The 96,417-nt window shown below is 68.3% G+C and carries 100 protein-coding genes and 1 tRNA gene (1 of these 101 cut by a window edge); 50 read left to right on the forward strand and 51 right to left on the reverse strand.

What is annotated here, in order from left to right:
- The 3 genes from G9C83_RS07975 to G9C83_RS07985 all read right to left on the reverse strand — a co-directional run.
- Positions 1 to 759, reverse strand: the 5' portion of a protein-coding gene (locus G9C83_RS07975; RefSeq protein WP_167245561.1) for a PLP-dependent cysteine synthase family protein. 243 nt of this gene lie to the left of the window's left edge; only the first 759 of its 1,002 coding nucleotides appear in the window; it begins with the start codon at positions 757 to 759; its stop codon lies beyond the left edge, outside the window.
- 75 nt (positions 760 to 834) lie between these two features.
- Positions 835 to 2,259: a hypothetical protein gene (locus G9C83_RS07980; protein ID WP_208288441.1), complete on the reverse strand. Its 1,425-nt coding sequence runs from the start codon at positions 2,257 to 2,259 to the stop codon at positions 835 to 837.
- Position 2,260: 1 nt separating this feature from the next.
- A complete protein-coding gene (locus G9C83_RS07985; RefSeq protein ID WP_167245562.1) occupies positions 2,261 to 3,004 on the reverse strand; it encodes an ABC transporter ATP-binding protein in 744 nt (247 codons plus the stop codon).
- A gap of 88 nt (positions 3,005 to 3,092) precedes the next feature.
- Between G9C83_RS07985 and G9C83_RS07990 the strand changes: the two genes are divergently transcribed.
- Positions 3,093 to 3,455: a thioredoxin family protein gene (locus G9C83_RS07990; protein ID WP_167245563.1), complete on the forward strand. Its 363-nt coding sequence runs from the start codon at positions 3,093 to 3,095 to the stop codon at positions 3,453 to 3,455.
- A gap of 72 nt (positions 3,456 to 3,527) precedes the next feature.
- Here the strand turns inward: G9C83_RS07990 and G9C83_RS07995 are convergent, their stop codons facing one another.
- Entirely contained in the window at positions 3,528 to 4,376 is an 849-nt protein-coding gene (locus tag G9C83_RS07995; RefSeq protein WP_167245564.1) for a ferritin-like domain-containing protein, read from the reverse strand.
- A gap of 267 nt (positions 4,377 to 4,643) precedes the next feature.
- Between G9C83_RS07995 and G9C83_RS08000 the strand changes: the two genes are divergently transcribed.
- Both G9C83_RS08000 and G9C83_RS08005 read left to right on the forward strand, forming a co-directional pair.
- Positions 4,644 to 4,883, forward strand: a complete 240-nt coding sequence (locus G9C83_RS08000) for a HalOD1 output domain-containing protein (protein ID WP_167245565.1) — start codon at positions 4,644 to 4,646, stop codon at positions 4,881 to 4,883.
- Between the two features lie 265 nt (positions 4,884 to 5,148).
- Positions 5,149 to 5,451, forward strand: a complete 303-nt coding sequence (locus tag G9C83_RS08005; protein WP_167245566.1) for a HalOD1 output domain-containing protein — start codon at positions 5,149 to 5,151, stop codon at positions 5,449 to 5,451.
- An 11-nt stretch (positions 5,452 to 5,462) separates the two neighbouring features.
- On the opposite strand, the gene G9C83_RS08010 is transcribed toward G9C83_RS08005, so the two are convergent.
- Positions 5,463 to 6,266 carry a TrmB family transcriptional regulator gene (locus G9C83_RS08010; RefSeq protein WP_167245567.1) on the reverse strand — a complete coding sequence of 268 codons (804 nt, stop codon included), beginning with the start codon at positions 6,264 to 6,266 and terminating at the stop codon, positions 5,463 to 5,465.
- A 353-nt stretch (positions 6,267 to 6,619) separates the two neighbouring features.
- On the opposite strand from G9C83_RS08010, the gene G9C83_RS08015 reads away from it, so the two are divergent.
- Positions 6,620 to 7,402 (forward strand): helix-turn-helix domain-containing protein, encoded by a 783-nt coding sequence (locus G9C83_RS08015; protein ID WP_167245568.1) that lies wholly within the window; start codon positions 6,620 to 6,622, stop codon positions 7,400 to 7,402.
- Positions 7,403 to 7,434: 32 nt separating this feature from the next.
- Here G9C83_RS08015 and G9C83_RS08020 read toward each other — a convergent pair whose 3' ends face one another.
- A complete protein-coding gene (locus G9C83_RS08020) occupies positions 7,435 to 7,764 on the reverse strand; it encodes an ArsR family transcriptional regulator (RefSeq protein ID WP_167245569.1) in 330 nt (109 codons plus the stop codon).
- A gap of 137 nt (positions 7,765 to 7,901) precedes the next feature.
- Between G9C83_RS08020 and G9C83_RS16270 the strand changes: the two genes are divergently transcribed.
- Complete coding sequence (locus tag G9C83_RS16270) at positions 7,902 to 8,414, forward strand: YegP family protein (RefSeq protein ID WP_167245570.1); 513 nt, start codon at positions 7,902 to 7,904, stop codon at positions 8,412 to 8,414.
- A 149-nt stretch (positions 8,415 to 8,563) separates the two neighbouring features.
- The gene (locus tag G9C83_RS08030) at positions 8,564 to 8,743 is read left to right on the forward strand and encodes a hypothetical protein (RefSeq protein WP_167245571.1); all 180 of its coding nucleotides are present in this window, start codon (positions 8,564 to 8,566) and stop codon (positions 8,741 to 8,743) included.
- 21 nt (positions 8,744 to 8,764) lie between these two features.
- Here the strand turns inward: G9C83_RS08030 and G9C83_RS08035 are convergent, their stop codons facing one another.
- On the reverse strand, positions 8,765 to 10,945 hold the full coding sequence (locus G9C83_RS08035; protein ID WP_167245572.1) for a thioredoxin domain-containing protein: 2,181 nt from the start codon (positions 10,943 to 10,945) through the stop codon (positions 8,765 to 8,767).
- 131 nt (positions 10,946 to 11,076) lie between these two features.
- Here G9C83_RS08035 and purD point away from each other — a divergent pair, with 131 nt between their 5' ends.
- Positions 11,077 to 12,363: a phosphoribosylamine--glycine ligase gene (gene purD / locus G9C83_RS08040; RefSeq protein ID WP_167245573.1), complete on the forward strand. Its 1,287-nt coding sequence runs from the start codon at positions 11,077 to 11,079 to the stop codon at positions 12,361 to 12,363.
- On the opposite strand, the gene G9C83_RS08045 is transcribed toward purD, so the two are convergent.
- From G9C83_RS08045 to G9C83_RS08055, 3 genes are all read right to left on the reverse strand, one after another.
- Positions 12,364 to 12,981, reverse strand: coding sequence for a hypothetical protein (locus tag G9C83_RS08045; RefSeq protein ID WP_347877784.1), 618 nt, complete (start codon positions 12,979 to 12,981; stop codon positions 12,364 to 12,366). It lies immediately after the preceding gene.
- Positions 12,978 to 13,556 carry a hypothetical protein gene (locus G9C83_RS08050; protein ID WP_167245574.1) on the reverse strand — a complete coding sequence of 193 codons (579 nt, stop codon included), beginning with the start codon at positions 13,554 to 13,556 and terminating at the stop codon, positions 12,978 to 12,980. Before G9C83_RS08050 ends, G9C83_RS08045 begins: the two co-directional genes overlap by 4 nt.
- Before the next feature lie 104 nt (positions 13,557 to 13,660).
- The gene (locus G9C83_RS08055) at positions 13,661 to 13,999 is read right to left on the reverse strand and encodes a hypothetical protein (RefSeq protein ID WP_167245575.1); all 339 of its coding nucleotides are present in this window, start codon (positions 13,997 to 13,999) and stop codon (positions 13,661 to 13,663) included.
- Positions 14,000 to 14,154: 155 nt separating this feature from the next.
- Here G9C83_RS08055 and G9C83_RS08060 point away from each other — a divergent pair, with 155 nt between their 5' ends.
- A complete protein-coding gene (locus G9C83_RS08060) occupies positions 14,155 to 14,676 on the forward strand; it encodes a hypothetical protein (RefSeq protein ID WP_243837920.1) in 522 nt (173 codons plus the stop codon).
- Between the two features lies 1 nt (position 14,677).
- Here G9C83_RS08060 and G9C83_RS08065 read toward each other — a convergent pair whose 3' ends face one another.
- From G9C83_RS08065 to G9C83_RS08085, 5 genes are all read right to left on the reverse strand, one after another.
- On the reverse strand, positions 14,678 to 14,944 hold the full coding sequence (locus G9C83_RS08065; RefSeq protein WP_167245576.1) for a hypothetical protein: 267 nt from the start codon (positions 14,942 to 14,944) through the stop codon (positions 14,678 to 14,680).
- A 147-nt stretch (positions 14,945 to 15,091) separates the two neighbouring features.
- A complete protein-coding gene (locus G9C83_RS08070) occupies positions 15,092 to 15,628 on the reverse strand; it encodes a YetF domain-containing protein (protein WP_167245577.1) in 537 nt (178 codons plus the stop codon).
- A complete protein-coding gene (locus tag G9C83_RS08075) occupies positions 15,621 to 16,622 on the reverse strand; it encodes a potassium channel family protein (RefSeq protein ID WP_167245578.1) in 1,002 nt (333 codons plus the stop codon). The genes G9C83_RS08070 and G9C83_RS08075 overlap by 8 nt, the downstream gene beginning before the upstream one ends.
- A 183-nt stretch (positions 16,623 to 16,805) precedes the next feature.
- Positions 16,806 to 17,912 carry a glutamate--cysteine ligase gene (locus G9C83_RS08080; RefSeq protein ID WP_167245579.1) on the reverse strand — a complete coding sequence of 369 codons (1,107 nt, stop codon included), beginning with the start codon at positions 17,910 to 17,912 and terminating at the stop codon, positions 16,806 to 16,808.
- A gap of 198 nt (positions 17,913 to 18,110) precedes the next feature.
- Positions 18,111 to 18,776, reverse strand: a complete 666-nt coding sequence (locus tag G9C83_RS08085; RefSeq protein WP_167245580.1) for a helix-turn-helix domain-containing protein — start codon at positions 18,774 to 18,776, stop codon at positions 18,111 to 18,113.
- 366 nt (positions 18,777 to 19,142) lie between these two features.
- On the opposite strand from G9C83_RS08085, the gene G9C83_RS08090 reads away from it, so the two are divergent.
- The gene (locus tag G9C83_RS08090; RefSeq protein WP_167245581.1) at positions 19,143 to 19,505 is read left to right on the forward strand and encodes a hypothetical protein; all 363 of its coding nucleotides are present in this window, start codon (positions 19,143 to 19,145) and stop codon (positions 19,503 to 19,505) included.
- Between the two features lie 42 nt (positions 19,506 to 19,547).
- Positions 19,548 to 19,901 (forward strand): rubredoxin-like domain-containing protein, encoded by a 354-nt coding sequence (locus G9C83_RS08095; RefSeq protein WP_167245582.1) that lies wholly within the window; start codon positions 19,548 to 19,550, stop codon positions 19,899 to 19,901.
- 24 nt (positions 19,902 to 19,925) lie between these two features.
- Here the strand turns inward: G9C83_RS08095 and G9C83_RS08100 are convergent, their stop codons facing one another.
- Both G9C83_RS08100 and G9C83_RS08105 read right to left on the reverse strand, forming a co-directional pair.
- Positions 19,926 to 20,624 carry a PHP domain-containing protein gene (locus tag G9C83_RS08100; RefSeq protein ID WP_167245583.1) on the reverse strand — a complete coding sequence of 233 codons (699 nt, stop codon included), beginning with the start codon at positions 20,622 to 20,624 and terminating at the stop codon, positions 19,926 to 19,928.
- Entirely contained in the window at positions 20,621 to 21,544 is a 924-nt protein-coding gene (locus G9C83_RS08105) for a YegS/Rv2252/BmrU family lipid kinase (protein ID WP_167245584.1), read from the reverse strand. Before G9C83_RS08105 ends, G9C83_RS08100 begins: the two co-directional genes overlap by 4 nt.
- A gap of 168 nt (positions 21,545 to 21,712) precedes the next feature.
- On the opposite strand from G9C83_RS08105, the gene G9C83_RS08110 reads away from it, so the two are divergent.
- Positions 21,713 to 22,492, forward strand: a complete 780-nt coding sequence (locus G9C83_RS08110) for a formate/nitrite transporter family protein (protein WP_167245585.1) — start codon at positions 21,713 to 21,715, stop codon at positions 22,490 to 22,492.
- A gap of 1 nt (position 22,493) precedes the next feature.
- Here the strand turns inward: G9C83_RS08110 and G9C83_RS08115 are convergent, their stop codons facing one another.
- From G9C83_RS08115 to G9C83_RS08125, 3 genes are all read right to left on the reverse strand, one after another.
- Positions 22,494 to 23,324, reverse strand: coding sequence for a succinylglutamate desuccinylase/aspartoacylase family protein (locus G9C83_RS08115; protein ID WP_167245586.1), 831 nt, complete (start codon positions 23,322 to 23,324; stop codon positions 22,494 to 22,496).
- A 38-nt stretch (positions 23,325 to 23,362) separates the two neighbouring features.
- A complete protein-coding gene (locus tag G9C83_RS08120; RefSeq protein ID WP_243838008.1) occupies positions 23,363 to 23,569 on the reverse strand; it encodes a DUF1328 family protein in 207 nt (68 codons plus the stop codon).
- Between the two features lie 84 nt (positions 23,570 to 23,653).
- Entirely contained in the window at positions 23,654 to 24,544 is an 891-nt protein-coding gene (locus G9C83_RS08125) for a mechanosensitive ion channel domain-containing protein (protein WP_167245588.1), read from the reverse strand.
- A 126-nt stretch (positions 24,545 to 24,670) separates the two neighbouring features.
- Between G9C83_RS08125 and G9C83_RS08130 the strand changes: the two genes are divergently transcribed.
- Both G9C83_RS08130 and G9C83_RS08135 read left to right on the forward strand, forming a co-directional pair.
- Positions 24,671 to 25,126 carry a ferritin-like domain-containing protein gene (locus G9C83_RS08130; protein ID WP_167245589.1) on the forward strand — a complete coding sequence of 152 codons (456 nt, stop codon included), beginning with the start codon at positions 24,671 to 24,673 and terminating at the stop codon, positions 25,124 to 25,126.
- Between the two features lie 45 nt (positions 25,127 to 25,171).
- Complete coding sequence (locus G9C83_RS08135; protein WP_167245590.1) at positions 25,172 to 25,366, forward strand: DUF1427 family protein; 195 nt, start codon at positions 25,172 to 25,174, stop codon at positions 25,364 to 25,366.
- A 133-nt stretch (positions 25,367 to 25,499) separates the two neighbouring features.
- Here G9C83_RS08135 and G9C83_RS08140 read toward each other — a convergent pair whose 3' ends face one another.
- The 5 genes from G9C83_RS08140 to G9C83_RS08160 all read right to left on the reverse strand — a co-directional run bounded on the left by G9C83_RS08140 (position 25,500) and on the right by G9C83_RS08160 (position 30,210).
- Positions 25,500 to 27,332 (reverse strand): FAD-binding protein, encoded by a 1,833-nt coding sequence (locus G9C83_RS08140; RefSeq protein ID WP_167245591.1) that lies wholly within the window; start codon positions 27,330 to 27,332, stop codon positions 25,500 to 25,502.
- A gap of 1 nt (position 27,333) precedes the next feature.
- Complete coding sequence (locus tag G9C83_RS08145; RefSeq protein ID WP_167245592.1) at positions 27,334 to 28,203, reverse strand: succinate dehydrogenase/fumarate reductase iron-sulfur subunit; 870 nt, start codon at positions 28,201 to 28,203, stop codon at positions 27,334 to 27,336.
- 1 nt (position 28,204) lies between these two features.
- A complete protein-coding gene (locus G9C83_RS08150) occupies positions 28,205 to 28,567 on the reverse strand; it encodes a succinate dehydrogenase hydrophobic membrane anchor subunit (RefSeq protein ID WP_167245593.1) in 363 nt (120 codons plus the stop codon).
- A 2-nt stretch (positions 28,568 to 28,569) separates the two neighbouring features.
- A complete protein-coding gene (gene sdhC, locus G9C83_RS08155) occupies positions 28,570 to 28,962 on the reverse strand; it encodes a succinate dehydrogenase, cytochrome b556 subunit (protein ID WP_167245594.1) in 393 nt (130 codons plus the stop codon).
- A 225-nt stretch (positions 28,963 to 29,187) separates the two neighbouring features.
- On the reverse strand, positions 29,188 to 30,210 hold the full coding sequence (locus G9C83_RS08160) for a succinylglutamate desuccinylase/aspartoacylase family protein (RefSeq protein ID WP_167245595.1): 1,023 nt from the start codon (positions 30,208 to 30,210) through the stop codon (positions 29,188 to 29,190).
- 93 nt (positions 30,211 to 30,303) lie between these two features.
- Between G9C83_RS08160 and G9C83_RS08165 the strand changes: the two genes are divergently transcribed.
- Both G9C83_RS08165 and G9C83_RS08170 read left to right on the forward strand, forming a co-directional pair.
- Entirely contained in the window at positions 30,304 to 31,632 is a 1,329-nt protein-coding gene (locus G9C83_RS08165) for a RimK/LysX family protein (RefSeq protein ID WP_167245596.1), read from the forward strand.
- A gap of 103 nt (positions 31,633 to 31,735) precedes the next feature.
- Entirely contained in the window at positions 31,736 to 32,830 is a 1,095-nt protein-coding gene (locus G9C83_RS08170) for a putative sulfate/molybdate transporter (RefSeq protein ID WP_167245597.1), read from the forward strand.
- Here G9C83_RS08170 and G9C83_RS08175 read toward each other — a convergent pair.
- The 3 genes from G9C83_RS08175 to G9C83_RS08185 are packed head-to-tail and all read right to left on the reverse strand — an operon-like array spanning position 32,818 to position 35,001.
- Entirely contained in the window at positions 32,818 to 33,393 is a 576-nt protein-coding gene (locus G9C83_RS08175; protein ID WP_167245598.1) for a DNA-3-methyladenine glycosylase, read from the reverse strand. The genes G9C83_RS08170 and G9C83_RS08175 overlap by 13 nt on opposite strands.
- Before the next feature lie 25 nt (positions 33,394 to 33,418).
- A complete protein-coding gene (locus tag G9C83_RS08180; RefSeq protein WP_167245599.1) occupies positions 33,419 to 33,844 on the reverse strand; it encodes a hypothetical protein in 426 nt (141 codons plus the stop codon).
- Positions 33,845 to 33,894: 50 nt separating this feature from the next.
- Entirely contained in the window at positions 33,895 to 35,001 is a 1,107-nt protein-coding gene (locus tag G9C83_RS08185) for a hypothetical protein (RefSeq protein ID WP_243837921.1), read from the reverse strand.
- Positions 35,002 to 35,247: 246 nt separating this feature from the next.
- Between G9C83_RS08185 and G9C83_RS08190 the strand changes: the two genes are divergently transcribed.
- From G9C83_RS08190 to G9C83_RS08200, 3 genes are all read left to right on the forward strand, one after another.
- The gene (locus G9C83_RS08190; RefSeq protein WP_167245600.1) at positions 35,248 to 37,215 is read left to right on the forward strand and encodes a 3-hydroxyacyl-CoA dehydrogenase/enoyl-CoA hydratase family protein; all 1,968 of its coding nucleotides are present in this window, start codon (positions 35,248 to 35,250) and stop codon (positions 37,213 to 37,215) included.
- Between the two features lie 56 nt (positions 37,216 to 37,271).
- Positions 37,272 to 37,346 (forward strand) — tRNA-Glu (locus G9C83_RS08195).
- A gap of 245 nt (positions 37,347 to 37,591) precedes the next feature.
- On the forward strand, positions 37,592 to 37,909 hold the full coding sequence (locus G9C83_RS08200) for a DNA-directed RNA polymerase subunit M (RefSeq protein ID WP_167245601.1): 318 nt from the start codon (positions 37,592 to 37,594) through the stop codon (positions 37,907 to 37,909).
- A 186-nt stretch (positions 37,910 to 38,095) separates the two neighbouring features.
- Here G9C83_RS08200 and G9C83_RS08205 read toward each other — a convergent pair whose 3' ends face one another.
- Positions 38,096 to 38,659, reverse strand: a complete 564-nt coding sequence (locus G9C83_RS08205; protein WP_167245602.1) for a GNAT family N-acetyltransferase — start codon at positions 38,657 to 38,659, stop codon at positions 38,096 to 38,098.
- Between the two features lie 218 nt (positions 38,660 to 38,877).
- Between G9C83_RS08205 and G9C83_RS08210 the strand changes: the two genes are divergently transcribed.
- The gene (locus G9C83_RS08210; protein WP_167245709.1) at positions 38,878 to 39,576 is read left to right on the forward strand and encodes an HAD family hydrolase; all 699 of its coding nucleotides are present in this window, start codon (positions 38,878 to 38,880) and stop codon (positions 39,574 to 39,576) included.
- Positions 39,576 to 40,202, forward strand: coding sequence for a class II aldolase/adducin family protein (locus G9C83_RS08215; protein WP_167245603.1), 627 nt, complete (start codon positions 39,576 to 39,578; stop codon positions 40,200 to 40,202). The genes G9C83_RS08210 and G9C83_RS08215 overlap by 1 nt, the downstream gene beginning before the upstream one ends.
- A 51-nt stretch (positions 40,203 to 40,253) precedes the next feature.
- Here G9C83_RS08215 and G9C83_RS08220 read toward each other — a convergent pair whose 3' ends face one another.
- Positions 40,254 to 40,454 carry a hypothetical protein gene (locus tag G9C83_RS08220; protein WP_167245604.1) on the reverse strand — a complete coding sequence of 67 codons (201 nt, stop codon included), beginning with the start codon at positions 40,452 to 40,454 and terminating at the stop codon, positions 40,254 to 40,256.
- Positions 40,455 to 40,588: 134 nt separating this feature from the next.
- Here G9C83_RS08220 and G9C83_RS08225 point away from each other — a divergent pair, with 134 nt between their 5' ends.
- The gene (locus tag G9C83_RS08225) at positions 40,589 to 41,413 is read left to right on the forward strand and encodes an RNA ligase family protein (protein WP_167245605.1); all 825 of its coding nucleotides are present in this window, start codon (positions 40,589 to 40,591) and stop codon (positions 41,411 to 41,413) included.
- 52 nt (positions 41,414 to 41,465) lie between these two features.
- A complete protein-coding gene (locus G9C83_RS08230; RefSeq protein WP_167245606.1) occupies positions 41,466 to 43,178 on the forward strand; it encodes a hypothetical protein in 1,713 nt (570 codons plus the stop codon).
- A 3-nt stretch (positions 43,179 to 43,181) separates the two neighbouring features.
- Here the strand turns inward: G9C83_RS08230 and G9C83_RS08235 are convergent, their stop codons facing one another.
- Together G9C83_RS08235 and G9C83_RS16160 are read right to left on the reverse strand one after the other, a co-directional pair.
- Entirely contained in the window at positions 43,182 to 43,523 is a 342-nt protein-coding gene (locus G9C83_RS08235; RefSeq protein ID WP_167245607.1) for a hypothetical protein, read from the reverse strand.
- A 159-nt stretch (positions 43,524 to 43,682) separates the two neighbouring features.
- Positions 43,683 to 43,808, reverse strand: coding sequence for a hypothetical protein (locus G9C83_RS16160; protein WP_279587145.1), 126 nt, complete (start codon positions 43,806 to 43,808; stop codon positions 43,683 to 43,685).
- Positions 43,809 to 43,981: 173 nt separating this feature from the next.
- On the opposite strand from G9C83_RS16160, the gene G9C83_RS08240 reads away from it, so the two are divergent.
- The 8 genes from G9C83_RS08240 (at position 43,982) to G9C83_RS08275 (ending at position 53,544) form a co-directional block, all read left to right on the forward strand.
- Positions 43,982 to 44,404, forward strand: coding sequence for an NUDIX domain-containing protein (locus tag G9C83_RS08240; protein WP_167245608.1), 423 nt, complete (start codon positions 43,982 to 43,984; stop codon positions 44,402 to 44,404).
- A 160-nt stretch (positions 44,405 to 44,564) separates the two neighbouring features.
- Positions 44,565 to 46,517, forward strand: a complete 1,953-nt coding sequence (gene acs, locus G9C83_RS08245; protein ID WP_167245609.1) for an acetate--CoA ligase — start codon at positions 44,565 to 44,567, stop codon at positions 46,515 to 46,517.
- A gap of 127 nt (positions 46,518 to 46,644) precedes the next feature.
- Positions 46,645 to 48,438: a bacterio-opsin activator domain-containing protein gene (locus G9C83_RS08250; protein WP_167245610.1), complete on the forward strand. Its 1,794-nt coding sequence runs from the start codon at positions 46,645 to 46,647 to the stop codon at positions 48,436 to 48,438.
- Positions 48,439 to 48,646: 208 nt separating this feature from the next.
- The gene (acs, locus tag G9C83_RS08255) at positions 48,647 to 50,644 is read left to right on the forward strand and encodes an acetate--CoA ligase (RefSeq protein ID WP_167245611.1); all 1,998 of its coding nucleotides are present in this window, start codon (positions 48,647 to 48,649) and stop codon (positions 50,642 to 50,644) included.
- A 71-nt stretch (positions 50,645 to 50,715) separates the two neighbouring features.
- Positions 50,716 to 51,123, forward strand: a complete 408-nt coding sequence (locus tag G9C83_RS08260) for a DUF4212 domain-containing protein (protein ID WP_167245612.1) — start codon at positions 50,716 to 50,718, stop codon at positions 51,121 to 51,123.
- Entirely contained in the window at positions 51,120 to 52,814 is a 1,695-nt protein-coding gene (locus G9C83_RS08265) for a cation acetate symporter (RefSeq protein ID WP_167245613.1), read from the forward strand. Before G9C83_RS08260 ends, G9C83_RS08265 begins: the two co-directional genes overlap by 4 nt.
- The gene (locus tag G9C83_RS08270; protein WP_167245614.1) at positions 52,814 to 53,281 is read left to right on the forward strand and encodes a universal stress protein; all 468 of its coding nucleotides are present in this window, start codon (positions 52,814 to 52,816) and stop codon (positions 53,279 to 53,281) included. Before G9C83_RS08265 ends, G9C83_RS08270 begins: the two co-directional genes overlap by 1 nt.
- A gap of 50 nt (positions 53,282 to 53,331) precedes the next feature.
- Positions 53,332 to 53,544 carry a hypothetical protein gene (locus G9C83_RS08275; RefSeq protein WP_167245615.1) on the forward strand — a complete coding sequence of 71 codons (213 nt, stop codon included), beginning with the start codon at positions 53,332 to 53,334 and terminating at the stop codon, positions 53,542 to 53,544.
- Between the two features lie 16 nt (positions 53,545 to 53,560).
- Here G9C83_RS08275 and G9C83_RS08280 read toward each other — a convergent pair whose 3' ends face one another.
- The 3 genes from G9C83_RS08280 to G9C83_RS08290 form a co-directional block, all read right to left on the reverse strand.
- The gene (locus tag G9C83_RS08280; protein ID WP_167245616.1) at positions 53,561 to 54,115 is read right to left on the reverse strand and encodes a DoxX family protein; all 555 of its coding nucleotides are present in this window, start codon (positions 54,113 to 54,115) and stop codon (positions 53,561 to 53,563) included.
- Between the two features lie 571 nt (positions 54,116 to 54,686).
- Entirely contained in the window at positions 54,687 to 55,730 is a 1,044-nt protein-coding gene (locus tag G9C83_RS08285) for a mannonate dehydratase (RefSeq protein WP_243837925.1), read from the reverse strand.
- A 275-nt stretch (positions 55,731 to 56,005) separates the two neighbouring features.
- Positions 56,006 to 56,782, reverse strand: a complete 777-nt coding sequence (locus G9C83_RS08290; protein ID WP_167245617.1) for an IclR family transcriptional regulator — start codon at positions 56,780 to 56,782, stop codon at positions 56,006 to 56,008.
- Positions 56,783 to 56,907: 125 nt separating this feature from the next.
- On the opposite strand from G9C83_RS08290, the gene G9C83_RS08295 reads away from it, so the two are divergent.
- Entirely contained in the window at positions 56,908 to 58,158 is a 1,251-nt protein-coding gene (locus tag G9C83_RS08295; RefSeq protein ID WP_167245618.1) for an MFS transporter, read from the forward strand.
- A 45-nt stretch (positions 58,159 to 58,203) separates the two neighbouring features.
- Positions 58,204 to 59,163, forward strand: coding sequence for a D-2-hydroxyacid dehydrogenase (locus G9C83_RS08300; protein ID WP_167245619.1), 960 nt, complete (start codon positions 58,204 to 58,206; stop codon positions 59,161 to 59,163).
- Here the strand turns inward: G9C83_RS08300 and G9C83_RS08305 are convergent, their stop codons facing one another.
- The 3 genes from G9C83_RS08305 to G9C83_RS08315 are packed head-to-tail and all read right to left on the reverse strand — an operon-like array spanning position 59,164 to position 62,698.
- The gene (locus G9C83_RS08305; protein WP_167245620.1) at positions 59,164 to 60,324 is read right to left on the reverse strand and encodes an acyl-CoA dehydrogenase family protein; all 1,161 of its coding nucleotides are present in this window, start codon (positions 60,322 to 60,324) and stop codon (positions 59,164 to 59,166) included.
- Positions 60,325 to 60,374: 50 nt separating this feature from the next.
- Complete coding sequence (locus tag G9C83_RS08310; RefSeq protein WP_167245621.1) at positions 60,375 to 61,592, reverse strand: mandelate racemase/muconate lactonizing enzyme family protein; 1,218 nt, start codon at positions 61,590 to 61,592, stop codon at positions 60,375 to 60,377.
- Positions 61,589 to 62,698: a mandelate racemase/muconate lactonizing enzyme family protein gene (locus G9C83_RS08315; RefSeq protein WP_167245622.1), complete on the reverse strand. Its 1,110-nt coding sequence runs from the start codon at positions 62,696 to 62,698 to the stop codon at positions 61,589 to 61,591. Before G9C83_RS08315 ends, G9C83_RS08310 begins: the two co-directional genes overlap by 4 nt.
- 92 nt (positions 62,699 to 62,790) lie before the next feature.
- On the opposite strand from G9C83_RS08315, the gene G9C83_RS08320 reads away from it, so the two are divergent.
- The 8 genes from G9C83_RS08320 (at position 62,791) to G9C83_RS08355 (ending at position 70,130) form a co-directional block, all read left to right on the forward strand.
- Entirely contained in the window at positions 62,791 to 64,089 is a 1,299-nt protein-coding gene (locus tag G9C83_RS08320; RefSeq protein WP_167245623.1) for a lactate racemase domain-containing protein, read from the forward strand.
- Between the two features lie 53 nt (positions 64,090 to 64,142).
- Positions 64,143 to 64,931, forward strand: coding sequence for an SDR family oxidoreductase (locus G9C83_RS08325; protein ID WP_167245624.1), 789 nt, complete (start codon positions 64,143 to 64,145; stop codon positions 64,929 to 64,931).
- Positions 64,928 to 65,275 (forward strand): cupin domain-containing protein, encoded by a 348-nt coding sequence (locus G9C83_RS08330; protein ID WP_167245625.1) that lies wholly within the window; start codon positions 64,928 to 64,930, stop codon positions 65,273 to 65,275. The genes G9C83_RS08325 and G9C83_RS08330 overlap by 4 nt, the downstream gene beginning before the upstream one ends.
- Entirely contained in the window at positions 65,272 to 66,093 is an 822-nt protein-coding gene (locus tag G9C83_RS08335; RefSeq protein WP_167245626.1) for a fumarylacetoacetate hydrolase family protein, read from the forward strand. The genes G9C83_RS08330 and G9C83_RS08335 overlap by 4 nt, the downstream gene beginning before the upstream one ends.
- 46 nt (positions 66,094 to 66,139) lie before the next feature.
- A complete protein-coding gene (locus G9C83_RS08340) occupies positions 66,140 to 66,568 on the forward strand; it encodes a universal stress protein (protein ID WP_167245627.1) in 429 nt (142 codons plus the stop codon).
- A 122-nt stretch (positions 66,569 to 66,690) separates the two neighbouring features.
- A complete protein-coding gene (locus G9C83_RS08345) occupies positions 66,691 to 67,821 on the forward strand; it encodes a TAXI family TRAP transporter solute-binding subunit (RefSeq protein WP_167245628.1) in 1,131 nt (376 codons plus the stop codon).
- Positions 67,822 to 67,899: 78 nt separating this feature from the next.
- Positions 67,900 to 69,891 (forward strand): TRAP transporter fused permease subunit, encoded by a 1,992-nt coding sequence (locus G9C83_RS08350; protein ID WP_167245629.1) that lies wholly within the window; start codon positions 67,900 to 67,902, stop codon positions 69,889 to 69,891.
- Positions 69,888 to 70,130: a hypothetical protein gene (locus G9C83_RS08355; protein WP_167245630.1), complete on the forward strand. Its 243-nt coding sequence runs from the start codon at positions 69,888 to 69,890 to the stop codon at positions 70,128 to 70,130. The genes G9C83_RS08350 and G9C83_RS08355 overlap by 4 nt, the downstream gene beginning before the upstream one ends.
- A 102-nt stretch (positions 70,131 to 70,232) precedes the next feature.
- On the opposite strand, the gene G9C83_RS08360 is transcribed toward G9C83_RS08355, so the two are convergent.
- From G9C83_RS08360 to G9C83_RS08375, 4 genes are all read right to left on the reverse strand, one after another.
- Entirely contained in the window at positions 70,233 to 71,702 is a 1,470-nt protein-coding gene (locus tag G9C83_RS08360; protein WP_208288447.1) for an acetyl-CoA hydrolase/transferase C-terminal domain-containing protein, read from the reverse strand.
- A 229-nt stretch (positions 71,703 to 71,931) separates the two neighbouring features.
- Positions 71,932 to 72,285, reverse strand: a complete 354-nt coding sequence (locus G9C83_RS08365; protein ID WP_167245631.1) for a cupin domain-containing protein — start codon at positions 72,283 to 72,285, stop codon at positions 71,932 to 71,934.
- Between the two features lie 41 nt (positions 72,286 to 72,326).
- Positions 72,327 to 73,562: an L-2-hydroxyglutarate oxidase gene (gene lhgO / locus G9C83_RS08370; RefSeq protein ID WP_347877790.1), complete on the reverse strand. Its 1,236-nt coding sequence runs from the start codon at positions 73,560 to 73,562 to the stop codon at positions 72,327 to 72,329.
- A 461-nt stretch (positions 73,563 to 74,023) separates the two neighbouring features.
- Positions 74,024 to 75,967 (reverse strand): archaea-specific SMC-related protein, encoded by a 1,944-nt coding sequence (locus G9C83_RS08375; RefSeq protein WP_167245633.1) that lies wholly within the window; start codon positions 75,965 to 75,967, stop codon positions 74,024 to 74,026.
- A 125-nt stretch (positions 75,968 to 76,092) separates the two neighbouring features.
- Here G9C83_RS08375 and rdfA point away from each other — a divergent pair, with 125 nt between their 5' ends.
- The 3 genes from rdfA to G9C83_RS08390 all read left to right on the forward strand — a co-directional run bounded on the left by rdfA (position 76,093) and on the right by G9C83_RS08390 (position 78,627).
- Positions 76,093 to 76,722, forward strand: coding sequence for a rod-determining factor RdfA (rdfA, locus tag G9C83_RS08380; protein ID WP_167245634.1), 630 nt, complete (start codon positions 76,093 to 76,095; stop codon positions 76,720 to 76,722).
- Between the two features lie 138 nt (positions 76,723 to 76,860).
- The gene (locus tag G9C83_RS08385; RefSeq protein WP_167245635.1) at positions 76,861 to 77,646 is read left to right on the forward strand and encodes a fumarylacetoacetate hydrolase family protein; all 786 of its coding nucleotides are present in this window, start codon (positions 76,861 to 76,863) and stop codon (positions 77,644 to 77,646) included.
- 219 nt (positions 77,647 to 77,865) lie between these two features.
- Entirely contained in the window at positions 77,866 to 78,627 is a 762-nt protein-coding gene (locus G9C83_RS08390; protein WP_167245636.1) for an IclR family transcriptional regulator, read from the forward strand.
- A gap of 12 nt (positions 78,628 to 78,639) precedes the next feature.
- Here the strand turns inward: G9C83_RS08390 and G9C83_RS08395 are convergent, their stop codons facing one another.
- On the reverse strand, positions 78,640 to 79,422 hold the full coding sequence (locus G9C83_RS08395; RefSeq protein WP_167245637.1) for a fumarylacetoacetate hydrolase family protein: 783 nt from the start codon (positions 79,420 to 79,422) through the stop codon (positions 78,640 to 78,642).
- A 102-nt stretch (positions 79,423 to 79,524) separates the two neighbouring features.
- On the opposite strand from G9C83_RS08395, the gene G9C83_RS08400 reads away from it, so the two are divergent.
- The 3 genes from G9C83_RS08400 to dmpG all read left to right on the forward strand — a co-directional run bounded on the left by G9C83_RS08400 (position 79,525) and on the right by dmpG (position 83,095).
- Positions 79,525 to 81,018: an aldehyde dehydrogenase family protein gene (locus G9C83_RS08400; RefSeq protein WP_167245638.1), complete on the forward strand. Its 1,494-nt coding sequence runs from the start codon at positions 79,525 to 79,527 to the stop codon at positions 81,016 to 81,018.
- A gap of 117 nt (positions 81,019 to 81,135) precedes the next feature.
- Entirely contained in the window at positions 81,136 to 82,074 is a 939-nt protein-coding gene (locus G9C83_RS08405) for an acetaldehyde dehydrogenase (acetylating) (protein WP_167245639.1), read from the forward strand.
- Positions 82,067 to 83,095 carry a 4-hydroxy-2-oxovalerate aldolase gene (gene dmpG, locus G9C83_RS08410; protein ID WP_167245640.1) on the forward strand — a complete coding sequence of 343 codons (1,029 nt, stop codon included), beginning with the start codon at positions 82,067 to 82,069 and terminating at the stop codon, positions 83,093 to 83,095. Before G9C83_RS08405 ends, dmpG begins: the two co-directional genes overlap by 8 nt.
- Here dmpG and G9C83_RS08415 read toward each other — a convergent pair whose 3' ends face one another.
- From G9C83_RS08415 to G9C83_RS08425, 3 genes are all read right to left on the reverse strand, one after another.
- Positions 83,096 to 83,473, reverse strand: a complete 378-nt coding sequence (locus G9C83_RS08415) for a VOC family protein (protein WP_167245641.1) — start codon at positions 83,471 to 83,473, stop codon at positions 83,096 to 83,098.
- Between the two features lie 89 nt (positions 83,474 to 83,562).
- Positions 83,563 to 84,540 (reverse strand): VOC family protein, encoded by a 978-nt coding sequence (locus G9C83_RS08420; RefSeq protein WP_167245642.1) that lies wholly within the window; start codon positions 84,538 to 84,540, stop codon positions 83,563 to 83,565.
- An 880-nt stretch (positions 84,541 to 85,420) separates the two neighbouring features.
- Positions 85,421 to 86,650, reverse strand: a complete 1,230-nt coding sequence (locus G9C83_RS08425; protein WP_167245643.1) for an FAD-dependent monooxygenase — start codon at positions 86,648 to 86,650, stop codon at positions 85,421 to 85,423.
- A gap of 143 nt (positions 86,651 to 86,793) precedes the next feature.
- On the opposite strand from G9C83_RS08425, the gene G9C83_RS08430 reads away from it, so the two are divergent.
- A complete protein-coding gene (locus tag G9C83_RS08430) occupies positions 86,794 to 87,258 on the forward strand; it encodes a pyridoxamine 5'-phosphate oxidase family protein (RefSeq protein WP_167245644.1) in 465 nt (154 codons plus the stop codon).
- 73 nt (positions 87,259 to 87,331) lie between these two features.
- Positions 87,332 to 87,862: a winged helix-turn-helix domain-containing protein gene (locus tag G9C83_RS08435; protein WP_167245645.1), complete on the forward strand. Its 531-nt coding sequence runs from the start codon at positions 87,332 to 87,334 to the stop codon at positions 87,860 to 87,862.
- Between the two features lie 4 nt (positions 87,863 to 87,866).
- Here the strand turns inward: G9C83_RS08435 and G9C83_RS08440 are convergent, their stop codons facing one another.
- The 4 genes from G9C83_RS08440 to G9C83_RS08455 are packed head-to-tail and all read right to left on the reverse strand — an operon-like array spanning position 87,867 to position 93,134.
- Positions 87,867 to 89,501: a long-chain fatty acid--CoA ligase gene (locus tag G9C83_RS08440; RefSeq protein ID WP_167245712.1), complete on the reverse strand. Its 1,635-nt coding sequence runs from the start codon at positions 89,499 to 89,501 to the stop codon at positions 87,867 to 87,869.
- A gap of 2 nt (positions 89,502 to 89,503) precedes the next feature.
- Entirely contained in the window at positions 89,504 to 90,007 is a 504-nt protein-coding gene (locus G9C83_RS08445; protein WP_167245646.1) for a Zn-ribbon domain-containing OB-fold protein, read from the reverse strand.
- Positions 90,004 to 91,197 carry a beta-ketoacyl synthase N-terminal-like domain-containing protein gene (locus tag G9C83_RS08450; RefSeq protein WP_167245647.1) on the reverse strand — a complete coding sequence of 398 codons (1,194 nt, stop codon included), beginning with the start codon at positions 91,195 to 91,197 and terminating at the stop codon, positions 90,004 to 90,006. Before G9C83_RS08450 ends, G9C83_RS08445 begins: the two co-directional genes overlap by 4 nt.
- A complete protein-coding gene (locus tag G9C83_RS08455) occupies positions 91,197 to 93,134 on the reverse strand; it encodes a 3-hydroxyacyl-CoA dehydrogenase NAD-binding domain-containing protein (protein ID WP_167245648.1) in 1,938 nt (645 codons plus the stop codon). The genes G9C83_RS08450 and G9C83_RS08455 overlap by 1 nt, the downstream gene beginning before the upstream one ends.
- A 220-nt stretch (positions 93,135 to 93,354) precedes the next feature.
- Here G9C83_RS08455 and G9C83_RS08460 point away from each other — a divergent pair, with 220 nt between their 5' ends.
- On the forward strand, positions 93,355 to 94,251 hold the full coding sequence (locus G9C83_RS08460; protein WP_167245649.1) for an SDR family oxidoreductase: 897 nt from the start codon (positions 93,355 to 93,357) through the stop codon (positions 94,249 to 94,251).
- Here G9C83_RS08460 and G9C83_RS08465 read toward each other — a convergent pair.
- Positions 94,248 to 95,606, reverse strand: a complete 1,359-nt coding sequence (locus G9C83_RS08465) for a methyl-accepting chemotaxis protein (RefSeq protein ID WP_167245650.1) — start codon at positions 95,604 to 95,606, stop codon at positions 94,248 to 94,250. The two genes, G9C83_RS08460 and G9C83_RS08465, sit on opposite strands and share 4 nt — an antisense overlap.
- 131 nt (positions 95,607 to 95,737) lie before the next feature.
- Between G9C83_RS08465 and G9C83_RS08470 the strand changes: the two genes are divergently transcribed.
- Positions 95,738 to 96,417: fumarylacetoacetate hydrolase family protein (locus G9C83_RS08470; protein WP_167245651.1), on the forward strand; the 680-nt coding region annotated here is incomplete at its 3' end.

Consider the following 96,417-nt stretch of genomic DNA (forward strand, 5'->3'; position numbering starts at 1 on the left):
GATGCCCTGCTCGCGGGCGAGCTCGCGGACGCGGGCTTCGGCGTCCTCGACAGCTACGGTCTCGACGGTGTCGACGAGGTCGCGGTCGAGGAGGTCGCTGACGAAGCCCGGCCCCATCCCCTGGAAGTCGTCGTCGCCGGATTCGCCGGTGGAGAGCACGGCGTTGCCCTCGGGTTCGATGGCGACGACCTCCATGTCCGGGTACTCCTCCTTGAGTCGCGTGGCGGTGCCCGTGATAGTACCACCAGTACCGACGCCAGCGACGAACGCGTCGATCTCTCGGCCTTCGACCTGTTCGATGATCTCCGGGGCGGTCGTCCGGTAGTGCGCGCGCGGGTTCGCGGGGTTCTCGAACTGGGAGACGCGGAATCCGCCGTCCTCGGCGGCGATGCGGTCGGCGCGCTCGTTGGCGGTCTCCATGCCTCCCTCGACGAGTTCGAGGTCGGCGCCGTACGCGCGCAGGAGACGGCGGCGCTCCTCGGACATCGACGCGGGCATGACGATGGTGAGGTCGTAGCCGCGCGCGGCGGCGACGACGGCGAGGCCGATGCCGGTGTTCCCGCTGGTGGCTTCCACGAGACGGTCGCCGGGCGAGACGTGCCCCTCGCGTTCGGCGGCGAGCACCATCTCGCGGGCCGGCCGGTCTTTCGCGGACCCGCCGGGGTTGAACGCCTCGAGTTTCACCGCGATCGTCGCGCCCTCGGGAGACGGAACGCGGACGAGCGGTGACCCGATGGCCTCGAGGATGCTGTCCTTCATTGCCGTACTGTAGGAGTCCCCGCAGTAAACCAGTAACGGGACGCGACAGACGCTGCCGGGTTCTCCGCGAGGCGGTCAGCCGGCGGCGTAGACGGCCGCCCAGCGCGGTCCGGCGCGTTCGGCGAGCCACGCGCCGACTGCTGCGAGGGCGACGCTCGCAGCGACGAGACTGATGGCGTGAGCGAGCGGGAGCGGGCCCGACGCCGCGGCGAACGAGACCAGCAGGACGGGGACCACGGGGACGGCGACGCCGACGGTGAACAGCGCGAACCGCCCGGCGTCGAAGAGGAACTCGTTCGGGTCGAAGCCCGCGAGCGCGACGGTGAGCCCGAACAGGTACAGCGATAGGCCGGCGAGCAGCGCGAGGCCGGCAACGGCGTCGGCGGCCGACACGTCGTAGACCGCGAGCACGACCGCGTAGGCGGCTACCGCCGTGGGGAGGCCGGTCAGCAGGAACGCGGTGCGTTTCGCGCGGAACACGTCGAGGACAGCCACCGGCAGCAGCAGGTACTCGCCGACGCCGTCGAACTGCGTGAGCCAGTTGTACGTGGTGAACGCGCTGAGCGCGAGTATCGCGCCGAAGAAGATACCGGGACGGGGCGCGACGCCGACGATTCGCGCGGCGACGTCGACGAGGAACGCGGCGAGCGCGAGCAGGACGCCCGCGGAGACGACCGGCTTGAGAACGCCGCCGCTGGAGCGCGCGAGGTCGAGGAGGGTGCGCGCGACGAGACCGTCGTCGTCGCGCACGGCGTCGGCGAGCGGCCCGAACTGGTTCGAGCGGGTCGCGGCGGACTCGCGGTGCGTCGGGTCGTAGGCGGCGAGCGCGGCAGCGCCGACGGTGAGCGCGGCTGCGAGCACGAGGAACGCGTGCGCGGGCTCGGTCGCGACGACCGCGTTCCACGCCGCGGCGGCGTTCCCCGTGGCCCAGAGCGCGCCGAGACTGACGGCGACGGTGAGCGCGAGCGCCCACGCCGGGACGCCACGCGTGCGTGCGGCGATGGCCGCGAACGTGGCGACCATGCCGGCCGCGAACGCGACCAGCAGGGACACCCACAGCGAGAGGAGTGCCGCCGGAGCGAGCGCGCCGGTCGCGACGAGCGGCGCGAAGCCGACGCAGACGGGCAGCAGGAAGAAGCCGGCGTAGAAGCCGGCGTCCTTCACGAGGAACGCGCCGAGGAGCTGGCGCCGGGAGAGCGGGAGGTAGCCCGCCGCCGAGAGCAGGACGTCGACGTCGCCGAGCGCGCGCTCCAGCAGGTCGTCGCCGACGAGGCCCGCGGTCCCCGTGTAGAGCCCGAAGCCCAGCACGAGCACGCGTGCGCCGTCCGCAATCGCCGCGGGAGCCGTGCCGGTGAACCGGAGCGCGGCGACCGTGGCGGCAGTCGCGACGGCGACGAAGACGGGCATCGCGCCGAAGCGCCGGCCGCCGAACAGCGCGGCGTGCAGGCGGTGCTCCTCGCGGCCCATCGCGCGCAACACCAGCCACGTGGTCGACGCCACCTCAGTCACCCCCAGCCGTGGGCGTGTCCCGCGGGTCGGCGCCGTCCACCTCGTCGAGGAACACGTCGAGCAGACCGGGGCCGGTGGTTTCGACGTCGTGTTCTGCGACGATGCGGCCGTTCGCCACGATGCCGACCCGCGAACAGACGTCCTCGGCGACGTCGATGTTGTGCGTCGAGAGGAAGACCGCGTTGCCGTCGCGGGCGTACGACTCGACGTGGCGTTTGACCTGTTCCTGGACGATGGGGTCGAGGTTCGCGAGCGGTTCGTCGATGACGACCACGTCCGGCTCGTGGACGAACACCTGCGTCAGCATCACTTTCTGCTGCTGGCCGCGGGAGAGGTCCGCGCAGAGCGTGTCGAGTTTCGCGGCGAACCCGAGGCGCTGGCTCCACGTCTCGACGCGCTCGGCGAGCGTCTCGTCGTCGATGTCGCGGACACGCCCGACGAACTCGAAGAACTCTCTCGGGGTGAGGAAGCTCGGCGGCGACTGCTGTTCGGGGAGGATTCCGGCCCGACGCCGCGTCTCCACGGGGTCGGTCGTCGGGTCGGTGCCGAGCACGTCGACGCTGCCGGCGTCCGGCCGGAGCTGGCCGGTGAGGATTTCGATGGTCGTGGTCTTCCCGGCGCCGTTCGGCCCGAGGAACCCGTACACCTCGCCGCGATCGACGGTGAGACCCAGCCCGTCGACGGCCTGCACGTCCCCGTAGGCCTTCCGCAGGGAGGCGGCCTCGATGACAGTCATCGTCGGGACTGCGCGGGGCTGCCCAATCAGTCTCCCGGTGAGTCGCCGCGAGCGCGAGCCTTTTGCCCGGGCGCGCCAACAGACGGGTATGAGCCTGAGCACGATGGAGCCGAACCCGGCGTGGGACGCCGAGTCCTACCCGGACGTAGTGGAGACGTTCTCGAACCTCGACGACGACGTTGTCGTCCGCGTCTGGGGCGCGGACTGGTGCGGTGACTGCCGCGGCCAGCTCCCGGACTTCGCGGCGGCGCTGGAGGCAGCGGGCGTCGAGAATGTCGAACAGTATCCCGTCGAACGCGAGGACGGCGAGAAGTACGGCCCGGAGGTCGAGGAGTACGACGTCGAACTCATCCCGACCATCGTCGTCGAGCGCGACGGCGAGGAGCTCGCGCGGTTCGTCGAGGAGGAGGACGTCTCTCCCGCGGTCTACCTCGCCGACCAGCTGGAGTAGCCGCGCTGCTGGTCGCTGTTCTCTCGGACAATCGGACGAGGGGAGGTTGGCTCGACCGCCGAGCGGTCTCCGTTAGGAGCTATTCCCGTCAGTCGCGTTCCCGGCTGTTCCGTTCTCGTCGTCGGGAGCGTTCCCGCCCGTGCCGTTGCCAGCGGTCCCGTTCCCGGCACCGGTGCTCGGTTCGAGGGCTTCGCCGGCGACGTACTCGTTGACCCGGTCGATGACTTCCGCCTCGGCGAGCGCCTCGTCGAAGGCGTTCTCGTAGGGCAGGCTGCCGGCGAGCGGGCGGACGACTGCGGCGTGGCGTCCCTCGACGCTGTGGATGCTGAGCGCCGGCAGGAGCAGCCCCTGGTTCTCGATGAACGGGGCGGCGCCGGCGTACGCGCCGACGCCCGTGTCCTCCAGCTGGGCGGCGGTCTCGACGAACTCGACCGGGTCTTCGACCGCGGTCCCGAAGTCGAATTCGGGTGCCTCGACGGGAGTCCCGCCGATGTCCTCGATGAGCGACGAGAGCGCTTCGACGTGGGTCTCCTCGTGGTCACGGATGACGCCGAGTTGCTCGTAGACCTGCGCCTGGAGCGCGTCCGGCGAATCGGCGAGCAGCGAGAGCACCTGGGAGTCCGCGCCGAACAGGTCGTCCTGACTGATGTTGTCCAGTGCCTCCCGGTAGAAGGCGGCTTCGAGGTGTTCGAGCGTGAGCGCGTAGTTGAGAATCGCGATGTCGCTCTCGAAGTCGGCCTGCGGCGGTTCGCCCTGCGGGCCGCCGTTCCCGCCGTCGCCCTCCTGGGCGAGCACCGACCCGGAGCCGAACGCGCCGCCGAGGCTGAGCGCGCCGAGGACGCCCGCAGAGCCCGCGAGGAACTTTCGGCGGCCGTCGTCTGTCTGGGGGTTCTCCACTGGTTGCTGGTCGTCGTGAACCATACGAGACCGTACTGCCCTGCCGTGGATTGTTATTGGCCGCATCGCGGCTGCGGCCGGTTCGGAAGTACCCGACCTACGACACGTCTCGTGGGTCGTGCTTCTGGTGGTAACGGCGACAGTGCGCTCGCGCTGCGAGAAAGGACGGCGTTACTCGACGTAATGGTGCGTTGTCCGAGAGGTCCGATTGCGGGCGACGATCGTCGAGGCCATCCCCTATCGATCTTCTTGTCCTTTATACGCCTGCACCGCCAACTTCCCCGCGTTCAAATGTGTGCGTCTACGTCGCCCGGCTCGGGCGAGCCTCACGACCTCCTGCTCGACATCATCGACACGCTGGACGCTCGCGGGCTCGACCCCCGCTCGTTCCAGCTGCACGACTTCGTCGACGTCGACGCCCTGGAGCGACTGATCGCGTCTTCCGAGGGCGACGTCGAGGTACGGTTCACCGTCGAGGGGTTCGACCTCGCGGTGACTTCGAACGGCGTCCGCGTGCTCGACGAGGACTGACGGCGGAGCTATCGACGGCCGCTCTTCTCGGATGCTCGGAGTTTGAGGACGACACGCCTGAGCACGGCTATTCCCGACAGTTCGACGAGCGTCTGCGTCGCGCCGACCGCGGGCGCGAGCGCGTACTCCGAGGGTTGCGCGAGCACGGGCGTCAGTAACGGAACGGTCGGCAGACGCGTACGTTTGCATCTCTTCGGTCCGGACTGTTGTGACGAATCGGGTGAAAAACTGGACGGGTTTTCCGCGGGCGGCCCGAACGGGGAGTGTGGAGTACGAGATTAGCGCCGACGAGTCGGTGAGTGTTGCCGTGGTGCGCGCGGTGAGTGCGGTCCGCGGCATGAAGCCGGACACGCTCCCGGCGCTGGGGAACGTGCTCGACACGGACGCCCTGGACGTCATGTTCGGGCCGCAGAACGACGGCACGCCGCGCACTGGCGGCCGCGTGTCGTTCGTCTACGGCGACTGTCGCGTCGCAGTCGAGCACGGCGAGTACCTCTCGCTGGAACCGCTCGACGCCGCGGTCGGCCGCGAGCGAAACCCCGAGCGCTCGGAGGACGGACACACCTGACTCGGAGCGGCCTACCGCCCGGGGTCGTGTTCGAGCAACAGCCCCTGCGCCATGAGCCGCCGCGCGATGACGACGAGGCCGTTGCCGAACCCCTTGCCGAAGATAGCCTGCTCGTCTTTCGACTCGGGCATGATCGAGCTCAACAGAATCGTCGAACGGTCGACGAGCAGGAGGCGGCCGATAGCCGTGTCGCCCTCGGCCGCGTTCTCGCCGTGCAGCCACTCGAGCCCGGAGCGGAACGTCGTGGCGTTCGGGATCTCGTCCCGAATCCGGTCCTCCAGCGGCTCCGTCAGCGCGCCGACGAGCAGTTCGATGCTCGGATCGAGCTCGTTGAGCACGGCGACGAGGTCGTCTGTCAGCAGCTTCTCGTCGCCGAGGACGAGCACTACCTCGTCGGTCGCCTCCGCGATGAGGTCGTTCGAGCGGTTCTCGACGCTGTCTCTGCCGGACAACGCCCACACCTGCTGGCTGGGCTCGCTCTCGTCCTCCTCGACGATGTCCATGGTTTCGAGGGTGTCTTCGAGGCGCTCGACGCGGTCCTCGTACTGGTCGCGCAGCGTCTCCATCGCCTCGGACAGCGGCACCGCGCGGAACCGCTGCGGGCTGGAGTGCTGGACCTCGACCAGCCCCTGTGCTTCCAGCACTCGTATCGCGTCGTAGACCCGCGTCCGTGGGACTTCCGTCGTATCGCTGAGTTTCTTCGCGGTGCCCGTGTTCAGCCGCGTGAGTCCGACGAAGCACCGCGCCTCGTACTCTTTCAGTCCGAGTTGCTGGAGGAGTTCGATCGCCTCCTCCGAGTTTTCTGTTTTGCTCATGTGTCCTGGCCCCCGGCACAACCCGGGTTCTCACTAGTCGTTGAGCCCGGGAACGGATAGGTATTGTCACGGGTACAATCACAGAGGGAGTGGGCGAGATGTAGAATACACCATCTTCGGGAGTCCTGTACGGCGGATTGTTCTCGCCTATATCGTACTGTTGTGATTAGAGTGACTATAGAACGGAGGGGACTCTGGTGCACGCCGGGCCGAGGAACGCCGATTCAGTTTGTTTACCCACTTAATCACAAAAGAGATAATGGTGCGTGGCGGATAGGGGTACCCACTCGTAGGCGGCATCGGGCGGCAACTCGGCCGTAGCGTCCGACCGCACGCCGGCAGCCACACCACAGATGAGCGAGAACACAACCGAGGACCACCGGTCCGTCGCAATCGAGCAGCTAGAACGCTTCGGGCTGAGCACGTACGCCGCGCGCACGTTCGTCGCGCTCTCCAGTCTCGGCACGGGCACCGCGAGAGACGTGAGTCAGGTCGCGGAGGTACCCCGGACCCGAGTGTACGACGCCGTCGAGGAGCTCCACGAGCAGGGACTCGTCGACGTCCAGGAGTCCTCGCCGAAGGAGTTCTGGGCCATCTCCGCGGAGACGACCAGCCGGTCGCTGGAGAACGACTACCGCCACCACGCAGACCAGTTACGGACCGCGCTGTCCGAACTCGAACCCGAACGGCGCCACACCGAACAGCGCGGCGTCTGGACCGTCGACGGCCACTCGTCCGTCTCCGACCGGGTGCTGGAGTTCCTCGCCGACGCCGAGGACGAGATCGTCTACATGACCGTCGAGGAACTCCTCACCGACGACATCGTGGACGCGCTGAGCGACGCCTGCGACCGCGGCGTCGACATCAAGCTCGGGGGCGTCTCCCCCGAGGTACAGGAGCGCATCCAGGAGGACATCCCGAACGCGACGATGTTCGAGTCGCTGTGGGTGTGGTCGGACACGCCGGCCGGCCGGCTCATGCTGGTCGACCGGCAGCAGACGCTCGCGAGCGCGCTCGTGGACGACGAGACCGCCGACCCGCGCTCGGAGACGGCCATCTGGGGCGCGGGCGAGAACAACAGCCTCGTCGCGGTGCTGAACGCGATATTCGCGTGGCGCCTCGACGACCTCGCGTAGCCGACGGCTGCGGGGTGACGGAAGCGGAGCAGTCAGTTGTTCGCGGTCGCGGCTTCCTCGGGCAGCGAGTCGAGGACCGCCTCGACAGTGTCGTCGACGCGATAGCGGACTCGCTGTCGGTCGGGGTCGAAGTCGACGACGCCGTGGTCGTCCAGCTTCGGCAGGCAGTGGTGGTAGAGCTGACGGACGACGTCCTCGCGGCCGGCCCCGCGACGCGTGAACGCTTCCTCGCGACGCAGCCGCTCGACGAGCTCGTCGACGGTCGTCTCGGTGTCTGATTCCCGACGTAGCTCCCGGATGACGCGACGCCGGCGCACGTCGGCGACGAGCTCGAGACACGTGTCTAGGCTGTCGTCAGTCATGGTCAGGTACAGGGCGCTGACACTCATCAAGGGCCGACATTTTCACGACGCCGTTCGTTGTTATTATGTGAGTGAAGCGCCGTGCGCCGCCGCGCTCCGCACCGACGCTTAACACGGTTGCCCACCTACTCCGTCGTGTGCCCCGAGAATACGACTCCGAACGAACGGCGTCCCGCGAGGACGCGGCGGCAGTACTGGACGGCGTAGCTGACGGCCTGCGTGCCGGCTTGATACGGCTCGGCGACGGCGCGGACGCGATCACCGTCGACGCGCCCGAGGAACTGGAACTGGAAGTCGAACTGGAGGAAGAGGACGGCGAACTGGGCCTCGAACTCGAACTGGAGTGGCCCGCGCCGGACGGCGAGGGCGCCCCAATCGAAACGGCCGACGACCTGCCCGAAGACGAACGTGACGGGGAAGTGGAAGAACCCGAACTCCCGGTGTCGGTCGGCGCCGCCGATGGCTCGGGAACGCTCGCGCGCTTCGAGGACGTGGCCGGCGAGTGGCGCTGGCGGCTCCGCCACCGCAACGGCAACGTCATCGCCACCGGCGGCGAGGGGTACACTCGCAAGTACAACGCCAGGAAGGGGCTGCGCAGCGTCGTAGCGAACGCACCCGGCGCGGACGTCGTCGACGAGTCGCTGGACTGACGAGAACCCGCGTTAAGCACCGCCTAGGTAGCGATTTTCGCCGCCTCGACCGCCCGACGACGCCGCACGGCCGAGGCCAGCGGAACGCTCAGTAACGACCGTTACGGAGTATATTACATTGGGGGGCCCGCCGTTTTCTACGCGCATCGATGAGCTCGACTGCCGGACGCAGCCAGGGCGAACCGCCGATTACCGCGACCGTCGTCACCTACGAAGACCAGGAAGACGAGTGCACGCTCCACCCCGCGAACCCCGACGAGCACGAGCGCACGACGGCGTGGATCTCGGCGAAGAGCGACTCGTACGTCCCGCTCTCGTCGTGTCGCTGACGCCGCACACGCCGACCGCAGTTACCGCTTCTCTTCTTCGGCGCCGGTAGCCACGCGGAACTCCGCGAGCCACTCCTCGATGTCGTCGGTCGTCGTTACGGGCGGTGAGCATGCGCGCCGACAGACGTAGGCGGCGGGCCCGTCCTCGGCATCCCGCGCCGCCCAGATCGGCGGCGCGTCCGCAATAGCGAGGTCGGCGAGCCACTCGTCCAACTCGGACTCCGTGCGCGGCCGGACGGACAGCAGGCGATGCGGCAGGTAGGCGCCGCCGACCGTCGCGCGCCACGAGTCCGGGAGCCGCTCCGCGGCGGCCGTGACCTCCAGCAGGCCGTGGACTCGGGTGTCTGCAGCGAGCGCGAGGGTCGCGTGACTCGTCGGCGTGTTCTCGACGCGACCGCCGTACCGGTCGAGCATCGCGGCCGCCGCGTCGCCGTACCCCGCCTCGGGGTCGAAGGCGTCCAGCGCGAGCAGCGTCTCCGCGGCGACGCCGACCGGCGACGGCGTCGGGCCGTCCGCGACGTCCTGCGAGCGCACGTCCACGTCCTCGACGGACTCCGGCGTCTGATAGAGCACGCCGGTCTCGGCGTCGTAGCACTCCGCGAGCAGCGCGTCCGCGAGGTCGAGCGCGAACCCGAGGTGCGCGCGGTCGCCGGTCGCCTCGTAGGTCGCGAGCGCGCCCGCCGCGAGGTACGCGTAGTCCTCGGCGTACCCCACGCCGGCGACGTCTCCCCCGATGACGCGCCGCGAGAGCCGCTCGCCGTCCCACAGCGTCTCCCGGACGTACTCGACGGCGTCGGCAGCGCGCTCGGCGTACTGCTCGCCGAGCGCGAGGCCGGCTTCCGCGTACGCCTCCGCCATCAGGCCGTTCCAGCCCGCGAGCACCTTCTCGTCGCGGGCGGGGCGTGGCCGGTCCTCGCGAGCGACGCGTAGGCGCTGTTCGGCGGCCGCGAGCAGGTCGGCGATCTCGTCCTCGGAGCGGTCGAACTCCCCAGCGAGGTCGCTCGGGGTCGCGGAGACGGTGAGCACGGTCTGTCCGTCCTCGAAATTGCCCGCGGCGTCGACGCCGTAGCGCGCGCAGAAGAGGTCCGCGAGCGCGTCGTCGGGCGCGTCGGCGGGCGCCTCGGTGGCGTACTCGCTCACGGCGTCCGCGACTTCCTCGGGCGTCCAGACGTAGAACGCGCCCTCCTCGTGCTCACCGTCCGGCTCCCCGGGCGACGGGCTGCGCGCGTCCAGCGTCGCGTAGAAGCCGCCCTCGGGGTGGCCGAGTTCGCGGTCGACGAACTCCAGGGTCTCCTCGACCACGTCGGCGTACCGCTGGTCGCCGAACAGGCGGTAGCCGTCGACGTAGAGCGCGGCGAGCGCCGCCTGGTCGTACAGCATCTTCTCGAAGTGCGGCACCGTCCAGTCGGCGTCCGTGCAGTAGCGGTGGAAGCCGCCGCCGAGGTGGTCGAACAGGCCGCCGTCGGCCATCGCGTCGAGCGCGTTGCGGGCCGCGCCGCCGTACCGCGTATCGGCCGCCTCTCTCCGGTGGTGCGCTCGCAGCAGCGCGTTCACGCGGCTCGCTTGCGGGAACTTCGGCGCGCGCCCGAACCCGCCGTGGTCCCGGTCGGCGGCGCGAACGAGCGCGTCCGCGGCGTCCAGCAGCGGGCTGTCGTCGCCGCCCTCGATAGGGTCGGGAACGGACTCCAGTTCGCCCCTGGCGGTGCTCATCCACTGGTCGGCCCGATCTTCGAGCTCCTCGCGGTTCTCCTGCCACTCCTCGGTGACGCGCTTCGTCAGCGGGAGGAACCCGGGCTGGTTGCGCTTGGCGTGCTTCGGGAAGTACGTCCCGACGTAGAACGGCTTTTTCTCGGGCGTGAGGAACGCCGACAGCGGCCAGCCGCCGCCACCGCGGACGGCCTGACAGACGGTCATGTACAGCGAGTCGACGTCCGGGCGCTCCTCGCGGTCGACTTTGATGGGGACGAAGTGCTCGTTCAGGACTTCGGCGACCTCGGGGTCGGAGAAGGACTCCTCCTCCATGACGTGACACCAGTGGCACGCCGAGTAGCCGACGGAGAGGAAGATCGGGACGTCGCGCTCGCGGGCGGCCTCGAACGCCTGTTCGTCCCACGGCTGCCAGTTCACGGGGTTGTCGGCGTGCTGGCGGAGGTACGGGCTCGCCGCCTCGTCGAGGCGGTTGCGGGCGGTGGGGTCGCTCATACCGGACGGTCGGGCCGCCGGCGGGTAAAACCCACTCTCGCGGCGACCGCCCGACAGGGAATACACGAACGCGTACAACACCGCCGCCATAGAGGGGAAGATTTACACTTGTTTGCTCACTCTCTGCGAGTATGACAGAACGAGTCCTGCTGGTCGGCGGCGGCGGTCGCGAGCACGCCATCGCCGACGCGCTGGCCGGCGAGTGCGAACTGTACGCGGCCGCGGGCAACCGCAACCCGGGCGTCGCCGAGCTCGCCGACGAGTTCCGCGAGCTCGACACCGAGTCCCCGCAGGCGGTCGTCGCGTACGCCGAGGACGTGGACGCGACGCTCGCCGTCGTCGGTCCGGAGGGACCGCTCGCCGCCGGCGTCGTGGACGCGCTCGACGACGAGGATGTCTACGCGTTCGGCCCGAAGCAGGCCGACGCCCGCATCGAGACGGACAAGACGTTCCAGCGGGAGTTCATGGCCGACCACGACATCCCGGGGCAGGCCGACTTCGAGACGTTCGACGACCCGGACGCAGCCGCCGACTACGTCGAGAGTGTGGACGGCGACGTCGCGGTCAAGCCCGCCGGACTGACGGGCGGGAAGGGCGTCCGCGTCACCGGCGACCAGGTGTCGAAGGCGGAGGCCGCCGACTACGTCCGGTCCTCGGAGCACGACGAGTGGGTCGTCGAGGAGCGCCTCGTCGGCGAGGAAGTCACGGTGCAGGCGTTCGTCGCGAACGGCGACGTCCGCCCGACGCCGGTCGCCCACGACCACGGCCGCGCGCTCGAAGGCGACGAGGGCGCGAACACGGGCGGGATGGGGAGCTACACGGGCCCGGACTGGACGCTCCCGTTCGTCACCGACGACGACTACGAGGCCTGCGTGGACACCCTCGAAGCGGTCGTGGACGCGCTCCCGTCCTATCGCGGCGTCCTCTACGGCCAGTTCATGCTCACGAGCGACGGCCCGAAGGTCGTGGAGTTCAACGCGCGCTTCGGCGACCCCGAGGCGCTGAACACGCTCCCGACGATGGAGACCCCGCTGCTGGACGTGCTCACGGCCGCCCGCGACGACGACCCGCTCCCGGACCCCGAGTTCGCGGACGTCGCGACCGTCTGCAAGTACGTCGTCCCCGAGGGCTACCCGACGGACCCCGAGGGCGGCACGCGCGTCACTATCGACGCCGCGGACCTCGACGACGCGAAGCTGTTCTACGCGAGCGTCGACGCCCGCGAGGACGGCATCTACACCACGACCTCGCGGTCGTACGCGGTCGTCGGGTTCGGCTCCTCGATTCCCGACGCCGAAGCGGAGGCCACCGAGGCGCTCGGCGACCTCCCCGAGGGCCTGCGCGTGCGCCGCGACATCGGCACGAAGCAGCTCCTGCAGGCGCGCATCGACCACATGAAGCAGGTCCGCGATTCGTAGCTATCGAAATCTGCGCCGCAGGAACGAGACGGCACCGCGCAGGTAGTCCGTTCCGAAGACGGCGAGCAGCAGGCCGCCCACGGTGTTGAACACGAGGTCGGTGACGATGTCGTCGACGCCCCGTACGGCGAGCGGCGCCTCGACGCCGACGGCGCGGGCGAGCTCGCCGGACCCGAACTCCAGGAACTCCCAGAAGACGCCCGCCGCGAGCACGAACACGACGATGAACAGCCCGCGGAACGGCCCGTCGACGTCGATGTCCTCGGAGTGCTCCTCGAACGTCCGCAGGGCGACGTAACCGATGCCCGCGACGACCACCGCCGAGACCGTGTGCGTGACGCTGTCGTACCAGCCGAACCAGTCGTACGGGCCGAGCGACCCGACGGTGTGCAGGAAGATGGACAGCGTGATCCAGAGCGCGAGCGCCGGGTCCATGGAGTAGCCGTACTCGCGGCGCACGGCTGCGGGCAGCAGCGTCACCGCGAGGCCGACCGCGACCCCGAGCGCCAGCCCGAGCTGGAAGACCACGAGCGTGTAGACGAGCAGCGCGACCAGCACCGCCTGCATCGCGCGCACCGCGAGGCGCTTGCGGTTCTCGGGGAGGTCGAGGTCGGTCACGTCTCGTTCACCGTCGGTTCCTCGTGGGTGCCGTCGGCGTCCGCTCGCTTGAAGTACAGTTCGAACGCGCCGCCGACCGCGAACGCGACGAGCGTGACGTAGGCGAAGTCCCACTGGAGGTCCGCCTGACTCACGATGTAGCTCGTGCCGAGCCACTGGTCGGCGTAGTACTGCAGGATGGTCCACAGGCCCTGGAGGGCCATCGTCGTCAGTACGGCGAACGCGATGGAGAACCGTCGGCTCATCTCCACGTCCGTGTACGCGTCCAGTTCCGCGACTGTGACCAGCGCGACGGCGACGACGGCGACGTACGCGGTGAGATCTTGGTGGAGGCCGAGCGCCTGTCCGACTAACGCGGTCGCGCCGACAGCGAGCACCGGCCACGGGACGAGCAGCCGCCAGTCCCGGAGCGCGAGCGCGGGTAGCGCGGCGACGGCGACGAACCCGGCTGCGAGGACGAACCAGACGTAGCGACCGGTGACGAGGCTCCGGACCGCGGTGAGCGCGACTACGCTGAGCAGCACCCACCCCGCGACGGCGTTCGTTCGCTCGCTGGCTTCGCGAAGTACCGACACATCTCCGCTTGGACGCAATCGGGTAAAACTATGGTGTGAGTACCCGGCAGAACAGCCTCCTTACTCGCGGTAAGCCGCGGTTTCAGTCGAGTCGAGCCGGCGAGTCAGTCCTGCCAGCGGCGCGCGAGGTACCCCACGGCCGAGGCCGCGACGGCGGCGGCCGCAAGCCTGACGAAGCGACCGTTCGAGTCGTCGTCGCTCGGCGACTCGGTCCGCGTGCGGCGGCCGGACGTGTCGTCGACTGTCGTCGCGTCACCTCCCCCGGAGCCGGTGCCGTTCGGTCCGAGCCGCCGCACGAGGTACGCGGCACCGAGTAGGACCGCGGCAGCGAGCAGGCGACCCCACGGCCCGCCGCTCGGTCCGCGACCCGGATGAGCGGTCGTGGAGGGGTCGTCCGGCAGCGTTCTCTGCGACGGCCGCGACCCCGTGGGGAGAACGTCCATATCGACGGGAGGACCTCCGCTCGCATTGTTATTGTGTGCGCTTCGCCGGACAAAGTGTACGTTACGGGACGGCTCGAGCGCGGAGCGGAACACCGCTTGGACGGCTTGACTGTGCAGGGTGACCGCGTATTCCGGCCGGCGGTGTAGGTAGCTCAATGGCAGCTCCCGAACTGCGCGCGACGAGCGACGAGCGCGAGGCGAGTACGGGCGTCCGCGACGTCCTGCAGTGGGCGAAGAACGGCGCCGTCGGCGGCGGGATAGCGACGCTCGTGATGTCGGCGTACCGGCTGCCGGTCGCGGACTCGCTGCCGCCGACCGCGGAGTTCTGGGCGGAGTACGTCTCCGGCGGCGAGCCCGATGACCACCCCGTCGCGGCGCTGTTGCTCCACCTCGTCTACGGCGCGGGCGGCGGTGCGGCGTTCGCCGTGCTGTTCGAGCGATTCCGCGACGACGCCGGGTCAGACAGCAAACTGGAAGCGGGCGGCGTCGTTCTCGGGGCGCTGTACGGACTCGTGCTCTCCGCGGTCGGCGAGCGCGTGATGCTCGGGTGGCTGCTCGACACGGACCTCGACGCCACCGAGTCGCTGGTGTTCCACGTCAGCCACCTCGTCTACGGGCTCTCACTGGGGTCGTGGCTGGCCGCCGAGGCGACGCCCGACGGCGCGGGTGGCGACTGAGTCACTCGGCGATCTTCTCGACGATCTCGTCGGCCTGCTCGCGCGCTTTCTCCTCGCCGACGTGCTTGTCGACGAGCACGGACTGGACTTCCCAGTCGCCGTCCTCGCGTTCCCCCATCCGCACCTCGCTGCCCTCGGAGACGGAGTCGGAGACCTCGTCCGCCCAGTCGGGCGTCCGAATCGTCTCGAACTGGTCCGGGTCGCGGTACCGCACGTGGACGTAGTCGTCCTCGGTCTCGACGGACTCGGGTTCCGGAGTGTTCGGCATGTGGTATCGTTCGACGACCGAGCGGAAAAGTCGACGGGCCGCCGGAACCGGCCGCCGCAGGGCAGTCTGCGCCGGGGTCGCCGCGAGTGCGCGGAGGCGTGCCGCGACGTGAGCTAACGGCGCGAGACTCCTCGCGCAGAGCGACCCCTACTGCCGCTCGGGCGGCAGGTCGTCGAATCGCTCGCCGAGCGTCGGCACGCGGTCGGCGGACTCGATGACGGAGAACTCACCGCTGGACTCGAGCACGACAGCGTCGACCTCGCTCGTGTCCGCGAACCCCTTCTTGCGGACGGCCGCGTGGATTTCGGACTTCGTCACGCGCTCGCTGCGGAGCTCGCCTTCGACGAAGTCGTCCTGGAAGTACACCAGTGCCGGGGGGTTAGTTACGCCGCGCTGGACGCCCGGCCACCGAACCTGCACCCACGTGACGATGTACTGGAGGGCGATGAGCAGCGCGAACGCCGCGAGCGCCTCCGCGAGCGCGACCCGTCGCGCCGTGAGCGCGCGGCCGAACACGGAGCCGATAGCGACGGTGACGATGAAGTCGAACGCGTTCATGTCCGAGAGCGTCCGGCTCCCGGACAGACGGAGGAACGTGATGAGCGCGACGTACATCGCGACGCCGACGACGACGATGCGAACGATAGGCGTCGAACCGCCGAAGTAGAAGGTTGGGCTACTCATTGTTGACGGGGGGCCAGTACCAGGCGTCGGCGCGCACGGCGCCGAGGAGCGTCCGGCGGCGCTCGCCGAGGTCGTCGACGGCGGCCGCGAACTCCCCGTCGTCGACCGTGGGAATGCCCGCCCGGCGGAGTCGGTCGAGGTCCGGCGGCTTCGGCGCCTCCTCGGCCGGTTCGATGAACGCGTTGTCCAGCGTCTCGGTGTAGTTCTTCGCGGCGCTGCGGCCGCTCTCCACGAGCGCCTCGTTGAGCCGGTCGTCCTCCGGCACGCCGAATCGCAGCAGCGTCAGCGCCTCGTCGAAGACCGCGACCGCCATCGGCGAGGACTTCGACGCCTCGTCGCTGTGGTAGTAGTGCAGAATCGGGTACGCCTTGTGCTGGGCCGCGAGCGTGTCCAGGTCGGACGCCAGCGAGTTCACCGGGAGTTCGAGCGGGCGGAAGCCGTCGTCTCCCCACCCGGTCTCCACGACGTCCTCGCCGTCCTCCCCGAGTCCCGAGACGCTGCTGGCGAACGAACGCTTCTCGACGACTGCGCTGAGCACGGACAGCACGTACGAGACCGCCATCGTCACCGACAGCATCCCGGTGGCGGTGGTCAGCGACGCGGCGAACTCCCACAGCGCGGTCGACGGGTAGTAGTCGCCGTTCCCCATGGTGAACATCGAGTACGCGACGAAGTAGCTCCGGTTCGCCCACGTAACCGGGCTGTCGCCCCGGGAGTAGACGAGCGCGCTCTCGGCGCCGCCGAACACGAGCGTCCACCCGACCCAGATGAGTCCGACCCACACGACGAGCGTCAGCACGAGAATGAGCGGGCCGGCGAGGCTGAGCGACCGCGAATCCCCGTCACCGACCGTCCGGAGGGCGTGCCAGGCGGCCGTCGACAGCCGCGCGGACAGCGGGCCGGCGCCGCCGTCGACCCAGAGCGCGGTCCAGAGCATGTCCACGAGGGTGACGACGAGCACGACGACACCGACGACGAGGAACGCGAGATTCATGGCTGTGACCGAGTACGCGGGCTCGCCGCAGTGGCGTCACGCGCCACGCTCGACGCGTCAAGCAGCGCGAGCGGCGCCGAGAGCGACGCTATCGTGCGCTCGACGACTGGACAGTGAGTCGACATCTGCTGCGGACTACGACGCTTAGAGCAAAAAGCGCGAGACTGGCGACTGCAAGCCCGCCTAGACTTCCTCGTTCGGAGTGGTCCGGGGCGAGGCCTCCGGCCGGGTGAGCGTCGCGACGTCCGTCTCGAACCGGGTGGCCTGTTCGAGGCGAATCCGGCGCGCCTCGCTCTCGCTGACCTGCTTCGGGCCGGCGATCTTCGGGGACAGCGGATCGTACGCCGAGCTGTCGAAGCCGAGCCGGTCGAGGTACTCCCGAACGGGTGTCGGCTCCAGCCCGAAGTTGATGGCCGCCCTGCTCAGCCCGCACAGCGTCGGGTACTCCGGGACGCCGATGTGGTCGTCGTAGACGCCGGGGGCGCCGACTTCCACGGGCTTGTCCTCGGTCTCTTCGACGAGGCGCCGGACGTCCGTCGCGAGCTGCAGGACCTCCGAGGGGAGCGCCGCGTCGGGCGCGCGCCACTCCACGGTCGGCTGGCACTCCCGCAGCCGGACCGGGTTCAACACGGTGTCCTCGGGTTCGAAGTGCTCCTCGACGGTCCCCGGCGAGACGCCGCGCTCCGCGGCCAGGGCCTTGAACGACTCGTACGCGTCGTCGACCCGCCGCCGCCACTCGCCGAGCGAGTCCGCGTACTTCCAGAGCTCGCAGAACTCGTGGAAGTCCGCGCCGCACTTCCGCCGGTAGGCGTGCGCTCGCGCCGACGACCGGACGCCCTCGCCGCAGTAGTACGGGGACGTGCTCACGAGCGCGAGCGCCGGGTCGACGGCCGTCAGCAGGTTCAGTTGTTCGAGCGGATCGCCCTTCTCGAAGTGGACGTGCGTGCCCGCGCAGTTCTTCGCGCTCCGCACGCCGTCGCCGTAGATTCGCTCGAACAGCCGGCCGCGCTCGGTGTCCGCGTCCGCCGCCGCCGCCGTCAGCGGCGTGCCCAGCGGAACGAGGTGCTGGTCGCGGATCTCTGCCTTCCGGATGGCCGCGCGGAGGACTTCCTGCAGGTCGCGCCGGAGCGCCGCCTCCGACGCCCGCGGTTCGGTCTGCGCTTCCAGCAGCGGGGGAACGAATTCGGGTTCGATACGGTCGTGTGCGTCGGCGACGTGTCTCCCGTCGCTCAAGTTACCGTACTGGTCGACGACCCAGAGCTCTAACTCGACTCCCGTGGTAAGTGTCATGGGTGTGTGTTGTCCGCAGTTGACCGGCTCACCGCCCTCACAGCGGAAGGTGACGGCCACGGCGGTTTTGCGCGCTCCCTACATGTGCAGCCTCTTTACGTGGGGTCGGCAACGGACTCCGACGATCGTTCCCCACAAAAGGCGAGACGGCGTCGTCGTGGCGCGGACACGTGTCGCGGGAAGGGAACGTCGGCGGGGTCAGTTCACTTCGGCGAGCGGGAAGTCCGCCGAGACCACGTTCGAGATCATCGCCCGATGGGCCCGCGAGAGCCGCTCGGAGAGCGCCTGGTGGGTGACGTCGAACTCGTCGGCGAGCTCCTCCAGCGTGACCCCGCGCGGGATGTCGTAGAACCCGCGCTGGAGCGCCGTCTCCAGAGTGACGTACTGCTTCTGGCTGAGGCCGTACTGCCGCGAGCGCACCGCGACGGTCGGGTCGTAGATCGACTCGATTTCGACGGGGACGCCGCAGTCCCGGCAGTTCTCGTACCAGTCGCCCATCGCGTCCCGCTCGGCGAACAGCACGCGGAACGACCACTCGCCGTCGAACGCCTGCGTCCGCAGCGTGGTGCCGTGGTTCCAGAACAGCTCCCGGAGGCGGTCGGCGGTCTCCTCCGTCCACTCGACGCGGTAGACACACTCGTTCTCGAGGGTCGCCAGCGGGGTGACGTCCGCGATGGTGTCGTCCGCCCGGAGCACCGGCCCGATGTCGTCGTCGCCGCCCTCGAACGCCAGCACCGGCATGACGTCGTCCGGCTCCGTCGTCACGGTGCGCATCACGTCGACCCGAATCCCCGGGATGGTGTCGAGCGTGTCGCTGAGCGCGAGTTCCTCGGCCGGCACGGCGACTTCGACGATAGACGTCATCGCTTTCCCTCCCCCGTCGTCGACGTCGTCGAGACTGGGCGGCGGTTCAGTGTAGCGCGCGAACCCGGTCCCAGCCCGCGTACGGTACTCCTCCTCGTGGCTCCTCTCAGTGTGTCCATTGTTCAGCCCTGCGGGGTTCCAGCTACCCGCGCTACGTTCAATGTTATTTGGCGGTGATTCGCAGGAAAGGCCGCGCTACACTGCGGTTTCGGCCGCTACTAGACCGTCCGTACAACCGTCAAACACGCTGCGTGCGCAAGTAAGGTCCCCCTGTGAGTGACGCGACTCCGCCGCGAGAGGCCGTCAGACGCCACCGGGCCGTGAACTAACACAACCGTCTTTCGGGTGGTCGCCGTACGTCCACGTATGACATCTGACGACGAGCCGCGAGAGGCCAGCACGAGCGGCGACGAGAACAACCGCGAGCAGGGCGTCGTGCTCGGCGACCTCGACGACGCTCTGGAGAGCCACGACTACCCGGTCTCGTCGTCGGAACTCGTCGACGAGTACGGCGACTGCGAGATCGAGATGTCGGGCGGCTCCCAGCGCCTCGAGGAGGTCCTCGGCCTCCTCGACGAGGACGAACAGGAGTTCCAGGACCCGGAGTCGGCCCGCCAGATGATCTACAGTCTCGTCGGCACGGAGGGGATCGGCCGCGAAAACTACAGCGACCGCGGCGGGGACACGCCCGAGGAAGGCGACGTCGCCTACGAAGACGAGTCGTTCTGAGCCAGCACCAGCTTGATACACGTCGGCGTAGTATCAGGACACATGGAAAACCCCGATAGCGACGCTCCCGAGACCGTCAGCATGGAGACCGGCGACACGGTGTACGACACCCGCGGCCACATCATCGGCATGATTAGCGAGTTCACCGACGAGGGGTTCACCGTCGAGTTCATCGACGCCGGGCCGACTGTCGAGGAAGACGAGCAGACCGGCGAGCCCGAGAACCACGGCGACGAGGACGAGGAAGACATCCCGGGCAAGGAGTTCGGGGAGGGCTACCTGATGTGGCGCTGCGAGGACTGCGGCGAGATGGGCGAACTCGAGGACAGCATCCCGGAGGAGTGCCCGAACTGCGGCGCGCCGAAAGAACACATCCACCAGGCCCAGGAGGACTGAGCGCCGCACTCCCGCTGTCTTCGGCTACGTTCGCACCGGGTACCGCCGCTTGAACTTGTGGATGTAGCCGTAGGCCCGCTGGAGCACGCGCTGGAACTGCCCGTCGCGAATCCGGGGCTCCACGCGGCCGTCGCGTATCGCGTCGACGACCGACTCGGGGGTCAGCGCGTCGGCGTGGATGCGCGTGTAGGCCCGCCCCGCCTCGAACGGGAAGTGGGCGTCGCTGCCCGCGACGACGGGGAGTCCGAGTCGCTCCCCGAGGTCCCGAATCTGCTGGAGGTTCCCGGGGTGTTTGCCGCTGACCTCGACGGCGTCGAAGTCGACGCCGCTCTCGTGGACGCTGCCGTGCCGGTAGGGGTGGGGGACGATGGCCGCGCAGTCCGCGGCGTGCGCGACGTCCACGACCTCGCCCGGCGTGAGCTCCCGAGGCCGCGTCCGCGAGGGCGGATCGGGTCCCACGACGAGCACGTGGCCCTGCGTCGTGGACACCTCGATGCCCGGGATGAAGAGGGGACGCCCCGAGGTCCGGCCGACGTCCGCGTAGTAGTCGTGGTTCGTCAGCGCCACCCCGTCGATGCCCCGCCGCCGGCTCGCCACCCCGAGAAGCTCCGCGCCGATCGGGTCGTAAGCCGTCGGCTCGCCCTCCCACGAGTGGAAGAACCGCGTGTGGGCGTGGAGGTCAACGTCGAACGCCCGACTACTCCCGCCATCGTTCCCCGTCATGGTCCCCTGGGTGCAGGCTCGTAGCCGTCGCCGACCGCCACCTCCAGCACGCCCGGGTCCGCGTGCATCGACAGCGACCGCCGCTGGACGATTTCGCCGTCGAGGCTGAACCGGGTCACCTCCGGGTCCCGCAGCGTGACTTCGAGCGCCGGCGCCTGGAACCGCTCGACGTGCTCGGAGTCCCGGCCGAACAGCTTCCCGGCGACCGCGTCACCCATCAAGTCGAGCTTCCCCACGTCCTCCACGACGGTCAGGTCGAGCAGGCCGTCCTCGGCGTTCGCGGGCGTCTCTCCGCCCGTGACGAACCGCCGCGTGTTCCCGACCAGCACCAGCATCGCGTCGCCGGCCCACGCGGTCGACTCCCGGCCGTTCTCGTAGACGTCGACTGCCAGCGGCAGCGAGTCGAACTCCGCGACCGAGCGCAGCGTCGTGACGACGTACGCCAGCACCCCCAGCCGGCGCTTCAGGTCGTCGGAAGTGTCGCCGCTGGACTCCGCGGTCAGTCCCGCGATACAGGAGTTCACGAACAGGTGTTCGTCCGTCCGCGCGATGTCGATGCGCCGGCGCTCCCCGAGCTCCACGGCGTCGAACGCCTCGTCGATGCCCGTCACGCCGATGTGCTTCGCGAAACTGTTGCCCGTGCCGACCGGGACCACCGCGAACGTGACGCTGTCCAAGGCGTCGGCGTCGTCGATGCCGCGCAGCACCTCGTTTACGGTGCCGTCTCCGCCCGCCGCGACGACGGTCGACGCGCCCGCGCTCGCGGCGTCCCGGGCGAACTCCACGGCGTCGCCCGCGCTCGCCGTCTCGCGCAGCGCGTACCCCAGCTGATTTGCGTGATTGCGAACGTCCTCGACGTGCTGTCCGTCCCCGCTGTTCGGATTGACGATGACGACCGTCTCCGGCGAGTCGGCTGACATTGTGAAACTGGCTCCGCCCAGAGCGAGCCACAGCGCGCTCGGCCGCTCCGGGACGGTCGGCTCTACTGCTTCGACGGCGGGCACGACCTTCGTTATAGAGAGTGTACGCGGCGTCCGCCGGCGGAACGGAGACGCACACTTTTCGGCGAATCCGACGACCACCTAGTCGTGGCCAGCGCACCAGACCCCGCGGAGATTTTCGACCGTTCGGTCGACGAGGGCGAGCGGCGGCTCACGCAGTCGACCGGTGAGCTCGCCGCGACGAGCTTCATCGCCGGGTTCACCGTCGTCGTCGGCATCGCCGCGCTCGGCGTCACGCACGCGATGGTCGACGGGGAGGTCGCGCGCATCGCCGGCGCGCTCGCGTTCGCCCCCGCGCTCGTGTTCCTCGTCGTCGGGCGGACCGAGCTGTTCAACGAGAACTTCTTCGACCCGACCGCCGCGGCCGTCGACTCCGACGACGGGTGGCTCGTCCGGCCGCTCCTCCGACTCTGGGTGTTCACGTTCGTCTTCAACTTCATCGGCGGCGCGCTGCTCGCCGCGTTCGTCGCCATCGAGGGCGCGCTCCCCGCCGGCTCCGCGGAAGCGCTCGCGACCGTCGGGGCGGAGATCGCTCACCGCGAGGCTCACGGCGTGTTCGGCAGCGCGGTCCTCGGCGGCACCATCGTCGCGATGCTGTCTTTCCTCCTACAGGCCGTCGACTCCTCGGGCAGCCGCATCGCGCTCTCGTTCATGGTCGGCTTCCTGCTCGCGCTCGGGCCGTTCGACCACGTCGTCGTCACCGGCCTCCACCTCCTGTTCGGGATGCTGTTCGGTGCCGCCATCGGCTACGGCGAACTCGTCACGACCACGGCCGTCTCGCTCGCGGGCAACGTCGTCGGCGGGCTCGGTCTCGTGACAGTCTCGCACGTCGAACAGGTGCGGGGCGCCCGCGACTCCGAGCTCTGAGTCAGGCTTCCGCGAGCCACGACGCCTCGATCTCACGCAGCGAATCGCCGAGCTTTCGCGCCTCGTAGCCGAAGATGTCGGCGTACCCGCACTCGGACATCAGAACCGGGTAGAAGTCGTCCTCCGCGACGAGGTCCTCGTCGTCGACGCGCGCGAACACGGTGCCCCGCGGCACGAGCTCGAAGTTCTCCACGTACAGCTCCGCGTCCGCGCCGATAGGCTTCGGGACTGCCCCCGTCATGTGGTAGAATCGCGGGGAGCTCCTCGGTGGGCTGCCCGGCAGCGCGCCGACCCGCCGCAGGAACGCCAGCGCCTGCCGTTCGGCGGCCGCAGCGGCCGCGTCCGTGCCCTGGATGCCGACCTCGATCTCGACCACGCAGCCACACGAGGTCACCGTCCCCTCGTTGACGCCCGAGTGGTCGACGACGTGCCGGACCGGCAGCTTCGACGCGAGTTCGTACTCGGCGGGCTGGGAGCGGTGGACGAGCGCGAACGGCTCCGGGCAGGAGTGCGTGCCGTGTATCGACAGCGTCACCAGCGAATCGAGCACGTCGCAGAGCTCGTCCGCGAGTCGGTGCTCGCGGTCGCCGTCCGGGTCTCCCGGGAACACCCGGTTGAGGTCCGAATCGAGGAATCGCCGGTCGGCCGCGACCGCCGCCGGATTCGCGACGACGAACGCCACGCCGCGCTGGAGGTCCAGGTCCGCCTCGCGGAGCCGCTCGACGGCGCGGACGCCACTCGGCTCGTCCCCGTGGATGCCGCCGACGACCGCCACCTCGGGTTCACCCGGGCCCGCGACGGTCACCTCCGGCGGTACGTACTCGTCGGTCATAGTGCTCGAAGAAGGGGACACGCCCCCAGTACGGGCCGTCAGAGGAAGAACGTGACGATGGCCAGCACCACGAAGATGATGACCAGCCACTTCGCGATGCTCATGCTCAGGCCGGCGATGCCGCGCGCCCCGAGCACGGCCGCAACCAACGCGAGAACGAGGAACAGAATTGCCAGCCCGATGAGGTCACCCCCGAACTGGAGCGGCGTGAACTGTCCGAGCAACGTGGTGATTCCCGCGTCCATCACGGCCGACGGTGTGAGCGCCATACTCTCACGACGACGTCCGAACACTTTGTTAACACACACGTACGCGCCGGAATCCCGGGGTTACTCGGGACCGTCGACCGTAAACCGCCCCCGCAAATCGTACTCTGGCGCCGGACTGATGGTGATGCCGGCGTCCTCCAGCCGGGATTTCACCGCGCGGGAGAACGCGGAGCGGGCGTCGAGAACATCGCCCGGGCGCGGGCGCTCCAGCCAGTAGTGGACGCGAATAACGACCACGCCTTCGGCGAGATTGTCGACGTACGCGCTCGGTGCCGGCGAGTCCAGCACGCTGTCGAGCCCCGCGGCGGCCGCCGCGACGTGACGAACCGCCTCGTCGACGTCGTCGTCGTAGTCGATTTCGACCCGTTCGACGATGCGCTGCTCGGCACGCCCGTACGGTCGGACGATGGCGTCGCTGGTCAGCTGCGTGTTCGGTACCGTGACGAGCTCGCCGTCGACGGTCTCGATACGGGTCGCGCGCAGCTGTATCGAGCGCACGACGCCCTCGTAGTCGCCCCACTCGATGTAGTCGCCGACGCTGAACTCCGGGTCGAGGACGAGCACGAGGCCGCTGACCAGCGACCCGATGACCGATTGCGCGGCGATGCCGATGGCGAGCGTACCCGCGGCCACGACGAGCGCGGAGTCCCCGAGCGCGTCACCGTAGCCCGCGAGGCTCGCGCCGACGACGCCCGCGACGAGGAACACGACGAGCCGGACGTACCGCTGCAGTGCGTCCTGAATGGTGGGGTTGTTCTGGTTTCGGTGTCGGACCACGCGGCCGATCAGCGGCTCCACGACGAACCACCCGAGCGCCGCGGTGACGAGGAACCCCGCGAGGAACCACGCGACGTGGACCGCGAGCGGCCACACGTCGACGAGCTCGTCGGGACCGACCTCGGATGTCGTGGTGACCGGCGTCGAGGCGACCGCGAGGACGTCGCCGAACATGACAGTCACTCCACTCCCTGATATCGCCCGCGAGCCAATGTTATGCGGGCCGTACGCGCGCAAGCGCTGCTCCGCGCCGGTAAACCTACACACGGTTCTATACGTCTCGCTCCCGTACTCGAAGCCATGACCAACGAGGAGGTCACTCGACTGCTTCGGAAGGCGTACGGTGACGAAATCGAGACCGTGATGAACTATCTCTCGAACTCGATCGCGCTCGACGGCGTGCGCGCCGAGGAGATCAAGGAGTCCCTCCAGGCGGACATCCAGGAGGAACTCGGACACGCGGAGGAGCTCGGCGAACGCCTCAAGCAGTTCGACCAGCTCCCCCCGGGCTCCATGGCGTTCGAAGCCCACCAGGAGTCCCTCCAGCCGCCCGAGGACACCACCGACGTCCCCTCGGTCATCGACGGCGTCATCGAGGCCGAGGAGGACGCCATCGAGACGTACCGCGAGCTCATCGACGCCGCCGAAGACGCGAACGACCCCGTCACGGAGGACCTCGCCGTCACGATCCTCGGCGACGAGGAAGCCCACCGCGCGGAGTTCCGCGGCTTCCGCAAGGAGTACAGCCAGGACTAGTCGGTTTCGCGCTCCTTTTGCCGGCGGCGGCCATCAGCGGAGGACATGAACGTCGCTTTCGTGGTCGCCGCGACGCTGACCGGCGTGGTCGTCGGCGCCGTGTTCGCCTCCCTCCGCATTCCGATTCCCGCGCCGCCGTCGCTGGCTGGCGTCATGGGCATCGTCGGCATCTGGTTGGGCTACCGGCTCGTCAAGTACTTCGACGTCGGTTTCGACCTGCTCGACGCACTCGGCGTGTAGGCTGACAGGCGGCGTCTCGGCGCTCGCGGACCGGCGCGCCGCCGTTTCGCTTCTCCGGCCCGCGACAGTGCTCAGCACACGCCACGGGCTGGTCGCGCTCTCGCAGATAAAGATTCGCAGAAGGTCGGTGGGCTCAGTACGAGCGCTCTTTCGGCTCGTACGTCTGCTCGTCGCCCTCGAGGATGACCGGGCGGTACCAGAGCTCGGGCTCGCCGTCGTTCCACGAGACGAGCGTGTGCTTGAGGTACTCGTCGTCCTTGCGCTCCTGGTGCTCTTTGCGCCAGTGCGCGCCGCGGAACTCGTCGCGGGCGAGCGCGCCCATCGTGATTGCCTCCGCGACGTCCAGCAGGTTCCGCGTCTCGATGGTGTGCTGGAGGTCGGTGTTGAACGTCCGGGACTTGTCCGCGACGTAGACGTCCTGGTAGCGCTCGCGGGCGTCCTGGATGTCTTCGAGCGCCTGCTTCAGAGCGCCTTCCTCGCGGAACACGTTGACGTTCTCCGTCATCGACTCCTGGAGGTCCGAACGCACGTCGGCGTGGTTGACGCCGTCCTCGCGTTCGAGCAGCGTCTCGATGCGCGCGCGCTCGGACTCGGCGGTCGCCTCGACGATCGCCTTCGGGTCGCTGTCGGGGTGTTCGACGGCGCCGCCGTCTACGGCGGCGTCGCGAGCGCCGGGTGCGCCGACGGGGACGCCGAGGTCCTCGCGTTCGGCGTCCGGTTCGGGCCCGGTCTGGATCTTCGGCTCCGGCATGTCGGCGCCCGCCGCGTGCCGGCCGGCGCGCGCGCCGTACACGAGCAGTTCGGGGAGCGCGTTCCCGCCGAGACGGTTGCCGCCGTGGAGGCTCACGCAGGCGCACTCGCCGGCCGCGTAGAGGCCGTCGATGCACGTCTCGCCGTGCTCGTCGACCTCGATGCCGCCCATCGCGTAGTGCTGGCCGGGCTTGACCGGCATCGGCTCCTCCAATCCGTCGACGCCCTCGAAGTCCCGCGCGAGGTGGAGGATGTTCTCCAGGCGGTCGGTGATGCGCTCCTCGCCGAGGTGGCGCATGTCGAGGTAGACGTACTCGTCCTCGATGCCGCGGCCCTCTTGGACCTCGGTGAGTTCGGCGCGCGCGACGACGTCCCGAGACGCGAGCTCGCCGTCGTTGGTCGCGTACCCGTACTCGAACATGAAGCGCTCGCCCTCGGAGTTGTAGAGGATACCACCCTCCCCGCGGACCCCCTCGCTGATGAGGACGCCCGTGGAGGGGAGCGTCGTCGGGTGGAACTGAATCATCTCCATGTCCTCCATCGGAACGCCGGCGCGGTACGCGAGCGCGACGCCGTCACCGGTGTTGGCGACGGCGTTCGTCGTGTGATCGTACGCCTGCCCGGGACCGCCGGTCGCGAGAATCACGCCGTCGTGGGCGCGGAAGCCCGCGATTTCGCCGGACTGGACGTCCCACGCGACGACGCCGTGACAGTCGCGCTCGTTCGGGTCGTCCTCGTCGGTGACCGCGAGCTGGCTGACGTACCACTCGTCGTACACTTCGATGCCTCGCTTAACCACTTGCTCGTACAGCGTGTGGAGCATGTGGTGGCCGGTTTCGGCGCCCGCGTACGTCGTCCGCGGGAACGAGAGGCCGCCGAACGGCCGCTGGCTGACGGTGCCGTCGTCCTCGCGGGAGAACGGCATCCCCCAGTGTTCGAGCTGGATGACCTCCTCGGGCGCGTCCTGCGCGAACGTGTCGACTGCGGGGGCGTCCGCGAGGTAGTCCGACCCCTTCATCGTGTCGTACGCGTGGTCCTGCCAGGAGTCGCCGTCGCGGAGCGCGGCGTTGATGCCGCCCTCCGCGGCGCCCGTGTGCGAGCGCACCGGGTGGAGTTTCGTCACTATCGCTACGTCCGCGCCTTCCTCGTGGGCGGCGATCGCGGCGCGGAGGCCCGCGCCACCGCCGCCGACTACGATTACGTCGTGCTCGTACATGTTACCAGAATTTGAGGTTCTGCTTGACCGCTTCTCGTTTCAGCTCTTGGATGTGCTCGGTGAGCGGGATGTCCTTCGGGCAGACGTTCGTACACGAGAACTGGGTCTGGCAGCGCCAGACGCCGTGCTCGTCCTCGATGATCTCGAGGCGCTCCTGGCGCTTCTGCTCGCCCTCGCGCTCGTCCATGTAGAACCGGTAGGCCTTGTTGATGGCCGCCGGGCCGAGGTACTTGTTGTCGCCGGCTGCGATGTTACACGAGGACATGCAGGCGCCACACCAGATGCAGCGCGTCGAGAGCTTGATGTTCTCGCGGTTCTCGCGGTCCTGGCGCTGCTCTTCGAGCTCGCCGTCCGGCGTCTCGTCGGGGTCGAAGAACGGGTCGACGGACTCCATCTGGTCGTAGAAGTGGTCCATCTCCACGACGAGGTCCTTCACGACCTCCTGGTGGGGCAGCGGCTCGACCCGCACGGGCCCGTCGAGGTCCGCGATCTGGGTCTGGCAGCCGAGGCGCTGGCGACCGTTGACGAAGAACGCGTCCGACCCACAGACCGCCTGCCGGCAGGAGTGCCGGAAGGTGAGACTGGAGTCGTACTCGTCGCGCGCGTAGATGAGCGCGTCCAGCACGGTCATCCCCTTCTCGAAGGGCACGGTGAAGGAGTCGAAGCGCGGCTCCTCTTTGCCCTCGATCTCGGGGTCGTAGCGGAAGACCTTCAGCTCGACAGTCTCGCCCTGGATCTCGTTGGCGGCGGCCGCTTCGTCGGCCTCCCGTTGGTCCTTTTTCGCCTGCTTTTTCTCCATCCGCCGCTGCTGGGGCGACGTCGAGGAGGGCTGTTCGGTCTCGGTCTCGGTTTCGGGTGTCTGCGTACTCATGTTAGAACCCCGCGAGCGTGTTCGCGACGCGAATTCCCTGCGCGACGAGCAGGAGGCCGGCGACGCCGAGGACGACCTGCACGGCACGCTTCTGTGTACCGTCGATGCCCTGGTTTACGAGCGCGTTGTAGATACCGTTGACGCCGTGGAACGTCGCGGTCACGAGGAACAGCACCATCGTGAGGTAGTAGCCGACGTTTTCCATGCGCGCCTGGCTGCCCGCGAACTCGATCTCGTAGGCGTGCGTGACGAAGTGCAGTTGGAAGAAGTGGAACGCCAGCACGACCACGAGGAACGCCGCCGTGACGCGCTGGAGCAGCCACGCTGTCGAGCTCGTGTTGAACGAGGAGTATCTCTCTGCCATGGTTAGAACGCCCCCGAGACGAACGTCGGCACGCTCGCGACGACGATGACGCCGGTCAGCACGAGCGACGCGTAGAAGCTCTTGTCCTGCGATTCCAGACCCACGCCGAGGTCGACGAACAGCAGCCGGATGCCGTTCAGGATGTGGAAGACGGCGACCGCCAGCAGTCCGACTTCCAGCAGCCGGACCAGCGCCAGGCCTTCCAGTCCGCTCAGCGTGTCGTTGTACACCGCGGCGCCCTGCATGGACGTGCTCAGGACGGCGATGTGGGTGAACAGGTAGCCGATGAGCACCCACCCCGTAAACTTGTGAAACACCCAGGCCCACATCCCGGCCGTGAACTCCCGCCACCGGCCGAAGTCCTCGATGAGGCCTCGGTCGTACGACTGACTCATACCATTCGGAGCGTGTGGTCCCTCCGCACATAGAAGTTACTACACGGGCGCGTCACGCGACTCGAACCCGCGAGCGACTGCGAACACGTTCGCCCGGCGGCGCGCGGACTGTTCGGGCCGAAGAGCGAAAGCGGGAGTGGGAGTGCTACTGCGTCGGGCTTCGAGAATGGTGCCGCCGCCCGCGACCCACGTGTCGCCGGCGCGTGCGTAGAACAGCGCTCCAGGCTACGGCCGGGGTGCCCGGGAGCGCTCGGCGCGGTCGCGCTCGTAGGCTCGCTGGGTCGCCGCGTCGAGTTCCACGAGGTGGACGATGGGGTTGCCCGGGTAGACCACGGGGTTCTCCAGCATCCCGACGAGCAGCCCCGTGAACGGCGCTTCGACCTCCAAGACGTCGGTCTTGAACGGGTTCGAGATGGTGCAGATGACCTCGCCCTCGTGGACGAGGTCGCCGCGCGTGTGCCGCATCTCCACGAGGCCGCCGTCGTCTGCGCGAATCCACGTCTTCTGGTCGCTGGTGACGATGGTCCGCCAGCCCGGCCAGCGGACGGCGTCCGTCGGATAGACGCGGAAGTCCGCGAGCACGCTCTCCACGCCGTCGAGCGCGCGGTCGATGAGGTGGCGCTGGAAGCGGTGCGCCTCCCCCATCTCGACTGTGATAGTCGGAACGCCGGTCTCGGAGGCCTCGCGACGGAGCGTCCCGCTGGCTCCCTCGCTGTCGATGATGACGTTCGCCCCGAACGCCCGCGCCACTCGGACGACGTCCTCGTCGGCCATGTCCGCGCGGACGTGGAGCATGTTCGTGCGCCCGCGGGTCGACGTGTGGAAGTCCAGCCCGAGGTCGCAGGGCTCGATGAAGTTCCGGAAGATCTGGTCGGCCATCCGCTTCGCGCTCGTCGACCCCTCGTTGCCGGGGAACGAGCGGTTGAGGTCGCGGTCGTACACCGGGAGGTACCGCTCCTGCGTGACGAACCCGGGGACGTTCAGCACCGGCATGCAGACGAGCGTCCCGTTGAGGTTCGCGTGCGACCACTCGTGGGCGACCTCCCGCACCACCTCGATGCCGTTCAGCTCGTCGCCGTGGGAGGCCGCCGAGAGGAAGACGGTCGGCCCGGGCTGTTCGCCGTTCACGATAGTGACCGGGATGCGGACCGGGTCGCCGAGGTACGTCTCGCTGACGCTGAACCGGAAGTTGACACGCTCTCCCGGGTCCACTCGGCCGCCGTTGTACGTGAACGCCCCGTCGGTCATGGCCCGTGGTTCGCGTCCGACACGTAAAACTGGGGCGTCCGAGCCGTCGGAATCACCGGCACCGTTTAGTCGCGTCCGAGCGACTTCTAGGACATGACAGAACCCGTCTCGGTGGGCGTCCTCAGTCTCCACAACAGCAAGGAGACGAAAGCGATTCTGAACGCGGTGGAGGCCCTCGGCCACACGGGCGTGTGGCTGCGCGAGGACAACATCTGCGTGGACATCGAGGACAACGAAGCCGTGCTGGACCCGCACGTCGACGTCATCGCGAACCGCATGTTGCTCTCGAAGACCGAGCAGCCCGCCGAGCTGCTCGGGCTGGCGCTGTCGCTGAGCCAGCTCCGCCCGATGCTGAACCGCCCGCGGAACGTGCTCACGGCGTTCCACAAGTTCGCGACCGCGACCACGCTCGCGAGCAGCGACGTCCGGCTCCCGAACGCCACGCTCGCGCTGGATTCCACGCGGCTGAACGACGAGAAGGCCAAGTACGGCGACGAGGTCGTCTACAAAACCGCCATCGGCACGCACGGCGGCGGCACGTGGAAGATCGGCGCCGACGAGCGCGTCAACCCCCGCGTCGGCAACCGCTACGCGTTCCTCCAGGAGCTCGTCGAGCGCGACAGCGACCGCCACCGCGACCTCCGCGTGTACGTCGTCGACGACCGCATCGTCGGCACGATGCGGCGGTACGCCCCCGAGAACGACTGGCGGACGAACGTCGCGCTCGGCGGCGACGTCGAGGGCGTCGACGACATCCCGGACGACGCGGCGGAGATGGCCCTCGAGGCCGCGGACCTGGTCGGCCTCGACTACGCGGGCGTCGACCTCGTCGAAGGGACGGACGGCTGGCACCTCCTCGAAGTGAACCCCACCGCGGGATTCAAAGGGCTGTTCGAGGCGACCGGCGTCAGTCCCGCGCCGCACGTCGCGAAGCTCGCCATCGAGACCGCGGGCGGCGAGGTCGACGACGACGAAGTCGCCGGCCTCGCGAAGACCCTCGACGACTCGCTGCCCGAGACCGCCGGGCCGACCCCGGAGCCGGCCGCCGAGGACACCGCGACCATCGGCTACACGGAGGACGTGCTCGTCTCCGGGACGAGCGGCACCGAGCGCGTCGTCGCGAAGTCCGACACGGGCGCCGCGCGCACGAGCATCGACACCCGGCTCGCCGCGGAGATCGGCGCCGGCCCCATCAAGTCCATGACGAAGGTGCGCTCGGGCAGCGTCAAGTCCGGGAAGGCCCGCCCGGTCGTGGACATCGTCGTCGGCGTCGGCGGCGACCGACACACCGTCGCCGCCTCCCTGGAGGACCGCGGCCACATGGACTACCAGCTGCTGCTCGGCCGCGACATCCTCCAGGAGTACCAGGTGGACGTCCGGCGCCGCAGCGACGCCAGCACCCCCGACGCCGACGAGGAGTGATCCCACCCACTGACGTAACCACAACCACTCACTAAGGCGTTTCTCAGAAACCGGTTCCGGGCACGCGACAGATTCTTACATCGCGCAGTCATCCCCGTACCTGATGGCGTTCTCCGAACGTGTGGCGTCGCGAACGACCGCCCTCGACTTCCCGGGCGACGTCACCGGCGCGGTAGGGGATTCGGTTACGGTCGTCCCCGTCGTGGTCGCGCTCGCAGCGCTCACCGACGTTGCGCTGGCGCCCGTGCTCGTCTGGTTCGGCGTCTTCCAGGTGGTGTGGGGCGTCCGCTACGGCGTCCCTGTCTCCGTCGAGCCGATGAAGGCGCTGGCGGCGCTCGCGATCGCGGGGTCGCTGTCCGCGAGCGGGCTCGCGGCCGCCGGCCTGCTCGCCGGCGGGACGCTGCTCCTCGCTGGCGCCACGGGCACGCTCGCGCGCGTCACGGCATTCGTCGGCCAGCCGGTCGTTCGCGGCGTCCAGCTCGCGGTCGCGCTCGTGCTCTTCGAGACCGCGTTCGGGCTCGCGACGACGGACATCGCGCTCGCCGCTGGAGCCGTCGCCGTCGCCGCGGTCGTCGCCGTCGTCTCCGTCCGCGCCAGCGCACTCGCCGTCGTCGCCGCGGGTGCTGCTATCGCACTCGCGGAGACAGGGGGCCTCTCACCGACGGTCCCGGCGTTCGCGTTCGCGCTCCCCGCGCCCGGCGTCTTCCTCGACTACGGCACCGCGCAGGCCGCCGTCGGCCAGCTCGCGATGTCCGTCGGGAACGCGGCGGTCGCGACCGCGCTCTTACTCGGCGAGTACTTCGACGCCGAAGCCACCGCCGACGACCTCGCGGCGAGCATGGGCGCGATGAACCTGCTCGCGGTGCCGCTCGGGGCGATTCCGATGTGCCACGGGAGCGGCGGCGTCGCCGGCAAGTACGCGTTCGGCGCGCGCACCGCCGGCGCGAACGCCGTGCTCGGCGCGCTGTACGTGCTCGCGGCCGTGCTCGCCGTAGGTGTCGTCGCTGCGTTCCCCGTGGCGATGCTCGGCGTCGTGCTCGCCGCCGTCGCCGCCCAGCTCGCACACACCAGCCTCGACACCGAGCGCTACGCGCTCACCATCGGCGTCGGCGTGCTCGGACTGCTCGCGGGCGTCGGCGTCGCGTTCGTCGCCGGCCTGCTCGCCGACCACGCCGCCCGCCGACTCTACCCCTCGTAGGCGCGCCAGACGTACAGCGACGCGTACGAGCGGTACGGCTGCCAGCGCGTCGCGATGTCACGCATCTTCGCGCGCGTGAGGTTCTCCTCGAACAGCAGCTGCATCCCCTTTCGGATGCCGAGGTCGCCGACCGGAAAGACGTCCTCGCGGCCGAGCCCGAACATGAGGAACATCTCCGCGGTCCAGTTCCCGACACCCGTGATCTCGGTGAGCTCGTCGCGCACGTCGTCGTCGCTGCGGTCCGCGAAGTACGCGCGGTCGTAGCCGTGCTCGCGGAACGCCTCGGCGACGTTCCGAACGTACCGCACTTTCTGCGTGGAGAGCCCGGCGTCCCGGAGCACCTCGGTGTCGGCGCTGGCGACGCTCTCGGGCGTCATCTCGACGCTGTCGAACAGCCGGCCCTGGATGGCCGCCGCGGCGTCCATCGACACTTGCTGGCGGACGATAGACACGACGAGGCGCTCGAACGGGTCGTCAGCGGGGTCGAGCGCGAGTTCGCCGTGCTCCTCGACGAGCGGCCCGAGGTCGGGGTCGTCCCGCAGGACGTCGTGTGCTGCTGGCATGGACGGGCGAAGTGGTCGGAGGAATCTACGCGTTTCGCCCCGCGAGCAGGAAGCCCGCGAGCGCGCCGACGCCCGCGTACACTGCGGGCGAGACGGCGTTCACGAGGTACGGGCCGACGAGCCGAATCCCGAGCGCCTCTCCGAACGGCGCGCCGACAGTCGTGGCGGTGAGCAGCGGGTAGCTGACGACGACGCCGACGCCCGCGCAGCCGCCGACGACGGCCGCGAGCCGCGTCGGCGACTCGCCCGCGTCCATCTGCCACGCGCCGTACAGCGGCAGCCCCGGAATCACGGCGAGCGAGACGAGCGTCGACGCGAGCGTCTGGAGGACGAACAGCGGTGGCGCCGTCGTGAAGCTCCCCGAGAGGGACGCTGTGACGAAAAGCCGGACCAGCGTGTGCGCGACTCCGGCGAGGAGACCGAGGAGGGCGGCACGTTCTGCGTCGTTCACGGCCCGGGGTTCTCCCGGCCGTGTCAAGAGCGTTGCGCAGCGGGCTGGAGTTACTCCCAGTCGATGTCCTCCGTCCGGTCGGTGTCCCGGAGGATGAACGGCCCGATGGCGAGCGTCCGCCTCGCCACGGTCGCGATGCGGAGGACGTGCGCGGTCAGCAGGAAGAACGGCACGAGCGTGATGGTCACGCCCGCCGAGAGCACCCACACGAGGCCGTCGACGCCGAGGTAGGTTCCCGGGAACGACGTCGGTGACACGTAGAACTGGACGAGGAACGCCACGGTCAGCGCGGGGAGCGCGGCGTACAGTATCAGCCGCGAGAGGTTCACCAGCTCCCACTGGAAGTACAGCGTCTTGAAGTGCTCGCGGGCCGGTCCGAAGAACTCCAGCACGTCCACGAGGTCGTCGATGGCCGCCCTGGCGTCCGCGTCGAGTTCGTCGCCGTGTTTCTCGCGGAGCCGCTCGGCCTCGTAGATCTTCCACGAGTAGTTGAAGTCGAGCGCGGAGTACACCACGTCGAACTCGCCGAACGTGGCGTCTTCCAGCCCGTCGCCGATTCGCTCGGCCTGGTCCGTGAGGCTATCGACGTACGCGTGGACTCGCTCGCGGGTCGTCTCGTCGTCGAACTCGTCTGCGGCCTCCCGGAGGTCCTCGGCGCGGGTCTTGGCTCCGGCGACGAGCGCCTCCAGGAACGACGACGGGTCGGGCGGCGCCGGCGAGACGTCGAGCCGGGACTCCACGTCGTCCCGGAAGTCGATGGCGCCCTGCATCCGTTCCCGCTGGTCGCCGAGCGGCCCGAGTTCCTGCGAGAGCACCAGTTGCGTGAACGTGACGACGAGGGTGACGCCGGTGACGACGGCGCCGATGAGCGGCGAGAACACCCACCACAGCGTCGACTGCGACGTGACGAGCCGGCGCATCGGCGTGACGTCGAGGAAGCTCGTGAGCACGATGGCCGCGAACACGGTCACCGAGAACAGCGCCGTGACGCGCCAGCGGTCGGCGCTCAACAGCAGCCACGCTCGTAATCGCCCGCCACGAAGACGGCCGCTCATCGTGTCACTCGACGTGTCGCCGGCGCTGTCGTCGCTGTCCGAGTCACCGCCGTCTGCGAGCGCCCCCCACTCGGGCGACGACGCTCGCGATTCGTCTGTCATTAGTTCTGAACAGACGAGCATGGCAGATACCTCTGGTGGGGTGGCGGAACCAACGGGAGAGTACGATACGCCCAGCTGGTTACAAAACTGAACGTGCGTTCCCGCGTTCGCGTCTCGCTCACAGGGCGGTTATATCGCCCGAACGAGCGCCGAGCACCGGACGCATTTCCACGCGTGTAAACCCGTGAGACGTTCACACTCGGCGATAGGGAAAGCTTCAACGGGGCTCCCGGTGGTGGTACTACCATGGACGTTGATGACATCGAGACAGTCGCGGTGCTCGGCGCCGGGAACATGGGCCACGGCATCGCGGAGGTGGCGGCGCTCGCGGGCTTCGACGTGAACCTGCGGGACATCAAAGAGGAGTTCGTGCAGAACGGCTACGACCAGATCGAGTGGTCGCTCGGCAAGCTCGCCGAGAACGACCAGATCAGCGACGAGGAGTCGGAGGCCGCCCTCGAGCGCGTGACGCCGTACGTCGACTTCGAGGACGCCGTCGAGGACGCCGACTTCGTCGTCGAGGCGGTCCCGGAGAAGATGGACATCAAGCGGGACGTCTACGAGGAGCTCGAGCAGTACGCGGCCGACGACGCCGTGTTCGCGACGAACACCTCGAGCCTCTCCATCACGGAGCTCTCGGAGGTCACCGAGCGCCCCGAGCGCTTCTGCGGGATGCACTTCTTCAATCCGCCGGTGCGCATGGACCTCGTGGAGGTCATCTCCGGCGAGCACACCGACGACGACGTGCTCGACCTCACGGAGGACCTCGCCGAGGCGATGGGGAAGACGCCCGTGCGCGTCCGCAAGGACTCCCCGGGCTTCATCGTCAACCGCGTGCTCGTCCCGCTGCTGAACGAGGCCGCGTGGCTCGTCCACGACGACGTCGCCACCGTCGAGGAGGTCGACTCCACGACGAAGTACGACATCGGGCTGCCGATGGGCGCGTTCGAGCTCGCCGACCAGGTCGGCATCGACGTCTCCTACGACGTCCTCGACTACATGGAGGGCGTGCTCGGCGAGACGTACGCGCCGTGCCCGCTGCTCGTCGACAAGGTCGAGGCCGAGGACCTCGGGAAGAAGACCGGGAAGGGGTTCTACGACTACGAGAACGGCGGCGCCGAAGTCCCGACCGACCAGATTCGCGACGACGTCGCGGACCGCCTCGTCGCCGTGATGGCCAACGAGGTCGCGAAGCTCGTCGGCGGCGACGTCGCCAACCCCGCGGAGATCGACGAGGCCGTCCAGCTCGGCGCGGGCTACCCCGAGGGCCCCGCCAAGATGGCCGACGAGGCCGGCGTCGAACACCTCTACGAGACGCTCGCGAACGCCTACGAGGAGACGGGCGCAGAGCGGTACGAGCCCGCCGACGAACTCGAGCGTCTCGCTGAGGCAGGAGAGGGCTTCTACGGCGCCGAAGAGGAGGGTGAGGCCGCGTCCTACGAGAACCTCGACGTGACAGTCGACGGCAACGTCGGCCACGTCGAACTCGACCGCCCGCACCGCATGAACACCATCAGCGAGGGCCTCCTCGACGAGCTCGGTGACGCCGTCGACGCGCTCGAAGCCGACGACGACGTGCGCGCCATCCTCCTCACGGGCGCCGGCGAGAAGGCGTTCTCCGCGGGCGCGGACGTCACGTCGATGGCGGGCAGCGCCGACCCCCTCGACGCCGTCGAGCTCTCCCGGAAGGGCCAGCAGACGTTCGGCAAGCTCGAAGCCGCGGACGTGCCCGTCGTCGCGGGCATCGACGGCTACTGTCTCGGCGGCGGGATGGAGCTCTCGATGTGCGCGGACCTCCGCGTCGCCAGCGAGCGCAGCGATCTCGGCCAGCCCGAGCACAACCTCGGCCTGCTCCCGGGGTGGGGCGGCACCCAGCGCCTCAAGCACATCGTCGGCGAGGGCCGCGCGAAGGAGATCATCTTCACCGCGGACCGCTACGACGCCGCGGAGATGGAGGAGTACGGCTTCGTGAACGAGGTCGTCGGCAACGACGACCTCGAAGACCGCGCGTGGGAGCTCGCCCGCGACCTCGCCGCCGGCCCGCCCGTCGCCCAGAAGTACACGAAGCGCGCGATGCTCGCGGGGCGGGACTCCACGGACGCCGGCCTCGAGTCCGAGGCGCAGGCGTTCGGCCAGCTGATGAACACCCAGGACCTCATGGAGGGCGTCGCGGCGTTCACGAGCGACCGCGACCCCGAATTCGAGGGGCACTGACACGGCCACGGGAGAACGACACGTTTAAACTATTCTCCCGGGTACGAACGAGTGTCGCTCGGTTGGTGTAGTCCGGCCAATCATGTTGGCCTTTCGAGCCGACGACCAGGGTTCAAATCCCTGACCGAGCACTTTTCGAACGGAGTGAGAAAAGCGCGCAGCGAAGGGTTCGAACCCTACCAGTCGCGCGCAGCGAACGCAGTGAGCGAGCACGTCTGGTATCGGTTCAAATCCCTGACCGAGCACTTCTCTGCTACTCACACCGGGCAGCGACGCACGTGTCGCTGCGCATTCGTCGTCAACTCGGGCAGTTGCCGAAAGCCGCGACGGATCGGAAGCTAACGCATATATCCGACAACGTGTACGCCTACTTTGTATGCAATTCTGCGACGGGTGTGGTTCGATGATGCGCACGGACGGCGACACGTGGGTGTGTCGCTCTTGCGGGAACGAGGAGCCGCGGGACTCGCAAGCAGAAGCGGAGATGACGACCAAGGATGGACAGCGGGACGACGGAGCACCCGCTGTCGCCGACGCGACCCAGGATTCCACCGAGACGATGCAGGAGCCCTGTCCGGCGGACGACTGCGACAGCGACCGCGCCCACTACGAGATGATCCCGAAGCCGGGCGGCTCCTACGAGGTTCGGCTGTTCACCTGCGTCGAGTGCGGCCACAAGTGGCGCGACTCCTGACGGCGCATCTCGCGAACCCCGCCGCGTACATATCGCACAGACTGCCACATCAGACGCACAACTCCCGGGGTAGTCGGTCTCGAGTGGAGGTTCTCGGTAACCCCAGACACCCGACTCGCACACCTACTTACCAGTCCGGCCGTTCGAGCAACGGACCTCGTCCGAATCCAGGAGTCGTGCTAGCAACTACCGGGAGAGATCGAGTTCCATCTCGCGTTCGGCGCCGCCGTTGACGGTGTGGAAGCCGACGGACTGGTAGAGGTTGTTGGCGACGCGGTTGGTCCGTCCGACGGTGAGCCAGACGCACTCGACGCCGCGGCTGCGGCCGTGGCCGAGCAGCGTCCGGAGCAGTCGGGAGCCGATACCGGCGAGCTGGTATTCGGGCGCGACGAAGATGGCGAGCTCGGCTTTCGCGTCGTCGATGGGGACGAGGACGGCGTGGCCGACCGGGGCCCCGTCGTGCCAGGCGGCGACGTTCGTGCCCTCGTCGAGCAGCGTGTCCAGCCACTCGCGTCGCCGCCGGTCGTCGGCGGGCGGGATACCCTGCGCGCGACTCTGCGCGTCGAACCCGGCGTACATCGACGCCAGTTCGTCGAAGTCGTCGGGGCCGCTCGTGCGAATCTCGACGCGTCTGTCCTCCCCGTCGCGGAACGTCTCTGGCGGGGTCGGGAAGCGGTCGGTCGCCGGCCCGACGTCGTCGGCGTCGACGCCGCCTGTGGGACCCGTCGCCTGCGTTGTGTAGGATGTCATGGTTGGGTGGGGCTGGCCGCGCATCGGGCGTCCACGTCGTCGCGTCGCCGCGAAGCCGTCGCGTCGGTGCTTCGAATACTAGTAGCGGGTCCGAGGCCGGAAAACGCGCGGGCGATTCTAATTTTCTGGGAACGCGAGCGCGCCGCGGTCGCGGCTGCTGGTCGTCGAGCGACGGAGGGACCGTGACTGCTAACACGCTGTCCGGTGAAGCCTCGGGCATGCGCTACGAGGCGGTGTTCTTCGATCTGGACAACACGCTCTACTCGTACCCGGAGTGCAACGAGGCCGGGAAAGCGGCGGCGCTTCGGGAGGCCCGCGAGCTCGACTACGACCTCTCCCGGGAGGCGTTCGACGACCTCTACACGGCGGGGCGCCGGGAGGTCAAGCGCGAGCTCGCGGGGACGGCGTCCTCTCACGAGCGCTTCCTCTACTTCAAGCGCGCGCTGGAGATTCACACCGGGACCCACCAGTCGCGGGACGCGCTCGCGCTCGGCGACGCCTACTGGGACGCGTACGTCGAAGAGATGACGCTGTTCGACGGCGTCCGGGAGACGCTCGCCGACCTGCGGGACGCTGGCGTGGACGTCGCCATCGTGAGCAACCTCACGACGCGCATCCAGCTGGCGAAGATCGACGCGCTCGGCATCGGACCGGACGTCGACTTAGTGTTGACTTCCGAGGAGACGGGGCGCGAGAAGCCCGCCAGCGACATGTTCACGCTACCGCTCGCGAAACTCGACCGGCGGCCGAGCGAGACGGTGATGGTCGGCGACGACGTGGACACCGACATCGAGGGCGGGAACGCGGTGGGACTGACGACCGTGCTGTTCAACGGCGACGCCGGAGACGCGACCGGGCACCGGCGGCCCGACCACCAGATTGATGCTTTCCGCGAGGTCTTAGAGGTGGTACTGTAATGCTCGCTCGTGAACGCGTCGCGGTCGTCGACTACGCGCCGTCGCTGGCGGAGCTGACGCCCGGACGCACCGGCAACCTGAGTGTTCGACGCGAGGACGAGTTCGCCGCCACCCCCACAGGCGTCCCCTACGACGGGTTCGACCCCGCGGACGTCCCCGTGGTCTCGCTGGACGGCGAGGTAGTCGCCGGCGACATGAAGCCGACCAGCGAGGTGCCGATGCACACCGGCATCTACCGCCGGCTGGACGCGGGCGCCATCGTCCACACGCACTCGACGTGGGCGACGACGCTCGCGGTGCTCGGCGAGGAACTCCCGCCCGTCCACTACATGATCACCGCCGTCGGGCGGAAGGTTCCCGTGGCGGACTACGCGCCGTACGGCACGGACGACCTCGCGGAGCTAGTCGTCGAGGAGATGGAGGCCGCGGACTCGCGGGCCTGTATCCTGGGCCACCACGGCCTCGTCGTCACCGGCGACGACCTCGCGGAAGCCGTCGAGAACACGTTCGTCGTGGAGAACCTCTGTCGCGTCTACCTGCAGGCGCGCCAGCACGGCGAACCCGACGAGCTCACCGCGGAGCAGCTCGCGACCGTCGAGACGAAGTTCGAGTCGTACGGCCAGTAGCTGCCGCTGGAGGAGTTGTCGATAGAGGGAGGAGGGACGTGTCGGTTCCGCTCACGCGTTGTTCATCCGGGTCTTCGTGGTGGCGCCGCAGGCGCGGCACTCCGCGACGCGGTACGGCTCGCGAGAGAACTCCGCGTTCTGGTCGTCGTCGCTCTCCGTGAGGATGTCGATGGACACCTCGTGGGGCTGTTCGCGCCGGCAGTCCGGGCACTGTTCGACGATGCCGTCGGATTGGATGTTCTTGCTCGCCATCGGACTCTGCCTCACCCGTTCCTAGTGTCTCCACCCTCTTCCGATGTGTGCCTAAGTGGTTAGGGAGTGGTTACTACCAGGCCACGAACAGGCCGGGCGAACGCTTACGGCGCGCCAGCCGATACCGGTACTGAATGCGTGAATTCCCGCCGTTGCCGGCAGTCTCCGACGCGGCGCCGTCGCTGCTCGACGGCCACCTCTGGCTCCAGGAGTGGGTTAACGGGGGGTTACTCCGCGTCCAGTTGCGCGACTCCGGACTCCTCCGCTTCGGCGACGGCGAGCGCGTCTTCGTCGCCGACGACGTGCCGCCGGGCTACCGGTACGCCGTCAGGTGCGTGCGCGAGCGCTTCGACCGCGACCCCCTCCGCGCCGCCCTCGACGACGTCGAGTCCGCGGTCTTCTACGGCGTCGCGACCCGACAGGACCCCCTCGACTACGACTGGTCCGAGCTCCCGGGGTTCCTCGGGTTCGACGTCTACCACGCCGAGGACGACAGTTTCCTCCCGCCGGACGCCGTCGAACAGCTCTACGAGCGGCTCGGGCTCGCGCCGCTGCCCGCCGTCGCGAAGGAAGTCCGCGGCGTCGACTTCGACCCCGCGGCCTACGACATCCCGGACTCCGCTTACCGCGACGGCTCGGCAGCCGGCGTGCTCGTGCGGAACAAGACCGGCGACCGCGCAGTTCTCCGCGCGGACTCGCTCGACTCGCCCGACCCGGTCGCGTTCGACACCGACCCAACTGACCTCGCCGAGCGACTCGTCACGGAAGCTCGGGTCGAACGCGCGAGCGACGCTGCTGCTGGCGACCCGCCCGCTATCGACGAGGTGGTCGACCGCGTGCTGGAACTCCTCGCCCGCGAGGAGTACGCCCGGGTGTTCGCCGACGACGCCGGCGTCGACGTCGAGGCGTTCCAGGCCGCGGCGGCCGACCGCACGCGTCGCCTGCTGGACGGGCGGTAGCGCGCTCCGCGAATCCGTGCCCTGAAGCCGTCCGGGCGCCTACGCTGGCCTGATGACGCGTCGCTTCCGCTGGGACCGCCCGCTCGGTGATGCATCGGTCACCGTCACGCGCGTCGTCGGCGACCACGAGCTCGCAGACAGCGACCGACAGCGGCGCTACACGCTCTCCGCCGACGTCGACTTCGGCGTCGTCGCCACCGATAACTGCGAGACGGAGTGGGAGAACGGAACGCTGTGGGCCACCGTCACAGACGGCGCAGGACTCGCGCGAGTTCGACTCCGAACCGGCGACGAGAGCGCGTTCGTCCGCCTCCCTGGCCCCGATTTCGACGACCGACTCGACGGGTCCGTCGACGGAAACGCGGGTGCGGCACGGGACGTGCTCTCCGCGTTCGACTCCGCCGTCTCGATCCTGTTCGCGTGCGGGCCGTTCCTCGACGTCGAGGGGTTCGTCGCGCTCGCAGACGCGGTCGCGGGTGCGAGCGATCACGCCTCCGACGCGATTCACGCGACTCGCTACGACTTCGTGCGGACCGCGGCGACGACGGACGCGGGCCTGCGAGTCGACACCGACGAGGAGTTCGAGGCGCTCGTCGACGGGCTGGACGCAGTCGACGCCATCGGCGACGTGAACGTTCTCGACGCGCTCGCTGACGTAACCGCGGTCGCACACGACTCCGCCGGCGAGACGCGGCGCTTCCTCGACGACCTCGGCTACGACCTGGTGCTGCTCGCCGAGCGCGACGACGGCCGCTTCCTCGCGGCCTACCTCGCGCAGGTCGCCCGCACGTCGGGCGTCCCGGACGCGAAGCAGGCGGCCGCGCGGCGCGCCGCGAACACCGACCACGCCGACTTCGAGGACGCGAAGGCCGCCGCCGAGCGCGCGGACTACTGGGACCGCGGCGCGGCGTGGCGGGACGCCGTCCTCCCCGCGGCGAGCGAAGCGTTCCCGACGTTCGCGTACGTGCTCGCGAACGCGCTCTACTGGACGGGCGAAGTCGGTCGCTCGGACTCCCGGACCGACGAACTCCTCCACGAGGGCGCGGCTGCAGCAGCCCAGACGATCGACCTGGAGTGGGTGGCGAGTCACGCGAAGTACGAGCGCGCTCGCGCGGCCGCTCACCGCCACCGCAGCAAGCGCAACCACGCGCTCGCGCTCGCGAACTTCGAGGCCGCCCGCGAGGTCGCCGAGTCGCACTCGTTCCTCGACGCGTGGGAGCCGACGTACAGCCGCGCTATCGTCCGGTCGAACCAGCTGTCCGCCCGCAGCGACCACGAGGCGGCGATTCGCGTTCTCGACGACGCCCTCGACGACCTCCGCGAACAGGGCGTCCCCGAGGACCGGTTCGCGGAGATGCGCGACCACCTCGTCGGGCAGCGCCACGAGCGCCGGGCCATTATTGCGGACGGCGACGACGACCGACTCGCGCACCTGGAGGCCGCCCTCGACCGCTACGAAGCGGTCGGGTTCGAGCGCTCGGTCGCGCGCATCCAGGACAAGCTGGACGACGTCGAGAGCGGAGAAACGGAGTCCGCGAGCGAGTCGGGCGGGCGAACAGTCGACGCGCGCCCGCAGCCGCTCCGTCCCGCGCCGGACGCGGGGCCGAGCCTCGCGGACATCCCGGACCTCCACGACTTCCTCACGGAACCGGACCCGACAGCGGTCGGGAGCGCCGACCCCGGCGTGCTGCCGGACGAGCGGGGCGACCCGCCCGCCGACGACCCCGGCGCGCCGGGCCGCGACAGTGACCCGCGCTACCGCTGACTGTTAACCGTGTTCTAAGACGGGCGTCTCGGCACCTCCCTGTGCGTGGTCGACGCGTACGCGCTCGACCTCGTCGATGCCGAACCCGTCGGCTAACGCGTCGCGGGCCGCTTCCTCGCCGTCCTCGTCTGCGGGCGCGTCGACGGCGACGGTCGCGGTCGCGTCGATCTGGAGGTCGTTCAGCCGCGGGCGGAGGTCCGTGACGTCGACCGACTCGACGGCCACGACGGCGCCGACACCTTCGAGGACGGTCGCAGCGCCGCACTCCAGGTCGCCGGCTGCGTCGCGCGGTACGTGCATCGTGAGGTCCGCGACGAGGCGGACCTCCTGGCTGGCAGTTGCCATAGGCTCCCGCCGAGAGTCGAACTCGGCGCCGGCAGGGCCGGCGGCCACGGGCTGTCGGGAGCGACAGCCCGCGCTCGCCACTCGGAGCCACGAGAAGTTCGCGCAGTCGCCGCCGAGAGGTCGACGGCAGCCGCGTCCTCCCCGTGGTTCGACGCCGCTTCACGCGGCGAGGGCGGACGCGGACTGCGCGTTCGGGCGATACCCCGAGACCGCGACCCCCACGAGCGCCCCGGCGGACGGTCCGCTGCTGGAGCGGGCGTCCGGCGCGTGGAGTGGTGCGGTCATCGGTGTGTCACCCGGGGGTGGCTCGGTCGCTCCGAGCCGTTCGACTTGTCAATCTCCGTCCGGTACAATAAGTTTTGTTGACGTTTGGCCCGCGTTCACACGGCCGTCTACTGCGCGCTCGCGAAACAACGGCGGCAGTAGATTGATGAAGCGCGCACCCGGATTCGTGTCTAATGACTGACGAACCGCTGCGAGCGACGGTCACCCAGCGCGGCGTCCTCTTCTCGCCGGTCGACGGTGACGTCCTCGTCGTTCGGCGTGACTCGGACGGCGGCTGGGAGCTCCCCGGCGGTCGCCTCGACAGCGACGAGACCGCCCGCGCCGGCGTGTGGCGGGAGATCCGCGAAGAAACCGCTCTCGACGCCGACGTGGTGACGCCGGTGGACACGCTCGCCTGGCACAACGACGACGGCGACGGCCGCTTCGCGGTCTACTACTACTGCCGGGCCGACGACCGAACGGTGTCGCTGTCTCCCGAACACGACGACCACGAGTGGCTGCCGCCCGCGGACGCCTGCCGGCGACTCAGCGACCCACAGGCGGCCGCCGTCGACGCCGCGATAGCTGCTCGCGAAGCCGCCGTCGAAGCGGAGTGACGGCGAGTGAGTCTCAGACGCCGCCGTTGATGCGTTCGCGGCCCCGTCGGTCTGCCGTCCAGATCGGCTCGATGTCGCAACTCGGGACCGTCGTGTCACTCCCTCTCCGGGGGGTGGTAGGGCGAACGTTTATTCTCGGGAAGCCGTAGATTCCATACGAATGCCGGGCGACGAGTCGTGGCATAGCGCGGTCGCCGACGAGCCGGTCGTACCGCCGGCGTCGTTCGTCGAGCAGGCGAACGTCGCCGACGCGGACGTCCGCGAGAACTTCGAGCGCGAGCACCCGGCGTGCTGGGAGCGCGCCGCCGACCTCCTGGACTGGAGCACCGACTACGACACCGTCCTCACCGAGGACGGCCCGCCGTTCCGGTGGTTCGAGGGCGGGCGACTGAACGCGAGCTACAACTGCGTCGACCGCCACCTCGACGAGCGCAAGAACCAGGTCGCGTTGACCTGGGAGGGCCGGCTCGGCGAGTCGCGGTCGTACTCGTACCTGGACCTCTACCGGGAGGTCAACGAGTTCGCGGCCGCGCTCCGGGGACTGGGTGTCGAGGAGGACGACATCGTCACCCTCTACATGCCCGTCGTTCCGGAGCTCCCGGTCGCCATGTTGGCGTGCGCGCGCATCGGCGCGCCCCACTCCGTCGTCTTCGCGGGCTTCTCCGCGGACGCCCTCGCGACCCGCATGGAGGACGCCGACTCGGAGTACCTCGTGACCTGCGACGGCTACTACCGCCGCGGCGCGCCCGTCCACCAGAAGAACAAGGCGGACAACGCGGCGATGGCCCTCGACGACGGCGTGGAGGCGACGGTGGTCGTCGACCGCCTGGGAGACGACACGCCGCTGGCCGACGACGAGTACGACTACGGCGAACTCGTCACCGAGCACCGCGGCGAGACGGTCGAGCCCGTCGAGCGGGACGCCACGGACCAGCTGTTCCTCATCTACACCTCTGGGACGACCGGTGAGCCGACCGGAGTACGGCACACGACGGGCGGCTACTTGTCGTACGCGGCGTGGACGAGCCACGCCGTCCTGGACATCAAGCCCGAGGACACGCACTGGTGTTCGGCCGACATCGGCTGGATCACCGGCCACTCGTACACGGTGTACGGACCGCTCGCACTCGGCACGACGACGATGCTGTACGAGGGCACCCCGGACCACCCGGAGAAGGACCGCGTCTGGGAGCTCATCGAGCGCAACGCCGTCGACGTCTTCTACACGGCCCCGACCGCGATCCGCGCGTTCATGAAGTGGGGCGAGGAGCACCCGGGCAGCCACGACCTCTCGAGCCTGCGGCTGCTGGGGACGGTCGGCGAACCCATCAACCCGCGCGCGTGGAAGTGGTACTACACCCACATCGGTGACGAGGACTGTCCGGTGGTAGACACGTGGTGGCAGACCGAGACCGGCGGCATGATGGTCTCGACGCTGCCCGCAGTGGACGACATGAAGCCGGGGTCGGCGGGCCAACCGCTCCCGGGTGTCGACGCGCGCGTCGTGGACATCGACGGCGAGCCGGTCGAGCCCGGAGAGACGGGCTACCTCGCGCTCACGGGCCCGTGGCCGGGGATGCCGCTGTCGATGGTCGAGCACGAGGACTGGTTCGCCGAGCACGCCTCCGTGGTCCCGGACCTCTCGGACTACGACTGGGCGTACTTCACGGAGGACAGCGCGACCGTCGACGAGGACGGCTACATCACCGTGCTCGGGCGCGTCGACGACGTCATCAACGTCTCCGGGCACCGCTTCGGGACGATGGAGATCGAGTCCGCCATCGCGGACGTCTCGGGGGTCGCCGAGGCCGCGGTCGTCAGCGGCCCGCACGACCTGAAGGGGCAGGCGGTGTACGCGTACGTCAGCGCCACCGAGGAGGACGAGGGCGCGCTCCGCGAGCGCATCGCGGGCGCCGTCGAGGACGCCATCGGTCCCATCGCGGTCCCCGACGTGGTCGTGTTCACGTCGGAGCTGCCGAAGACCCGGTCCGGGAAGATCATGCGTCGGCTGCTCGAGGACATCGCCAACGGCGACGACCTCGGCGACACCAGTGCGCTCCGCAACCCCGAGGTCGTCGGCGAACTCGAGTCCGCGCTCCCCGACCGCGGCTGACCAGTTTCGACTTCCTACACGAGCACGAAACACTACTGGAAGGATAGGTGCGATAGTTAACTATCTCTACCGGATAGAATCCTCTCACGAAAGTTTCTTGGTTCGCGTTCTCGTCCGTTCACGAAACATGGCAGTCGAATCGACGGAGTCGCTGCCGGCGGACTCCTACCGGCGGCTCAGGCGAGCGACGGAGACCCACCGCGAGGAGCTGGTGGTGCGGCTCGCGGGCGAGGTCGGGCTTCGCCCCGCGGAAATCGCACGCGTGCGGCCCGCGGACGTCACCAGCCACGAGCACGAGGACGGCGACCACTACTTCCTCCAGGTCAGAGACGAGGACGGCGACGTCGCGCGCGAGGCGTACCTGCCCGCGGACGTCGAGCACGACCTGCGGCAGTACGTCCGCACGGTCGGTGTCGACGACGACGAGCGCCTCGTAGACGTGTCGCCGCGGCGCGTCCAGATGGTCGTCTCGGAGGTCGGCGACCGCGCGGCCGACCGCACCGGCGACCGCGCGCTGCGCGACGCGTCCACGCGGACGCTCCGCCGGCGTTTCGCCCGCGAGGTGCTCGCCGAGGGCGTCGACCCGCGTGCGGTCGCGGCGGTCGGCGGCTGGGAGCGGCTCGCGAGCCTCGACCCGTTCGTCGACCACGCGGACCGAGCGGACGTCGCCGCCGCGTTCGCGGACACCGACCTCGCGCCGGCGCGCCAGACCGAGGAACCGGCGCCGGCCCGCGACGCGCGCTTCGACGCGGCGTTCGACAGCGTGCGGGCCGTCGGGGACGCGCTCGCGGACGTCTCCACCCGAGACGGCGTCGAGCGCCGGACGTGCGAGACGCTCGTCGAGGACGACGCCTACGCGTTCGCGTGGACAGCGCGGTACAGCGGCGGGACGCTGCGCGCGGAGACGCACGTTGGCGCGGACGCAGCCCTCGACGTGACCGCGGAGGGCGGCGCCGTCGGCGAGGCGCTCTCCACGGGGAGCGTGCACGCGACCGACGACGTCAGCGACGACGCGGCGTTCGCGGACTGGCGCGCGGTCGCCGACGCGGCGGGGTTCGACGCGGCCGCCGTCGTCCCGGTCGACGACGGCGAGACGACGTACGGCGTGCTCGGCGTCGGCGTCGACGGCGAATTCTCGGACCGCGAGCGCGACCTGCTCGCAGACCTCGGGCGGCGCGTCGGCCGCACCGTCACGGTCGTTCAGCAGCGCCAGCTCCTGCTCGCGGACACGGTCCTGGAGCTGGCGTTCGAGACGACGGGCGAGCGGTCGCTGTTCGCCGCAGCGGCCGCCGAGCACGGCTGCACGTTCGAGCTGGACGGCGTCGTTCCCGGCGAAGAACACTCCCTGCTGTACTTCGTACGCCTGTCTGGCGCGCCCACGGAGGCCGTGCTGTCGTGGGCCGAAGACCGGCCCGCGGTCGCGGACGGCCGGCTGGTCAGGGACTACGGCGACGAGTCGCTGCTAGAGCTCGCCGTCTCCGGCCCCGACCTCGCGAAGGCGCTGACCGACCACGGCGCGTCCGTGCGCGAGCTGGAAGCGACGCCGAGCGAGCAGCGCGTCGTCGCGGACGTCACCACTGACACGGACGTGCGCGCGCTGGTCGCCGACGTCTCGGACGCGTTCCCGGACGTGGAGCTCGTTTCGAAGCGCGAACGCGACCAGCCGGACGAGACGTCGCCGGCGTTCCGTGCCTCGCTCCACGAATCGTTGACCGACAAGCAGGCGTCCGTGCTGCGCGCGGCCTACCACGCCGGCTACTTCGAGTGGCCCCGCGGCAGCACGGCCGAGGAGCTCGCGGACGCCATCGGCATCACGTCCCCGACCTTGCACAACCACCTGCGACGCGCCCAGCAGAAGCTCCTCACGGCGTTCTTCTCCGAGGACGGCGGCCGCACGGACGCCGAGTGGCCCGAGAACTAGCTCGTGGTCGGGTTGCTAACTGTTTAGTGACCGCCGATGGACCGTCGCCCTTCGAGTACTTTGTGGCAGGACTGTTGAGTAGTTAGCAGACGGATATTCCGGTCGGAGCGCCCCTACGGCGCGTTTCGTCGTTCGTTTCCAGCGCCGCCCGTGTTAGCATAATTAGCGTCGGTACTTAACACGCATGTCGTAAACGATTGTGATGGATATGTCCGACCAAGATTCCGACGTGGAGCTCGAGGCCCGACTCCCCGAGGGGGAGGTCTTCGAGCCCCCGGAGTCGTTCGTCGAGCAGGCGAACGTCTCCGACCCCGGCATCTACGACGAGTTCGAAGAGAACTGGCCGGAGTGCTGGGAGCGCGCCGCCGACCACCTCACGTGGGACGAGGAGTACGACACCGTCCTCGACGACTCCGAACCCCCGTTCTACGAGTGGTTCACTGGCGGCGAACTGAACGCGAGCTACAACTGCATCGACCGGCACGTAGAGGACGGCCGCGGCGACGAAGTAGCCATCGAGTGGGTAGGCGAACCCACCGACGAGACGCGGACCTACACGTACTCGGAGCTCCAGCGCGAGGTCGAGGAGTTCGCGGCCGCGCTCCGGGACCGCGGCGTGGAGGAGGACGACATCGTCACCCTCTACATGCCGATGATTCCGGAACTCCCGATCGCCATGTTGGCGTGCGCGCGCATCGGTGCGCCCCACTCCGTCGTCTTCGCGGGCTTCTCCGCGGACGCCCTCGCGACCCGGATGAACTCCGCGGACTCGGAGTACCTCGTGACCTGCGACGGCTACTACCGCCGCGGCGACCCGCTCGACCACCTCGACAAGGCCAACGAGGGCCTCGAGGGCGTCGACCACGAGGTCAGCGACGTGTTCGTCGTCGACCGCCTCGGCGACGACGGCTTCGGCCACGACCTCGCGGACAACCAGACCGACTACGACGACCTCGTCGCGGAGTACGAGGGCGCCGAAGTCGAGCCGGTGTCCCGGGACGCCGAGGACATGCTGTTCCTGATGTACACGTCGGGGACCACCGGGAAGCCGAAGGGCGTCAAGCACACGACGGGCGGGTATCTGTCGTACGCGGCGTGGACGAGCCACGCCGTCCTGGACATCAAGCCCGAGGACACGTACTGGTGTTCGGCCGACATCGGCTGGATCACCGGCCACTCGTACATCGTCTACGGACCGCTCGCGCTCGGCACCACCTCCGTGATGTACGAGGGCACCCCGGACTACCCCGAGAAGGACCGCCTCTGGGAGATCGTCGAGGACTACGACGTCACCCAGCTGTACACCGCGCCCACGGCGATTCGCGCGTTCATGAAGTGGGGCAAGCAGTACCCCGACCAGCACGACCTCTCGAGCCTGCGGCTGCTGGGGACGGTCGGCGAACCCATCAACCCGCGCGCGTGGAAGTGGTACTACACCCACATCGGTGACGAGGACTGTCCGGTGGTAGACACGTGGTGGCAGACCGAGACCGGCGGCATGATGGTGACCACCCTGCCCGGCGTCGGCGACATGAAACCCGGCTCCGCGGGCCCGCCGCTCCCGGGCATCGACGCGAACATCGTCGACACCACGGGCGAGAAGATCAGCGCCGGCGAGGCCGGCTACCTCACGATCGACAACCCGTGGCCCGGGATGCTGCGGACGCTGTACGACAACGACGAGCGCTTCGTCGACGAGTACTGGACCGAGTACTCGGACACGGACAGCAGTGACTCCGAGGACTGGGTGTACTTCCCCGAAGACGGCGCGAAGATCGACGAGGACGGCTACATCACCGTGCTCGGGCGCGTCGACGACGTCGTCAACGTCTCCGGGCACCGCCTCGGGACGATGGAGATCGAGTCCGCCATCGTCGGCGTCGAGGGCGTCGCGGAAGCCGCCGTCGTCGGCGGCGACCACGACATCAAGGGTGAAGCCGTCTACGCGTACGTCATCACGGAGGACGGCTACGACGGAGACGAGGACCTCCGCGAGCGCATCGTCGCCGGTGTCGAGGACGCCATCGGCCCCATCGCGCGCCCGGAGGAAGTCGTGTTCACGTCGGAGCTGCCGAAGACCCGGTCCGGGAAGATCATGCGTCGGCTGCTCGAGGACATCGCCAACGGCGAGGAGCTCGGCAACACGTCGACGCTGCGGAACCCCGACGTCGTCGAGGACATCCAGGCGAAGGTCTCCGACGACTAACCACGCACTTCGTTTTCGCACTGACACACTCACTGAGACGACACACTGACTACAACGACACACCGCAAACTATGACAGACAACGACACGCAAGACACGACCGACGCGTCGACCGCCGAACCGGACGGCGGCGCGGTGGCTGGCAGGCGCCAGTCACAGGAGAGCACGGACTATCTCACGTCCGAAGTGAACCTGCTGCAGCCGAGCACGCCGTTCATGCGCGACCACCTCCGCGTCATCTGGACGGGGTTCGTCGTCTGGGCGGTCATCGTCTTCGGCCCGGTGACCGCGACGGCGGTCGCCCCCGGCGTGATGACGACGACGATGCCGATCATCGGCTTCCCGCTGCACTACTTCCTCGTCGCCATCGGCGCGCCCGGCGGCGCGCTGATTCTCGCGTTCTGGTACGCGCGCAAGCGCGACGCCCTAGACGAGAAGTACGGCATCGACCACGGGACTGACGGAGGGGTCTCCGAATGACGGACGTATTCTCAGTCGCGGGCAGCGCGGTCGCACAGTCCGGCCTCCTCCCCGAGGGGCTGAACGTCTCGTTCAAGGCGCTGCCCGCCGTCATGGTGACGGCGATGCTGCTGCTGTTCCTCGTCATCGGCTACGTGTTCAAGGTCGCCGACACCGAGGGCATGTGGGTCGCCGGGCGCTCCATCGGGAACGTCGAGAACGGCATGGCCATCGGCGCGAACTGGATGTCCGCGGCGTCCTATCTCGGCATGGCGGCGCTCATCGCCACGTCCGGGTTCTACGGGCTCTCGTTCGTCGTCGGCTGGTCGACCGGGTACTTCATCCTGCTCATCTTCATGGCCGCCCAGATGCGGCGGTTCGGGAAGTACACCGCGCCGGACTTCGTCGGCGACCGCTTCAACTCCGACACCGCGCGCGCCATCGCCGCGGTCACCACGTTCCTCATCGGGTTCGTGTACGCCATCGGGCAGGCCCGCGGCATGGGCCTCGTCGGCCTCTACATCTTCGGCGACATCGGCCTCCCCGGGCTCTCCGGCTACCAGTCGATGGTCGTCCTCATGATGGCCATCACGGTCGGGTACCTCACGCTCTCGGGGATGCTCGGCGCGACGAAGAACATGGCCGTCCAGTACGTCATCCTCATCCTGGCGTTCCTCTCGGCGGTGTACGTCGTCGGGTTCGTCAACGGCTACTCGACCGTGCTCCCGCAGATCGAGTACGGCGCGATGTTCAGCCAGTTGGCCAGCGAGTTCAGTGAGCCGTTCGTCAACGGCGGCTTCTACCTCTGGATAGCCACCGCGTTCTCACTCGTCGTGGGGACGTGTGGGTTGCCACACGTGCTCGTGCGGTTCTACACCGTGGAGAACGAGCGCACCGCCCGCTGGTCGACCGTCTGGGGGCTCGGCTTCATCCTCCTGCTGTACCTCGGGTCGCCCGCGCTCGCGGCGTTCGGTACCGACCTCTACGCAGAGAACATCGGTCCGGTGTACGGCGACCCCGGCATGACGACCGCCGCCGGTGACGTCATCGTCGTGCTCGCCGCGCAGCTGTCGAACCTCCCGACGTGGTTCGTCGGCCTCGTCGCGGCCGGCGGCATCGCGGCCGCCATCGCGACGGTCGCCGGCCTGTTCATCGCGGGCTCGTCGGCGATCTCCCACGACATCTACGCGAACATCATCAACGAGGACGCCACGCAGCGCCAGCAGGTGCTCGTCGGCCGCCTCAGCATCGTCGCGCTCGGCGTCATCACGACGCTCGCCGCGCTCGACCCCGCGGCGCCCATCGCGGCGCTCGTGTCGTACGCGTTCTCGCTGGCCGGCGCCGTGCTGTTCCCGATGTTCTTCCTCGGGCTCTGGTGGGAGAACACGAACCGCCAGGGCGCCCTCGCGGGCATGACCACCGGGCTCACCATCTGGGCGATCCCGATGATCAACGAAGTGCTACCGGCGTACGGCTTCTTCAGCGGCGCGACGAACGCCAACGGCGTGCTGTCCGCGGCCATCGCGCAGTGGGTGCCCGCAATCGGCTCCGCGCTCGTCGCGGTGCCGATCGTGTTCGCGGTGACTATCGCCGTCTCGCTGGTAACGTCCGAGCCGGACATGGAGACCAAGAAGATGGTCCGGCAGTGCCACAGCCCCGAGCCGATGCGCAAGCAGCAGAGCGCCGAAGACGCAGTGAGCTCTGACGACTAATGTACGACAACATCCTCGTTCCGACGGACGGTAGTGCGGCATCCCGCAGCGCGGTCGACCAGGCCGTCGACCTCGCAGAGAAGTACGACGCGACCGTACACGCGCTGTACGTCTTCGACATCGACGCCACGAACCTCGCGCTCGGCACCGAGCAGGTCGAGCGCATCCGCCGCGGAAAGCTCGACGAGATGCCAGAGGTGCGCGAGAAAGCCGACGAGGCGACCGGCTACGTCGCCCGCATCGCCGGCGACCACGGCGTGCCCGTCGAGGAGCACGTCACCGCCGGCGAGCCCGCGCGCGCCATCCGGAAGTTCGTCGAGGACAACGACGTCGACCTCGTCGTGATGGGGAGTCACGGGCGCTCCGGGCTCTCCCGCGTCGTCCTCGGCAGCGTCGCCGAGAAAGTGCTGCGTCGCACCCGGCTACCGGTGCTGGTCGTCGACGCCAGCGGAGACAACGAGGACTGAGACACCGATATGAACGCGACGACAAAACAGACGGCGACGGGGGCCGACCGGTGAGCGTCCTCAACGCCATCCGCGACCACGTCGTCGAACACCACGACGGCATGCTGTTCGACATGGTGTTCGCCGTCGGGTGGGTGACGATCGTCTCGCTGCTGTTCGAGACGTTCGACGCGCCCCAGCTGGTGTACTACGGCGCGCTCGCGGCCGGCGTCGTCGCCTACTTCGGGTTCGTCTACTCGCTGAAGCTCGCGAAAGAACAGTAGCCCGACCGCCGTTTTTTCACCCGAGGATGTACCGCATCCAGGGGTAACGCTCGACGAGCGTCTCGCCGCCGACGTCGTAGTTCTCGACGTAGGAGTCCAGCCCGAGGATGCGCCCGGCGCCGAACGCCGCCACGGAGAGGAACACGAGCATGTACGCGAAGTCGCCGTTGATGTAGCCGTGGGCGACGTCCCAGTTGCCGAGGTAGAACATGAGCATCATGAACGCGCCCCAGAACGCCGCGAGGCGGGTCAGGAGGCCCACGATGAGGCCGAGGCCGATGAGGACTTCTCCCCACGGGACGGCGACGTTCACGAAGTCGACGAACCACGGCGTCTCGCCCATCGCGACGAAGAGGTCCGCGACCGGACTGCCGTTCGCGGGCGGCGCGTTCTGCAGGTAGCCGGCGGCGCTGAAGCTGCCGGACAGCACTTTGTCGGCGCCGCTCCAGAGGAACGCGACGCCCATCATCAGCCGGAGCGCGAGGATGAACCAGACGCTCAGCGAGTGGAGTTTCCCGGTGGCCGTGAAGCCGCCGACCGTGCTCTCGAGTCTGTGTTCTCGGGTGGACATGAGTGTTTGAAACCAAACTCCCCACCCCCATTAAAACAATGGCTGGTTCTCGGGATATTGGAGGACTACACGCCGAATCTGGTTTCTCGCGATTCATTCACGCGCGCGTCGGCCCCCGAAAGTTCTCGCACAGTCGCCGGAAGACCTACGAATTACCAGATATCGATACAGTGTGTATAAATTATATAGATCCCGACTGGAGCGCTCTGCCGGATCGAGGAGTGGGCGGCCGGCGGTCCGACAGCTCGGCCACAGGTGGCAAAGCGGGTGCGAGAGGACTCGCTCCGAGTTCGAGATCTCGCACGCAGTTCGGTTGTCGTTCTGGAGTTCAGAGACGACGATACACCGTCAATAGGTAGATATTCCACCTAGCTACACTGCTTCAAACTGTCCCTCATGCCCGAGTTCACGACTTCGGAATCTATCCGAGCGCCGTCCGCAGTCCGGGACGAGTTAGCTCGCGCAGCCAGTGGGTATGCTCGAACTAGCCCCCGCGATTTCGCATAACTATGGATATGCTACGCGGAAAATACCAGATGTTGGACTATACTGCGTGGCGGGCGGGTGAGCCCTATTCGAGGGACTTCAGCATCCCCTTGAGGTAGCCGACCGTGTACGAGCGGCCGAGCGTGCTGCCGAACTCCCAGTCGGTCTCGCCCTCCATCAGCGGGACGTGGTCCGGAGTCATCACGCCCGTGAACCCGACCTCGTCGAGGGCCTTCACGACCTCGTACTCGTCGAAGTTTCCGGCCTCGTCGTCGACGAACGTCTCGTGGAACTCGGGGACGGTGCCGACGACGTCCCGGAAGTGCGCGTAGACGATGTCGTCGCCGCCGAAGTGCCGGATGACGTCGGGGAGGTCCTCGCCCATCTCCGACCAGCAGCCCATCCCGAGTTTGAGGCCGTGGTTGTCGCTGGGGTGGACGTCGAGCGCGCGCTCGAAGTTCTCGCGGTTCCGGAACAGGAGCGGAATCCCGAACAGCTGTTCGACGGGCGGGTCGCTGGGGTGGACGCCGAGTTTCACGCCCGCTTCCTCAGCGACGGGGACGACCTCGTGGAGGAACTCCTCGTAGCGCTCCCACATCTCTTCCTCCGTGACTTCGCGGTCGGGGCCGCTGCGGGAGTCCTCGTCGAAGTCGTCGATATAGAACGCCGAGGCCTTCGCGTCGCCGCGGATCGAGTGCTCGCGCGTGGTGCGGACCGCGCCGTCGGGCGGGTGGCCGCTGTACCCGAGCACGTGGATGCCCGCCGCGCCCATGTTCCGGATGGTCTCCGTGACGACGTCGAGTTGGGCCTGACGGTCGCCGTCGTTCAGGAGGATCTCGTAGAGGGGGACCGGCATCTTCTCGACGCCGTACAGCCGGAGGCCGGCGTCGTTCGCCCGGTCCCGCAGGTCGACGAGTTCGGCCTCGGACCACGCCTCGCCGAGCGGGAGCGCCGAGTCGAACCCCTCGTGGCGGTGGGGTGTGAGCAGCACGTCGTCGACGCCGAGCTGGGCGGCGAACCGCAGGAAGTCCTCAGTCGCGGGCTTGTACGTGCCGATAGCGACGCGCATCGTCTTCGGGTCGGCCTGGACGGCCTCGTGTGAGTCCTCGCCGTCGTTCCTGGATGCCATAACTCACCGAAGGCAGGTCCGTCGGTTAAAGGTTTAGCCGGGCCCCCGCCGGCTCCGACCGAGCGAACGCACGGAGTGACCTGACCACATCGAAATAATAACAAAAGTACGACTGTTATTTCTTGTCTCTGGAGGTGGTCCCAGTTCAGATAGAAACGGAGCGAGGCCGGACATGTGCGTTCGACATACTCGAATGTCCTGATTACGCTACGGGTAGACACGGCCTAGCTTCGACGAGGTTGACACGCGGACGGAAATGACCGGAATCCGGCGGGTTACGAGTGCGCGATGTTGAGTTCGAGTTCGTTCGCCGCGCCGAGCAGGAGGTCCGGGAGCGCTTCCTCGAAGCGCTCGCCCTTCAGCCGGTGGCTGGGGCCGGTGACGCTGAGGCCGCCGATGACGTCGCCGTCCGGGTCGCAGATGGGGACGCCGGCGGCGTGCGTACCCTGGAGCGACTCCTCGCGGTTGAACGCGTAGCCACGCTCGCGGACTACTTCGAGTTCCTCGCGCAGTTCCTCGGGGTCGGTGATCGTGTGCTCGGTCACGGGCTCGAAGGACATGCGTTCGAGCATGTCGAATAGCTCCGGCTCGGGGAGTTCGGAGAGAATCGCCTTGCCGGCCGAGGCCGCGTACAGCGGGATGCGACTCCCGATACCGGGGTCGGTCCGGACCGCGTGGTCGCCGACCGAGCGCGCGAGGTACACCGCCATCCCGTGTTCCTCGACGAAGAACTGTGCGCGCTCGCCGGTCTCCTCGGCGATCTCCTCGACCTTCTCCCGGACGAGGTCGTACCCCCGGTAGCTGTTGCGCGCGGTCACGCCGACGTCGAGGAACTGGAGGCCGACGTAGTAGCCGTCGTCGCGCTCGACGACGTACTCCAGGTCTTCGAGCGTCCGCAAGTGCCGGTGGACAGTGCTCTTCGCGTAGTCGAGGTCCGCCGCGAGGTCCGCCAGCGACGTGCCCTGCTCGTCCGTGATGTATTCGACGATGTCGAACATCGTGCGCGCCGTCTGCACCGAGTCGGTCGGAGCGGCCCCGTTCGGTTCGTTCATGGACGGGCGGTGCCCTTCCACCGACAAAAATCATTCGACGGAGTCGAACGGCTACCCGGCCCACGTTCGGGCGCACGGTTCTCCCCCAAGGATACTTTTAATTCAGCGACGCGCGAGTCTCAGGTGTGGTCACACCGTCGTCGATAGCGGGTGAGGACTCGGGAATCCTAGCGGAGCGTCCGTTCCAGTTGCTGCTGCTCATCAACGTCCTCCCGCCGCTGGGCACCGCGCTGCTCTCCCCGGTGCTGGGCTCGCTGGTCGAGCCGCTTGGCGCGACGACGGCGAACGTCGGCCTCCTGATGTCCGCGTTCACCGCGCCCGCCATCTTCGTCATCCCCATCGCGGGCGTCGTCTCGGACCGGTACGGCCGCCGCCCGGTACTCATCTTCGGACTGCTGTGGTTCGGGCTCACCGGCACGGCGATCGCGCTCGTCTCGACGTTCGAGGCCGCGCTCGCGCTCCGCTTCCTGCAGGGCGTCGGCTTCGCCGCGCTCACGCCCATCATCATCACCAGCCTCGGCGACCTCTACACCGGCACCAAGGAGGCCACCGCCCAGGGGCTGCGGTTCTCCGGCTCGGGGCTCTCCCAGACGGTGTTCCCGCTCGCCGCGGGCGTGCTCGTCGGCTTCGCGTGGCAGTACCCGTTCCTCCTGTACGCCGTCGCGTTCCCCATCGCGGCCGTCGTCTACGTCGCCTTCGAGGAGCCCCTCGACTCGACCGCTGACGACGACTCGGAGGCGGGCTTCCGCGAGCAGCTCGCGGACCTGCGCACGCTCGTCGCTCACCGGCGCGCGTGGACGATGGTCATCGCCCGCGGCTCCGCGAACCTCGCGTGGTTCGGCTTCCTCACGTACAACTCCATCCTCGTCGTGGACGTGCTCGGGGGCACGCCCGCCCAGGCGGGGCTGCTCGCGGCACTCGCGAGCCTCACGTACGCGCTCGCGGCCTCCCAGGCCGGCCGCATCGCCGACCTCTTCGACGACCGCCTCTACCCGCTGCTCGCGACGAACGCGTCGATGGGGCTGGGACTCGCGCTCGTCTTCCTCGCGCCGTCCCTGCTCGTTGCGGGCGTCGGCGTGGTGTTCATGGGCGTCGGCTTCGGGCTCGTGCTCTCCATCTACCGCAGCGTCATCACCACACTCGCGCCGCCCGAGCTGCGCGGCGGCCTCGTCAGCCTGAGCGAGGGCAGCGGCCGCGCCGCGGCGACCGCGACGCCGATTCTGATGGGCGCCGCCATCGCGGTCGCCACCGCCTACCTCGGCTTCGAGGAGGCCGTACGCGCGGTCGGCATCGGCACGGGGCTGCTCGGCGCGGGCACGGGCATCGTCTGCCTGCTCGCGATGAGCGCGGCGCCGCCGATTCGCATGGACGACTGAGTCGGGACCCCGGGAACTTTGTCCGCCCCCCGCGATGCTCGGAGCATGACGCAGACAGACGTCGCGGTGCTCGACCACGACGCCCACGGCATCCCGGCCGCCGACTACGCCGACCTCCTCGACAGGCGCCTCCCCGACTACACCGTCCACCTCGCGTCGACGCCCGACGAGCGACGCGACCTAATCGCAGAGGCCACCGTCGTCGCGGGCAAGGAAATCAGCGTCGAAGAATTGGAAGCCGCGGAGAACCTCCGGCTGTTCGCGTGCAACTCCGCGGGCGTCGACCACCTCCCGCTGGACGAGCTCGCCGAACGCGGCGTCGCCGTCACGAACGCCTCTGGCGTCCACGGTCCGAACATCGCCGAGCACGTCATCGGCTGGGTGCTCACGTTCGCACGCCGACTCGACGAGGGGCGGCGGCGGCAGGAGCGCCGCGAGTGGCGGCGCTTCCAGTCGTTCACCGAGCTCGCGGGCAGCACCGTCACCGTCGTCGGCCTCGGCGCCATCGGCGAGGCGGTCGTCCAGCGCTTCGACGGCTTCGACGTCGACACCGTCGGCGTCCGCCACACCGTCTCGAAGGGCGGTCCAACGGACGAAGTGGTCGGCTACGACGACCTGCCAGACGTCCTCCCGGAGACGGACGTGCTCGTGCTCGCGTGCCCGCTCACGGAGACGACCGAGGGACTCGTGGGCGAGACGGAATTCGACGCGCTGCCGACGGACGCCGTCGTCGTGAACGTCGCGCGCGGCGGCGTCGTCGACACGGCCGCGCTCGTCGCGGCGGTGCGCGGGAACAAGATCCACGGCGCCGGCCTCGACGTCACCGACCCCGAGCCGCTGCCGAGCGACCACGACCTCTGGGGGTTCGAGAACGTCTTCCTCACGCCGCACGTCGCCGGCCACACGCCCAAATACTGGGAGCGCCGCGCGGACATCCTCGTGGAGAATCTGGCGAACGTCGCGGAGACGGGCGAGTACAGCGACCTCAGGAATCAGGTCGTCTGACTACTGATAGGCCTGCAGCCCGGTGAGGTCCTCGCCGATGATGAGCGTGTGGATGTCGTGGGTGCCCTCGTACGTGTAGACGGTCTCCATGTTCGCCATGTGGCGCATCGGCGAGTAGTCCGCGGTGATGCCGTTGCCGCCGAGCATCTCGCGGGCGATGCGGGACTGGTCGCGGGCCATCCGGACGTTGTTGCGCTTGGCCATCGAGACGTGCTGGGGGCGCATCTCCCCCTCCTCCTTGAGTTCCGCGAGCCGGTGGGCGAGCAGCTGCGCGAGCGTGATCTGGGTCGCCATCTCCGCGAGCTTCTGCTGTTGCATCTGGAAGCCGCCGATGGGCTTGCCGAACTGCTCGCGGTCTGTCGCGTACTGCCGTGCGGTCTCGAAGCAGTCCTGGGCGGCGCCGATCGCGCCCCAGGCGATGCCGTAGCGGGCCTGCGTGAGACACGACAGCGGCCCCTTCATCCCGGAGACGCCGGGCAGGCGGTTCTCCTCGGGGATGCGGACGTCCTGCAGGCTGATCTCGCCCGTGATGGACGCGCGCAGGCTGAGCTTCTCGTCGATCTTGTTCGTGGTGACGCCGTCGCGGTCGGTCTCCACGAGGAACCCGCGGACGGGCGTGTCGTCCTCGCTATGGTCTTTCGCCCAGACGACCGCGACGTCAGAGATGGGGGAGTTCGTGATCCACGTCTTCGAGCCGTTCAGGACGTACTCGTCGCCGTCCTTCTCGGCGCGCGTCTCCATCGCCGAGGGGTTCGAGCCGTGCTCGGGCTCCGTGAGGCCGAAGCAGCCCACGGCCTCGCCGGCGCCGAGTTTCGGCAGCCACTCGTCTTTCTGCTCGTCGCTGCCGAACGCGTGAATCGGGTACATCACGAGCGCGCCCTGCACGCTCGCCATCGAGCGCAGCCCCGAGTCGCAGGCCTCCAGTTCGCGCATCAGCAGGCCGTACGCGGTCTCGCTGACGTTCGGCAGGCCGTAGCCCTCGAGGTTCGGCGCGTAGAACCCCATCTCCCCCATCTTCGGAATGATCTCCTCGGGGAACGTCCCGTCGATCCAGTGCTGGCCGATGTCCTCCACCTCGCCGTCGATGAACGAGCGCGCGGCGTCGACGAGCATCCGCTCCTCCTCGGTCAGCGACGACTCTAAGTCGAAGTAGTCGAGCATACCTCGCCGTAACGCCCCCACCAATAAATAACCCTACTGCCCGGCCGCGCTCAGAAGCCGTCGGTCCCTTCGAGCAGGTGTTCCTCGACGACGTCCTCGTCGAGTTCGATGCCGAGGCCGGGCTCCTCGGGCACCTCGATGCGGCCGTCCCGAATCAGGGGCTCGTCGCGCGCGAGCAGGTCGTCCCACCACTCGACTTCCAGCGCGTGGTACTCCAGCAGGTCGAAGTTCGGCGTCGCCGCACCGAGGTGGACACAGGCCATCGTCCCGACGGGGCTGCAGACGTTGTGCGGGGACATCGGGATGTAGTTCTCCTCCGCGCGGTCGGCGACTCGCATCGTCTCCGTGAGCCCGCCGACCGTCGTCGGGTCCGGGGTGACGACGTCGACGCCGTGGTTGTAGATGAGGTCCGAGAGCTCGAACACGCGGAACCGGTTCTCGCCGGTCGCGACGGGCGTCCGGGTGGCCTGCGTGACCTCCTTCTGGGCGTCCATGTTCTCCGGCGGCACGAGGTCTTCGAGCCACATCAGGTCGAACTCCTCTAGCTCGTAGGCCAGACGCTTCGCGCTCTCGACGGAGTAGTCCCAGTGGCAGTCGAACGCCAGGTCGACGTCGTAGCCGATCTCCTCGCGGACCGCTTCGACGATTTCTTTCTTCTCGCGGATGGCGGCGTTCGTCAGCCGGCCGTTGTACGAGTCGTTTTCGTTGTCCGCGGGGAGGTCGAGGTCGAACTTGATGGCGTCGAAGCCCATGTCCGTGACGCGCGCGGCCTCCGCGGCGTACGCCTCGGGCGTGTACGCCTCCGCCTGCGCGTAGTCGGTCGCGCCGTCCTCGACGGCGTACGCCTCGCCGGCGTGGCAGTCGCAGTACAGCCGCACTTCGTCGCGGTACTTCGACCCGAGCAACTGGTAGACCGGGAGGTCGAGAATCTTTCCGGCGGCGTCCAGCAGCGCCACCTCGATGCCGGAGGCCGCGGTGACGACCTTCCCGGTGGTGCCGCCGTGGCCGGACATCTCCTGGAAGATGTACCGCACGAGGCGCTCGACGTCGAGGGGGTTCTCCCCGACGAGGAACCGGTTGGTGTACTCCACCAACTCGGGGATGCCGCCGCCCCGGTAGGACTCGCCGATGCCGGTGACGCCGGCGTCGGTCTCGACCTTGATGAGGTTCCACTCGAAGTTTCCTTCGACGACGCACGCGTCGATGCTCGTGATCTCCACGTCTCGGTCCGGGTCGCGGGTCTGAATCTGGTCTGAGAAGTCTCTCATTCGTCTCTGAATCTCTCGAGGGCGTCCTCGTCGAGGGGGACGCCGTGGCCGGGACGGTCGGGGAGGTCGATCATGCCGTCGTCGTCGGGCTCCACGGGGTCGGCGACGACGTCGTCGAACGCCTTCACGTCCATGTCGCGGTAGAAGTACTCCACCCAGAGGCCGTTCTCGATGGCCCCGAGCAGGGAGGCGTGGATGTTCCAGTTGTAGTGGGGCGCGATGGGGATGTCGTAGGCGGCGGCGTGGTGGGCGATCTTCAGCCACTCCGTGATGCCGCCACAGACCGTGACGTCGGGCTGGAGGATGGTCGCGGCGCCCTCGTCGGCGAGGCGAGCGAAGTTGTGCCGCGTGCCCTCCAGTTCGCCCGTGGCGACCGGGTAGTCGAGGGCGTCGTTGACCTCCGCCATCGTGTCCACGCGGTCGATCATCACCGGTTCCTCGATGAAGTACGGGTCGTGGGGCGCGAACTTCCGGCAGTTCCGCAGCGCCTCGGTCGTCGACTCCCAGACGCCGTTGGCGTCCAGCAGGAGCGTGCGCTCGTCGCCAATCTCGTCACGGACGGCGGCGACGCGGTCGGCCTCCTCGTCGGCGGAGCGCCGACCGACTTTCATCTTCACGACGTCGTGGCCCTCGTCGAGGTAGCGCCGCATCTCGCCGCGAAGGCCCTCGTGGCCCTTGTCGTCGCGGTAGTAGCCGCCGCTGGCGTACGACGGCACGCGCTCGCTGTGCCCGCCGAGGAGCTTGTGCAGCGGCTCGCCCGCGGCCTTCCCTTTCACGTCCCAGAGCGCGATGTCCACCGTGGAGATGGCCCGCAGCAGCAGGCCCGTCCGGCCGATCTGGACGGTGCCGTTGTACATCTCGTGCCAGAGTCGCTCCGTGTCCCGCGGGTCCTCGCCGACGAGCATCGGTTCGAGCAGCGACTCGACGGCGTCGGCGATGAGGCCCGCGCCCTCGTAGCCAAGCGAGTAGCCGACCCCCTCGTGGCCGGTGTCCGTCCGCACGTACGTAATCGCGTGGTCGCGGTACGTGAGCGTGCGGTTGGAGAACGAGACCGGGGTCTCCAGGGGCAGCTTGATCGGGAACGACTCGACCGCTGTGATCTCCATAAAGGGAGCGGCGACGCACGCACGTAAGTAGGCGATTGTATCGGCAACACTCACACCCACAGTATTAGTGGCGTCCCCCCGACGGGCCGCACATGGAGTTCCCCGACCGCAGCGACGTCGACCACCTCATCGACCCGCAGCCGCTCCCCGAGTTCGCCCGGGTGCGCTACGAGCCCGAGAGCGACTCGCTGGACGACCCAGTCGGCGCGGCGCGGGCCGAACTCGACGCGCTCGACGTGGACGACCTCGACGACGGCGCGACGGTCGCGGTGGGCGTCGGGAGTCGCGGCATCCACCGCATCGACGACGTCGCGCGCGCCGTCGTCGCCGACCTCGACGAGCGCGGCCTCGACCCCGTCGTCGTCCCCGCGATGGGGAGCCACGGCGGCGCGACGCCCGAAGGCCAGCGCGAGATACTGGAGTCCCTCGATATCACCGAGGACAGTGTGGGCGCGCCGATAGACGCGCGGATGGACGCCGAGGAACTGGACGCGGTGACGGTCGGCGACACGGACGTGCCCGTGTACTTCTCGACGGCCGCCCTGGAAGCCGACGCCGTGCTCGTCGTGAACCGCGTGAAAGCCCACACTAACTTCACGGGGAACATCGAGAGCGGGCTCGCGAAGATGACCGTCGTCGGCCTCGGGAAGCAGCGCGGCGCGAAGTCGTTCCACTCGACGGCCATCGCGGAGGGCTACGTGGAGACGCTGACCGCCGCGCTGGACGTCATCGAGTCCTCGGTACCCCTGCTCGGCGGGGTCGCCCTCGTGGAGAACTTCGAGGAGGAGCTCTCGCACGTCGAGGGCGTGCCCGCCGGGTCGTTCCTCGACCGCGAGCCCGAACTGCTGGAGCGCGCGTACGACGAGATGGCGACGCTGCCCGTCGACGACGTCGACCTGCTGGTCGTCGACGAGATCGGCAAGGAGATCTCGGGGGCGGGCATGGACACGAACGTCATCGGGCGCTACCGCGTGCTGAACGCCCCCGACCCCGAGACGCCCGACATCGACCTCATCTACGTGCGCGGGCTCACCGAGGCGACGAAGGGCAACGGTAACGGTATCGGGCTCGCGGACCTCACGCGGCAGGCCGCCGTCGACCAGCTAGATCTGAAGAAGACGTACGCGAACGCGCTCACGAGCGGGTCGCTCGCGAAGTCCAAGCTCCCCGTGGTCGCGCCCGACGACGAGTTCGCGCTCCGCACGGCGCTGGCGGCGCTCGGCGGCTACGACCCGGAGACAGTGCGCGTCCTCTGGATTCGGAACACGGAGGAGCTCGAGGAGCTCCGTGTCTCGGCGGCCGTCGTCGACGATCTCCCGGAGTCCGCGACCGTCGTCGGCGACGAGGCGCTGGCCTTCGAGGACGGCGAGGCGCAGTTCACGGACGCGTAGCGCCGATTGCCTTTACGGAAACGTTTTCCCGGTGCCCTCTGATTGCCACTCACATGGACCTAGAGATAGACGGCAACGCGGCGCTCGTCACGGCATCGTCCAGTGGACTCGGAAAAGCGTCGGCGAAGGCGCTCGCGCAGGAGGGCGCGAACGTCGTCATCAACGGCCGCGACGAGGACCAGCTCGAGGAAGCCCGCGAAGAGATCGAGGCAGTCGCCGAGGGCGAGGTCGTCGCCCAGCCCGGCGACCTCACGGACGCCGAGGACGCGAAGACGCTCGTCGAGACCACCGTCGACGAGTTCGGTACGATCGACCACCTCGTGACGAGCGCGGGCGGCCCGCCGTCGGGCGCGTTCCTCGACACGGACGACGACGACTGGGAGCACGCCTACCAGCTCCTCGTGATGAGCGTCGTGCGACTGGCCCGGGAGGCCGCGCCCCACCTCGAGGAGGGCGACGGTGGCACCATCGTCAACATCACGTCCCGGACCGTCAAGGAGGCCAAGGAGAACCTCGTGCTGTCGAACTCCGTCCGCATGGGCGTCATCGGTCTGGAGAAGACGCTCTCGAAGGAGTTCGCGCCCGAGGTGCGCGCGAACGCCGTGCTGCCGGGCTCCCACGAGACGGCGCGCATCGAGAACCTCATCGACAGCGCCATCGAGCGCGGCGACTACGAGGACTACGAGGACGGGCTGGCCGCGTGGTCGGACAACCCCCTCGAACGCATCGGCGACCCGATGGAGCTCGGGAACACGGTCGCGTTCCTGAGTTCGCCGAAGTCCGGGTACATCAACGGCGCCGCGCTCCCCATCGACGGCGGCTCCATCGGGGCGAACCTATGAAGCCCGTGAAGTTCGACGACGCGGAGACGTACGAGCCCGAAGAGGGCTGGCGCCGCGTCGCGATGGCGGGCAGCGACCAGTTCTCCTTCGAGTGGTTCGAGAAGCCGCCGGGCCACAGCTCGCCGATGCACGACCACGAGAACGAGCAGGTGTGTCTCTGCCTGGAGGGCGAGCTCACGGTCGCCACCGAGGACAGCGAGGTCACGCTGCAGCCGAACGACTCGGTGCTGCTCGAATCGAACGAGACCCACCGCGTCGAGAACACCGGCGACGAGCGCGCGGTCGGCCTGGACGTGTTCGCGCCCGGGCGCTCGTTCGACTTCTGGACGGACCGCGAGGAATGAAGTACCTCGCACGCACCGCGACCGGCGACCCGCTGCTCGGCGGCGAGGACGGCTACGTCCGGCTGGACGCGGTCGAACCGGGCCTCGACAGCGTCCGGGACGCGCTCCCGCGCGCTGCGGACGGGACGCTCGGCGACGTGTCGGACGCGCCCGCCGAGCCCGTGCCCGCCGAGGACATCACGTTCGGCGCGCCGCTCGCGGAGTTCGGGAAGCTCTGGGGCATCGGCCTGAACTACGAGGAGCACGCCGGCGACCTCGACGAACAGCGCCCAGAGGAGCCCGCGAGCTTCATGAAGCCCTCGACGGTCCCCACGGGACCGGGCGGCCCGATCCGGCTCCCCCCGGAGTCGCAGAGCGAGCGCGTCACCGCCGAGGCCGAACTCGGCGTCGTGATGGGACGCACCTGTCGGAACGTCGACGAGGCGGACTTCGAGGACGTAATCGCGGGGTTCCTCCCCGTCATCGACATGACGGCGGAGGACGTCCTCCAGCGGAATCCGCGGTTCCTCACGCGCGCGAAGAGCTACGACACGTTCCTCGTGCCCGGCGCCGCGCTCGCGGTGCCCGAGGAGCCCCTGGACCTCACGTCGCTGTCCGTGCGGACGGAGGTCAACGGGAGCGTGGAGGCCGAAAACGAGATTCGGAATATGCTGTTCCCGCCGGAGGAAATCGTCTCGTTCCACTCGGACGTGATGACCCTCGAACCCGGCGACCTGTTCAGCACGGGAACGCCGGGTGCGGCGCACATCGAGCCCGGCGACGACGTGCGGGCCGTCGTCGAGTCCATCGGCACCGCCGAGGCGCCGGTGACCCGGTAACGGCCAGCGGGAATTTTTATAACGAGCGGCTGTGTGTGTCGGTACCGTGTACCGAGTACTCTTGCCAGTCGGTGACAACACGGACCGCGCGTTGAACGCCGCCGAGGCCGCCGGGGACTTCCCGAACGCCGAGGAAGAAGTCGAGGTCGTCATCCTGAACGTCTTCGAGGAGTTCGAAGTCAGCGGCGAGGCCGGCCAGGTCAACTCCGAGGACGTCTGGGACGAGACGAACTACCCGGAGAGCGTCGACGCCGCCGAGGAGTACCTCGAGTCGAGAGTGGCGTCGGTGTCGAAGCGCCGCGAGCACGGCGACGTCGCCGAGGAAGTGCTCGCGGTCGCCGAGGAGATCGGCGCCGACAACATCGTGATGGGCGGCCGCCAGCGGAGCCCCACCGGGAAGGTGCTGTTCGGGAGCACTACGCAGTCGGTGATGCTGTCGGCGTCCTGTCCGGTGACCGTGTCGCTCGGGGAGTGAACTCCTGTCAGTTTATTTATTTTAGTCGACGGTTTCGGACGGGAGTTGCGTTTTTCCATACACGGACACAGTGAAACAAACAGATAGATTGTTAAAGGTCGAACGGTTTGTCAGGGACGAACATGGTGGACGAAAGCATGAAGCGACGTAAGTTCCTGTACGGTACAGCTGCAGCGGGCATCGCGGGCATCGCTGGATGTAGTGGAGACGGCAGCGGCGACGGCGACGGCGACGGTGGCGGCGACACGACCACCGAGAGCGGCGGCGGTGGCGACACCACGACCGAGGGAGGCGACAACGGCGGCAGCGAGAGCCTCTCGCTGCGCGTCGGGACCTCCGCCGGTGGGACGCAGGACGTCGGGCTCGCCGTAGAGCGCGCCGTCAGCCAGGAAAGCGACACCCTCGACTACTCGACCATCGAGAGCCCCGGCTACATCGGGACCATCTACCGGATGGCCCAGAACCAGTTCAACGCCGGCATCACCGACAACAACTCGCTGAACAAGGCCCTCGACGACCGCGGCCGGTTCTCCGAGCAGTCGGTCTCCCGCATCCCCCAGTACGGGTTCGGCGCGTTCCCGTACAGCATCTACGTCGTCGCCCGCGACGGCACGGACATCGAGACGTTCGACGACCTCGCCGGCAAGAACGTCTACCCCGCCGAGCCGGGCTACTCGACGCGCGCGACGACGCTCGACGTCTGGTCGCAGGACCCGACGGCGGACGTCTACGACCAGATGAACATCCAGAACATGGGCGTCGGTGACGCGCCCGGTGCGATGGAGGAAGGCACCATCGACGCGTCCATCGCGTACGGCGCTCCGGGCGTCCGGTACACCGGCTTCGTGCAGGAGATGGCCTCCCGCGTCGACCTCCACTACGTCGAACCGACGGACGCGCTCATCGAGTCCGCGGAGTCGTACTCCGGCGCCGGTACCACTCGGACGCCCTACGAGGACTGGCAGATCGCGGGTGCGGACATCGGCACCGACGAGGTGTTCACCTGGGACCTCGAGGTCAACTACACGTTCAACCCCGAGGCCAACCCCGACGCAGTCTACGAGCTGTGCCGCGTCGTCCACGAGCACAACGACGTCGTCAACAACGGCGAAGCGCAGTTCAACGACTACGACTCCGCCGAGGAGATGCTCGCCTACGCCCAGGAGCGCATCCCCGTCCACCCCGGCGCTGTCCAGTACTACAAGGACAACGACGCCTGGGACGACAGCCTCACAGAGGGCGAGACGGCGTAATCCCCTCCGCGCGGCGTAGTCCCCTCACCCGAATCGGAACCCAATCAATATTTTACTGCAAGCAAACCACACCCAAACATGGATACACAATCTGAACGAGAGACCGGGCCCTCGGGGTGGCTGCGTGGCCTCGACATCAGCGTCACGCTCGTAGCCCTCCTGTTCTGGGTAACCGTCCTCTGGTGGGCGTACACCCAACAGTGGTCGACGGTCAAGTACGCCGTCCTGTTCGTCGGCGGCATCATGACGGTGTACGCCCTCAACGAAACCCGCGAATCGCTCGAAGAAGGCAGCCGGATAGACGCCCTGGTGTTGCTGCCGTCGGCCGGCGTGCTCATCACGGCGTCCTTTTACTTCTTCCTGAACTTCGAGATGGTCTACCTCCTGCGTCAGGGGTTCGCCAGCGAGCACGAGTACATGCTCGCGCGGCTCATCATCATCTCGCTGCTGTACCTCACGTGGCGCGAGTTCGGGAACCTCTTCCTCGGACTCGTCATCGGCGTGATGCTGTACGCGATGTTCGGCGACGCCGTCCCCGGCGTACTCGGACACGCGGGAATGAGCCAACTGACCCTCCTGCAGGCGACGGTCACTGACCTGTACGGGTTCTACGGCTCGCTCACGCAGCTGACCGCGTCCTGGATCGCGCCGTTCCTCCTGTACGCGGGACTGCTGTTCGCGTACGGCGCGTTCGACCTGATCCTCCGCCTCGCTATCGTCGCGGCCGGGCGCATTCGGTCGGGCGTGGCACAGACGGCCGTGCTCTCCTCGGCCGTCATCGGCTCCATCAACGGCTCGTACACCGCGAACGCCGCCATGACGGGGTCGTTCACGATTCCGACGATGAAGGAGAGCGGGATGTCCGGCCACCGCGCGGCCGGCATCGAAGCCGTCGCGTCGACCGCGGGACAGGTGCTCCCGCCGGTCATGGGCGCGTCCGCGTTCGTGATGGCGTCCTACCTCGGCGTGGCGTACCTCAACATCGTCGTCGCCGGGCTCGTGCCGGCAGCGATTCTGGTCACGTCGATCGCCATCGCAGTCCACTACACCGCGATCAGCGACTCCAGCGACCAGGACATGGAGTTCTCGGAGTTCTTCGACGAACCGCTCACGCGCAACGAGAAGATCGCCGAGGCGCTCCGGTTCGGCATCCCGTTCGGCGTCCTCATCTACTACCTCGGCTTCGCCCAGTACACGGTGATGACGTCCGCGATGTACACCGTGTTCGCGATGATCATCACGGGCGTCGTGATGCCGCCGTTCCAGCGACTCGTCGACGGGTCGGACATCTCCCCCGTATCGGAGTTCGTCACGCAGTTCAAGAACACCGTTCACGGCTTCCGGCGGGGCGCCATCATCCTCGCGCCCATCGCCATCATCCTCGTGGTCATCAGCGGCGTCGTGAACCTGTTCTCGACGACCGGTGTCCCCGCGAAGATCGCGCTGCTGATGATCAACCTCTCCGGCGGCGTCCTGCTGTTCGCAGTGCTGCTCGGGATGGCCGTCGCTATCGTGATGGGCGTCGGGATGCCGACGGTGGCCGCCTACGTCATCGTGGCCATCCTCATTGTCCCGACGTTCGTCTCCGAGTTCGGCGTCGCGGAGATCACCGCCCACTACACGATGTTCTACGCGGCCATCCTGGCGGGCATCACACCGCCGGTGGCGACAGCGGCCGTCGTCGCGGCGGGCATCGCGGAGGCGAACTTCTGGCGGACTTGCGGGGCGGCGCTGAAAATCGCCGCGCCGCTGTTCGTCCTGCCGATCGCGTTCGTCTACAACCCCGCGATGATTTCGATGACCCCGGGCCTCGAGACGCTCTTCGTCGGCTTCCTGGTCGTGATGGGCGCCATCTCCATCATCTACGGGCTGAACTACCCGTTCAAGCTGTCCATCGGACGCAAAATCCTCCTCCGGAGCGCGCTCGCGGTGCTCGGCGTGCTCATCATGACGTACCCGATGCCGCTCGCGAAGATTGCGGGCATCGCCGTCTTCGTCGCCGTCTTCGTCGCCGAGAAGGTGATGGTCCGCGGCCTCAAGAACCCCCTCGGGAAGGAGGTGAAACAATGAGCCCCCAACAGGAAGCCCCCGAAGACCAGGTCGACACGTCCGACGTCGGCGGCCTCGAGGAAGTCGTCCCGGAGCCGCTGATGCCGGTGTGGAAGCGCATCCAGCTGATTCAGGACTTCCGCGAAGCCCACAGCGACACCTACGTCAGGGTCCTGGAAGTGCTGACGGCGATCGCGCTCGCTGTCGGCTACGTCTGGTGGGTGTACCTCTACTTCCTCGGCGGCGGCGTCGCCCTGTAGCCGGACGCCTCCGTTCTGTCTCCGTTTCTCACTCCCGTTCTTCTCGCCGCCGGCTCCGACTGCAGAACGGAGCGTGGAACCGCAGAATAGCGCGCCTGCTCGTTACTCGTGCCACTCGGCGGCGCGCTGGACGTCGTGCGGGATGTGGTTGTCCTGCTCGCGGACGTCGTCGAGGTACGAGCGCAGTTCGGGCGCAAACTCGGGGTGCGCGCAGTTCTCGATGATGCGCTCGGCGCGCTCGACGGGCGACAGCCCGCGGACGTCAGCGACGCCCTGCTCGGTGACGAACACGTCGACGTCGTGTTCGGTGTGGTCGACGTGGAACGCCATCGGGACGACGCGGGAGACCTCGCCGCCCTTCAGGGTCGACGGGAGCGCGCAGACGGTCACCAGGGAGTTCCGGTTGAAGTCCGCGGAGCCGCCGACGCCGTTGATCATCTGCTTGCCGCCGACGTGCGTGGAGTTGACGTTCCCGTAGATGTCGAACTCGATGGCGCTGTTGACGCCGACGACGCCGAACTGGTCGATGACGCCCGGGTGGTTCGAGACGTCCGCCGGCCGCAACACGACGTCCTCGGCGTACCGCTCGACGTTCTCGAAGAGTCGCTGCTGGCCCTCGTCGGTGAGCGCCATCGACGTCGCGCTCGCGCACTCCAGGCGGCCGTCGTCGAGCATGTCGAGCAGGCCGTCCTGGATGAGCTCGCCGAAGTAGACGACGTCGCGGCCGCCGAAGTCGAGCTCCTTGAGTTCGCCCATCAGCGCGTTCCCGAGCGACCCGACGCCGAACTGGAGGTGGACGGCGTCCTCGAACACCGGCGAGCGCTCCATTTCGGCGTCGAGGAACTCGCCGAGGTTCTCCGCGATGGCGAGGTCGTCGTCGGTCGGGTCGCGGAACGTGTACGTGGAGTCCGCGGTGTCCGTCTCCACGACGCCCGCCAGCTTCTCGGGTTCGAAGCTGACGTGCGTGGTGCCGATGCGCTCGCCCGGGTCGGAGATGGGGACGGGGTCGCGGTTCGGCGGCGCGTCCGGGCGGTAGATATCGTGGAGCGCCTGCAGTTCGAGCGGCTGGCGGCGGTTCAGCTCCACGTACAGCCTGTCGGCCGCCTCCACGAACGCGGGCACCTGGCCGAGCGACGTCGACGGCACGAACCAGTCCTCGCCGACGGCGACCGCTTCGACGACCGCGACGTCGGGGTCGACCATCCCGCCGTGCTGGACCTCGTCGCCGATGGAGGAGGCGTTCCGGTCGCTGAACGACACCTCGCGGCGGTTCGTCAGGTCGCGGGCGACCCGGGAGGACTGGTAGGAGAACCGCCGCTCGACGGCGCCGGACTCCACGAGGTCGACGTCGATCTCGTCGCCGACGTTCCCGCTGTGGACGACCGTCAGCGCGAGGTCGCGGTCGTCGTCGGCGAGCGCGAGCGGAATCGCCTTCGGGTAGCCGACGCTCCCGAACCCGCTCGTGAGCACCGTCGCGTCCGCGTCGATGGCTCCCGCCGCAGTCGCCGCGTCGACGACCGGTAGGTCGCCGTGCAGCCGCTGCTCGACAGGTTTTTCGGGTGGGCCGGTCATCGCTCTCTCCCGTCGCTCGGCCGCCGCACGCGCTCGTTCGAGGCGATACAGCTGTCTGTAGCGGCCGGCGACCGACCGCCGCTCGTGTGATCTGGCATAGTGTGTGCGTGGCAGCGCGCGGAGGCGACGACGCACCGCCGGCTCCGCGTCTCCGCTCGTCGCCTGTCGTCTCGGGGTTCCCGCGCTGCGCTATTAAACCGTCGGGTCCCGGTCGGACCGACTGCCCGAGTTATTTCTGCGCGTACTCCTCGATGCGGGGTGTGAACGTGTCCAGGAGTTCGGTCTCCTCGGCGACCCCGCGAACGCCGTGGCGGACGCCCGGCCCGACGATGAACGTGTCGCCGGCCTCCAGCACCGTCTCGTGGTCGCCGAACAGTTCGACGGCGCCGCTGACGACGTAGACCGTCTGCCGGGTCTCCTCGTGCTCGTGCTCGGGGAACACCGCGCCCTCGTCGACGGTGTAGTGGACCTGCATCGTCTCGTCGTCGAAACAGAGCACGCGGCGCTCGATGCCGTCGTAAGCCTCCTCCACGACGAACGGGTCGTCCCACGAGCCGACAGTGAGATTCTCGGGCGTCTCCATACCCCTCCCTCGCGGCCCCCGACCGTAACTTCCGGGGTCGCTCAGACCTTCTCGGCGAGCGTCTCCGCGATGTGCTCGCCGAACGGCAGCGACGACGTCAGGCCGGGTGAGACCGCGTTGAGGATGTGGACGGCGTCCTCGCGCTCGACGAACAGCGGGTCCTTCACGAGCTCGCCGTCGTCGCTGACGAGCTGCGCGCGGATGCCCGCGTAGCTCTTCTGGAGGTCCGCAGCGCGCACGCCCGGGACGAGCCGCTGGGACGCCTCCGTGAACTTCTCTTTCCGGTAGGACTTGTTGAGCTCGTCCCACGCCACCTTCACCATCATCCGGGAGGACAGCAGCTTCCGGAACCCCTCGTAGGTGAGCGTCTCGTAGAGGTCGCGGGGGTCGAAATCCGTGTTCTCGTAGGCCTCGCGGCCGAACGCGAGCACCGCGTTCGGCCCGACGATGACCTTCCCGTCCGTGCGGCGCGTGTAGTGGACGCCGAGGAACGGGAGCTCGGGGTTCGGCGTCGGGTAGATCATCGTCTGGCAGAGCTCGGCGCGCTCCGGGCGGACCTCGTAGTACTCGCCGCGGAACGGCACCACCTGGTAGTCCTCGCCGACGCCGACCTGGTGGGCGAGCTCGTCGGCGTGCAGTCCCGCCGCGTTCACCAGGTAGGACGCCTCGAAGTGGCCGTTCGTCGTCGCGAGGTGGTAGCCCTCAGCTGTTTCCTCGACGCGCGTCACTTCGTAGCCCGTGTAGAGGTCGACGCCCGCCTCCTGTATCTCCTTGGCGAGCGCGTACACGTACTGCTGGGAGTCGACGGACGCGGCCTCGGGCGCGTACAGCGCCGCCTGCCCCTCCGCGTGGGGCTCGTGTTCGTGAATCTCGGCCTGCGAGCGGAGGAGCTCGTACTCCACGCCGTTGGCCTCGGCCTGCTCGGCGAGGTCGTCGAGGCGCGCCTCCTCGTCGTCGTCTTTCGCCACCACGAGCACGCCGAGCTCGTCGCAGGGGACGTCGTGCTCGGCGCAGTACTCCTTCATCCGGCTGGTGCCCTCGGTCGCGAACCGCGCCTTCTTCGAGTCCGGCGGGTAGTTGAACCCCGGGTGGAGGACGCCCGAGTTCCGGCCGCTCTGGTGGGCCGCGAGGTGGTGTTCCTTCTCCAGGACGGCGACGTCGAGATCGGTCTGCTCGCTGAGGTGCTTCGCGACCGACAGTCCGACGCAGCCGCCGCCGACGATGGCGACGTCGTGGCGCATCATGTTCGTCGCAGGGTTCCGCTGCCGGCGGCTTATAGGTGGTGTTCGTGACAGCCCCGAGACCGGAGGCGTAGGTCGATATACCAGTTATGAATAATACTCAGATAAAAAGTAGAAATGTTATCTGACAGAGTCACCGATATCTGGAAAATTAAGAACAGACGAGTACTATATAGCCGAGAAGAAGATCGAACGGCTGAATACACGCTATTATACTCGAAGTCTGTCTTCCGTACTCAGATTGACGGCATCGCGGCTCGCCGCAATAGTACACCGTCGATCGACCATCTGTATATGCGTTAGAGCCCTTCTAATCCACGCTTGAATGCACCGGTCGGAGTCGTGACGACGAGAGGAAGGCGGGAGCGCCGAGATCCGAAATAGTATAACTTCCGAGTGGACGTTTATTATATACGAGTTTTTATATACTCTGTGCGAGCTGCGGGGGAGACACAAACCGCGGAAGGCGACGACAGAGAGGGGAGTCCGCGCGCCGCTCAGATTTCGGTGATGCGGCGGTAGCCCGAATCGACGGCCTGCGCGTCCTCGGTGAGCAGCGCGACGACGAGGTAGTCGGCGTACTCGCCGAGGTACTCGACGAGCTGCGCGATGCGCTCGGAGTCGATGGCCTCCAGGGAGTCCAGGAGGATGTACGGCACCTCCTCGTACACCTCGTGGGCGAGGTAGCCCGCGAGCGCGAGCACGAGCCCCGTGGTTTCGCGCTCGCTCTCCGAGAGGTGCTCGACCGTGTCCTCGTAGGCCGCGCCCGAGTCCGTCGTGCGGACGACGTGGAGGTCGAAGGCGGTCTCCGTGACCGTGCGGCGGCCGCGGCGGACCTCGCGCTCGCGGCGCTCCAGCCAGATGCGGTCGAGGTTGTCGTAGTCCAGCATCTCCAGGACCTCCGCCATGTGGTCGTTGAACTCCTCGACGGTGTCGCGCTCGATGCGCTCGATCTTCGTGCGGAGCTCCGCGATCTCGTCCTCGAGCTCCTCGCGGCGGGCTTCGAGGTCGTCCTGCTCGGCGATGCGCTCCTCGAGGTCCGCGATGTCCGCCTCGACGGCTTCGAGGTCCTGTTCGAGGCGGCCGAGCTCGTACTCCAGCTCGTTGGCCTCCCGGTGGTGTTCGAGGATCTCGCCGTACTCCTCGGACTCCAGCTCCTCGACCTCGGCCTCGACGGTCTCGATCTCGTCGAGCAGGTCGTCGCGCTCGCCCTCCAGGCGGTCGATGTTCTCCTCGCAGCGCTCGACGTCGTCCGCGAGGCGGTCGAGGCGGCGCTCGACGCGCTCGCGCTCCTCGCGGGTCTCTTCGAGTTCGCGGCGGCGCTCCCGCTTGGCCTCGATGCGCTCCTCGACCTCGGCGATGTCGTCGAGCTTCTCCGCGCTGAACTCCCGGAGCTGGTCGACGGTCGCGTCGATCTGCTCGGCCTCGACCTCGCTGCCGCACGTCCAGCACACCACGTCGTCGCCGCCGAGCAGCTCGTCCGTGACGTCGCCGTCGTCGCTGTCGCCGTCGAGAGCCGCGAGCGCGTCCGAATCTGGGTCCTCGAGCATGTCCTCGTTGAACCCGATGACGCTCCGGAGTTCCGAGACGGACGACTCCAGTTCCTGCTTGCGCTCGCGCAGCGACCGGACCTCTGACTCCAGTTCGCCGACGTCGCCCTCCGGTTCCTCGGGGAGTTCGTCGAGCTCGTCTTCGAGGTCGGTGCGCTCGCTCTTCAGGTCCGAGAGGCGCTCGCGTTCGGTCTCGAGGTCGTAGCGGACGTCGTCGAGCTCCGAGCGCTTCGAGCTCAGCTCGTCGAGTTTCTCCTCGAGTTCCTGTTTCTGCTGCTGGCGCTGCTCAACGTCGTCGGCCGCGTCGAGCTCGGACTCCGCGGACTCGAGGTCGGCTTTCGTCGCCTCGATCTCCTCCCGGAGCTCCTCCCGCTCGGCCTCCTTGGCGGGAAGTTCGGCTTTGTACTCCTCGATCTCGTCGAGGTCGCTCTCGACGCGGTCCCGCTCGTCGACGAGGCGCTCGATCTCCGCCTCGATCTCCTCGGTGTCGACCGGCCGCAGGAGGAGGTCGTGGAGCTCGTCGCCGCGCTCGACCGCGCGCCGCACGTCGTTCGACTCCAGGAGGAACGCGAACAGGTCCGCGAGCTCGGGGTCGTCGAGGTACGGGTCGCCGCTGGTGACGACGGTGCCGGACTCCCGCCGCAGGTGTCGCGTGTACGTCTCTCCCTCGAGTTCGAGTTCGACATCGGCCGCGTCGGCGTCTCCCTTCACGGTGACCTGGTCGCTCCCCATCGCGGCCATGAACGCCTGGAGGAGCGACGTTCGGTTAGTGGCGTTCCGCCCCACGAGGAGGTTCACGCCGGACGTGAACTCGACGTCGGTCTGCTCGATGCCGCCGACGTTCTCGACGCGGAGCCGCCCGTCCGATAGACTCGACTGTTGGACTCCCATGCTCACACACTGCACGCATGAGAAATATAAATCTTGCCGAAGACCGGCTACGTCGCCACGGTCCGGGAACCCGCCGCGCGGCCCGCAGGAATAAGTATAAGCGTGCCGGACGGTGTACGGAACGCATGGGCGACGCAGAGCGCGACGTTGGCGGTCGGCGGAGCAAGGTGGCACGGCTGGTCGACGAGTACGGCCTCGAGGGCGTGGGCGCGGAGCTGGAGGCGCGCTGGACGGCGACCGGCGACGACCACTGGAGCCTCCGCGACCTCGCAACGCACTTCAACCGCGAGCTCGTCCGGGAGCGCCTCTACGACGCCGGCCTCCACCCATCCGATTCCGAGATCGAGAACGTCGTGCGTGCGCTGACGACCGACGAGACGGGCGCCGCCGAGCAGACCCAGCTCCGTCGCCGCCTGGAGCGCGAGGACGTCGACGTCGAGCGGTTGGAGAAGGACGTCGTCACCTACCAGGCCGTGCGGAGCTACCTACAGGACTACCGGGGCGCGGAGTACGAGCGCGAGACCGGCGACCGGGCGGAGACCGTCGCGGACGCCGTCCAGAAGCTCCGGGGCCGGCTCGTCTCCGTGACGGAGACGAAACTCGAACAGCTCCGGAACACCCCCCACCTCACGCTCGGCGAGTTCCGCGTGATGGTCGACGTCGGCGTCCTCTGCACCGAGTGTAACTCGCGGTACGGCGTCGTCGAACTGCTCTCGGAGGGCGGCTGTGACTGCTCGCCAGCCGACTCGGAATAACACGAGTAACGCTGTTAGTATCCGCTAACTGGCCGGCTCGACACCGCAGTACGTTTTCGCAGTGAAAATACTTCTCGGGACTGGGCGGTCCGGCACGCGGGGCGAACCTATTTGTCGGTGCGGGCGACTGTCACTGCTGTGCAACTCGACGACGCGACTCGCGACCGACTCGCCGAATCGCTGTACGGAGCGCTCGAATCGGGGTCGCCCATCGACCCGCTCACCGACGACCACGACCTTACCATCGCGGACGCGTACGACGTCCAGTCCCGGCTCGTGGAGCGGCGCCTCGACGACGGCGCCGAAGTCGTCGGGCACAAGGTCGGGCTGACCAGCGACGCGATTCAGGAGCAACTCGGCGTGGACGAACCCGACTTCGGCCGGCTCCTCGACACGATGTTCGTGGCGGGGTCGACGATTCCCGCCGACGACCTCATCGCGCCGCGCGTCGAACCCGAGATCGGGTTCCTCGTCGGCGAGCGCCTCGACCCGCCCGTCTCACACCTCGACGTCCTGGAGGCGACCCGCAGCGTCGTCCCGGTGCTGGAAGTCATCGACAGCCGCGTGCGCGACTGGGACATCCAGATCGAGGACACCGTCGCCGACAACGCCTCCTCCGCGCTGTACCTCGCCGGCGAGGCCGTCCACGACGTCGACGGCCGTGACCTCTCCCTGGAAGGCGTCAAACTCCACCGGAACGGCGAGCTCGCCGCGTCGGGGGTGGGCGCGGCCGTCCTCGGGCACCCCGCGCGCTCGGTGGCGTGGCTCGCGAACACGCTCGCGGACCTCGACGCCGCGCTGGAGCCCGGCCACCTCGTGTTGAGCGGGTCGCTCACGCCGGCCGTGGACCTCGCCCCCGGCGACGTGCTCGGCGTCGAGTTCACGTCACTCGGGTCGCTGCACGCCCGCGTCGGCGAGGAGTGACTTCGCGCTCGCGTTTTCACAGGCAAAATACAGCCGCTCGCCGGCGAGCAGTTCTCGACCAGTCAGCGGCCGTCCCGAGTGGTGCGTTCACCCGATTCGACCCGTAACGTCTCTGGAGCGCGCCGGCTGGCGAACCGTCGTCGAGGAAGCCAGCGGCGCCCCCGCCCGGACGTTTTGGCATGGAAAACAGTTATCCGTCGGGGCGAGATACTGGTTGGCATGGGCCCGGAAGCGAACCACCCGGTGCGGACGACGGAGAAGTCCCTCGCGGTCGTGGAGCACCTCGACGAGACCGACGGCGCGCGAATCAAGGACCTCGAAGCCGAACTCGACATGACGAAGGGCGCGATACACAACCACCTCAGCACCCTCCGCGAGCACGGCTACGTCGTCAAAGAGGGCGAGGAGTACCGACTGAGCTTCGAGTTCCTCACGCTCGGGGGGCGCGTCCGCAGCCGCACTCCCCTCTACGAGTTCGGTCGGGCGAAGGCCGACCAGCTGGCCGCGGACACCGACATGCTCGCGAACCTCATGATCGAGGAGGACGGCCGCGGCGTCTACCTCTACCAGGCCCGCGGCGACTACGCGGTGAACCTCGACACCCACGTCGGCTACCGGATCCCCCTCCACAACATCGCCATCGGGAAGGCGATTCTCGCCTACCTGCCCGACGAGCGCGTCGACGAAATCGTCGACCGCTGGGGGCTGCCCGCGGCCACCGAGAAGACCATCACCGACCGCGAGGCGCTGTCCGAGCAGCTCGAAACCGTCCGCGAGCGCGGGTACGCGACCGAGCACGGCGAGCGAACGGAGAGCCTGGCGTGCATCGGCGCGCCGGTGCGCGTGGACGGCGAGCTGCTCGGCGCCATCAGCATCTCCGCGCCGACTCACCGACTCGGCACCGACGGCTTCGACGAGGAGATCATCGGCGAGGTGCAGAGCACGGCGAACGAGCTCGCCCTCGACATCAAGTACAAGTAGCCGCCCGGTGGCCTATTCCGCGCGCACGTCGATGGAGCCGATGCTCCCGAACTCGACGTGGTAGACGTCCCCCGGCTCCATGTCGTCGGCGGCCGTGATGCCGCCCGTCATCACGAGCTCGCCGGCCTCCAGCCGGTCGTCGACGTCTTCGAGGCGGTCGCCGAGCCACGCGACGGCGCGCGCCGGGTTGCCCATGATGTCCGCGCCGGTGCCCGAGGAGACGACCTCGCCGTTCTTCGAGACGACGACGCTCTCCATCCGGAGGTCAACGTCGGTGACGTCGCTGTGCGTCTCCCCGACGACGACCTTTCCCGCGGACGTGTTGTCCGCGATGACGTCCTGCGCGCTCGGGATCTCCCAGCCCGCGAACCGGCTCTCCAGGATCTCGACGACCGGGACGACCGCGCCGGTGGCCGACAGCACGTCCGTCACGGAGGCGGGCGCCGGCACGTCCTCGTCGAGCACGAGCCCGATTTCGGCCTCCAGTCGCGGCGCGATGAGCTCGTCGGTCCGGACGACCGGCTCGTCCAGAATCCCGCCCTCGGTGAAGTAACCGAAGATGGGCTCGTCGATGCCGAGCTGTTCCTGTTTCGCGGCGCTCACGAGTCCGAGCTTGTGGCCCGCGATCTCGTCGCCGTCGTCGAGGATGCGGTCGACGACCCGGGACTGGATCTCGTAGGCGTCGGCCGTGTCGAAGGCGGTGTCGTTGCTGAGCGGCTCGACCGGCGTCTTCGACGCCCACGCATCGTGCAGTTGCTCTGCGTACTCCTGCAGCTTGGACTCGTCCAAACTCATACACGCGATGTTCCGGGAAACGACACTTAACGCTGTCGCTAACACGCAGCGTGGTACACCCGTACGTATTTGTGGTCGGACGAGCAACCCGTAGGTGACAGCATGAGCCAGCAAACGAGTACTACTGGAGAGGCCGACCTGTCCATCGACGCGGACTGGAGCGAGCTGTACATCGACGGCGAGTGGCGGGCCGCCGAGAGCGGCGAACTGTCGGACGTCGAGAACCCCGCGACCCGGGAGGTCGTCGCGGAAGTGCCGAAGGGTGGCGAGGCCGACGTCGACGCCGCCTACGAAGCAGCGGCCGCCGCTCAGGAGGAGTGGGCGAACACGACCCCGGACGAGCGCGCCCGCGTCGTCCGCACGGTCGCCCAGCTCCTCGAGGAGTACGAGGACGAGATCTGTGACCTGCTCGCCATCGAGAGCGGCGGGACGAAGCCGCGACAGGCCATCGAACACGGCGGCGCCGTCACGTTCGTCCACGACGCCGCGTCGTTCGCGTTCCGGATGTCCGGCCGCCACAACCAGTCGAAGATTCCGGGCAAGGAGAACATCGTCCAGCGCGAGCCCGTCGGCACCGTCGGCGTCATCTCGCCGTGGAACGTCCCGATGAAACTCTCCATCCGCGCGGTCGCGCCCGCCATCGCCACCGGGAACACGGTCGTGCTGAAGCCCGCGGGCGAGACGCCCATCACGGGCGGGCTGCTCATCGCGAAGCTGTTCGACATGGCGGGGCTGCCCGACGGCGTCCTCAACGTCGTCACCGGACCGGGTTCGACGGCGGGCGACCGAACGGCCGCCCACCCCGAGAGCGACGTCATCGCGTTCACGGGCTCGACGGAAGTCGGCCGCCTCGTCGGGCAGAACGCGGTCGACCACTTCGCGCTGCCGGCGCTGGAACTCGGCGGCAACAACCCACACGTCGTGCTGGAGGACGCCGACCTCGACGACGCCGTGGACGCCGGCGTGTTCGGGTCGTTCTGGAACCAGGGCCAGGTCTGCATCTCCATCAACCGCCACCTCGTCCACGAGTCCATCTACGACGAGTACGCCGAGCGCCTCGCCGAGCGCGCCGCCGAACTCCCCATCGGCGACCCGCTCGACGACGACGTAGTCATCGGCCCCATCATCAACGAGGCCCAGCGCGACGAGATGCTCGAGTACGTCGAGCAGACGATCGAGGAGGGCGCGACGCTGGAGACCGGCGGCGACCACGACGGCCTGTTCGTGGAGCCGACGGTGCTCACCGACGTCACGAACGATATGACGGCGGCGTGCAACGAGCACTTCGGCCCAATCGCGCCCATCGTCCCGTTCAGCAGCGACGAGGAAGCCATCGAGCTCGCGAACACCTCCGAGTACGGGCTCGCGGGCTCGGTCCACTCCGCCGACCGCGGGCGCGCTCGCGACGTCGCCGACCAGATCGAGGTCGGGATGATGCACGTCAACGACCAGACGGTCAACGTGGAGCCCCACGTGCCGTTCGGCGGGAAGAAGGACTCCGGGATGGGGCGCTACAACGGCGACTGGATCCTCGAGGAGTTCACCGAGGTGAAGTGGACGTCGGTCCAGCGGGAGTCCCGCGACTACCCGTTCTGACGCGGACAGCCCCCTCCCGTCTCCGCCCGCGAATCGACACGAGGAGCCGTGAGTGTCGCGAATTCCGCGGTATCGACCACCCGTAGCTTTAACTGCCTGTCCGCGGTGGTTGCTGGCATGGGTGTTAGTGCAGCCATCGTCGGCCCCGGCAACATCGGGACCGATCTGATGTACAAGATACTGGACCGCAGCGACGCCATCGACCTCGAACGAGTGATCGGCATCTTCCCCGTCGAGGAGTCCGAGGGCCTGCAGGCCGCTGTCGAGGAGGGCATCGACGTCGGCACCGAGGGAGTCGACAGCGTGCGCGAGCACGCCGACGAGTTCGACCTCGTGTTCGACGCGACGAGCGCGCACGTCCACGAACAGCAGGCGCCGGTCTACGACGAGCTCGGGCTGTTCGCCATCGACCTGACGCCGGCGGCGGTCGGCCCGTACGCGGTGCCCGTGGTGAACCTCGACGACGTGGTCGGGGAGACGCGTAACGTCAACATGGTCACGTGCGGCGGGCAGGCGACCATTCCCATCGTGCACGCGGTCGACCGCGTCGCCGACGTGGGGTACGCGGAGATGGTCTCGCACATCGCGTCGAAGAGCGCCGGCCCCGGCACGCGGCAGAACATCGACAAGTTCACGCAGACGACCGCGGCCGGCCTCGAAGTCGTCGGCGGCGCCGACGAGGGGAAGGCCATCATCACACTCAACCCCGCCGAGCCGCCGATCATGATGCGGAACACCGTCCACACGCGCGTCGCGGAGACGACCGACGTCGACGCCGTCCGCGACTCCGTCTCGCGCATCGCCGAGGATATCCGGTCCTACGTCCCCGGCTACGAGATCACGCTCGAACCGACCGTGCGAGACGCCGACGACGTCGGCTTCGACCTCGACGGCGACGTCGTGCTCTCGACGCAACTGGAAGTCGAAGGCGAAGGCCAGCACCTCCCGCCGTACGCGGGCAACCTCGACATCATGACCAGCGCAGCACTCGGCACCGCCGAACGCATCGCCGCCCAGCCGAACGAGGCCGTCGCCGGGGGTGAGACCGATGACTGACTCGCCGCGGCTCGTGGACATGACGCTGCGCGACGGCATGCACGCCGTCGACCACCAGTTCACGCCCGACCAGATGGCCGACGTCGCGAGCGCGCTCGACGCCGCCGACATGGACGTCGTGGAAGTCTCGCACGGCGACGGCATGGGCGGGTCCTCTATCAACTACGGCGTGTCGGCGGCCGACACCGAGGCGTACCTCGACGCGGTCGCGCCCGAGCTCACGGACACCGAGCTGTCCGTGCTGTTGCTGCCCGGCATCGGGACGGTCGAACACCTCGACCTCGCAGCCGACCACGGCGCCGACGTCTGCCGCATCGCGACGCACGTCACGGAAGCCGACATCTCCGAGGAGCACTTCCAGTACGTCACCGAGCGCGGCCTGGAGGCCAACGGCCTGCTGATGCTCTCGCACATGGCGCCGCCCGAGACGGTGCTCGAACAGGCCCGACTGATGGAGGAGTACGGCGCGGAAGCCGTCTACGTGATGGACTCCGCGGGCGCGCTCCTCCCGCAGGACGTCCGCGACCGCGTCGGCCTGCTCACCGACGAGCTCTCCATCGACGTCGGGTTCCACGCGCACAACAACCTCGGGCTCGCCATCGGGAACACGCTCGCCGCGCTCGACGAGGGCGCGGTCACCGTCGACGGCTGCCTGCGCGGGCTCGGCGCGGGCTCCGGGAACGCCCAGATGGAGGTTCTGGTCGGCGCGCTGGACCGCGCGGGCTACGACGTCGGCCCGGACCTCTACGGCGTCATGGACGCCGCCGAGGACGTCCTGCTGCCGATGCTCGACGACGACACGATGCCCGAACTGGACAACGACTCGCTGGTGCTGGGGTACGCGGGCGTCTACTCGTCGTTCCTCCGGCACGCCCGGCGCGCGGGCGAACAGTACGGCGTCGACCCCCGCGACATCCTCGTCGAACTCGGCGAGATGGAGGTCGTCGGTGGCCAGGAAGACCTCATCACGGACGTCGCCGACAGACTCGCCCGCGAGGGCGCAGCGGAAGCGGACGACTGACTACGCCAGTTCTTCGACCAGTTCGATGCCGTAGCCGTCCGGGTCCTCGACGAACGCGACGCGGGCGTTCGCGCCCTCCGAGGTCAGCGGCCCGCGGCGCAGCGTGCAGCCGACTTCCTCGACGAGTCGCTCGGTCGTCGCGTCCGTGTCGTCGACGGCGAGCGCGACGTGGTCGAAGCCGTCGGCGTCAACGTCGACGTCGTGCTCGGGGTGGTGTTTGAACTGGAGCTCCGTGCCGTCGTCCCCGGCCACGTAGACGTTCGTCGCGCCGTCGCCGCTGACGAACTCGTTGGTCTTCTCGAGGCCGAGTTCGTCGACGTAGAACGACAGCGTTCGGTCGAGGTCCGACACCCACATGGCGCTGTGAATCACGTCCATGCCTCGTTCCTCCCGCGGACCGGACATAAAATTCCCGTTTCGCGCAGTCTCGGCGAACGCTGACGGGCGAGAAGAGTGACGACGCGGGGCTACTGGGACGCTCCGGTTTCCTCGTCGGGGTACGCGAGGCCCTCCCAGCCGGGACCCTCGCCGATCCACTGGTGGCTGGTCTCGCCGCCGATCTCGTCCTCGGTCCACTCGATCGGCTCCCAGTCCGGCTCGAAGTTGAGGTAGCCGGGGCCCGCGAAGAACTCCACGCAGAGCCCGCTGGCCGGGTCCGAGACGTACAGGAAGTCAGCGCTCGTGATGGCGTGCTTGCCGGGGCCGCCGTCGGGCTCGATGCCGTGCTCGGCGAGCACGTCCGCGGCCTCCCAGAGGTCCTGGAGGCTGTCGAGGTGGAACGACACGTGGTCGAACATCGGGGCTTCGCCCTCGGGGAGCCGGTGGATGGCGATGTCGTGGGGGAGCGGCGTCACCGAGAACCACCACCCCCAGAGCTCGCCGTCGTTCGTCCGGTACTGCTCGTTCACCTGGAAGCCGAGCGCGTCCTGCAGCCACTCCGCGTGCGCCGGCGACACGGAGTCCTGGACGTGCGTGTGGTCGATGCGCCGCGGCGCGATGCGGCCCCCGGCGGCCTCGCTGTACACGCGGTTCTTCAGCCGGGAGCGCTGGCCCTTCGGGGCGTCGGGCTTCTCGACGTCGTAGTAGAACTCGTAGGGGTGGCCGAACTTCTCGACGCGGATCGCCTCGCCCTGGCCGGGCTCCTCGCCGGCGTCGACGTACGTCACGTCGTCGCCGTCCGCCTCGAACCGCTCGGCCAGTTCGTCGAGGGCCTCGGGGCTCGACGTCCGGAACGCGATGTGGTCGACGCCGGTCTTCCCGGTGTCGAGGACGGCGAGCGTGTGGTGCTCCCAGTCGCGGAGCCCGCGGAAGTACGCGCCGTCCTCGGTTCGCTCCGTGAGCTTGAACCCGAGCACGTCCCGGAAGAACCAGATGGACTCCTCGATGTCCGGCGTGTGCGCGACGACGTGCCCGAGTTTCGCGATGGGGGCGACGGTCTCCGTCATCGCCGACCTCCGCGCCCGTGTTCGGCCGTTGTTTGGTCGCGTACTGCACTCGTGTCTCCGTCGGCGTGGGTCGCGTAGCTCATCCGCGGTCACGGGTAACTGTATCATCAACCGTGATATACGTTTGGGTGGTTTTCACAATCGTGGACGCCGCCGACGGTCTGCCGCTGGAAATTACAGTCTGTCACGTCAATCGCGAATCGGCGCCCACTGTACGCTAAATAGCACCCGTCACGTTACAGATATTGCTGTTCGGTCTGGTAGAATTACTACAGACCGAGTATACTGTTTCGTTCTGCCGGAGACGTGTGAAATAGTAATCTCGTTCGGCTGGCGCCGTACCGTCTCAGTTCGGTACACGTCGTCCTCCCCGGTCGACGTCTCCGATTCGGTATTCGATACCACGCGCACCCACCACTCCCTCGTGACCGGCCACTGCCGAGAGTCGTGGTCGGGGCGACAGCGGATACGATCCGAGATCGACTGGGTGCCTGATTTCGACACTCACAACGCCTGTGTAGGCAGACTCAAACACGACACTAACTGTTCGCCGTCAGCGAACGAATTTCATCCTCTGATAAAGAATGCCGCGGGAAGGGCGCGCATCGACACCGTCTGAAACGGAATCTCGACGTCCAGAACCTCCCTGGCGAACCCACACCGGCGTTCGGCGACCGGAGACGGCGACATCCGCTGCACGCGTCGTTCTCCTTCGCCGAATACCCAGATTAACGGAGCTATAGAGACCGAAAAACCGCTTCCGGCGAACGACGGTATTCCACAGGCCGAGAAAGCTCGACCCGGAGAGCTGCAGCCACGGCGTCGAGCACGTCGAAGAAGAACGGCGTAGTCGTCAGTTTCCGCGGCGCCCGCGGACGGGTCAGTACTGACCGATGGTCACCGGCGGGCCGCCGTGCGGGCCGTACGGCGCGTCGTCGAGCCACTCGCCCGCGGGCTCGTAGTACGGGGCAGCCTTCGCCGCGAGCCGCTTCTTCGCGCGCGTCACGTAGCTGTCGCCCTGGAGGTACTCCAGCGCCTGGCCGGCGGCGTCCTTGTTGTACTCCGCGGCCTTCAGGCGCGTGATGCCGTACCGCTCGATTTCGGCGGCGCGCGCCTCCTCGACGTCGGCGTTGAGCGCGACCGTGATGGCGCTCGCCGCGGCCTCGACGTCGGCGACCCCGGAGTTCATCCCGCGCGCGCCGAACGGCGCGAACAGGTGGCCGGCCTCGCCCGCGAGCAGGACGCGGTTGTCGTCGTCGACCATGCGGTCGGCGACGACCTGCTTGAACTTGTACTGGGAGACCCACTCGACGCGGTCGCGGTACCGTTCACCGAGCGTCTGCGCGACGAGCTCGCTGATCTCCTCGTCCTCGGTCATCTTCTGGGGGTCGTCGTCTTCCTTGCACTGGATGTCGACGCGCCAGCCGCCCTGGAACGGCACGAGCAGGACGTTCCGGCCGTCGACGCGCGGGTGGTCGTAGTGGAACACCCGCTCCTGCATGAGGGGGTTGTCCTCGTCCTCGGCGATGTCCGCGATGATGAAGGAGTTCTCGGACTCCGTCCCGGAGAACTCGCCACCGATCTCCTTGCGGACCTGCGAGCCGGCACCGTCCGCGCCGACGGCGTAGTTGCCGACGTACTCCTCGCCGCTCTCGGTCGTGACGCGGACCACGTCGCCCTCGACGTCGACGGAGTCGACAGCGTCGTCCCAGTGGACGTCGATGTCGGCGTCCTCGACGGCGTCGAGCATGTACTCCTCGGTCCAGACCTGCGGGAGGCTGGTGAAGTGCGGGAGGTCGCCGTCGCCGCCGGGGTCGGGGTACGTGCGCTCGAACACTTCCTTCCCGCGGAACAGCGTCCGTCGCGTCGACCAGATCATGCCGTTCTCGACCAGCCGCTGGCCGAGCCCGGGGGACGCGTTCTCCAGCGTGCGGAGCGTGTCCTTGTGGACGTAGATGGCCCGGCTACCGGGCCGCTCTCGGTCCTTCGGGTCGGCTTCGAGGATGATGCTGTCGACGCCTCTGGCGTGTAACGCGAGCGCTGCGGTCATGCCGGTCGGGCCGGCGCCGGCAATGATGACAGGCGCGTCTACGTCTTCTGAGCCGCTCATCGTATTACACCCAACGTGGAAAGGGGGTAAAGATGTTTCCCCGCTCGACAGTGAGCCTGGATAGTGACCAGTTCACGACGCCCGCCGCGTTTTCGAACATGTTCGTGACCGGGATCTTTGTCGGTGTAGTCTAACGTGTTCGTATGGAGGAACCAGATACCGGCGACCGACCGCTCCGCGGCGTCGCCATGGACGAGGCAGAGCGAGACGAGTTCCTGCGCGAGCGCGGCATCGGCGTGCTCTCGCTGGCCAGCGAGGACGTCGCCTACGGGTTCCCGATCTCGTTCGGCTGGGACGGCGACGCCCTCTACTTCGTGCTGTTGCGGTTCGGTGAGGACAGCGAGAAGCTCGACTACGCCGCCACGACGGAGACTGCCACGTTCTCGACGTACAACTTCGACGACGAGCACCACTGGCGAAGCGTCGTCGCGCGCGGCCCCATCGAGGAAGTCTCAGCGGAGGAGACCGACGACGCCACGGACACGATGTTCGATAACGCGCAGTTCGCGAGCCTCTTCCCGCACGGCGAGCCCATCACCGACCAGCCGCGGTACCGCCTCGACCCCGAGGAGATAACCGGCCAGAAGGGGCAGGGCTACGACGACTGAACCCCCGAACCGCTCTTTTCGCGCATCGCGCGGCAATCACGAATCTTAACATCGTTTGGGGTTACAGCCCGGTATGGCAAACGACACACCGGCGTACGACTTCAAGGACCGCGACGTGGTCATCCTCCGGGAGCTCGCGAAAGACCCCGGCGTCTCCTCGCGGGACCTCGCGGACATCCTGGAAGCCGACTACGACATCGACGTCTCCTACGTCACGGTCAACGAGTCCATCCGCAACATGCGCGAGGCCGGCGTGTTCCGCGAGGCCATCGTCCCGAACGAGGAGTACTTCGTCTTCGAGCTGTTCGAGTTCAAGTTCAACCCCGAGTACTTCGCCGACGAGTGGCGCGAGACGATGGAGCACATCCGAGACTCCGAGCACACCCTGATGTACTTCCTCTCGGACGGCGAGTACCAGTGGAAGTCCATCATGCTGTTCCCCACCCGCGAGGTCGGCGAGCGCTGGCTCCACGAGTTCTACAAGAACCACGGCAAGACCGTGCTGAACGTCCGCACGTCCGTGATGACGAACGTCCTCGAGTTCGGCGCCAGCCCCGACCTCTTCGACAACATCGACGCCGAGAACGAGACGCAGCTGAAGTAGCGCGCTACTCCTCGACGGGCAGCGAGCCGTACTGCTCCTCGAAGGACTCCGTGAGTGCGAGCTTGTCGAACTTCCCGGTCGAAGTTTTGGGCACTTCCTCGACGAACTCGAAGCGGTCCGGCAGCCACCACTTCGGGAACTCCTCCAGCAGGTGCTCGCGGAGGTCGTCCTCGGTCACGTCACCGTCCGTCACCACGTACGCGACGGGCCGTTCCTGCCACTTCTCGTGAGGGACGCCGATGACGGTCGCTTCGGTCACGTCGTCGTGGCCGATGAGCGCGTTCTCCAGCTCGATGGAGGAAATCCACTCGCCGCCGCTCTTGATGACGTCGTCGAGGCGGTCCACGACGTCGATGTAGCCGTACTCGTCGATGGTGGCGACGTCGCCGCTGCGGAAGTAGCCGTCCTCGGTCCACGACGACTCCGTCGCGTCCGGGCGCTCGTAGTACTCGCCCGCGAGCCACGGCGCCCGCGCCTGCACCTCGCCGGGCGTCTCACCGTCGTGGGGGACGGGTTCGCCGTCCTCGTCGCGCAGGCGAATCTTCACGCCGGGTGCGGGGACGCCCGCCTTCATGCGGAGGCGGTCCTGCTCGTCCTCGGGGAGCTGGTTCACTTCGGTCGTCATCAGCGTGTTCGCGAGGTGCGGGGACGCCTCGGTCATCCCGTAGCCCTGGCCGATGGGCGCCTCGTACACCTCGTCGAACTTCCGGATGAGCGACTCCGGCGGCGAGCTCCCGCCGATGAGCACGTCCTGGAGGGTGTCCAGGACCTCCGGGCCCATGTCCTCGGACTCCTCGATGATGCGGTCGACCTCCATCCACACCGTCGGGACGGCCGCCGCGATGGTGACGTCCTCGTCCTGGATGATGGGGAGGAGTTCGTCCGGGTCGGTGTGCCGGTTCGGCAGCACGATCTTCGCGCCCGTGAACGTCGTCGTGTACGGGAACCCCCAGCCGTTGACGTGGAACATCGGCACCACCGGCATCACCGCGTCGGACTCGCTGACGCCGAAGACGTCCACGTGGCTGTGCATCATCGTGTGGAGGAACTGCCCGCGGTGGGTGTACTGGACGCCCTTCGGGAGCCCCGTCGTCCCGGACGTGTAACAGAGCGCGCTCTCGGTCTCCTCGTCGATGTCCGGCCAGTCGTAGTCGGTGTCGTAGCCCGCGATGAACGACTCGTAGTCGGTCACGGGGTCGAGGCTCGTCTCCGGCACGTCGCCCTCGTCGCCGAGCACCACGTACTGCTCGATGGTGTCGAGCTCGTCCGCGATGGGTTCGATGGTGTCGACGAACTGCGGGTCGAGGAAGAGGAGTCTGTCCTCGGCCTCGTTGATGATCTTCACGAGGTGGTGCTCGGGCAGCCGGTGGTTCACCATGTGGATGGACCGCTCGCTACACGACGGCCCGAAGTACAGCTCGTAGTGCCGGAAGTGGTTGAGCGCCATCACGCCCGAGCGCTCCCCGGGCTCCATCCCGTAGTCGTCAAGGGCGTGCGCGAGCTGGCTGATGCGCTCGTAGGCGTCGCCGTACGTGTAGCGGTGCGTGCTGCCGTCCGGGAGCGCGGTGACGATCTCCTTGTGGCTGAAGAGGTCTCGCGCGCGCTCCAGGAACGTCGTGATCGTCAGCTCGTAGTCCATTGTCATGCGTTCTCACCCTCACTCTGTGGTTCGAACTCGTAAAATACCCGCTGCTGGTCCAGCCCGTCCTCGATCTCCGTGACGACGAGCGACACTGAGTCGCCGATGGAGAGGTCGTCGTACTCCGCGTCGGTGATGCGCGCGGACAGCCGCACGTCCACGCCGTCGAGCTCCACGACGCCCGTGACGAACGGCGTCTCCATCCCCAGCGGGCCGCCCCCGCGGACAGCCGAGAACGCGAACAGCGTCCCCTCGTGGGGCAGCGAGACGTACTCCAGGTCGTCGCTCGTGCACTCCGGGCACACGACCCGCGGCGGGAAGTGCAGCGCTCCGCAGTCCTCGCACTGCGTCGTCGAGAAGTCCCCCTCGCGGAGGCGGTCGTAGAACTCGTGGATGCGCGTGTGTTCGGCGTCCTGCAGGTCGTAGAAGTCCAGCAGGCGCGGCAGCTCGATGCGTTCCGGAATCTCGACGGTGCGTCTGGGCACCTCGTCGTCGGTGTCTGTCATTGTGGGTCCCTCGCGAGGGTCATCACGCTGTGCACGGAGCCGCTGCCGCTGAGGTTGTGGATGAGGCCGGTCTCCGGGCTGTCCGGCACCTGGCGGGCGGACTCCACTTCGCCCGTGAACTGCTTGTACACCTCCAGCGCCTGCGAGACGCCGGTCGCGCCCAGCGGGTGCCCGCAGCCGAGCAGGCCGCCCCGGGGGTTGACCGCGATGTCGCCGTCGAGCTCGCTGCGGCCGTCCTCGACGAACTGGCCGCCCTCGCCCTTCTCCACCCAGCCGAGGTCCTCGTACTCGATGATCTCGCTGATGGAGAAGCAGTCGTGGATCTCCGCGACGTCGAGCTCCTCGACGGGGTCGTCGATGCCCGCCTGCTCGTAGGCCTGCTCGGCGGCCTCGGTGGCCTGCGGCCACGCCGACAGCGACGGGAGGTTGTTGATGGAGTTGCTCGCCATGCAGGACTGCCCGCTGCCCGTGACGTACGCCGCGGTGTCCGTGAGCTCGCGGGCCTTCTCCTCGCTGACGAGCAGGAGGCCAGCGGCGCCGTCCGTGATGCCGCTGCAGTCGAGCAGGCACAGCGGCGGCGCGACCGGGTAGGAGTCCAGCACGTCGTCGACGTCGACCTCCTGCTGGAACTGCGCGTACGGGTTGTTCGCGGCGTGAGCCTTGTTCTTCACGCTCACCTTCGCGAGCTGCTCGCGCGTGGTGCCGTACTCGTGCATGTGGCGCTGAGCGAACATCGAGAAGAACGACGGCGCGTTCAGGCCGTTCACGCCGTCGAATTCGCGGTCGAGCACGTTCGTCATGCTCGACTGCGTCTCCTCCATGTAGCCGTCGCCGAGGTTCATCTTCTCGACGCCGAGCACGAGCGCGACGTCTATCTGGCCGGCGGCAATGGCGAGCCACGCGTACCGCAGCGCGGCCTGCCCGCTCGCACACGCCAGCTCCGTCCGGGAGATCATCTTCGAGGCGTGCACGCCGAGAAGCTCGGCCGCGAGCGGCGCGACGTGGCTCTGGAACGCGAAGCGCTCGGGCTGGACCGCGCCGAGGAACAGCCCCTCGACGTCGTCCGGCCCGAGGCCGTCCACGTCGTCGAAGGTGGCCTTCCCGGCCTCCTGGGCGAGGTCCTTCCACGTCGCCTCGCGCTTCCCCCAGTCCGCGTGCCCGCCGCCGACGATTGCAGCGTTCCGGGTCATCACTCGAACTCCGGTTCGCGGTCGTCTCTGAACGCCGTCACGCCCTCGACCATGTCCTCTGTGGTCGTGAGCAGGCCGAACGCCTGGCTCTCCGAGTCGAGGCCGGCCTGCAGGCTGGCGTCCTGTCCGTCGTCGATGACGCGCTTGGCGACTTTGAGCGCCGTCTTCGGGCCGTCCGCGAGGTCGCCGACGAACTCCTCGACGACCTCGTCGAACTCCTCGGCCGGAACGGCGCGGTTGAGCAGCCCCCAGTCGGCGGCGCGCTCGGCGGAGATCTGCTCGCCGCGGAAGACGAGCTCCTTCGCGCGGCCCTCGCCGACGATGCGGGTGAGCCGCTGGGTGCCGCCGCCGCCCGGGATGAGCCCGAGGTTGATCTCGGGCGCGCCCAGCGAGGAGTCCTCCGTCGCGATGCGGAGGTCGCAGGCGAGCGCGATTTCGAAGCCCGCGCCGAGACAGAAGCCGTCGATGCGCGCGAGCGTCGGGCGCTCGAACTCGTCGATGGCCTGAATCGTCTCGTCGACGTCCATCAGTTCGGTGGGTTCGGAGGCCATGAAGCCCGTGATGTCCGCGCCGGAGCTGAACGCCTGGCCGGCGCCGGAGAACACCACGCAGGACACCTCCTCGGTGTCGGCGTTGTCGAGGGCCTCCTCGACCTCGCCGAACATCGTCTCGGAGAACGCGTTCAGGCGCTCCGGGCGGTCGAACTCGATCTCGAGGACGCCGCGCTCGGTGAGGCTCTTGTTGATGTACTGGTAGGGGCCGTCGCCGGCGTAGTCGTGGAACCCGCGGCCGGCGTCGACGCCCGTGTAGCCGGCGTTCACGAGCTCGACGAGGTAGTCCGCGGGCGCGAAGCGCTCCGAGCCCGTCTCCTCGTGGAGCGTCTGGAGCTTCTCTAAGACCTCGTCGAGGCCGATCTGGTCGCCGAGCCGGCAGACGCCCTCGGGGAAGCGCGCGCCGAGACGGCTACCGAGGTCGACGTCGTCGGGCGTCGCGACGTCGCCGCCGACGAGCTTCGCGGCCTCGTTGACCATCCGCGCCTCCACGCGCAGCCAGTCGAAGCCGTCGCCGTCGCCGGGCTCGTAGTCCGGGCCCTCGCCCTCCCAGTCGTAGAACCCCTGGCCGGTCTTCTTCCCGAGGTCCTCGTCGTCGACTTTCTCCGCGATGGCGGGCGGCGAGTCGAGGTCCGTGTCCTCGCGGAAGTGGTAGGCGATGTCGATGCCCGTGTAGTCCGCGAGCTCGAACGGCCCCATCGGGTAGCCGCGCTGGTAGACCATCGCCGCGTCGGCCTGCTGAACCGTGGTCTCGTCGCCCGAGAGCATCCACGCGGCCTCCTCGATGAACGGCAGCATGACGTTGTTCACGATGAAGCCGTGGACGTCGCGCTTGACGTCGATGGCGCGCTTGTCGAGGTCGTCGACGAAGGCGTGGATGGCGTCGAGGGTCGCCTCGCTGGTCTCCTCGCCGTGGACGACCTCCACGAGGTCCATCTTCACGGGCGGGTTGAAGAAGTGCGCGCCGACGACCTGCTCGGGGCGGTCGGTCGCCGCGCCGATGTCCGTGATGCTGAGCCCGGAAGTGTTCGACGAGAGAATCGCGTGCTCGGGGGCGTACTCGTCGACCTCCGAGAAGGTGTCCTTCTTGAGGTCGAGGTCCTCGGGAATCGCCTCGACGACGAGGTCCGCGGACTCGGTAGCGGTTTCGAGGTCGACTGCGCCCTCGATGCGGGCGCGCACGTCGTCGGCCGTCTCGTCGATGCGGCCCTTCTCTTCGAGCTTGCCGAGGCTCCACTCGATCTGTTCGAGGCCGTCGTCGACGTACTCCCGCTCGATGTCGCGGAGTACGACGTCGTAGCCCGCGATGGCTGCGATCTCCGCGATGCCGTGGCCCATGCTCCCCGCGCCGAGCACGGTCACGTTCTGTATGTCACTTTCTCCCATCGCCAAGACAGAAGTTAAGGCGCTTATTTAAATTAACGATTACTCTGTTTCCCTATACGCCGATTTTAGTTAACTGCTGATGCGCTCGAAACGCCGTCCCAAAGCTTTGCATGGCGGGCGCCGAAGCCGCGACCATGCGCGAATCGCTCGCTCGCGGCCGCCGCACCACCCACCGAACACCGACCGAAGAGTACGCCCACGGCTGTCCGGAGGGACAGCGATGACCACGCTCGACGACCACGTCTGCATCGTCGGCGGCGGCGGGAACGGGCTCGGCGAAGCTACCGCACGAGCCCTCGCCGACCACGGCGCCACCGTCGTCGTCAACGACCTCGGCACGTCCGTCCACGGCGAGGGCAGCGACCCCGAAGTAGCCGAGCGCGTCGCCGAGTCAATCCGCGAGAACGGCGGCGACGCGACCGCGCACGCCGGCGACCTCACGGACTTCGCGTACGCCGACGACCTCGTCGCCGACGCCGTCGCCGAACACGGGCGCGTGGACGGCGTGCTCAACTTCGCGGGCATCCTCCGGGACGATATCGGCTACAAGCTCGACCCCGAGGACTGGCGCGAGGTCGTCCAGACCAACCTCACCGGCCAGTTCACGCTCCTGCAGGCGGCCTGCCAGCACTGGCGGGAGGCCGCCGGCGAGGACGGATTCGACCGCCAGCGCTCGTACCTCGCGGCGAGCGCGCACTCCGCGCGCGGCAACGTCGGGCAAGTGAACTACGCCGCCTCGAAGGCCGGGATTCTGGGGATGGTGCGGACCGTCTCCTCGGAGATGTACCGCCACGGCGTGCGCGTGAACGCGCTCGCGCCGAACGGCTACACGCGCATGACCGAGACCGTCCCCGAGGAACACCGACCCTACACGCGCGAAGAGATGCCGCCCGAGCGCGTCGGCGCGTTCGCCGCGTTCCTCGCCAGCGAACACGCGACCGACGTCACTGGCTGCACGCTGTACGCGGGCGGCGACCGCGTCGGCGTCTTCTCGGAGCCCTCGCTGGACCGCGTCGGCGTGCGGCCCGGCGGCTGGACGGTCGAGGACCTCGCCGAGCACTTCGAGGAAGACGTCGCCGGCGACGTCGAGCTCACGAGAACGGAGAGCTTCTTCTAGTCGTCTATCGTCGCTTCGAGCTCGGCCTCGACGGCGTGGATGCGCTCGCGGACGCTGCGCGCCGCGGCGGTCTGCTCCTCGTTCTCCTCGGAGAGCTCGCTGATCTCGGAGACGACGTCCTCCAGGCTCTCCAGGGCGTCGTTGAGCATCGTCGTCACCTCCTCGGCGCTGACCGCCTGCTCGTCGGTCGCCTCCGCGATTTCGGCCATCCCCGTGGAGGTCTCCTCGGCCGCCGAGTGGATCTCGCCCTGCCGCTCGCGGATCGTCTCCACGCGCTCGACGGTCTGCTCGATGCCCTCGGTCGTGCGCTCGACGCCCGCCGTCGTCTCCTCGACGATGTCGGTCACGCGCTCGATGGTGGACTCGATGGCGTCGACCTCGGCCTTCGACTGGTCGGCGAGCTCCTTGATCTCGTCTGCGACGACCGCGAACCCGTCGTTGTCGCCGTCCGTGCGCGCGGCCTCGATGTTCGCGTTCAGCGCGAGCAGGTTGATCTGGGAGACGATGTCGCTGATGACGTCCACGACGGACTCGATCTCCTCGACCTGCGAGTCGAGTTCGACGGCGGTCTCGTCGAGGTCGGTCGCGGCGTCCTCGACGTCGTCCAGAATCTCCTGGGCCTCGTCCGTGGCGTCCACGGACGCCGCGGCGTTCTCCGCGACGTTCGCCGCGCGCTCGTCGACCTCGTCGGTCTGGGAGGCGATCTCCTCGACAGTCGCCGAGAGCGATTCGACCTCGTTGCGCACCTCCGCGAGCGACTCCACCTGCTCGCGGGCGGTCTCCTCGATGAACTGGCTGTTCTCCGCGACCGTCTCCGAGGAGTCCAGGAGCTCCTCGACGGTCGAGTCGACCTCCGAGGTAATGCGCTCCTGGGCGTCCTTGACGGCGGCGCGCTGCTCCACGAGGTCGGTCACCCGGGAGACCATCTCGAAGGAGCCGACGACCTCGCCGTCGGGGTCGTACAGCGGCAGCGCGGCGGCGCTGACGTGCCACTCGCTGCCGTCCTCGTTCGTCCCCGAGCGCACGCGGTCCTCGTTGACGGCTTCCTCGGTGCGGACGACTTCCTCGGCGAGCGTGTCGGTGACGTCCTCGGTGCCGATGACGTCGTGGGCGACCTCGCCGATGACCTCCTCGGCGGGCGTGTCCTGGATGGCCTGCTGCTCGCGGTTCCAGTACGTGACCCGGCCCTCGTCGTCGACGACCAGCGTCGGCTCCGGGAAGCGCTCGGTGAGGTCCTCGAAGAGGTGCTTCCAGAAGTCCCGCTCGTGGCGCAGCCGCTCGACCTCGCTGGCCTCGTCGGGCGGGTCGTACAGGGACACGCCCTCGGAGTCGTGGTCCGCGTGTTGGGACGACATGTGTGGGCATCCATCCGTAATCCTGTGTAATAAACGTTCACCGCGATTATCGCCAGCGAAACTGCCGGCTCGCGGCGGCCGACGTTCGGGGAACGCGATGATTTATGGGGATGCTCGTTCCAGAACGGAACATGCGATTTGTTCGCTTCAACGAGGACCGCCTGGGCGTGCTCACCGACGACGACGGCGTCGTCGACCTGACTGACCGACTCGGTATCGACGCCGCTGACCCGCTCGTCGAGTACATCAACGGCGACTACGACGCCAGCCAGTACGCCGACGAAGACCCTGATTACGACCGCAGCGAGGTCGAACTCGGCTCCCCCGTCGAACGCCCCGGCAAGGTTATCGCCGCACCCCTGAACTACGAAAACCACATCGAGGAGGCCCTCGCCGACCGCGACATCACCACCGAGGAGTGGTTCAGCATCGAGGACAAAGGCTACTTCCTCAAAGCGCCGTCGAGCGTCGTCGGCCCCGACCACGGCGTCGAGTTGCCGTTCTCGGACCGCCGCGTCGACCACGAAATCGAACTCGCGTTCGTCATGGGCGACGACGTTAAAGACGTCGACGCCGAGGACGCCTGGGAGCACATCTTCGGGTACACGATTCTCCTGGACATCTCCGTGCGCGGCGACCAGGACCGCTCGAACCGCAAATCCTACGACACCTTCACCGTCATCGGCCCAGCGGTCGTCACCGCCGACGAGATTGACGACCCCCAGGACCTCCAGATGGAACTCGAACTGAACGGCGACCGCAAGCAGTACGAGAACACCGGCGACATGGTCTACACCTGCGCGGACGTCGT

Source organism: Halobacterium sp. R2-5, assembly GCF_011734195.1.
Classification (GTDB): domain Archaea; phylum Halobacteriota; class Halobacteria; order Halobacteriales; family Halobacteriaceae; genus Halobacterium.

What these genes read in the sequence shown, in the direction of transcription:
- G9C83_RS07985 (WP_167245562.1), bottom strand. Translation starts at nt 3,004, where the DNA reads ATGACTGTCATCGAGGCCGCCTCCCTGCGGAAGGCCTACGGGGACGTG.
- G9C83_RS07990 (WP_167245563.1), top strand. Translation starts at nt 3,093, where the DNA reads ATGAGCCTGAGCACGATGGAGCCGAACCCGGCGTGGGACGCCGAGTCC.
- G9C83_RS07995 (WP_167245564.1), bottom strand. Translation starts at nt 4,376, where the DNA reads ATGGTTCACGACGACCAGCAACCAGTGGAGAACCCCCAGACAGACGAC.
- G9C83_RS08000 (WP_167245565.1), top strand. Translation starts at nt 4,644, where the DNA reads ATGTGTGCGTCTACGTCGCCCGGCTCGGGCGAGCCTCACGACCTCCTG.
- G9C83_RS08010 (WP_167245567.1), bottom strand. Translation starts at nt 6,266, where the DNA reads ATGAGCAAAACAGAAAACTCGGAGGAGGCGATCGAACTCCTCCAGCAA.
- G9C83_RS08015 (WP_167245568.1), top strand. Translation starts at nt 6,620, where the DNA reads ATGAGCGAGAACACAACCGAGGACCACCGGTCCGTCGCAATCGAGCAG.
- G9C83_RS08020 (WP_167245569.1), bottom strand. Translation starts at nt 7,764, where the DNA reads ATGACTGACGACAGCCTAGACACGTGTCTCGAGCTCGTCGCCGACGTG.
- G9C83_RS08030 (WP_167245571.1), top strand. Translation starts at nt 8,564, where the DNA reads ATGAGCTCGACTGCCGGACGCAGCCAGGGCGAACCGCCGATTACCGCG.
- G9C83_RS08035 (WP_167245572.1), bottom strand. Translation starts at nt 10,945, where the DNA reads ATGAGCGACCCCACCGCCCGCAACCGCCTCGACGAGGCGGCGAGCCCG.
- purD (WP_167245573.1), top strand. Translation starts at nt 11,077, where the DNA reads ATGACAGAACGAGTCCTGCTGGTCGGCGGCGGCGGTCGCGAGCACGCC.
- G9C83_RS08055 (WP_167245575.1), bottom strand. Translation starts at nt 13,999, where the DNA reads ATGGACGTTCTCCCCACGGGGTCGCGGCCGTCGCAGAGAACGCTGCCG.
- G9C83_RS08060 (WP_243837920.1), top strand. Translation starts at nt 14,155, where the DNA reads ATGGCAGCTCCCGAACTGCGCGCGACGAGCGACGAGCGCGAGGCGAGT.
- G9C83_RS08065 (WP_167245576.1), bottom strand. Translation starts at nt 14,944, where the DNA reads ATGCCGAACACTCCGGAACCCGAGTCCGTCGAGACCGAGGACGACTAC.
- G9C83_RS08070 (WP_167245577.1), bottom strand. Translation starts at nt 15,628, where the DNA reads ATGAGTAGCCCAACCTTCTACTTCGGCGGTTCGACGCCTATCGTTCGC.
- G9C83_RS08075 (WP_167245578.1), bottom strand. Translation starts at nt 16,622, where the DNA reads ATGAATCTCGCGTTCCTCGTCGTCGGTGTCGTCGTGCTCGTCGTCACC.
- G9C83_RS08080 (WP_167245579.1), bottom strand. Translation starts at nt 17,912, where the DNA reads ATGACACTTACCACGGGAGTCGAGTTAGAGCTCTGGGTCGTCGACCAG.
- G9C83_RS08085 (WP_167245580.1), bottom strand. Translation starts at nt 18,776, where the DNA reads ATGACGTCTATCGTCGAAGTCGCCGTGCCGGCCGAGGAACTCGCGCTC.
- G9C83_RS08090 (WP_167245581.1), top strand. Translation starts at nt 19,143, where the DNA reads ATGACATCTGACGACGAGCCGCGAGAGGCCAGCACGAGCGGCGACGAG.
- G9C83_RS08095 (WP_167245582.1), top strand. Translation starts at nt 19,548, where the DNA reads ATGGAAAACCCCGATAGCGACGCTCCCGAGACCGTCAGCATGGAGACC.
- G9C83_RS08100 (WP_167245583.1), bottom strand. Translation starts at nt 20,624, where the DNA reads ATGACGGGGAACGATGGCGGGAGTAGTCGGGCGTTCGACGTTGACCTC.
- G9C83_RS08105 (WP_167245584.1), bottom strand. Translation starts at nt 21,544, where the DNA reads ATGTCAGCCGACTCGCCGGAGACGGTCGTCATCGTCAATCCGAACAGC.
- G9C83_RS08115 (WP_167245586.1), bottom strand. Translation starts at nt 23,324, where the DNA reads ATGACCGACGAGTACGTACCGCCGGAGGTGACCGTCGCGGGCCCGGGT.
- G9C83_RS08120 (WP_243838008.1), bottom strand. Translation starts at nt 23,569, where the DNA reads ATGGACGCGGGAATCACCACGTTGCTCGGACAGTTCACGCCGCTCCAG.
- G9C83_RS08125 (WP_167245588.1), bottom strand. Translation starts at nt 24,544, where the DNA reads ATGTTCGGCGACGTCCTCGCGGTCGCCTCGACGCCGGTCACCACGACA.
- G9C83_RS08130 (WP_167245589.1), top strand. Translation starts at nt 24,671, where the DNA reads ATGACCAACGAGGAGGTCACTCGACTGCTTCGGAAGGCGTACGGTGAC.
- G9C83_RS08135 (WP_167245590.1), top strand. Translation starts at nt 25,172, where the DNA reads ATGAACGTCGCTTTCGTGGTCGCCGCGACGCTGACCGGCGTGGTCGTC.
- G9C83_RS08140 (WP_167245591.1), bottom strand. Translation starts at nt 27,332, where the DNA reads ATGTACGAGCACGACGTAATCGTAGTCGGCGGCGGTGGCGCGGGCCTC.
- G9C83_RS08145 (WP_167245592.1), bottom strand. Translation starts at nt 28,203, where the DNA reads ATGAGTACGCAGACACCCGAAACCGAGACCGAGACCGAACAGCCCTCC.
- G9C83_RS08150 (WP_167245593.1), bottom strand. Translation starts at nt 28,567, where the DNA reads ATGGCAGAGAGATACTCCTCGTTCAACACGAGCTCGACAGCGTGGCTG.
- sdhC (WP_167245594.1), bottom strand. Translation starts at nt 28,962, where the DNA reads ATGAGTCAGTCGTACGACCGAGGCCTCATCGAGGACTTCGGCCGGTGG.
- G9C83_RS08160 (WP_167245595.1), bottom strand. Translation starts at nt 30,210, where the DNA reads ATGACCGACGGGGCGTTCACGTACAACGGCGGCCGAGTGGACCCGGGA.
- G9C83_RS08165 (WP_167245596.1), top strand. Translation starts at nt 30,304, where the DNA reads ATGACAGAACCCGTCTCGGTGGGCGTCCTCAGTCTCCACAACAGCAAG.
- G9C83_RS08170 (WP_167245597.1), top strand. Translation starts at nt 31,736, where the DNA reads ATGGCGTTCTCCGAACGTGTGGCGTCGCGAACGACCGCCCTCGACTTC.
- G9C83_RS08175 (WP_167245598.1), bottom strand. Translation starts at nt 33,393, where the DNA reads ATGCCAGCAGCACACGACGTCCTGCGGGACGACCCCGACCTCGGGCCG.
- G9C83_RS08185 (WP_243837921.1), bottom strand. Translation starts at nt 35,001, where the DNA reads ATGACAGACGAATCGCGAGCGTCGTCGCCCGAGTGGGGGGCGCTCGCA.
- G9C83_RS08190 (WP_167245600.1), top strand. Translation starts at nt 35,248, where the DNA reads ATGGACGTTGATGACATCGAGACAGTCGCGGTGCTCGGCGCCGGGAAC.
- G9C83_RS08200 (WP_167245601.1), top strand. Translation starts at nt 37,592, where the DNA reads ATGCAATTCTGCGACGGGTGTGGTTCGATGATGCGCACGGACGGCGAC.
- G9C83_RS08205 (WP_167245602.1), bottom strand. Translation starts at nt 38,659, where the DNA reads ATGACATCCTACACAACGCAGGCGACGGGTCCCACAGGCGGCGTCGAC.
- G9C83_RS08210 (WP_167245709.1), top strand. Translation starts at nt 38,878, where the DNA reads ATGCGCTACGAGGCGGTGTTCTTCGATCTGGACAACACGCTCTACTCG.
- G9C83_RS08215 (WP_167245603.1), top strand. Translation starts at nt 39,576, where the DNA reads ATGCTCGCTCGTGAACGCGTCGCGGTCGTCGACTACGCGCCGTCGCTG.
- G9C83_RS08220 (WP_167245604.1), bottom strand. Translation starts at nt 40,454, where the DNA reads ATGGCGAGCAAGAACATCCAATCCGACGGCATCGTCGAACAGTGCCCG.
- G9C83_RS08225 (WP_167245605.1), top strand. Translation starts at nt 40,589, where the DNA reads ATGCGTGAATTCCCGCCGTTGCCGGCAGTCTCCGACGCGGCGCCGTCG.
- G9C83_RS08230 (WP_167245606.1), top strand. Translation starts at nt 41,466, where the DNA reads ATGACGCGTCGCTTCCGCTGGGACCGCCCGCTCGGTGATGCATCGGTC.
- G9C83_RS08235 (WP_167245607.1), bottom strand. Translation starts at nt 43,523, where the DNA reads ATGGCAACTGCCAGCCAGGAGGTCCGCCTCGTCGCGGACCTCACGATG.
- G9C83_RS16160 (WP_279587145.1), bottom strand. Translation starts at nt 43,808, where the DNA reads ATGACCGCACCACTCCACGCGCCGGACGCCCGCTCCAGCAGCGGACCG.
- G9C83_RS08240 (WP_167245608.1), top strand. Translation starts at nt 43,982, where the DNA reads ATGACTGACGAACCGCTGCGAGCGACGGTCACCCAGCGCGGCGTCCTC.
- acs (WP_167245609.1), top strand. Translation starts at nt 44,565, where the DNA reads ATGCCGGGCGACGAGTCGTGGCATAGCGCGGTCGCCGACGAGCCGGTC.
- G9C83_RS08250 (WP_167245610.1), top strand. Translation starts at nt 46,645, where the DNA reads ATGGCAGTCGAATCGACGGAGTCGCTGCCGGCGGACTCCTACCGGCGG.
- acs (WP_167245611.1), top strand. Translation starts at nt 48,647, where the DNA reads ATGTCCGACCAAGATTCCGACGTGGAGCTCGAGGCCCGACTCCCCGAG.
- G9C83_RS08260 (WP_167245612.1), top strand. Translation starts at nt 50,716, where the DNA reads ATGACAGACAACGACACGCAAGACACGACCGACGCGTCGACCGCCGAA.
- G9C83_RS08265 (WP_167245613.1), top strand. Translation starts at nt 51,120, where the DNA reads ATGACGGACGTATTCTCAGTCGCGGGCAGCGCGGTCGCACAGTCCGGC.
- G9C83_RS08270 (WP_167245614.1), top strand. Translation starts at nt 52,814, where the DNA reads ATGTACGACAACATCCTCGTTCCGACGGACGGTAGTGCGGCATCCCGC.
- G9C83_RS08280 (WP_167245616.1), bottom strand. Translation starts at nt 54,115, where the DNA reads ATGTCCACCCGAGAACACAGACTCGAGAGCACGGTCGGCGGCTTCACG.
- G9C83_RS08285 (WP_243837925.1), bottom strand. Translation starts at nt 55,730, where the DNA reads ATGGCATCCAGGAACGACGGCGAGGACTCACACGAGGCCGTCCAGGCC.
- G9C83_RS08290 (WP_167245617.1), bottom strand. Translation starts at nt 56,782, where the DNA reads ATGAACGAACCGAACGGGGCCGCTCCGACCGACTCGGTGCAGACGGCG.
- G9C83_RS08300 (WP_167245619.1), top strand. Translation starts at nt 58,204, where the DNA reads ATGACGCAGACAGACGTCGCGGTGCTCGACCACGACGCCCACGGCATC.
- G9C83_RS08305 (WP_167245620.1), bottom strand. Translation starts at nt 60,324, where the DNA reads ATGCTCGACTACTTCGACTTAGAGTCGTCGCTGACCGAGGAGGAGCGG.
- G9C83_RS08310 (WP_167245621.1), bottom strand. Translation starts at nt 61,592, where the DNA reads ATGAGAGACTTCTCAGACCAGATTCAGACCCGCGACCCGGACCGAGAC.
- G9C83_RS08315 (WP_167245622.1), bottom strand. Translation starts at nt 62,698, where the DNA reads ATGGAGATCACAGCGGTCGAGTCGTTCCCGATCAAGCTGCCCCTGGAG.
- G9C83_RS08320 (WP_167245623.1), top strand. Translation starts at nt 62,791, where the DNA reads ATGGAGTTCCCCGACCGCAGCGACGTCGACCACCTCATCGACCCGCAG.
- G9C83_RS08325 (WP_167245624.1), top strand. Translation starts at nt 64,143, where the DNA reads ATGGACCTAGAGATAGACGGCAACGCGGCGCTCGTCACGGCATCGTCC.
- G9C83_RS08330 (WP_167245625.1), top strand. Translation starts at nt 64,928, where the DNA reads ATGAAGCCCGTGAAGTTCGACGACGCGGAGACGTACGAGCCCGAAGAG.
- G9C83_RS08335 (WP_167245626.1), top strand. Translation starts at nt 65,272, where the DNA reads ATGAAGTACCTCGCACGCACCGCGACCGGCGACCCGCTGCTCGGCGGC.
- G9C83_RS08345 (WP_167245628.1), top strand. Translation starts at nt 66,691, where the DNA reads ATGGTGGACGAAAGCATGAAGCGACGTAAGTTCCTGTACGGTACAGCT.
- G9C83_RS08350 (WP_167245629.1), top strand. Translation starts at nt 67,900, where the DNA reads ATGGATACACAATCTGAACGAGAGACCGGGCCCTCGGGGTGGCTGCGT.
- G9C83_RS08355 (WP_167245630.1), top strand. Translation starts at nt 69,888, where the DNA reads ATGAGCCCCCAACAGGAAGCCCCCGAAGACCAGGTCGACACGTCCGAC.
- G9C83_RS08360 (WP_208288447.1), bottom strand. Translation starts at nt 71,702, where the DNA reads ATGACCGGCCCACCCGAAAAACCTGTCGAGCAGCGGCTGCACGGCGAC.
- G9C83_RS08365 (WP_167245631.1), bottom strand. Translation starts at nt 72,285, where the DNA reads ATGGAGACGCCCGAGAATCTCACTGTCGGCTCGTGGGACGACCCGTTC.
- G9C83_RS08375 (WP_167245633.1), bottom strand. Translation starts at nt 75,967, where the DNA reads ATGGGAGTCCAACAGTCGAGTCTATCGGACGGGCGGCTCCGCGTCGAG.
- rdfA (WP_167245634.1), top strand. Translation starts at nt 76,093, where the DNA reads ATGGGCGACGCAGAGCGCGACGTTGGCGGTCGGCGGAGCAAGGTGGCA.
- G9C83_RS08390 (WP_167245636.1), top strand. Translation starts at nt 77,866, where the DNA reads ATGGGCCCGGAAGCGAACCACCCGGTGCGGACGACGGAGAAGTCCCTC.
- G9C83_RS08395 (WP_167245637.1), bottom strand. Translation starts at nt 79,422, where the DNA reads ATGAGTTTGGACGAGTCCAAGCTGCAGGAGTACGCAGAGCAACTGCAC.
- G9C83_RS08400 (WP_167245638.1), top strand. Translation starts at nt 79,525, where the DNA reads ATGAGCCAGCAAACGAGTACTACTGGAGAGGCCGACCTGTCCATCGAC.
- G9C83_RS08405 (WP_167245639.1), top strand. Translation starts at nt 81,136, where the DNA reads ATGGGTGTTAGTGCAGCCATCGTCGGCCCCGGCAACATCGGGACCGAT.
- dmpG (WP_167245640.1), top strand. Translation starts at nt 82,067, where the DNA reads ATGACTGACTCGCCGCGGCTCGTGGACATGACGCTGCGCGACGGCATG.
- G9C83_RS08415 (WP_167245641.1), bottom strand. Translation starts at nt 83,473, where the DNA reads ATGGACGTGATTCACAGCGCCATGTGGGTGTCGGACCTCGACCGAACG.
- G9C83_RS08420 (WP_167245642.1), bottom strand. Translation starts at nt 84,540, where the DNA reads ATGACGGAGACCGTCGCCCCCATCGCGAAACTCGGGCACGTCGTCGCG.
- G9C83_RS08425 (WP_167245643.1), bottom strand. Translation starts at nt 86,650, where the DNA reads ATGAGCGGCTCAGAAGACGTAGACGCGCCTGTCATCATTGCCGGCGCC.
- G9C83_RS08430 (WP_167245644.1), top strand. Translation starts at nt 86,794, where the DNA reads ATGGAGGAACCAGATACCGGCGACCGACCGCTCCGCGGCGTCGCCATG.
- G9C83_RS08435 (WP_167245645.1), top strand. Translation starts at nt 87,332, where the DNA reads ATGGCAAACGACACACCGGCGTACGACTTCAAGGACCGCGACGTGGTC.
- G9C83_RS08440 (WP_167245712.1), bottom strand. Translation starts at nt 89,501, where the DNA reads ATGGACTACGAGCTGACGATCACGACGTTCCTGGAGCGCGCGCGAGAC.
- G9C83_RS08445 (WP_167245646.1), bottom strand. Translation starts at nt 90,007, where the DNA reads ATGACAGACACCGACGACGAGGTGCCCAGACGCACCGTCGAGATTCCG.
- G9C83_RS08450 (WP_167245647.1), bottom strand. Translation starts at nt 91,197, where the DNA reads ATGACCCGGAACGCTGCAATCGTCGGCGGCGGGCACGCGGACTGGGGG.
- G9C83_RS08455 (WP_167245648.1), bottom strand. Translation starts at nt 93,134, where the DNA reads ATGGGAGAAAGTGACATACAGAACGTGACCGTGCTCGGCGCGGGGAGC.
- G9C83_RS08460 (WP_167245649.1), top strand. Translation starts at nt 93,355, where the DNA reads ATGACCACGCTCGACGACCACGTCTGCATCGTCGGCGGCGGCGGGAAC.
- G9C83_RS08465 (WP_167245650.1), bottom strand. Translation starts at nt 95,606, where the DNA reads ATGTCGTCCCAACACGCGGACCACGACTCCGAGGGCGTGTCCCTGTAC.